The organism is Caulobacter sp. GW821-FHT09B08, from assembly GCF_059418225.1.
Map to the genome: position 1 here is coordinate 690667 of NZ_JBWKPL010000002.1, position 110605 is coordinate 801271.

General features: G+C 68.6%; 106 protein-coding genes, 1 tRNA gene and 1 pseudogene (2 of these 108 running past the window's edge). 57 read left to right on the plus strand and 51 right to left on the minus strand.

The window, feature by feature from the left end:
* The 8 genes from AC07OA_RS09505 to AC07OA_RS09540 all read left to right on the plus strand — a co-directional run.
* Nucleotides 1-157, plus strand: partial view of a Csu type fimbrial protein gene (locus tag AC07OA_RS09505; protein WP_494663549.1) — the 3' portion only. 326 nt of this gene lie to the left of the window's left edge; 157 of the gene's 483 nt are visible here — the last part of the coding sequence; the start codon falls outside the window, past its left edge; the stop codon is at nt 155-157.
* Between the two features lie 14 nt (nt 158-171).
* The gene (locus AC07OA_RS09510; RefSeq protein WP_494663550.1) at nt 172-645 is read left to right on the plus strand and encodes a Csu type fimbrial protein; all 474 of its coding nucleotides are present in this window, start codon (nt 172-174) and stop codon (nt 643-645) included.
* A gap of 15 nt (nt 646-660) precedes the next feature.
* Complete coding sequence (locus AC07OA_RS09515) at nt 661-1371, plus strand: fimbrial biogenesis chaperone (protein ID WP_494663551.1); 711 nt, start codon at nt 661-663, stop codon at nt 1369-1371.
* 23 nt (nt 1372-1394) lie between these two features.
* On the plus strand, nt 1395-3716 hold the full coding sequence (locus AC07OA_RS09520) for a fimbria/pilus outer membrane usher protein (protein WP_494663552.1): 2322 nt from the start codon (nt 1395-1397) through the stop codon (nt 3714-3716).
* Nucleotides 3704-4159: a spore coat protein U domain-containing protein gene (locus AC07OA_RS09525; protein ID WP_494663553.1), complete on the plus strand. Its 456-nt coding sequence runs from the start codon at nt 3704-3706 to the stop codon at nt 4157-4159. Before AC07OA_RS09520 ends, AC07OA_RS09525 begins: the two co-directional genes overlap by 13 nt.
* 15 nt (nt 4160-4174) lie before the next feature.
* Entirely contained in the window at nt 4175-4402 is a 228-nt protein-coding gene (locus tag AC07OA_RS09530; protein WP_494663554.1) for a hypothetical protein, read from the plus strand.
* Nucleotides 4403-4472: 70 nt separating this feature from the next.
* Complete coding sequence (locus AC07OA_RS09535) at nt 4473-6215, plus strand: cellulase family glycosylhydrolase (RefSeq protein ID WP_494663555.1); 1743 nt, start codon at nt 4473-4475, stop codon at nt 6213-6215.
* Nucleotides 6216-6229: 14 nt separating this feature from the next.
* Nucleotides 6230-6580, plus strand: a complete 351-nt coding sequence (locus AC07OA_RS09540; protein WP_494663556.1) for a DUF2200 domain-containing protein — start codon at nt 6230-6232, stop codon at nt 6578-6580.
* Here the strand turns inward: AC07OA_RS09540 and AC07OA_RS09545 are convergent.
* Together AC07OA_RS09545 and AC07OA_RS09550 are read right to left on the minus strand one after the other, a co-directional pair.
* Nucleotides 6577-6981, minus strand: coding sequence for a hypothetical protein (locus tag AC07OA_RS09545; RefSeq protein ID WP_494663557.1), 405 nt, complete (start codon nt 6979-6981; stop codon nt 6577-6579). The two genes, AC07OA_RS09540 and AC07OA_RS09545, sit on opposite strands and share 4 nt — an antisense overlap.
* An 84-nt stretch (nt 6982-7065) precedes the next feature.
* Nucleotides 7066-8934, minus strand: a complete 1869-nt coding sequence (locus AC07OA_RS09550; protein WP_494663558.1) for an ABC-F family ATP-binding cassette domain-containing protein — start codon at nt 8932-8934, stop codon at nt 7066-7068.
* Nucleotides 8935-9034: 100 nt separating this feature from the next.
* On the opposite strand from AC07OA_RS09550, the gene ndk reads away from it, so the two are divergent.
* From ndk to AC07OA_RS09565, 3 genes are all read left to right on the plus strand, one after another.
* Nucleotides 9035-9454 carry a nucleoside-diphosphate kinase gene (gene ndk / locus AC07OA_RS09555; protein WP_494663559.1) on the plus strand — a complete coding sequence of 140 codons (420 nt, stop codon included), beginning with the start codon at nt 9035-9037 and terminating at the stop codon, nt 9452-9454.
* A 197-nt stretch (nt 9455-9651) separates the two neighbouring features.
* Complete coding sequence (locus AC07OA_RS09560) at nt 9652-11949, plus strand: arylsulfatase (RefSeq protein ID WP_494663560.1); 2298 nt, start codon at nt 9652-9654, stop codon at nt 11947-11949.
* A gap of 66 nt (nt 11950-12015) precedes the next feature.
* On the plus strand, nt 12016-13011 hold the full coding sequence (locus AC07OA_RS09565) for a nuclear transport factor 2 family protein (RefSeq protein WP_494663561.1): 996 nt from the start codon (nt 12016-12018) through the stop codon (nt 13009-13011).
* Between the two features lie 81 nt (nt 13012-13092).
* Here AC07OA_RS09565 and AC07OA_RS09570 read toward each other — a convergent pair whose 3' ends face one another.
* The 3 genes from AC07OA_RS09570 to purM are packed head-to-tail and all read right to left on the minus strand — an operon-like array spanning nt 13093 to nt 15754.
* Entirely contained in the window at nt 13093-14130 is a 1038-nt protein-coding gene (locus AC07OA_RS09570; protein ID WP_494663562.1) for a hypothetical protein, read from the minus strand.
* Nucleotides 14131-14139: 9 nt separating this feature from the next.
* Nucleotides 14140-14718 carry a phosphoribosylglycinamide formyltransferase gene (purN, locus tag AC07OA_RS09575; protein ID WP_494663563.1) on the minus strand — a complete coding sequence of 193 codons (579 nt, stop codon included), beginning with the start codon at nt 14716-14718 and terminating at the stop codon, nt 14140-14142.
* A 4-nt stretch (nt 14719-14722) separates the two neighbouring features.
* Nucleotides 14723-15754 carry a phosphoribosylformylglycinamidine cyclo-ligase gene (purM, locus tag AC07OA_RS09580; protein ID WP_494663564.1) on the minus strand — a complete coding sequence of 344 codons (1032 nt, stop codon included), beginning with the start codon at nt 15752-15754 and terminating at the stop codon, nt 14723-14725.
* Between the two features lie 124 nt (nt 15755-15878).
* Here purM and rnd point away from each other — a divergent pair, with 124 nt between their 5' ends.
* Together rnd and AC07OA_RS09590 are read left to right on the plus strand one after the other, a co-directional pair.
* Entirely contained in the window at nt 15879-17048 is a 1170-nt protein-coding gene (gene rnd / locus AC07OA_RS09585; protein ID WP_494663565.1) for a ribonuclease D, read from the plus strand.
* Nucleotides 17049-17177: 129 nt separating this feature from the next.
* The gene (locus AC07OA_RS09590; protein ID WP_494663566.1) at nt 17178-18884 is read left to right on the plus strand and encodes a response regulator; all 1707 of its coding nucleotides are present in this window, start codon (nt 17178-17180) and stop codon (nt 18882-18884) included.
* Here AC07OA_RS09590 and AC07OA_RS09595 read toward each other — a convergent pair.
* From AC07OA_RS09595 to hdaA, 7 genes are all read right to left on the minus strand, one after another.
* Nucleotides 18881-20995, minus strand: a complete 2115-nt coding sequence (locus AC07OA_RS09595; RefSeq protein WP_494663567.1) for an ATP-binding protein — start codon at nt 20993-20995, stop codon at nt 18881-18883. The two genes, AC07OA_RS09590 and AC07OA_RS09595, sit on opposite strands and share 4 nt — an antisense overlap.
* A gap of 88 nt (nt 20996-21083) precedes the next feature.
* Nucleotides 21084-21362: a hypothetical protein gene (locus AC07OA_RS09600; RefSeq protein WP_494663568.1), complete on the minus strand. Its 279-nt coding sequence runs from the start codon at nt 21360-21362 to the stop codon at nt 21084-21086.
* 173 nt (nt 21363-21535) lie between these two features.
* The gene (locus AC07OA_RS09605; RefSeq protein ID WP_494663747.1) at nt 21536-24463 is read right to left on the minus strand and encodes a TonB-dependent receptor plug domain-containing protein; all 2928 of its coding nucleotides are present in this window, start codon (nt 24461-24463) and stop codon (nt 21536-21538) included.
* A gap of 330 nt (nt 24464-24793) precedes the next feature.
* Entirely contained in the window at nt 24794-26281 is a 1488-nt protein-coding gene (locus AC07OA_RS09610; RefSeq protein ID WP_494663569.1) for a Ppx/GppA phosphatase family protein, read from the minus strand.
* Nucleotides 26282-26351: 70 nt separating this feature from the next.
* Nucleotides 26352-26795: a hypothetical protein gene (locus AC07OA_RS09615; RefSeq protein ID WP_494663570.1), complete on the minus strand. Its 444-nt coding sequence runs from the start codon at nt 26793-26795 to the stop codon at nt 26352-26354.
* Nucleotides 26792-29023, minus strand: a complete 2232-nt coding sequence (locus AC07OA_RS09620; protein ID WP_494663571.1) for an RNA degradosome polyphosphate kinase — start codon at nt 29021-29023, stop codon at nt 26792-26794. The genes AC07OA_RS09615 and AC07OA_RS09620 overlap by 4 nt, the downstream gene beginning before the upstream one ends.
* Before the next feature lie 217 nt (nt 29024-29240).
* Nucleotides 29241-29942, minus strand: coding sequence for a DnaA regulatory inactivator HdaA (gene hdaA, locus AC07OA_RS09625; protein ID WP_494663572.1), 702 nt, complete (start codon nt 29940-29942; stop codon nt 29241-29243).
* A gap of 386 nt (nt 29943-30328) precedes the next feature.
* Between hdaA and AC07OA_RS09630 the strand changes: the two genes are divergently transcribed.
* Together AC07OA_RS09630 and AC07OA_RS09635 are read left to right on the plus strand one after the other, a co-directional pair.
* Nucleotides 30329-31276, plus strand: a complete 948-nt coding sequence (locus tag AC07OA_RS09630) for a hypothetical protein (protein WP_494663573.1) — start codon at nt 30329-30331, stop codon at nt 31274-31276.
* Nucleotides 31277-31307: 31 nt separating this feature from the next.
* Complete coding sequence (locus AC07OA_RS09635) at nt 31308-32036, plus strand: EcsC family protein (protein ID WP_494663574.1); 729 nt, start codon at nt 31308-31310, stop codon at nt 32034-32036.
* Here the strand turns inward: AC07OA_RS09635 and AC07OA_RS09640 are convergent.
* A pseudogene (locus AC07OA_RS09640) lies at nt 32025-32195 on the minus strand (hypothetical protein); the annotation flags it as partial. The gene AC07OA_RS09635 and the pseudogene AC07OA_RS09640 sit on opposite strands and share 12 nt — an antisense overlap.
* Before the next feature lie 729 nt (nt 32196-32924).
* Between AC07OA_RS09640 and aspS the strand changes: the two are divergent.
* On the plus strand, nt 32925-34763 hold the full coding sequence (gene aspS / locus AC07OA_RS09645; protein ID WP_494663575.1) for an aspartate--tRNA ligase: 1839 nt from the start codon (nt 32925-32927) through the stop codon (nt 34761-34763).
* Nucleotides 34764-34832: 69 nt separating this feature from the next.
* Here aspS and AC07OA_RS09650 read toward each other — a convergent pair whose 3' ends face one another.
* From AC07OA_RS09650 to AC07OA_RS09660, 3 genes are all read right to left on the minus strand, one after another.
* Nucleotides 34833-35798: a pentapeptide repeat-containing protein gene (locus AC07OA_RS09650; RefSeq protein WP_494663576.1), complete on the minus strand. Its 966-nt coding sequence runs from the start codon at nt 35796-35798 to the stop codon at nt 34833-34835.
* A gap of 96 nt (nt 35799-35894) precedes the next feature.
* Nucleotides 35895-36398 (minus strand): pentapeptide repeat-containing protein, encoded by a 504-nt coding sequence (locus tag AC07OA_RS09655; RefSeq protein ID WP_494663577.1) that lies wholly within the window; start codon nt 36396-36398, stop codon nt 35895-35897.
* 72 nt (nt 36399-36470) lie between these two features.
* Entirely contained in the window at nt 36471-39209 is a 2739-nt protein-coding gene (locus tag AC07OA_RS09660) for a TSCPD domain-containing protein (RefSeq protein ID WP_494663578.1), read from the minus strand.
* Between the two features lie 245 nt (nt 39210-39454).
* Between AC07OA_RS09660 and AC07OA_RS09665 the strand changes: the two genes are divergently transcribed.
* Together AC07OA_RS09665 and AC07OA_RS09670 are read left to right on the plus strand one after the other, a co-directional pair.
* Nucleotides 39455-39850 (plus strand): NADH:ubiquinone oxidoreductase subunit NDUFA12, encoded by a 396-nt coding sequence (locus AC07OA_RS09665; RefSeq protein WP_494663579.1) that lies wholly within the window; start codon nt 39455-39457, stop codon nt 39848-39850.
* A 1-nt stretch (nt 39851) separates the two neighbouring features.
* Nucleotides 39852-40544 carry a DUF2155 domain-containing protein gene (locus AC07OA_RS09670; RefSeq protein ID WP_494663580.1) on the plus strand — a complete coding sequence of 231 codons (693 nt, stop codon included), beginning with the start codon at nt 39852-39854 and terminating at the stop codon, nt 40542-40544.
* Here AC07OA_RS09670 and aat read toward each other — a convergent pair.
* The 4 genes from aat to AC07OA_RS09690 form a co-directional block, all read right to left on the minus strand.
* On the minus strand, nt 40481-41137 hold the full coding sequence (gene aat / locus AC07OA_RS09675) for a leucyl/phenylalanyl-tRNA--protein transferase (RefSeq protein ID WP_494663581.1): 657 nt from the start codon (nt 41135-41137) through the stop codon (nt 40481-40483). The two genes, AC07OA_RS09670 and aat, sit on opposite strands and share 64 nt — an antisense overlap.
* Before the next feature lie 83 nt (nt 41138-41220).
* Complete coding sequence (gene accC, locus AC07OA_RS09680; RefSeq protein ID WP_494663582.1) at nt 41221-42564, minus strand: acetyl-CoA carboxylase biotin carboxylase subunit; 1344 nt, start codon at nt 42562-42564, stop codon at nt 41221-41223.
* 5 nt (nt 42565-42569) lie between these two features.
* On the minus strand, nt 42570-43082 hold the full coding sequence (accB, locus tag AC07OA_RS09685) for an acetyl-CoA carboxylase biotin carboxyl carrier protein (RefSeq protein ID WP_494663583.1): 513 nt from the start codon (nt 43080-43082) through the stop codon (nt 42570-42572).
* Nucleotides 43083-43122: 40 nt separating this feature from the next.
* Nucleotides 43123-43566: a type II 3-dehydroquinate dehydratase gene (locus tag AC07OA_RS09690; protein WP_494663584.1), complete on the minus strand. Its 444-nt coding sequence runs from the start codon at nt 43564-43566 to the stop codon at nt 43123-43125.
* A gap of 79 nt (nt 43567-43645) precedes the next feature.
* On the opposite strand from AC07OA_RS09690, the gene thiS reads away from it, so the two are divergent.
* Complete coding sequence (gene thiS, locus AC07OA_RS09695; protein WP_494663585.1) at nt 43646-43846, plus strand: sulfur carrier protein ThiS; 201 nt, start codon at nt 43646-43648, stop codon at nt 43844-43846.
* Between the two features lie 47 nt (nt 43847-43893).
* Complete coding sequence (locus AC07OA_RS09700; protein ID WP_494663586.1) at nt 43894-44709, plus strand: thiazole synthase; 816 nt, start codon at nt 43894-43896, stop codon at nt 44707-44709.
* 4 nt (nt 44710-44713) lie between these two features.
* Here AC07OA_RS09700 and AC07OA_RS09705 read toward each other — a convergent pair whose 3' ends face one another.
* From AC07OA_RS09705 to AC07OA_RS09725, 5 genes are all read right to left on the minus strand, one after another.
* The gene (locus AC07OA_RS09705) at nt 44714-45058 is read right to left on the minus strand and encodes a hypothetical protein (RefSeq protein WP_494663587.1); all 345 of its coding nucleotides are present in this window, start codon (nt 45056-45058) and stop codon (nt 44714-44716) included.
* A gap of 168 nt (nt 45059-45226) precedes the next feature.
* Nucleotides 45227-45964 (minus strand): DsbA family protein, encoded by a 738-nt coding sequence (locus AC07OA_RS09710; protein ID WP_494663588.1) that lies wholly within the window; start codon nt 45962-45964, stop codon nt 45227-45229.
* Nucleotides 45965-45990: 26 nt separating this feature from the next.
* A complete protein-coding gene (locus tag AC07OA_RS09715) occupies nt 45991-47421 on the minus strand; it encodes a M48 family metalloprotease (RefSeq protein WP_494663589.1) in 1431 nt (476 codons plus the stop codon).
* A 147-nt stretch (nt 47422-47568) separates the two neighbouring features.
* Nucleotides 47569-50286: an Rne/Rng family ribonuclease gene (locus tag AC07OA_RS09720; protein ID WP_494663590.1), complete on the minus strand. Its 2718-nt coding sequence runs from the start codon at nt 50284-50286 to the stop codon at nt 47569-47571.
* Nucleotides 50210-50428 (minus strand): hypothetical protein, encoded by a 219-nt coding sequence (locus tag AC07OA_RS09725; RefSeq protein ID WP_494663748.1) that lies wholly within the window; start codon nt 50426-50428, stop codon nt 50210-50212. Before AC07OA_RS09725 ends, AC07OA_RS09720 begins: the two co-directional genes overlap by 77 nt.
* A gap of 421 nt (nt 50429-50849) precedes the next feature.
* Here AC07OA_RS09725 and AC07OA_RS09730 point away from each other — a divergent pair, with 421 nt between their 5' ends.
* The 3 genes from AC07OA_RS09730 to prfB all read left to right on the plus strand — a co-directional run bounded on the left by AC07OA_RS09730 (nt 50850) and on the right by prfB (nt 55797).
* Entirely contained in the window at nt 50850-52046 is a 1197-nt protein-coding gene (locus AC07OA_RS09730) for an N-acetylmuramoyl-L-alanine amidase family protein (RefSeq protein WP_494663591.1), read from the plus strand.
* Between the two features lie 186 nt (nt 52047-52232).
* Nucleotides 52233-54608, plus strand: a complete 2376-nt coding sequence (locus AC07OA_RS09735; RefSeq protein ID WP_494663592.1) for a penicillin-binding protein 1A — start codon at nt 52233-52235, stop codon at nt 54606-54608.
* 75 nt (nt 54609-54683) lie between these two features.
* Nucleotides 54684-55797 (plus strand): peptide chain release factor 2 gene (gene prfB, locus AC07OA_RS09740; protein WP_494663593.1). Its coding sequence is split into 2 segments (ribosomal slippage): nt 54684-54752 and nt 54754-55797, totalling 1113 coding nucleotides; the frame shifts between segments, so codons are not numbered across the junction.
* Between the two features lie 7 nt (nt 55798-55804).
* Here the strand turns inward: prfB and AC07OA_RS09745 are convergent.
* Nucleotides 55805-56107, minus strand: coding sequence for a MarR family transcriptional regulator (locus AC07OA_RS09745; protein ID WP_494663594.1), 303 nt, complete (start codon nt 56105-56107; stop codon nt 55805-55807).
* An 87-nt stretch (nt 56108-56194) separates the two neighbouring features.
* Here AC07OA_RS09745 and AC07OA_RS09750 point away from each other — a divergent pair, with 87 nt between their 5' ends.
* Nucleotides 56195-56566 carry a VOC family protein gene (locus tag AC07OA_RS09750; protein WP_494663595.1) on the plus strand — a complete coding sequence of 124 codons (372 nt, stop codon included), beginning with the start codon at nt 56195-56197 and terminating at the stop codon, nt 56564-56566.
* A gap of 47 nt (nt 56567-56613) precedes the next feature.
* On the opposite strand, the gene AC07OA_RS09755 is transcribed toward AC07OA_RS09750, so the two are convergent.
* The 4 genes from AC07OA_RS09755 to tyrS all read right to left on the minus strand — a co-directional run bounded on the left by AC07OA_RS09755 (nt 56614) and on the right by tyrS (nt 60294).
* The gene (locus AC07OA_RS09755; RefSeq protein ID WP_494663596.1) at nt 56614-57087 is read right to left on the minus strand and encodes a bactofilin family protein; all 474 of its coding nucleotides are present in this window, start codon (nt 57085-57087) and stop codon (nt 56614-56616) included.
* Entirely contained in the window at nt 57068-58219 is a 1152-nt protein-coding gene (locus tag AC07OA_RS09760; protein WP_494663597.1) for a M23 family metallopeptidase, read from the minus strand. Before AC07OA_RS09760 ends, AC07OA_RS09755 begins: the two co-directional genes overlap by 20 nt.
* A 219-nt stretch (nt 58220-58438) precedes the next feature.
* Nucleotides 58439-58900 (minus strand): peroxiredoxin, encoded by a 462-nt coding sequence (locus AC07OA_RS09765; protein ID WP_494663598.1) that lies wholly within the window; start codon nt 58898-58900, stop codon nt 58439-58441.
* 68 nt (nt 58901-58968) lie between these two features.
* Nucleotides 58969-60294, minus strand: a complete 1326-nt coding sequence (gene tyrS, locus AC07OA_RS09770) for a tyrosine--tRNA ligase (protein ID WP_494663599.1) — start codon at nt 60292-60294, stop codon at nt 58969-58971.
* Nucleotides 60295-60479: 185 nt separating this feature from the next.
* Between tyrS and AC07OA_RS09775 the strand changes: the two genes are divergently transcribed.
* Both AC07OA_RS09775 and AC07OA_RS09780 read left to right on the plus strand, forming a co-directional pair.
* Nucleotides 60480-61598, plus strand: a complete 1119-nt coding sequence (locus tag AC07OA_RS09775) for an anhydro-N-acetylmuramic acid kinase (protein ID WP_494663600.1) — start codon at nt 60480-60482, stop codon at nt 61596-61598.
* Nucleotides 61599-61616: 18 nt separating this feature from the next.
* On the plus strand, nt 61617-62423 hold the full coding sequence (locus AC07OA_RS09780) for an alpha/beta hydrolase (RefSeq protein ID WP_494663601.1): 807 nt from the start codon (nt 61617-61619) through the stop codon (nt 62421-62423).
* A 6-nt stretch (nt 62424-62429) separates the two neighbouring features.
* Here AC07OA_RS09780 and AC07OA_RS09785 read toward each other — a convergent pair whose 3' ends face one another.
* Together AC07OA_RS09785 and AC07OA_RS09790 are read right to left on the minus strand one after the other, a co-directional pair.
* The gene (locus AC07OA_RS09785) at nt 62430-63716 is read right to left on the minus strand and encodes an NAD(P)/FAD-dependent oxidoreductase (protein ID WP_494663749.1); all 1287 of its coding nucleotides are present in this window, start codon (nt 63714-63716) and stop codon (nt 62430-62432) included.
* Between the two features lie 175 nt (nt 63717-63891).
* Nucleotides 63892-64545: an alpha/beta hydrolase gene (locus AC07OA_RS09790; protein ID WP_494663602.1), complete on the minus strand. Its 654-nt coding sequence runs from the start codon at nt 64543-64545 to the stop codon at nt 63892-63894.
* 200 nt (nt 64546-64745) lie between these two features.
* Here AC07OA_RS09790 and AC07OA_RS09795 point away from each other — a divergent pair, with 200 nt between their 5' ends.
* From AC07OA_RS09795 to AC07OA_RS09840, 10 genes are read left to right on the plus strand one after another with little or no spacing between them, the layout of a single operon-like run.
* Nucleotides 64746-65237, plus strand: coding sequence for an Rrf2 family transcriptional regulator (locus AC07OA_RS09795; RefSeq protein WP_494663603.1), 492 nt, complete (start codon nt 64746-64748; stop codon nt 65235-65237).
* Nucleotides 65234-66367, plus strand: a complete 1134-nt coding sequence (locus tag AC07OA_RS09800; RefSeq protein ID WP_494663604.1) for a cysteine desulfurase family protein — start codon at nt 65234-65236, stop codon at nt 66365-66367. The genes AC07OA_RS09795 and AC07OA_RS09800 overlap by 4 nt, the downstream gene beginning before the upstream one ends.
* Entirely contained in the window at nt 66367-67836 is a 1470-nt protein-coding gene (gene sufB, locus AC07OA_RS09805) for a Fe-S cluster assembly protein SufB (RefSeq protein ID WP_494663605.1), read from the plus strand. Before AC07OA_RS09800 ends, sufB begins: the two co-directional genes overlap by 1 nt.
* Nucleotides 67833-68075: a hypothetical protein gene (locus AC07OA_RS09810; RefSeq protein WP_494663606.1), complete on the plus strand. Its 243-nt coding sequence runs from the start codon at nt 67833-67835 to the stop codon at nt 68073-68075. Before sufB ends, AC07OA_RS09810 begins: the two co-directional genes overlap by 4 nt.
* A 5-nt stretch (nt 68076-68080) precedes the next feature.
* Nucleotides 68081-68830 (plus strand): Fe-S cluster assembly ATPase SufC, encoded by a 750-nt coding sequence (gene sufC, locus AC07OA_RS09815; protein WP_494663607.1) that lies wholly within the window; start codon nt 68081-68083, stop codon nt 68828-68830.
* Nucleotides 68830-69861, plus strand: a complete 1032-nt coding sequence (sufD, locus tag AC07OA_RS09820; RefSeq protein ID WP_494663608.1) for a Fe-S cluster assembly protein SufD — start codon at nt 68830-68832, stop codon at nt 69859-69861. The genes sufC and sufD overlap by 1 nt, the downstream gene beginning before the upstream one ends.
* Nucleotides 69861-71075, plus strand: a complete 1215-nt coding sequence (locus AC07OA_RS09825; RefSeq protein ID WP_494663609.1) for an aminotransferase class V-fold PLP-dependent enzyme — start codon at nt 69861-69863, stop codon at nt 71073-71075. The genes sufD and AC07OA_RS09825 overlap by 1 nt, the downstream gene beginning before the upstream one ends.
* Nucleotides 71076-71082: 7 nt before the next feature.
* Nucleotides 71083-71430 (plus strand): SUF system Fe-S cluster assembly protein, encoded by a 348-nt coding sequence (locus AC07OA_RS09830; RefSeq protein WP_494663610.1) that lies wholly within the window; start codon nt 71083-71085, stop codon nt 71428-71430.
* A 15-nt stretch (nt 71431-71445) separates the two neighbouring features.
* Complete coding sequence (locus AC07OA_RS09835) at nt 71446-71853, plus strand: HesB/IscA family protein (protein WP_494663611.1); 408 nt, start codon at nt 71446-71448, stop codon at nt 71851-71853.
* On the plus strand, nt 71853-72053 hold the full coding sequence (locus AC07OA_RS09840; RefSeq protein ID WP_494663612.1) for a hypothetical protein: 201 nt from the start codon (nt 71853-71855) through the stop codon (nt 72051-72053). Before AC07OA_RS09835 ends, AC07OA_RS09840 begins: the two co-directional genes overlap by 1 nt.
* Here the strand turns inward: AC07OA_RS09840 and AC07OA_RS09845 are convergent.
* Genes AC07OA_RS09845 through AC07OA_RS09860 form a run of 4 tightly spaced genes read right to left on the minus strand, consistent with a single transcriptional unit; the run spans nt 72050 to nt 74336 of the window.
* Nucleotides 72050-72565 carry a CDP-alcohol phosphatidyltransferase family protein gene (locus AC07OA_RS09845; RefSeq protein WP_494663613.1) on the minus strand — a complete coding sequence of 172 codons (516 nt, stop codon included), beginning with the start codon at nt 72563-72565 and terminating at the stop codon, nt 72050-72052. The genes AC07OA_RS09840 and AC07OA_RS09845 overlap by 4 nt on opposite strands.
* Before the next feature lie 26 nt (nt 72566-72591).
* Entirely contained in the window at nt 72592-72957 is a 366-nt protein-coding gene (locus AC07OA_RS09850; RefSeq protein WP_494663614.1) for a hypothetical protein, read from the minus strand.
* A 2-nt stretch (nt 72958-72959) separates the two neighbouring features.
* Nucleotides 72960-73748: a lysophospholipid acyltransferase family protein gene (locus AC07OA_RS09855; protein WP_494663615.1), complete on the minus strand. Its 789-nt coding sequence runs from the start codon at nt 73746-73748 to the stop codon at nt 72960-72962.
* Nucleotides 73749-73775: 27 nt separating this feature from the next.
* A complete protein-coding gene (locus tag AC07OA_RS09860; protein ID WP_494663616.1) occupies nt 73776-74336 on the minus strand; it encodes a TetR/AcrR family transcriptional regulator in 561 nt (186 codons plus the stop codon).
* A gap of 96 nt (nt 74337-74432) precedes the next feature.
* Here AC07OA_RS09860 and AC07OA_RS09865 point away from each other — a divergent pair, with 96 nt between their 5' ends.
* A complete protein-coding gene (locus AC07OA_RS09865) occupies nt 74433-75419 on the plus strand; it encodes a glycosyltransferase family 9 protein (RefSeq protein WP_494663617.1) in 987 nt (328 codons plus the stop codon).
* 1 nt (nt 75420) lies between these two features.
* Entirely contained in the window at nt 75421-75816 is a 396-nt protein-coding gene (locus AC07OA_RS09870) for a DUF6165 family protein (protein ID WP_494663618.1), read from the plus strand.
* A 16-nt stretch (nt 75817-75832) separates the two neighbouring features.
* Here the strand turns inward: AC07OA_RS09870 and AC07OA_RS09875 are convergent, their stop codons facing one another.
* From AC07OA_RS09875 to AC07OA_RS09885, 3 genes are read right to left on the minus strand one after another with little or no spacing between them, the layout of a single operon-like run.
* Complete coding sequence (locus AC07OA_RS09875) at nt 75833-76948, minus strand: FUSC family protein (RefSeq protein ID WP_494663619.1); 1116 nt, start codon at nt 76946-76948, stop codon at nt 75833-75835.
* On the minus strand, nt 76949-77440 hold the full coding sequence (locus AC07OA_RS09880) for a CinA family protein (RefSeq protein WP_494663620.1): 492 nt from the start codon (nt 77438-77440) through the stop codon (nt 76949-76951).
* 35 nt (nt 77441-77475) lie between these two features.
* Complete coding sequence (locus tag AC07OA_RS09885) at nt 77476-78627, minus strand: bifunctional 2-C-methyl-D-erythritol 4-phosphate cytidylyltransferase/2-C-methyl-D-erythritol 2,4-cyclodiphosphate synthase (protein ID WP_494663621.1); 1152 nt, start codon at nt 78625-78627, stop codon at nt 77476-77478.
* 98 nt (nt 78628-78725) lie between these two features.
* On the opposite strand from AC07OA_RS09885, the gene dusB reads away from it, so the two are divergent.
* The 9 genes from dusB to AC07OA_RS09930 all read left to right on the plus strand — a co-directional run bounded on the left by dusB (nt 78726) and on the right by AC07OA_RS09930 (nt 89265).
* Nucleotides 78726-79733: a tRNA dihydrouridine synthase DusB gene (gene dusB / locus AC07OA_RS09890; RefSeq protein ID WP_494663622.1), complete on the plus strand. Its 1008-nt coding sequence runs from the start codon at nt 78726-78728 to the stop codon at nt 79731-79733.
* A complete protein-coding gene (locus AC07OA_RS09895; RefSeq protein ID WP_494663623.1) occupies nt 79730-80860 on the plus strand; it encodes a two-component system sensor histidine kinase NtrB in 1131 nt (376 codons plus the stop codon). Before dusB ends, AC07OA_RS09895 begins: the two co-directional genes overlap by 4 nt.
* Nucleotides 80857-82278, plus strand: a complete 1422-nt coding sequence (locus AC07OA_RS09900; protein WP_494663624.1) for a sigma 54-interacting transcriptional regulator — start codon at nt 80857-80859, stop codon at nt 82276-82278. The genes AC07OA_RS09895 and AC07OA_RS09900 overlap by 4 nt, the downstream gene beginning before the upstream one ends.
* Nucleotides 82279-82372: 94 nt before the next feature.
* The gene (locus AC07OA_RS09905; RefSeq protein ID WP_494663625.1) at nt 82373-84616 is read left to right on the plus strand and encodes a sensor histidine kinase NtrY-like; all 2244 of its coding nucleotides are present in this window, start codon (nt 82373-82375) and stop codon (nt 84614-84616) included.
* Nucleotides 84613-86001, plus strand: a complete 1389-nt coding sequence (gene ntrX / locus AC07OA_RS09910) for a nitrogen assimilation response regulator NtrX (RefSeq protein ID WP_494663626.1) — start codon at nt 84613-84615, stop codon at nt 85999-86001. Before AC07OA_RS09905 ends, ntrX begins: the two co-directional genes overlap by 4 nt.
* Nucleotides 86002-86035: 34 nt before the next feature.
* Nucleotides 86036-86899: a D-amino-acid transaminase gene (locus AC07OA_RS09915; protein ID WP_494663627.1), complete on the plus strand. Its 864-nt coding sequence runs from the start codon at nt 86036-86038 to the stop codon at nt 86897-86899.
* 136 nt (nt 86900-87035) lie between these two features.
* Nucleotides 87036-87284: an RNA chaperone Hfq gene (hfq, locus tag AC07OA_RS09920; protein WP_012286640.1), complete on the plus strand. Its 249-nt coding sequence runs from the start codon at nt 87036-87038 to the stop codon at nt 87282-87284.
* 10 nt (nt 87285-87294) lie between these two features.
* Complete coding sequence (hflX, locus tag AC07OA_RS09925) at nt 87295-88650, plus strand: GTPase HflX (RefSeq protein WP_494663628.1); 1356 nt, start codon at nt 87295-87297, stop codon at nt 88648-88650.
* A 66-nt stretch (nt 88651-88716) separates the two neighbouring features.
* On the plus strand, nt 88717-89265 hold the full coding sequence (locus tag AC07OA_RS09930; RefSeq protein WP_494663629.1) for a lysozyme: 549 nt from the start codon (nt 88717-88719) through the stop codon (nt 89263-89265).
* Here the strand turns inward: AC07OA_RS09930 and mazG are convergent.
* From mazG to AC07OA_RS09950, 4 genes are all read right to left on the minus strand, one after another.
* Entirely contained in the window at nt 89262-90107 is an 846-nt protein-coding gene (gene mazG / locus AC07OA_RS09935) for a nucleoside triphosphate pyrophosphohydrolase (RefSeq protein ID WP_494663630.1), read from the minus strand. The genes AC07OA_RS09930 and mazG overlap by 4 nt on opposite strands.
* On the minus strand, nt 90067-91458 hold the full coding sequence (locus tag AC07OA_RS09940; RefSeq protein ID WP_494663631.1) for an MFS transporter: 1392 nt from the start codon (nt 91456-91458) through the stop codon (nt 90067-90069). The genes mazG and AC07OA_RS09940 overlap by 41 nt, the downstream gene beginning before the upstream one ends.
* Nucleotides 91459-91576: 118 nt before the next feature.
* Nucleotides 91577-92062 (minus strand): DUF3313 domain-containing protein, encoded by a 486-nt coding sequence (locus AC07OA_RS09945; protein WP_494663632.1) that lies wholly within the window; start codon nt 92060-92062, stop codon nt 91577-91579.
* A gap of 65 nt (nt 92063-92127) precedes the next feature.
* The gene (locus AC07OA_RS09950; RefSeq protein ID WP_494663633.1) at nt 92128-93588 is read right to left on the minus strand and encodes a cobyric acid synthase; all 1461 of its coding nucleotides are present in this window, start codon (nt 93586-93588) and stop codon (nt 92128-92130) included.
* 81 nt (nt 93589-93669) lie between these two features.
* Between AC07OA_RS09950 and AC07OA_RS09955 the strand changes: the two genes are divergently transcribed.
* The 4 genes from AC07OA_RS09955 to AC07OA_RS09970 all read left to right on the plus strand — a co-directional run bounded on the left by AC07OA_RS09955 (nt 93670) and on the right by AC07OA_RS09970 (nt 98773).
* Nucleotides 93670-93963 (plus strand): FAD assembly factor SdhE, encoded by a 294-nt coding sequence (locus AC07OA_RS09955; protein ID WP_494663750.1) that lies wholly within the window; start codon nt 93670-93672, stop codon nt 93961-93963.
* 78 nt (nt 93964-94041) lie between these two features.
* Nucleotides 94042-97509, plus strand: a complete 3468-nt coding sequence (gene mfd, locus AC07OA_RS09960; protein WP_494663634.1) for a transcription-repair coupling factor — start codon at nt 94042-94044, stop codon at nt 97507-97509.
* 74 nt (nt 97510-97583) lie between these two features.
* Complete coding sequence (locus tag AC07OA_RS09965) at nt 97584-98294, plus strand: NIPSNAP family protein (protein ID WP_494663635.1); 711 nt, start codon at nt 97584-97586, stop codon at nt 98292-98294.
* Between the two features lie 86 nt (nt 98295-98380).
* Nucleotides 98381-98773: an SRPBCC family protein gene (locus AC07OA_RS09970; RefSeq protein WP_494663636.1), complete on the plus strand. Its 393-nt coding sequence runs from the start codon at nt 98381-98383 to the stop codon at nt 98771-98773.
* Here the strand turns inward: AC07OA_RS09970 and AC07OA_RS09975 are convergent.
* From AC07OA_RS09975 to AC07OA_RS09985, 3 genes are read right to left on the minus strand one after another with little or no spacing between them, the layout of a single operon-like run.
* Complete coding sequence (locus AC07OA_RS09975; protein WP_494663637.1) at nt 98770-99291, minus strand: CcdC protein domain-containing protein; 522 nt, start codon at nt 99289-99291, stop codon at nt 98770-98772. The genes AC07OA_RS09970 and AC07OA_RS09975 overlap by 4 nt on opposite strands.
* Before the next feature lie 60 nt (nt 99292-99351).
* Entirely contained in the window at nt 99352-99996 is a 645-nt protein-coding gene (locus AC07OA_RS09980; protein WP_494663638.1) for a DsbA family oxidoreductase, read from the minus strand.
* Nucleotides 99997-100056: 60 nt separating this feature from the next.
* Complete coding sequence (locus tag AC07OA_RS09985) at nt 100057-101382, minus strand: diguanylate cyclase domain-containing protein (RefSeq protein WP_494663639.1); 1326 nt, start codon at nt 101380-101382, stop codon at nt 100057-100059.
* A 201-nt stretch (nt 101383-101583) separates the two neighbouring features.
* Here AC07OA_RS09985 and AC07OA_RS09990 point away from each other — a divergent pair, with 201 nt between their 5' ends.
* Together AC07OA_RS09990 and AC07OA_RS09995 are read left to right on the plus strand one after the other, a co-directional pair.
* On the plus strand, nt 101584-102711 hold the full coding sequence (locus AC07OA_RS09990; RefSeq protein ID WP_494663640.1) for a CaiB/BaiF CoA transferase family protein: 1128 nt from the start codon (nt 101584-101586) through the stop codon (nt 102709-102711).
* Between the two features lie 232 nt (nt 102712-102943).
* Nucleotides 102944-103894, plus strand: coding sequence for a YihY/virulence factor BrkB family protein (locus tag AC07OA_RS09995; RefSeq protein ID WP_494663641.1), 951 nt, complete (start codon nt 102944-102946; stop codon nt 103892-103894).
* On the opposite strand, the gene AC07OA_RS10000 is transcribed toward AC07OA_RS09995, so the two are convergent.
* From AC07OA_RS10000 to AC07OA_RS10020, 5 genes are all read right to left on the minus strand, one after another.
* Nucleotides 103866-104099, minus strand: coding sequence for a sulfurtransferase TusA family protein (locus AC07OA_RS10000; protein WP_494663642.1), 234 nt, complete (start codon nt 104097-104099; stop codon nt 103866-103868). The genes AC07OA_RS09995 and AC07OA_RS10000 overlap by 29 nt on opposite strands.
* Nucleotides 104092-104829 (minus strand): pseudouridine synthase, encoded by a 738-nt coding sequence (locus AC07OA_RS10005; protein ID WP_494663643.1) that lies wholly within the window; start codon nt 104827-104829, stop codon nt 104092-104094. Before AC07OA_RS10005 ends, AC07OA_RS10000 begins: the two co-directional genes overlap by 8 nt.
* A complete protein-coding gene (locus tag AC07OA_RS10010) occupies nt 104826-105743 on the minus strand; it encodes a class I SAM-dependent methyltransferase (RefSeq protein WP_494663644.1) in 918 nt (305 codons plus the stop codon). Before AC07OA_RS10010 ends, AC07OA_RS10005 begins: the two co-directional genes overlap by 4 nt.
* Before the next feature lie 85 nt (nt 105744-105828).
* Entirely contained in the window at nt 105829-106911 is a 1083-nt protein-coding gene (locus tag AC07OA_RS10015) for a Shedu immune nuclease family protein (protein ID WP_494663645.1), read from the minus strand.
* Nucleotides 106912-106954: 43 nt separating this feature from the next.
* A tRNA-Ser gene (locus tag AC07OA_RS10020) sits at nt 106955-107044 on the minus strand.
* A 142-nt stretch (nt 107045-107186) separates the two neighbouring features.
* Here AC07OA_RS10020 and AC07OA_RS10025 point away from each other — a divergent pair.
* The 4 genes in view from AC07OA_RS10025 to AC07OA_RS10040 are tightly spaced (at most 54 nt apart) and all read left to right on the plus strand, a layout consistent with a single transcriptional unit that may run on beyond the window.
* Nucleotides 107187-108167, plus strand: coding sequence for a septal ring lytic transglycosylase RlpA family protein (locus AC07OA_RS10025; protein ID WP_494663646.1), 981 nt, complete (start codon nt 107187-107189; stop codon nt 108165-108167).
* A 54-nt stretch (nt 108168-108221) separates the two neighbouring features.
* Nucleotides 108222-108848 carry a dTMP kinase gene (gene tmk / locus AC07OA_RS10030; RefSeq protein WP_494663647.1) on the plus strand — a complete coding sequence of 209 codons (627 nt, stop codon included), beginning with the start codon at nt 108222-108224 and terminating at the stop codon, nt 108846-108848.
* Nucleotides 108849-108851: 3 nt separating this feature from the next.
* The gene (locus tag AC07OA_RS10035) at nt 108852-109856 is read left to right on the plus strand and encodes a DNA polymerase III subunit delta' (RefSeq protein WP_494663648.1); all 1005 of its coding nucleotides are present in this window, start codon (nt 108852-108854) and stop codon (nt 109854-109856) included.
* A 4-nt stretch (nt 109857-109860) separates the two neighbouring features.
* A protein-coding gene (locus AC07OA_RS10040; protein ID WP_494663649.1) for a TatD family hydrolase crosses the window boundary here: on the plus strand, nt 109861-110605 show its 5' portion. The gene runs 35 nt beyond the window's last position; 745 of the gene's 780 nt are visible here — the first part of the coding sequence; it begins with the start codon at nt 109861-109863; its stop codon lies off the right edge, out of view.

The window sequence follows — 110605 nt, forward strand, 5'->3', positions numbered from 1 at the left end:
CACCCAGGTGTTCGCCGACCGCGCGCCCGCCGAGATGCTGGTGGTGCGCACCACCGGCCTGCCTCAGCGGATCCTGGTCTACGGCGAGGCGCCGGCCGGCCAGTTCCAGCCCGACGGCGTCTATGTCGACACCGTCGTCGTGACCGTCAGCTATTGAAACGGAGCAGCGCCATGAAACCCTGGATTTCGGCCGGCCTCTCGATGGCGATCCTGACAGGCGCCGGCGCGGCGGCGGCCCAGACCGCCACCGACACCTTCCAGGTGCGCGCCCAGGTGCTGAAGACCTGCACCGTGGTGGCCAACGACCTGGACTTCGGGGTCTACGTCTCGTCCCAGGCCTCGCGCGCCTCGACCAACCTGTCGGTGCAGTGCTCGCCCGACACCGCCTTCACCGTCCAGATCGGCGGCGGCGGGTCCAGCAATCGCGGCGACCGCTGGATGAGCGGCCCGGGCACGCTGCGCTACGGCCTCTACAAGGACGGCGGCTACACCCAGCAGACTGCGACCTCGGGCGACGACTTCTCGGGGCGCAGCGACCCGCAGGGCACGGCGATCTCCTACCAGCTGTACGGCCAGATCGCCGCCAACCAGTCGGTGGCCGCCGGCAACTATCTCGACACCGTCACGGTCACCGTCACCTACTGAACGGAGGATGGAGCGATGAGATCTTTCCTGGCCCGCGCCGCCGTCGCGCTGATCGCCGCCGTCTTCGGAGGCGGTCCGGCCATGGCCGGCTCGATCGAGCTGTCGCCGATCACCCTTCAGATGGTGGGCAAGGAACGCACGACCACGCTACGCGTCCGCAACACCGAGGCCCGCGACATCACCCTGCAGATCCGCGCCGTCGACTGGACCCAAGCGGACGGCCAGGACGTCTACGCTCCTTCCAAGACCCTGGCGGTCAGCCCGCCCGTCGTGGCGCTCAAGCCTGGCGAGACCCAGACCGTGCGCATCGTCGTCGAGGGCGTGGACGCGGTGAAGACCGAGAAGGCCTTCCGCGTGATCCTGGACCAGATTCCCGAAAGCGCCCTGAAAGGACAGACAGGGGTGATGGTGCCGATCCGGGTGCTGCTGCCGGTGTTCCTGACCCCGTCGGCGGCCTCGCGCCCCAAGCTGTCCTGGACCCTGCAGGCCACCCCGACCGGCGGCGCGCTGACGGCCACCAACACCGGCGACGCGCGCGAGCGGCTGGTGGGCTTGAAGGTGACCAGCGGCGCCAGCGAGGTGGCAGGCGACGACGGGCTGAGCGGCTACGTCCTGGCCGGTTCGAGCCGCAGCTGGACCCTGGCGTCCAGCGCGGCCGGCGTGGCCAAGGTGTCGGTCAGCGGCGAGGGCATCTTCGCGCCCGTCAAGGCCGACGTCGCCCGATAGGCCGCGTTGTGCGGCGGTCCTGGATGGCGGCCGGGCTCCTGGCGGTCGTCTGGCCGATCACCGCCGCCGGTCAGCAGCCAGGTCCCGCCATCCCGGACGCGGCGATCGATCCCGTGGCGGCCACGACCCAGTATCTCGACGTCTCGGTGAACGGCTGGCAGACGCGCCTGGTGGCCCGGTTCCGCGACGACGCCGGGCGACTGTCCTTGCCCGCCGATCAATTCGAGGGCCTCGGCTTCGTCCTGGATCAGGGCTGGGTGACGCGGGACGGCGGCGAGCGGCGCGTCTTCCTCGACCAGGTTCCGGGCCTGACCTGGGAGGTCGATATCCGGGCCCAGACCATCGATCTGGTCGCGCCGTACGACCGGCTGAAACCCGAGCGGCTGTCGGTCAATCCGACCCCGATCCGCGTCGACGCCCGCTCCGGGCGCGGCGCGCTGCTGAGCTATGACCTGTTCGGCGAATGGGCGGTCGATCCGGGCGCCGGAAGCTATGGCCGCAGCCTCAGCACCTTGGTGGAGGCCCGGGCCTTCACCTCGCGCTTCACCCTGTCCTCGACCAGCGGGCTGGGCCTTTCCAGCGGGGTCCGCCGCGCGATCCGTTACGAGAGCTACCTGGCCTTCGACGATCCCGACAAGGCCCGCAGCCTGCGCCTGGGCGACGGGGTGACGCGCGGCCTGGTCTGGAGCCGCAACCTGCGTTTCGGCGGCGTCCAATACCAGAGCAACTACGCCCTGCGCCCCGACATCGTCACCACCCCGTTGCCCGACTACAAGGACGGCGTGACCACGCCCTCGGTGCTGGACCTCTATGTCGACGGGGTCAAACGCTACTCCAGCGGGGTGAAGCCGGGAGCGTTCGAACTGGACCAGTTGCCCGTGCTGACCGGGACGAACCAGATCACCGTGGTGCTGACCGACCTGAACGGCCGGGCGCGCACCGTCACCGTGCCGTTCTATGTCACCAGTCGCCTGCTGCGGCGCGGGGTCAGCGACTTCAGCCTCGAGGCCGGGGCGCTGCGCGAGAACTTCGGCACACTGAGCAACGACTACGGGCTGAACTTCGCCTCGGCCACCTGGCGACGCGGCATGAACGACACCCTGACGCTGGAGGCCCACGGCGAAGGCGCGAACGGACTGTGGCTGGCGGGCCTGTCTGGAGCGATGGCGATCCGAGCGCTGGCCTCGGTCTCGGCCTCGCTGGCGGTCAGCCACGGGCCGAGAGGCGAGGGGGTCTTGTGGGCCGTGGGGTTCGAGCGTGTCACGCGCAGGCTCAGCCTGGCGGCGCGGCGCGAGAAGGCCGACGCCGGTTTCCAGGACGTGGCGGACCTGGCCGACCAACGCCACACACGCGCCCGCGACATCGCCTCGGTCGGCCTCAACATGGGACGCGGCGGCGCGCTCAACCTGACCTATGTCTCCGAAACCGCCGCGAACGGCGGCCGCACGCCCGTCGCCACCGTCAGCTACGGGCTGGACGTTCTTGGCGGCCGCGCGCGCCTGGCGACCTCGGGCTACGCCCTGCTGAATCAGGACGAGCAATGGGGGGCCACGGTCCGGGTGGTCGTTCCGTTGGGCGGCCGGGGCTATGCCTCCGCCGCCGCCAGCCGGCGCAGCGGCGCCGACAGCTACGAACTGGTCATGCGCGGCGGCACGCCGGACGGCAGGCTGACCTGGCAGGCCCGTGACGTCGAGGGCGACACGCCCTCCCGCCTGGCGGAGCTGCGCCTCGACGACGCGCGGATCGACGCCCGTGCCCGGGTGCTGAACGACGACGCCACCACGGCCTTCCAGGTGGAAGCCGCCCAGTCGCTGGTGCTGTTCGACGGCCGCCTGTTCCTGGCCGACCGGGTCGACGAGGCCTTCGCGGTCGTCCGCGTGGGCGACCACGCGGGGGTGGAGGTGTTTCGCGAGAACCAGTCGGTGGGCCGCACCGACGCCGAGGGGCGGCTGTTCGTCAATCACCTGAGGGCCTACGAGATCAACGGCCTGTCGATCGACCCGAAGGCCTTGCCCCTGGACGCGGCGCTGGACAGCACGGCCCAGACCGTCTCGCCGCGCCGGGGCGGCGGCGTGAAGGCGGTGTTCGAGGTGGAGCAGGAGCGCTCGGCCCTGGTCACCCTGAAAACCCCCGACGGGGCCGCGCCGCCGGCCGGCGCCGAGGTCCGGCTGGGCGACCGGACGTTCCCGATGGGCTATGGCGGCGAGGTCTATCTGCGCGGCCTGCCTCCGGGGCGCAGCGTGCTGCGGGTGGCCTGGCGCGGCCATACCTGCGCCGCGACCATCGAGGCGCCCGTCCAGATGGGCGACATCGCCAAGCTGGGACCTTACCTGTGCGCGCCCTGATCGCCCTGATCGCGAGCCTGCTGGCCACGCCCGCGGCGGCCCAGACCTTCGGCGGCTGCACGCTGCGCGCGGCCGAGCTGAGCTTCGGCGACTACGACGCCTTCGACGGGGCGCCGACGCGGGCCGCCGCTCGGGTGAGCGTCGATTGCGACGGTCGCCTCAGCCGCCTCCGCCCCCGGATCGAACTGAGCGCGGGCGCGTCGCAAACCTATTCGGCGCGCACCCAGCTCTCGGGGTCCAACACCCTGGTCTACAATCTCTATGTCGATCCCGGCCTGACCCAGGTGGCCGGCGACGGCACGGGCGGCAGCACGGCCCTGTTCCTCGACGACGACGAAATGACTGGAACCCAGAAGGTCGACATCTACGGCGCGATCCCGCCGCATCAGCTCGCGCCGCCGGGCGAGTACTTCGACACGATATACGTGACGATAATCTTCTGAGGTTTGGATGGGGCCATGTCCGCCATGCTCGCTCTCGCGCTCGTCCTGTCTTCGCAAGCCGCCTCGACCGAGGCGGTCAAGCCGTCCGGCGGCCTCGTCAACCGCGCGGAGATGGCGGTGCGGGTGGTGGTGGTCGACCGTTGCGCGGTCTCGGCCGAAGGCGCGGCCTGCGAAGGGGCGCTGCCGATCCGCCCCGTGGCGGTGGATCGCCGGTCCGGCGCCCGCACGACGGTCACCTTCTAGACAACGTTGTCATTCACGACCTAAAGTGGCCTGACCAGTTCGCCCGCAGAGGCGACTCGGGGAGGTTCAGATGAAGCGTTTGTTCGCCGCCGGGGTCAGCCTGGCCCTGCTCGCCGCCACGCCGGCCTTCGCCGACGGCTATCTCCAGGCCAAGGACAAGCGCATCGTCGACGAAACCGGTCGCTCGGTGATCCTGCGCGGCATGGGCCTGGGCGGCTGGATGCTGCAGGAAGGCTACATGCTCAAGCTCGGCGACCTGGGCAAAGGCCAGGAGCACGTGATCCGCGCCGAGACCGCCAAGCTGGTCGGCGCCGAGCGCGAGGCCAGGATCCATCAGGCTTGGCTCGACAACCACACCACCAAGGCCGACATCGACGCCATGGCGGCCATGGGCTTCAACTCCGTGCGCCTGCCCATGCACTACGGCCTGCTGACCCTGGCCGCCGACCAGGAGCCGGTTCCCGGCCAGGACACCTGGAAGGAAGACGGCTTCAAGCGCATCGACGACCTGCTGGCCTGGACCAAGGCCAACGGCATGTACCTGATCCTGGACCTGCACGCCGCGCCGGGCGGGCAGGGGAACGACCTGCCCATCGCCGACCGCGATCCTTCCAAGCCCTCCCTCTGGCAGAGCCCCGAGAACCGCCGCAAGACCGTGGCCCTGTGGCGCAAGCTGGCCGCCCGCTACAAGGACGAGCCGGCCATCGGGGCCTACGACCTGCTGAACGAGCCCAACTGGGACTTCGACGGCGCCGGCGGCGACCACGGCTGCAAGGACGAGAAGCAGGCGGCCCTGTGGGACTTCTACAAGGAACTGACCGCCGCCGTCCGCGAGATCGACCCGCGCCACATGGTGATCATCGAGGGCAACTGCTGGGGCAACAACTACAAGGGCCTGCCCGCCGTCTGGGACCGCAACATGGCCCTGTCGTTCCACAAATACTGGAACACCAACGACGAGGCCTCGGTCGCGCCGATCCTGAAGCTGCGCGAGGAGACGGGCCTGCCGGTGTGGCTGGGCGAGAGCGGCGAGAACTCCAACGTCTGGTTCCGCGACGCCATCGCCCTGGTCGAGGGCCACGAGGTGGGCTGGGCCTTCTGGCCGCTGAAGAAGATCGGCTTCAACCAGCCGCTCGAGATCGCGCCCAATCCCAGCTACCAGAAGCTGGTCGACTACTGGACCGGCAAAGGCCCCAAGCCGACCGCCGACGAGGCCTATGCGGCCCTGATGACCCTGGCGTCCAAGGACGTGCGCTTCGAGAACAACATCGCCCATCCGGACGTGGTCGACGCCATGATCCACCAGCCTCATGACGACACCGTCCGCCCGTTCAAGGACCACCGGATCGACGTGAAGGGCAGGGCCATCGCCGCCGTCGACTACGACCTGGGCGCCCTGGGCCTAGCCTATGCCGACAAGGACACCGCCAACTACCACGTCTCGACCGGCGGCCAGCGCACGCTGTGGAACAACGGCCGCACCGGGCGCAACGACGGCGTCGACATCGCCCGCGAGGCGGACGGCGGCGCTTTCGTCGACGATTTCACCGACGGCGAATGGCTGAAATACACGGTGCTGGTCGACAAGGCCGGGACCTACGACCTGACGGCCTCGGCGCGCGGCGCGGGCGGCGGACTGTCCGCGACGGTCAACGGCGGCGCGCCCGGGACGAGCGTGGCGACGACGGCCGGGCCGGGCTGGGCGACGGTTCGCCTGGCGCCGGTGGCCCTGCAGCCCGGCCGCAACGTCCTGGTGTTGCGTTCGACGGGCGCGGCGGCTCAGGTGAAGGCCTTGTCGATCTCGGCGCGTTAGGCGCTAATCCGGCCATGACCCACCGCATCTACACGACCAGCTTCGCCAGCGTGTATCCGCACTATGTGGCGAAGGCCGAAAAGAAGGGGCGCACCCAGGCCGAGGTCGACGAGATCGTGCTTTGGCTGACCGGCTACGACCAGAAGGCGTTCGAGGCGCGGCTGGCCGACAAGACCGACTTCCAGACCTTCTTCGCCCAGGCCCCGAAGCTCAATCCGGCGCGGGCCGAGATCAAGGGCCTGATCTGCGGCGTGCGCGTGGAGGAGGTTGCCGATCCGCTGATGCGCGAGATCCGCTATCTGGACAAGCTGATCGACGAATTGGCCAAGGGCAAGGCCATGGCCAAGATCCTGCGCCAGGCCTAGCGGCCGCCGACGCCCGGGAACAGGGCCGGCTCGCCGTCGAACACACCGAGGTAGCCCAGTTCGCCCAGCAGCGGGGTCACCGTGTCGGCATAGTCTTCGGCGTGCTTGGGCAGGAGCGCGGGGCGGCCCGTCTGGTCCTGGAGGCGATAGACCGTCCACATCTTGCCGCGCGGCGCGGGCGCGCCGGGAGCCAGGTAGCGGTGCTCCCAGCCGACCAGGGCCGGGGTGCGGCCGATCTCGACGTCGAAGGGGCGGTCGCGGAACGCCAGGTCCATGTCCAGCCGCATGGCCTCGGCCAGCCGCTGGTCCAGCCACTCGCCGAACGCCAGCAGCACCGAGGTGGCCGACAGGCCTTCGGGGTTGGCGACGATATGGTTTCGGGACGTGTTTCCAGAACTCATGCCGCAGACGATAGCGGCATCCTGTCACACAACACCTAAGAGACGTGGTTTAGGGATGTTTACCCTAGGGTGCAGCTTGGGGCGTCAACCCTCGGCCGCCGCCAGCTGTTCGGCCAGGTCCATCCAGGTCGCCTCGGCCTCATCGAGCTTGGCCTTGGCGCTGTCGCGGCGCTTGGTCAGTTCGGCGACCTTGGTCGGGTTCTTGTAGAGCGCCGGGTCGGCCAGCTGGGCGTCGAACTCGGCCACCTGGCGGGTGGTGCGGGTGACGACCTGCTCGGCGGCTTCGATCTTGCGCTTCAGGGGCTCGACGGCGACGGACTTCTTCGGCGCGGCCGCCGGTTCGGCCTTGGCCGGCTCGCGGGCCACCTGGGTGGGCTTCACCGCCTGCTTGGCGCGGTCCAGCACGAACTTGGCGTAGTCGTCCATGTCGCCGTCGAAGGGCTTCACCGTGCCGTCGGCGGCCAGCCACAGGCGGTCGGCGACCAGCTCCATCAGCGAGCGGTCGTGGGTGATCAGGATCACCGCCCCCATGTAGTCGTTCAAAGCGTCCAGCAGGGCCCGGCGCGAGTCGATGTCCAGGTGGTTGGTCGGCTCGTCGAGGATCAGCATGTGTGGGGCGTCCATCGCCACCAGGTTCAGCAGCAGGCGGGCGCGCTCGCCGCCCGACAGGCTTTCGACCTTGGTCTCCTGCTTCTCGAAGCCCAGGCCGAACTGGGCCAGTTTCGAGCGGCGCGAGCTTTCCGACGCTTCCGGCATCGCCCGGCGGATGATCTCCAGCGGAGTGTCCTCCGGGTCCATCGCCTCGATCTGGTGCTGGTGGAACCAGCCGACCTTCATCTTCTTGTCGCGGTGGAACTCGCCCGACTGCACGCCCAGGGCCCCGGCGATCATCTTGGCGAAGGTCGACTTGCCCGCGCCGTTGACGCCCAGCAGACCGATGCGGTCGTCCAGGTCCATGCGCAGGTTGAGGTTCTTCAGGATCGAGCGACCGGCCTCGTAGCCCACATTGGCCTTCTCCAGTCGGATCAGCGGTGGGGGCAGGGGCTTGGGCGGCGAGGGCAGGGTGAAGGGCGCGACGCGCTCCTCGATGGTGGTGGCCACCGGCTCCATCTTGGCCAGGCGCTTCATGCGCGACTGGGCCTGGGCGGCCTTGGAGGCTTTCGCCTTGAAGCGGTCGACGAAGGCCTGCAGGTGGGCGCGCTCGGCGTCCTGCTTGGCCTTGGCCGACAGCTGCAGGCGAGCCTTCTCGGCGCGGCGCTTCTCGAAGTCGTCGTAGCCGCCGACATAGAGCTCCAGCTTGCCGCCGGCCAGGTGCAGCATGTGGGTGCAGCTGTTGTTGAGCAGTTCGCGGTCGTGGCTGACGATCAGGGCGGTGTGGGGGTACTTCTGGAGGCGGGCCTCCAGCCAGAGCGCGCCTTCCAGGTCCAGATAGTTGGTCGGTTCGTCCAGCAGCAGCATGTCCGGCTCGGCGAACAGCGCCGCGGCCAGGGCCACGCGCATGCGCCAGCCGCCGGAGAACTCGCTCATCGGCCGGGCCAGGTCGTCTTGGCTGAAGCCCAGGCCCACCAGGATTTCCGAGGCCTTGGCGGGGGCGGCGTCGGAATCGATCTCGATCAGCCGAGCCCAGATCTCGCCCATCTCTTCCGGCTCGGCCGTCTCCAGCCGGGTCAGCAGGCTGTGACGCTCCTCGTCGGCCTCCAGCACCGTCTCCAGCAGGGTGAAGGGCGTGGCCGGGTGCTCCTGGTCCACCGAACCGATCCGCGCGCTCTTGGGCAGGCTGATCTCGTCGTCGCCGGCGGCCAGCTGGCCCAGGATCAGCTTGAACAGGGTGGACTTGCCCACGCCGTTGCGACCGATCAATCCCACCTTCGATCCCGGCGGCAGACTCACGCTGGCGTGGTCGAAGAACTTGCGGCCCCAGGCGCTGAACGTCAGGTCTTTGATCTGGAGCATTTGATTTAAGGTTACGCGGCGGGGTTGGCGGGGAGGAGGCGCCCGGCTATAAGCCCGCGACCTCCCAATCTACAAACTTTCTCTGTGAGATTTTCGGATCATGACCGAACGCACCTTCTCGATCATCAAGCCTGACGCCACGCGTCGCAACCTGACCGGCAAGATCAACGCCGTCATCGAAGAAGCCGGTCTGCGCATCGTGGCCCAACGCCGCGTGAAGCTGACCGAAGCTCAAGCCAAGAAGTTCTACGAAGTCCACGCCGAGCGCCCGTTCTACGGCGAACTCGTCGCCCAGATGACCGCCGAGCCGGTCGTCGTCCAGGTGCTGGAAGGCGAAAACGCCGTCCTGAAGTACCGCGAAGTGATGGGCGCCACGAACCCGGAAAACGCCGACGCAGGCACCATCCGCAAGCTGTTCGCCCTGTCGATCGGCGAGAACTCGGTCCACGGTTCGGACAGCCTGGAAAACGCGGGCATCGAAATCGCCCAGTTCTTCAAGGACGAAGACATCGTCGGCTAAGGCTTCCGCCTTTCCGATACCAGAAGGCCGGCGGAGCGATCCGCCGGCCTTTTTCGTGCGCATTCCATAGGGAGGCAGGGAATCCCACGACGGGGAAGAGCGGGTTTCGACCGATGTCGGGGGCATGGGGCGCCGCCTAACGTGCGGGCCTGCGCCCGGCGACCGCGGGCGCGCTCTCGCAGTCGAGGACGCCCACCATGCCCACGGAAGCCCCCGTCACGCCCGACCATCTGCCGCGCCCCGATTTCCATTTCACCGGCCAGGTGGGACGTACCTTCAAGGACTCCGATCCCGCCCAGTTCCCCCAGCCGATCGAGGCGCCCGAGGGCGCGCCCAACATCGTGCTGATCCTGCTGGACGACGTGGGCTTCGGCCAGTTCTCGACCTTCGGCGGCGGGGTGCCGTCGCCCACCATGGACCGGTTGGCGAAGGAAGGAATCCGCTACAACCATTTCCACACCACGGCCCTGTGCAGCCCGACGCGGGCGGCCCTGATCACCGGCCGAAATCACCACTCGACCTCGTTCGCCGGCATCACCGAGTTGGCCACGGGCTATGACGGCTATTGCTGCATCCTGCCCAAGAACTGCGGCACAGTGGCCGAGGTGCTGCGCCAGAACGGCTACATGACCGCCTGGATCGGCAAGAACCACAACACCCCCACCTGGGAGACCAGCCCGATCGGCCCCTTCGACCGCTGGGCCAACGGCCTGGGCTTCGACTACTTCTACGGCTTCAACGCCGGCGACATGAGCCACTGGCACCCGGTGCTGTACGAGAACCACAACCTCGTGCCGGCCTCCGAAGATCCCGACTACCACCTGACCGAGGACCTGGCCGACAAGGCGGTCGAATGGGTGCGCCGGGCCAAGAGCATCGCGCCGGACAAGCCGTTCTTTCTCTATGTCGCCCCCGGCGCCACCCACGCGCCGCACCAGGCTCCGAAGGCCTGGATCGACAAGTTCAAAGGCCAGTTCGACGACGGCTGGGACGTCTATCGCGAGCAGACTCTCGAACGGCAGAAGAAGCTGGGCGTCGTGCCGCCCGACACCCAGTTGACCGAACGCTCCAAGGGCCTGCCGGCCTGGGAGGGCCTGGAGCCCGACCAGAAGCGGCTCTACGCCCGGATGATGGAATGCTTCGCCGGCTACGGCGCCCAGGTCGACGAGGCCATGGGTCGGGTGATCGACGCGGTGAAGGAGCTGCCCGACGCCGACAACACCATTATCCTCTACATCGCCGGCGACAACGGCTCGAGCGCCGAGGGCGGGCTGGAGGGCTCGCTGAACGAGAACCTGTTCTTCAACGGCTTCCCCGAGAAGTGGCAGGAGAACCTGAAGGCCATCGACGAGCTGGGCGGACCCAAGCACTTCAACCACTTCCCGTCGTCCTGGGCCCACGCGATGAACACGCCGTTCCAGTGGACCAAGCAGGTGGCCAGCCACTTCGGCGGCACCCGCAACCCGCTGATCATCAGTTGGCCCAAGGGCATCAAGGACAAGGGCGGGCTTCGCGACCAGTTCCTGCACGTGATCGACATCGTGCCGACGCTCTACGAATGGGCCGGCGTCACCGAGCCGCGCGAGCTGAACGGCGTGCCGCAGAAGCCGGTCGAGGGCATCAGCTTCGCCTTCACCATCGACGACGCCAAGGCGCCCAGCAAGCGCCGCACCCAGTACTTCGAGATGGCCGTCAATCGCGGCCTCTATCACGACGGCTGGATGGCCTCGTCGCCGTCCTTCATCCCCTGGGACCCCAATCGCGACGAGAACTGGGATCCCGACAAGGCGGTCTGGGAGCTCTACAAGGTCGACCAGGACTTCTCCCAGGCCAAGGACATCGCCAAGGACCACCCCGACAAGCTGCGGGAACTGCAGGATCTGTGGTGGGCGGAAGCCTCGAAGTATAGCGTCCTGCCGATCGACTGGCGGGGCACGGTCCGGATGAACGCCGAGGCCATGGGCCGTCCAAACCCCGTCGGCAAGCGGACCAAGGCCGTCTACTACGAAGGCATGGTGGCCCTGCCGGGCGCGGCCTGCCTGCCGATGCTCAACAAGTCGTTCAAGATCACCGCCGAGGTCGACCTGCCGGACGACCAGGCCAGCGGCATGATCATCACCCAGGGCGGATCGGAGGGCGGCTACGGCCTCTATCTGCGCGAGGGCAAGCCGGTGTTCGTCTACAACTTCCTCAGCTTCGCGCGCCCCACCTTCACGGGCGACGCGGCCTTGCCGGCCGGCAAGACGACCATCGAGGTCGACTTCAAGTACGACGGCGGCGGCATGGGCAAGGGCGGCGAGGTCACGCTGAAAGCCGGCGGCAAGAAAGTGGCCGGCGGACGGATCGAACATACGGTCCCGATCCAGTTCGCCATCTTCGAGGGCCTGGACATCGGCCTGGACAGCGGCTCGCCCGTCGACTGGACCTACGCGCTGCCGTTCAAGTTCACCGGCAAGGTCGAGAAGGTGACGGTGGAGGTGTTCCCGGGGAAGTAGCGAGCGCTCGCGGAACGGCGTTCGGCGCCTCTTGCATCAAGCTTGGCCGCAACCTAGCGTCGATGAATGCCGCCACGCTTCGCAATCTTCATCGCCCTGGTCGTCTTCCTGGTCGGCGGAACGGGTCCCGCACGGGCCGCCGACAAGACGCCTGACTGCCCGCCCGACTGCACCCCCGCCATCGCCATCCGCGCCACCGCCGGCCAGATCGCCGGCGACCAGAAGCAGTGGAACGGCCGCTGCGTGACGATCGAGGGCATCAGTACAGGGCGGCTGATCCAAGACGATCTGGACGCGGTCTATCGTCCCAACGAACATTTGGACCCATCGGAAGCCGGCTTTGCCTTGGGATTGGACAACAATCGCCTGCTCAAGAAGGTTCGTCCGGGATTTCGTCGGGCGACGGTCACCGGGCGGGTGCAGGACTGCGAGACGATCCGCGACGAGGTCCATGCCTCGGCCGGTCCCGACGAGATCGTGATGGTCTCGGGCTACTGTCACTATCACAACGGCGCCTATCTCTGGGTCACGGCGGTTCTTGATCAGGGCGCGGTGACCCAGCCGCGCCGGCTGGTCGGAGGTCCGCAGGTGGGAGACCTCGTACCGGCGCCGACGGACTGGCCTTGGCGAGACAAGGTCACCAGCTTGGCCCAGCAATATCTGACGGCGCTTCGGGACCGTGACTGGGAAACGTTCGCCCGTCTGCACGCCGAAGACTTCGCCGCGAAAGCGCCGAATGACCCGACGGACCTCAAGGCCCAGGTGTTCGACGCTCGCCATTCGGCCTTCGCCGACCTCCGCGCGTCCAGGGGAATGCCGGACATCGCGATCCTGCTCGACCGAGAATACGACCCGGAAGACGGCTACAGATCGACGGTCTGCTTCTGCCTGACCAAGGATTGCAAGGGACGTTGGCCGATCGCCGCCTTTGACGCGGACAATCGGCCTGGGCGGCCCTATGCCTGCGCCGAGCTGCGGGAGTTGTCCTGGCGCAGCGACGCGTGGCCGTCGTTCGACACCGAGGTCGGGCACTTCGATGGATTGCGGGAACCCGGCGGCTAGAGCCCTCGCACGGGCGAGGCGGCACGCCTGCCAGGAAGACGATCGACACGGTGACGTGAAGGTGTTTTCGAGGAACTGGCGTCAGCTTTCTGCTGGGTGGCGGGCCATGTAGTCGGCGCGCGCCCGCAACGTCGGGGATGAGTCCTGGGCCAGACGCGCGGCCAGCGCCTCACGGTCGGGCAGGGTGGCGCGATGTTCGATCAGGGCGTCGGCCGCCACTAGCCGCACGAAGGCGGAACGATCATCCAGCCCTTGGCGGATCAACCTGTCGATGGGAGGCCTGTCGGTCAGGCGGCGGCTGTGGGTGATCGGGACTAGGCGGCGCACACCATAGACCTTGTCGATCCATCGCCACTCGTAGCCGACCGTCCAGGCTGCGTCGCCGGCGATCAGAACCTTCAACGCCGTGGCGCGTACCGACGGTTGGATAGCGGACCGCGCCAGCGTGGGCAGAGCGTGATCGAACTCTGGACGACGCAGCAGCAAGGTCAGGCGTCGAGCCATCGGGCCTGTCGCGCCGTCCATGATCAGCGGCACGAAACGGTCCCGCGTCGCGGGATTGGCGAACACCAGATCCAGGACCCCACGCTCTTCGTCCGTCCAGCGCCCCCAGGCGAGGGGGCGGTCGAGGAGCGCCAGGGTCGCTCGCGCGGCCGCGTCCGGCTCGGTAAGCACGAAGACGCGTTCGGCGCAGCGCACGGCCGCCGCGCGGACTTCATCGACCCAGTCATTGAGGCGCAGCGCGATGGCGGCGAACTGAAAGGCGGAGCTCGGTGGAGTGACAATGCTGTTCAACGCGGCCTCGCGCAGCCGACCGTTGGGATGAAAGAGCAGCAGCCAGGCGTAGCGGGGATCACGCTTCAGCCAATCGAGCTCGCGGGAAGGCCTCAACCCGAACAGGCGGTCCAGCAAGCTTCGCGGGTCATAGTACTGCCAGCGCCACCCCATCGCCGACCAGACCTCTCGACCGATGGCCGCGACCGCCTCCGGCGGCAGGCCATGCAATCCGGCAATGGCCGCGCTCAACTGAGATGCGGGAAGAGGCTCATCCGGATCGCGCCGGCCGATGGCCTCCAGAATCTGGCGAAGGTCTTCGGGAAGGCGCGACAAGCGGGACATGCGTCCAGCCTAAAGCCCGCGCACGAACTCGGCCAGGGTCGCCGGATAGAGCCTGTGCTCCTGCTCCAGCACCCGGTCGCTGAGCATGTGCTCGGTGTCGCCCGGCAGGATCGGCACGCGGGCCTGGCCTAGGACCGGGCCCTCGTCGACGCCGGCGGTGACCAGGTGAACCGTGCAGCCGGCCTCGACCTCGCCGGCGGCCAGGGCGCGGCCGTGAGTGTCCAGGCCCGGATAGGCGGGCAGCAGGGAGGGGTGGATGTTCAGCATCCGGCCTTCCCAGGCGTTCACCAGGAGCGGCGTGAGGATGCGCATGTAGCCGGCCAGGGCCACCACCTCGATCCCGCGTTCGCGCAGGGCCGTGTCGATGGCGCGCTCGTGGGCCTCGCGGTCCTTGCCGAAGTCGCGCTGATCGACGGCCAGGGCTTCGATCCCGGCGGCGGCGGCCGTGGCCAGGCCGCCGGCCTCGGGCTTGTTGGACAGCACCAGGGCGATCTGGAACGGACAGGCGGGGTCCTGGGCGGCCCGCACCAGGGCCTTCATGTTGGAGCCCCGGCCGGAGATCAGGACGGCGACCTTGGTCCTGCTCACGCCCTTAGGCCTGGGCTTGGACAAGCTGGCCGCAGATGAAGGCGTCCTCGCCGGCGTTCAGCAGGGCGGCCAGCACCGGCTCGGCGTCGCTGGCGGCGACCACCAGGATGAAGCCGACGCCGCAGTTGAAGGTCCGGCGCAGTTCGTGGTCGCTGATGCCGCCTTCGCGCTGCAGCCAGTCGAAGACCGGGGGCAGGGGCCAGGCGCTCCAGTCGAACTCGGGGACCAGGCCATCGGCGATGCAGCGCGGCGGGTTCTCGATCAAGCCGCCGCCGGTGATGTGGGCGCCGCCCTTGACCCGGCCCGACTGCAGCAGCGGCAGGATCGACTTCACATAGATGCGAGTCGGGGCCATCAGCGCCTCGGCCAGGGTCTTGCCGGATTCGAAGGGCGCGGGCGCGTCCCACGCCAGGCCCGAGCGCTCGACCACGCGGCGAACCAGACTGTAGCCGTTGGAGTGCGGGCCCGAAGAGCCGATGCCGATGATCAGGTCGCCGGCGCGCTGCTTGTCCAGCTTGGGCAGGACGCCGTCGCGCTCGACCGCGCCCACCGAGAAGCCGGCCAGGTCGTACTCGCCGTCGGAATACATGCCCGGCATCTCGGCGGTTTCGCCGCCCACCAGGGCCGAGCCGGCCAGCTTGCAGCCCTCGGCGATGCCGGCCACGACGCTGGTGGCGGTGGCCACGTCCAGCTTGCCGGTGGCGAAGTAGTCGAGGAACAGCAGCGGCTCGGCGCCCTGGGCCAGCAGGTCGTTGACGCACATGGCCACCAGGTCGATGCCGACGGTGGCGTGCATGCCGGTGTCGATGGCGATGCGCAGCTTGGTGCCCACGCCGTCGGTGGTGGAGACCAACAGCGGGTCGTCGTAGCCGGCGGCCTTCAGGTCGAACAGGGCGCCGAAACCGCCCAGACCGGCCTCCGCGCCGGGGCGGCGGGTGGCCTTGGCCAGGGGCTTGATCGCCTCGACCAGGGCGTTGCCCGCATCGATATCCACGCCGGCCTGGGCGTAGGTGAGGCCGTTCTGCTGGTCGCTCATGGGCTTGCTCTGGCGTTCGCTCTGGATCGAAGACAGCCCAACGGGCCGTTTTTGAAAGGAAACTTGCGTCACACCCCAAGCTTGTGCTTGCAGACTCGGGGGTGCGCGAGGCTATTAGCAGCCGATGACGACGATCACCACTACCGCCGAGCTGGCGGCGTTCTGTAATGAGTTGAAGGGTCAGCCCTTCATCGCCGTGGACACCGAGTTCATGCGCGAAACCACCTACTGGCCCAAGCTGTGCCTGATCCAGGTGGCGTCGCCGGACACCGAGGCGTGCATCGATCCGTTGGCGGAGGGCATCGACCTTTCGCCGCTGCTGGACATCCTGCGCGACACCTCGATCCTGAAGGTGTTCCACGCCGCTCGTCAGGACGTCGAGATCTTCAACAATCTCAACGCCATGCCCACGCCGCTGTTCGACACCCAGGTCGCCGGCATGGCCGCCGGGTTCGGCGAGCAGATCGCCTACGACGCCCTGGTGCGCCAGATGCTGAAGATCGAGCTGGACAAGTCCAGCCGCTTCACCGACTGGGCCCGGCGTCCGCTGAGCGAGAACCAGCTGACCTACGCCATCGCGGACGTCACCCACCTGGCGACCCTGTTTCCGCTGCTGCGCGACCGCCTGGAAAAGGCCGGCCGCCTGGCCTGGGTCGAGGGCGAGATGCAGGCGTTGAACGATCCGGCCGCCTACGACGTCGATCCCGAGAAGGCCTGGCGCCGCCTGCGTCCCCGCAAGACGGCCGCCAAGTACCTGGCGGTGTTCAAGGCCGTGGCCGCCTGGCGCGAGCGCACCGCCCAGACCCGCGACCAGCCGCGCGGCCGCATCCTCAAGGACGAGGCCATCGACGAGCTGGCCACCCAGGCGCCGACCTCGCTGGACGGCCTCAACACCCTGCGCAGCGTGCCCAAGGGCTTCGGCGGCTCCAAGTTCGGCCCCGACCTGCTGGCCGCGATCAAGGCCGCCCTGGCCGATCCGGAAGGCTACGCCCCGGTGATCGAGAAGTCCGGCCCGCCGCCGCCCGCCTCGGCCGGCGCGGTCGTCGAGCTCTTGAAGGTGCTGCTGAAGGCACGGGCCGAAGAGGCCGGCGTGGCGTCGAAGCTGATCGCCACGGTCTCGGACCTGGAAAAGATCGCCGCCGACGACGAGGCCAACACGCCCGCCCTGCAGGGCTGGCGCCTGGAGGCCTTCGGTTCTGACGCCCTGAAGATCAAGCGTGGCGAATTGGCCCTGGTGCTGGACGGAACCCGCGTGCGGGTCGTCGAGGTCCGCCGGGCGCCCAAGCCGGAATAGAATTTCTCGGGCTTCGTCTACGCATCTCGTAAACCTTGAACCGCTAGACAGCCTCTCGCCAGTAGCGCTTCAGGCGACCGGCTGGCTTGTTCGGCGCGCCGGGCGCGTTGAGGCAGTCGAGGGTGCAGCGTGAGTAAGGCGTGGGAAAACCTGGCTGAAGCTTTTCAGCCGGCGGCGGTGTCGCGTAGTCGATTGATCCCCCTGCGCCTGTTCGTGGTCGGTGTGATAGCCGCCGCGATGGCCTGGCGGCCCGGCTTCGGCTTCCTGATCCCTTGGACCGGCGCCTATCTGGTCATTCAATTGATCGAGCATCAGGCGCTGGCCCGGTTTCTGCGGCCGGGGCGGCCGCACTGGTTCGTCGGTCTGAACCTGACGGTCGATTTCGCCATGTCGGTGGTGTTCGGCTGGATCGCGCTTCCGATGTGGGCGATGGACGGACCGACCTCGGCCGCGGCGGCGACCCTGCTGCTCACTGGGTCGGTGTTGACGACGCTGATGGCGGCCGAGGGGTGCCGCGCAGCCTTCGCGGCGTCCGTCACGCCCCATGTAGGCTACCTGCTTGGCGCGCCGCTTGTCCTCGAGACTCGCGGCGACGCCGGCACCTACTACTATCTGCTCGGCGCGGCGTTGTTCACCCTGGTCCTGGCGCTGGTGTTCGCCTGGTCCCGTCGGACCCTGCGGGCCGAACGCGCAGCGCGGCGAACGGCCGAAGCCCAGACCGCGGCCAAGTCGGCCTTCATCGCCATGGTCAGCCACGAACTGCGCACGCCGATGAGCGCTATCCTGACCGGCGCGGACGGCCTGTCGCGCGACGCCCGCAGCGCCCGCTCCCGGGACAACGCCGCCCTGATCGTCGATGCCGGCGCCATGATGCGCAGCCTGCTCAACGACCTGCTCGACTTCTCCAAGATCGAGGCCGGCCGGATGAGCGTCGAGCGGTTGGACTTCGACCCGCGCGCCCTGGTCGACGACACCGCCCGCTTCTGGCGCGGCGAGGCCCTGGCCAAGGGCTTGGCCCTGGAGCTGGAGGCCGGCCCGCTGCCGGACTGGGTGCAAGGCGATCCCGTCCGCCTGCGCCAAATCCTCAACAACCTGCTGTCCAACGCCATCAAGTTCACGCCCCAGGGCCACGTGGCCCTGACCATCGAGGCCGAGCGGGCCAGGGAGGGTTGGCTGCTGCGCCTCGTCGTCGCCGACACCGGGCCTGGCCTGTCGGCTGAGCAGCTGCAGCGCCTGTTCACCGCCTACGACCAGCTGGGCGCCGACACCGCCCGCACATTCGGCGGAACGGGGCTCGGCCTTTCGATCAGCCGCGACCTGGCCCGACTGATGGGGGGCGACCTGGTCGCCGAGGCGCGGCTCGAAGGCGGCGCCCGCTTCCTCCTGGCCCTGCCGGTGACCCAGGGGGTCCCACCGCCGGAGCCGGACACCGCCATCCCGGACCTGGCCGCCTTCGCCGACAGGCCCCTGGCCCTGGTCGTCGACGACCACGAGGTCAACCGGCGCCTGCTGGGCCAGATCCTCGACGTCCTGGGCTTGCAGGTCGAACTGGCCGTCGACGGCGAGGCGGCCCTGGCCGTGGCGGACGGCCGGCGCTTCGACGTGATCCTGATGGACGTTAACATGCCGGGGCTGGACGGGCTGGACGCCACCCGCCGCCTGCGCGCGGACGGTCCCAACCGCGCCACGCCGGTGATCGCCGTGACCGCCGGCAGTTCGGACGCCGAGCGCGAGGCCTGCAGGGCGGCGGGTATGAACGACTGGGTCGAAAAGCCGTTCGACACCGCCAGCCTGCATCGGGCGCTGACCCAGGCCCTGGCGGCGCCGGTCAGCTAGGCCGTCCCCACCGTCCCACGCTCCATGACCGCGGCGATGGCTTCGATCAGCTTGCCCGCGTCCACCGGCTTGGCCACCACCCCGTCCATGCCGGCCAGGGCGTATTCCGCCACCTGATGGCTCATGACATTGGCCGACAGGGCCAGGATGGGCGTGGGCGCCAGGCGGTGCTCGTTCTCGCGCTCGCGGATGGCGCGGGTGGCCTCGATGCCGTTCATGACCGGCATCTGCACATCCATCAGGATCAGGTCGAAGTCGTCGGCGTGGAAGGCGTCCACCGCCTCGCGACCGTTGGCGACCGTCCGCAGGTCGACGCCCGCCGGCTCGAGCAGAGCCCGCAGGATGAAGGCGTTGGTGACGTTGTCCTCGGCCGCCAGGATGCGCAGGGCGCGGATGTCCTCGTCGGCGCCCGGCAAGACGACGCAGTCGGACGCCTCCGCGCGCACGAACGGCAGGCGGAATACGAAGGTCGAACCCTTGCCCGCCGCGCTGTCCATCCGCAGCGTCCCGCCCATCCGCTCGACCAGTTCGCGCGAGATGGCCAGGCCCAGGCCGGTGCCGCCGAACTCGCGGGTGGTGGAGCTGTCGGCCTGGACGAACTTCTCGAACAGGCCCGGGATGCGCTCGGGCGCGATGCCGATGCCGGTGTCCGAAAGGGTGAAGGTCAGGCCCGCGTCGGTCGAGGCCACGCTCAGGCGGATGCGGCCCTCGTGGGTGAACTTGACGGCGTTGGACGACAGATTCGACAGCACCTGACGCAGGCGCACGCTGTCGCCGCACCAGGCGCCCAGGGCCGAGGGCGCGATCTCGGTGACGAACGCGACGTCCTTCTGGTGGGCCAGCAGGGCGAACGGCCGGCACGCGACCTCGACCACCTGGGCCAGGTCGAAGACATGGTCGTCCAGCTCCAGCCGCCCGGCCTCGATCTTGGACAGGTCCAGCACGTCGTTGAGGATGGCCAGCAGCGTCTCGCCGCTGTCGCGGATGATCTTCAGGTGCTCGCGGTGCGGCGAGCCCAGGCCGCTGAGCTCCATGACCTGGGCCATGCCCAGCACGCCGTTCAGGGGCGTGCGGATCTCGTGACTCATATTGGCCAGGAACTGCGACTTGGCGAGGTTGGCGCTCTCGGCCCGGTCGCGCGCTTCGACGACCGCCGCCAGGGCGGCCTTCTGGCCGGCCTCCGAAGCGTCCAGCTCGCGCACCACCTGGCGGATGCGCAGGCCCAGGGCCAGGCCGGCCAAGGCCAGCAACAGCACGCCGGGCAGCACCAGCGGCGCGGCTTGGCGCACGGCGTCCAGTCCTGGCTGCTTGGGGTCCCAGGCCAGCCAGCCCAGGGGCAGACCGCCCGGATCGGCCAGGGTGATCGCCCCGATCCCGCGCGGCTCGGTCTCCAGCACCCGGGGCGCGCGGATACGCATCTCGTCGGTCAGGGCGGGGAGGAGGTGACGGTCCACCCGCTGGGCGCAGAGCACCACCACGGCCGGACCCGGACGACGGCTGTGCCCCACCTTCTCGGGCGAGACGGTCGAGACCGCCACCATGTAGATTCGCTCGTCAGCGCGCACCAGGCCATGGGCGGTTTCGGCGACGGCCGCGACGTTGGGATCGGCCGGTCGCGCCTTGGCGCGCGCCGCGATCGCCGCGGCTTCGGCGCCGCGCACCTGGGCGATCAGGGCGCCGGCGGCGCGCACGATGTCGGCCTGGCTTTCGATAGGAACCCGGCCGTCGCCGGCCCAGGTGTAGAAGGGGCGGTCCTGGGCGTCGAGCACGACGGCCAGGTCGTCGCCGCGATTGTGGGCGTAGTAGGAGCCGATCTCGCTGTCGAGCCAGGCCACCTCGGCGCCCGGCAGCAGCTGGTCATAGGCCTGGTCCCAGACGGCGGCGGCGGCCACGTCGCTGTCCAGCCGGTCCAGAGCCCGTTCCAGGGTCTGGGCGACGACGACATGCTCCTCGCGCGCCTGCAGGCGATCCACGGCCACGGCCGCGAAGGCCAGCAGGGCCGCGCCGCCCAGGGCCACGATCAGCACCACGATCACGCCGAGGGTCAGCAGGCTGCGCACAGCCCGCCGTCCCGCCGGCATGACGATCATCGTGGTGGTCCCCCTGATCATGTCCCCCAATTGCATGTGTGGGTATGCAAACGGTAAAGGTTGCCGTCACAACCGAACGCCGTTCGAATAACGATGTTCCGCAGAAAAGCTATTTTGTGAGGTGCGGCAACAGGTTACTGGCGGCCAGGGCCAGCGATCCCAGGATCACCGCGTGGAAGACGACGCCGGCGATCACGGTGCGCTTCACCGACCAGGCGGCGTCGGCGGTGAAGGCGTGGGCCAGGTCGTTCTGCAGGCGCCGGGCGGGGCCGATGACGCCTACGTCGCCTTCTTGGGCCAGGCGGAGGTCGGGCCGCGCGCGGGGCGCGGGAAACGCGATGGTGTTGTCTTCGACCTGTTCGACTTCGACGATCCGCTGCTTCTGCATGGACGCTCTCCCCGTTGATCAGTGAAGCTTGCGCTTTGCGTGGATAACAAACCGTGCTCGTCGAGCGGCGGTATCCTGCGGCGGCGTGTCGCGGGGCTGGGCGCCGATGAGACCCCAAAAGAAAAGGGCCGGCTCCTTTCGGAACCGGCCCCGTCCTTTAGCTGTAGCGCCGCTTAGTACTGGAAGCGGACGCCCACCTTGAACGTACGGCCGATCAGGCCGGCGTAGTGGAAGGTGGTCAGGAAGTTCGGAGCGCTGGCATAGGCGCCCGGCGCGATCGGGGCGCGTTCATCGAACACGTTGCCGACGTTGCCGTACAGCTGGATGCCGTCGTTCAGCTGGAAGGTGCCGTTCAGGTCGACGTTAACGAAGCTCTTGATCTTGCAGAACTTGTTAGCGGCGGCCGGGTTGGCCGTACCACCGTACGGGTTGCCCGGAACGCATTCCAGGCTGCCGTTGGTGTCGGCGGCGACCGACTTGATCGAACCCACATAGTAGGCCGTGGCCGACAGGGTGTAGCGACCGAAGTCCACCGTGTTCTGCCAGTTGGCCTTCCAGTCCGGCGTACCGTTGCCCGACGACAGGTCGTACGGACCCAGGGTGCCGGCGTACTTCTGCACTTTGCCGTCGTCGGTGTGCAGGTCGTACTTCAGCAGGTGGGTGACTTCCAGGCGGCTGGTCCACTTGATGCTGTCGGTGACCGGCACCTTGGCGGTGGCCGAGAAATCGACGCCCGAGGTTTGCGCGTAGTTCGCGTTCACGTACGGGACGTTGATGATCAGCACGCGCGGCTGGGCGGTCGGATACAGCGGGTCGACGGCGTCGACGACGTTACAGGAGTAACCGGCGCCCACGGCGGCGACGGCGGCGCAGCCATCGGCCTGGTTGGTCTTGCTGTAGTAGGCGGCGACCGCGTCGGAAATCTTCGGGCCCGAGGTGATCAGGTCCGACTTCTTCACGTTGTAGTAGTCGACCGTCAGGCTGAGCCAGCTGGTCGGCTCGGCGATGGCGCCGAGGGTGAAGCTACGCGAGGTTTCCGGCTTCAGGTCCGGGTTGCCGGCGACGCCGCGGCCCAGGCTGTAGGCTTGGGCATAGGGGTTGCCGCTGGCCGAACCACCGTGGGCCGTCACGAAGGCGGCCGGCGGGGTGGTGGTGACGAAGCCGGCGTACTGCGAACGCGGACCGGATTCGGCGAAGGTCGGAGCGCGGAAGCCCTTCGAGAAGGTGCCGCGGAACGCCAGTTGCTTGATCGGCGTGTATTTCGCGGCGAACTTCGGCGAGAAGTGGCTGAAGCCTTCCGAGTAGTCGTCGTAACGGCCCGAAACGTTCAGTTCCAGTTGCTCGAGCACCGGAGCCTGCACTTCGAAGAACGCGGCCTTGACCGTGTGCTTGCCGAAGGCCGAGGCCGTGGTCAGGCCGTAGGTGTCGAGGCGGGCGTTCTGGTTGTTGTTTTCCAGAACTTCCTTGCGGATCTGCGCGCCGACGCCGACCTGCAGGTCGCCGCCCGGCAGGGTCCACAGCGACTTGGTGATCAAGCCGTCCAACGACATCATCGACGAGTGCGACGGCGTCGTCTTGTCGGGCGCGACGAAGTCGCGGGCCGCCTGGGTGTTCTGCGACGGGTTCACGAAGTTGTACGAGCCGGTGTTGATCGCCGTCATCAGGTTGGCGATGTTCAACAGGCCGTGCTGCGTGATCTTCAGGTTGTCGCGCGCGCCAGCGGCGTCGACGCTCCAGTTCCAGCCGTCGCCGAAATTGCCCTTCAGGCCGAAGGTGCCGCGGATCACTTCGTTGGTGCGCTCGCTACCGCCCGGAATGTCGCCGAACAGGTAGTAGATGCGCGCCGCGCCGTTGGTCGGATCGGCGGCGTAGGCGGCCGCGAACGGGTTGTTCGGGTTCAGACGACGGCCAGGCGCGCCGGCGACCGAGCAGTTGACGCCCGAGTCGCAGATGTAGACCGGCAGGACGATGCCGGGGTTGCTCGAAGCCAGGGCGGGGGCGCCGCCGAAGGGCTGGGTCTGACGGATGGCCGTCGGAGCGCCCTTGATGCTGACGTAGCTGTTCGAGTAGCTGCCGGTGGCGTAGGCCTCGATGTTGTCGCTCAGGCGCATGCTGAGGCGGCCGTTGAAGGCGTAGCGCTTCTGCAGCGGCTGGATCTGACGATAGGCGTCGACCAGGTCCCACTTACAGCTGGTGCCGTTGGCCGTGGCGCTGGTCTGGGTGTAGGTGCCGTTGGCGCAGTTCAGGTTCAGGGCCTGATACGACGTGGTCAGCGGCGAACCGGCCTTGCCCGACAGCGGGTTGTTCAGGTCCGACTGGCTGACGCGGGTCACGACGGCGTTCGGCGTGGCCGTGGTCAGGGTCTGGTCGGCGGTGTTCAGGTCCAGGCCGCCGATCGAGCTGAGGTCCTGGGTGTTGTACGGGAAGCCGCGGCTGTGGCTCGAGACCCGGTCGTCCTTCTGGTATTCCGAGTTGATGTAGAAGTTCCAGCCGGTCTCTTCGTAGTCGCCGTAGCCCAGGGTGATGTCGGCGCGGGTGTGCTCGGCGTCGCCACGGTCGGCCTGGCCGACTTCAGCGCTGCCTTTGACGCCGACGAACTTCTTCTTGAGCTTCAGGTTCACCACGCCGCCGATGGCGTCGGCGCCGTACGACGACGAGGCGCCGTCCTTCAGGACTTCGATGCTGTCGATCAGGCTGAACGGGATCGAGTTCAGGTCGACATAGGCGTTGTGGCCGTCGTCGTTGATCGGGAAGTTGGCCGAACGCAGGCCGTCCACCAGGACCAGGGTCGAGGAGACGCCCAGGCCGCGCAGCGAGACGGCCGAGCCGCCGGCGCTGAAGCCGCTCTGGAAGCCGGTGCCGATCGAGCCGGCGCCGTCGGCCGAGATCGAACGGATGGCGTCAGAGGCCGTGGTGATGCCGGCGTGCTGCAGGGTCTCGGAGGTCAGCACGGTGACGGGCGAGGGGGTCTCGGTGTCCGTACGACGGAACAGCGAACCCGTGACGACGATCTCTTCGACTTCGGTCGAGTCCGGCGCCGGGGCGGTCTGGGCCGAAGCCTGGCCCGCGGCGAACATCGCCATGGCGGCGCTGCAGATCATCGTCGAAGCGAGAAGACGCTCGCGCATAGGTTTGGTTTTCAAATTACATCCCCCGGATGCTTTTTGCGCCGATGCAAGGCGGCACAGGTGAACGAGTCCAGAAATTCTGGACTCGATTGCAGCGGAGCTAGCGACGTGTGGGATCGACGGTCAACGAACATTGCACGACTGAAATTCCGTGGCCCAAATTTGTTGCAAAATTGTCGCTTTGGTATCGGGGGTGCTACAAATTGCAATTATCGATGATCGATGAGTGCAATCGCCCAAAGTTGTCTACGGCCACCCATTCGGGGCGACCTACAACTTATTGATGCGGATTTCGGGTGTTTTTCAGAGCGCCGTGATTTTGAGCTTCAAGCCCAAAAGCGAGGCAAGGGCGCCCGCGCGTTTGGCGGTCTGCTCGCCCAGAAGCAGGTCGGCGTAGCCGGGATCGGCGGTCAGCAGCAGGTCGCCCTTGTCGATGGCGAGTCGGGAATGCGACAGCAGCGGAGCGCTGCGCCCCGACAGGTCGCACCCTAGCCGGATGCCCGCGCCCAGGGCCCGGGCGCGCTTCAGGCGACCGGGTGACAGCAGGCGTTCAAGGACGCCCACCTCCGGCGGATTGAACGGCGTGGAATGGCGGGCGAAGGCGACGGCGGCCAGGAAGGCGCGCTCGGGATGGCTCTGGCCGGCGATCGGGGCGCGCAGCACCTGCTCGAACACCAGGTCGGCGCGATGATCGGGGTGCAGGCGCGCGCCCAGGTCGGCCAGGCGGCAGGCGGACGAGATCAGCACCGCGTCGCGCTCGCCGAAGCAGGGCGACAGACTGGAGAAGGCCGGGGCCAGCCAGGCGTCCAGCGCCGCGCCCAGCTCGTCGGCCACGCCTTGCCTGGCTCCCAGGGAAGCGCAGCCTTCGATCAGCGGATCCAGCCGCCGCACGCCGGGCGGCATGGCCTCGAACAGCAGGCCCTCGCGCACGCCGAAGGCCGAGATCTCGATGCGCTTGACGTCCAGGCTCTCGATCAGCTGCTCCATCACCACGGCGGCGTAGGGCAGGGTCTCCGAGCGCTTCTTGCTCATGCCCTCGATGCGGTCGAGCGAGCTGCGCGACTGGTGGGCCACCAGGCGGGCGGCCTCCAGGGCCTCGTTGCGACTCATGCCGTACTGGTGGACGACGTGCAGCGGATAGTCGGAAAGCCGCATGTGCAGCAGGGCCAGGTTCCGCCAGGCCCCGCCCACGGCATGGAAGACGTCGCTCTTGAACGCCTGGGCCACCGGAGCCAGGCGCTGGGCGCACAGGCGGCGCACCTTCTCCAGGTCGAAGCCGTCCGACAGGCCCAGACTGAACGGCCCCAGCGGCAGGGTTACGCCCAGGCCCGCGCCGGTCTGCTCCAGCCGGATCAGCTCCAGGCTGGCGCCGCCCAGGTCGCCGACCACGCCGGTGGCGTCGGGAGCTCCAGCCAGCACGCCGACGGCGGCGTAGCGGGCCTCTTCCTCGCCCGAGAGGACACGGGTGGAAAAGCCGGTCTCGGCGCGAATCTTCTCGACGAAGGCCGCCCCGTCCTTGGCCTCGCGCACGGCGGCGGTGGCGGCGATGAAGGTCTCGGCCGGCTTGACGGCCTCCAGCACGGCCCGGAAGCGCTTCAGCGCCGCCAGGGTCTGGGCCACGCCCTCGGGGTTCAGCTTGCCGCCCTGGCCCAGGTCACGGCCCAGGCCCGCCAGGACCTTCTCGTTGAAGACCGTCCAGATGGCGCGACCTTCCAATCGGTACACCACCAGGCGGACCGAGTTGGAGCCGATATCGATAACGGCCGCGTCGCGCGGCGCCGCAAAAGGCATGGGGGTGGTTTAGCCTATTGGGCGGGGAGGGGAAGGTGGCGCGGCCAAAAAGCTTTCACCGCTCCACAGCTCAGCGTTTCAGGCCGACAAAAGGCGCGGGTTCGTTCAAGGTTCGCCGGCAGGCGCGCAGCCGCCAGCCGGTTTCGGCCTTCTCGTAGTAGCAGGCCCCGAAGGTCACCGGCTTGCCGTTGGCCCGCCGGCCGCCCTTGGTCATGGCGTAGGTTCCGTCGGGGCTGACCAGCAGGTGCTCGATGGGCTTGGCGCGCGCCGGACAATGCCCCCACGAGCGGCGATGGCCCATCACCTGCCAGCCGGGGCCGTAGATCACGCCCGACTTAAAGAGCGCCCGTTCGTGGACCTTGGCCCAGGCCAGGTCGGCGGCGTCGCCGGCCTGGGTGTCGCCGGGCACGCCGGGCTGGGCGAAGATCGCGCAGACCTGCGCCTGCTCGGCGGGTTTTGGCCCGCAGGCGCTCAAGCCCAGCGCCGCGAGAACGATCAGGCCCCGCGTCTTCACCCGCGCTTGCGCGGTCCGACGTGGTCGAAGGCCTGCGGCAGGTCCTTCACCTTGTGGCCCCGGCCCGACAAGCTGGGATTGGTCATGAAGTACTCGTGGGCCGAGAAGGCGCCCTTGCGGTCCCAGGCCGGGTCGCGGGCATAATGGCCCTCGCTGTCGAGGTTCCAGCTCTGGGCCTCGTCGTTGAGGTTGGCGACCATGATCTGGTTCAGCACCTGCTGGTGCACGGTGGGGTTCTCTACTGGAACAAGCGTCTCGACCCGGCGGTCGAGGTTGCGCGGCATCCAGTCGGCCGAGCTGATGAAGACCCGCGTCTGCGGCCCCGGCATGGCGCCGCCATTGGCGAAGGCCACGATGCGGGCGTGCTCCAGGAAGCGGCCGACGATCGACTTGACCCGGATGTTCTCCGACAGCCCCTTGATGCCCGGGCGCAGGCAGCAGATGCCGCGCACCACCAGGTCGATCTGCACCCCGGCCTGGCTGGCCGAATAGAGGGCGTCGATCACCTGGGGATCGACCACGGCGTTCATCTTGGCCCAGATCGCCGCCGGCTTGCCCTCGCGAGCGTTGGCCGATTCCGCGGCGATCATCCGCAGCAGGTCCGGCTTCAGCGTCTCGGGCGAGAACGACAGCTTCTCCAACCCGTGCGGCTGGGCGTAGCCGGTGATGAAATTGAACAGCTTGCCGCCGTCGCGCCCCATGGCGGGGTCGCAGGTGAACAGCGACAGGTCGGTATAAACCCGCGCGGTCTGGGGATGATAGTTGCCGGTGCCGAAGTGGCAGTAGGTGCGCAGGGCCTCGCCCTCGCGGCGCACCACCACCGACAGCTTGGCGTGGGTCTTCCAGTCCACGAAGCCGAACACCACGTGCACGCCCGCCCGCTCCAGGTCGCGGGCCCACTTGAGGTTATTCTCCTCGTCGAAGCGCGCCTTGATCTCGACCAGGGCGGTGACGTTCTTGCCGTTGTCGGCCGCCTCGATCAGGGCCGCCACGATCGGGCTGTCCTTCGACGTCCGATAGAGCGTCTGCTTGATGGCCAGCACGGCCGGGTCGCGGGCGGCCTGGCGGATGAACTGCACCACCACGTCGAAGCTCTCGAACGGGTGGTGGACCAGGATGTCCTTCTCGCGGATCGCCGCGAAGCAGTCGCCGCCGTGGTCGCGCACGCGCTCGGGGAAGCGGGCGTTGTAGGGCTTGAACTTCAGGTCCGGGCGGTCCGGCGGGATCAGCTCGGCCATCTGGGCCAGGCCCAGCTTGCCGTCGACCAGCACCACGTCCTCGGGCGCGGCGCGCAGACCCTCGATGATGAACTCGCGCAGGTCCTCGGGCATGGTGGTCTGGATCTTGACCCGCACCACGCGGCCCAGGCGACGCTTCTTCAGCCGCGCCTCGAACTCGCGCACCAGGTCCTCGGCCTCTTCCTCGATCTCCAGGTCGCTGTCGCGGATCAGGCGGAACAGGCCGCGGCCCTCGACCTCGTAGCCGGGGAACAGGTGGCCCAGGAACAGGATGATGAAGCTCTCCAGCGCCACGATCCGCCGCTCGCGCTTGCGCGTGCTGCGGGCCGGCGCTTGGGAAAGCTCCCAGAACCTCTGCACCTGGCTGGGCACCGGCACCAGGGCGTAGAGGTGCTTGTCGTCGGCGATGCGGCGCAGCTTCAGCGCCAGGCAGAAGCCCAGGTTCGGGATGAACGGGAAGGGGTGGGCCGGGTCGATCGCCAGGGGCGTCAGCACCGGGAACATCCGGGTCAGGAAGATCTCCTCGGCCCGTTCGCGGTCGGGGCCGACGATGTCCTTGGCGTCCAGCAGCTTCAGGCCCTCGCCCCACAGCTCGGCCCGCACCTCGCGCCAGATCTTCTGCTGCTCGGCCATCAGCTCGGCGGCCGAGGCGTTGATGCGGGTCAGCTGCTCGCCCGGCGTCAGCCCGTCCTGGCTGATCACCCGCACGCCCTCGCGCACCTGGCCCTTCAGGCCGGCCACGCGCACCATGTAGAATTCGTCCAGGTTGTTGGCCGAGATCGACAGGAACCGCAGCCGCTCCAGCAGCGGGTGGCGCGGATTGCCGCTCTCCTCCAGCACCCGCTGGTTGAAGGCCAGCCACGAGGTCTCGCGGTTGAAGAACCGCTCGGGCGCGGCCAGCTGATCCTCGTCCAGGCGCAGCCCCGCCAGGTCCGGCGCGACCGGCGTGGGCGCGGCGGGCAGGTCTAGGGCGGCGACGGCGTCGGTCATGGCGGGCTCCGGTTTACCGTGCACAGAGTGACGGACGGTGGTGACAGGAGCAAGACATTGGAACCCTTAACCCCTTCCTTCCCCCTCGATGGGGGAAGGTGGCCGCGAAGCGGTCGGATGGGGGTGGCTACGGCGACGCCGGCATAGAGAGCGGTGGGCTTGGCCGGCTCAGCATCACCCCCATCCCCGGCCCTTCCCCCATCGAGGGGGAAGGGGGTTATTCTTCGCCTTCTTCTTCGTCCCCGCCGAAATCCAGCACCGCCAAGGCCAGGGCCTTGTTGACCTCGCGCCCCTGCTCGAAGGCCGCCTCGTCCAAGGCCGCCACCGCCGCCAGGGCCTCGGCGGCCGAGCGGGGCAGGCGGGCCATCAGATAGGGATAGAGGTCGACCGCCGGACGGATGCCGGCGGCCTCGAAGGCGCGCCGCAGCACGGCCTCCAACACGATGTCGTCGGGCGCCTCGATCCGCGCGACGGTCAGGGCGTTGAGCCGCGAGCGCAGGTCGGGCACCGCCGCCTCCCAGGCCACGGGCGCCAGGCGGCCGGTCAGCAGTAGGGAGCCGCCGTCGACCCCGGCCATGTTGATCAGGTGGAACAGGGTCTCGTCGTCGACCAGGTCGCCCTCAGCGCGGCGGTCGGCGTCCTCGACCAGCAACGGCCGGCCGCGCAGAGCCGCCAGGTCGAGCGGCTCGCTTCCGGTGGAGGCGGCCTCGATCACCACGGCCCCGGCCCGCCGCGCCCAGTCGCGCGCCAGGTGCGTCTTGCCCGTGCCCGCCGGCCCAATGAGGGCCATCCGCCCCTCGGGCCAGGCCGGCCAGGCGTCCAGCCCCGCCAGCGCCTCGCCATTGGTCGGCGACGACGCGAACGACTCCCGATCCCAGCGGGGCGAGGCGGTCAGCGGCAGTCGGAACTGACGGGGCAAGGCGGCGTCCGGATGGGGTTACTCGGTATCCGGAGGTATAGGGCGGGTTGCGGGGGAGGGCGAGGTGGCGGGGGCGGTTTGGCTGGGGACGAGGGGCGGGGAGGTGTGGATGGGTGACCATGGCGACGCAGGAGCCCATCTAGGATATTTCGCTTAACTTGTGCGAAGATCTGCCAAATTGCGGTGCTGCAACAGGTTAGCCGAGCAAATTTCTGGAAATGAACATGCCGCTTTGCCGTGATTGGTCGGCGAGCATCTTACGTCAGCCTGACGGGGATGCATTTTATCTTCACTGCACAGGTGGAGTGCGATTTGCAGAGAGGAATACAGACGCCTGGCACATTGAACCCGTCTTCGACGGTAACGGGGCATGTGCAACGGGCTTCATGACCAAGCTCGAAATTGAGCGCTTCCTTGCCGAGCGAGGATTGAGGCCTATCGCGTTTCAGCGGCTAGGTTGGCATCGCGGCGCGTATCATTCGGGCTGGTCTCCGATCATTCCGGGACGAACGAACCACATGGAAGGCCCAGCCGACCTGTGGGGACATATTGCAGCTAACCTGTCTGGTGATCGAGCCACGGAAATTGACGCGATTGAAGAGCCGACGCATGAGAATTTGGCTAGAATTCTGGACGACAAGAGCGATGTAGAAAGACTCGCCCATTCGATTTCTCTCAGCTTGAGAAACATGGATATCGCCGTCGAGCAAATTTCTGAATTTTACAATGAAAAGCTTGTCAATCTCATGGCGACAAAGCTCCTGAACGGCGAGCGTTCCGGCTCCTTCGCCGATAGCGCACTCTATGCTCATGTGCATTCATTCTTCCTGAACCTAGGTGCTGCGCGTGACTACCTAGCAGCGATGATTGCCTTTCGAATTGGGGAAAACCCTAAAAAGATAGATGCTTTAAATAAACTTAGGGGCGTACTGCGGGTCGAAAATTTTTCGGAAGATACGCTTCTCAATATCCTTTCGAACAAAGGTTATTTAGGTAAAAAGCCCAATACAACCGGCGAAATCGAAGTGACGGGCTGGTTGAAAGACGTCTCCGAACTACGAAATACGTTTGTTCATAAACGTCCATACGGAATCATGTCGTTGGAGCAGGCAGGTTATGCTTCTGCGATTGAGAAAGATGATGGGCTGTATCGCTACAAGCGGCCGTTCGTTGCCGCGAGGAGTGCCGAATGCGACATTCTGGATTTGATCGCTCTCCACTACGCGAAAGCTTCGGGGCTGTTTTTTGAATGTGCTGCCGCGTCAGGCTATGACGTCGCGATGATGACGTTCACTGACGAAGACATAATCTCCATCGAGATCCCCGAAAGCTGATGAACGTTGGGACGTTGATGGAACTGGCTATATGTCCACCATGACCACCAACGCCTCCCAATCCCTCGCCGCCTGGCGCGCCCAGATCACCAAGCCCGCCGGGGCGCTGGGCGCCGCCTCGCGTGCCGTCCAGCGCCGCATCAACCGCGTCATCCCCGAGAAGGTCCACGCCGCGATCACCGTCGCCATGGAGGGGATGACCAAGGCGATCCTGACCGGGGCCGACTTCGCCACGGCCTCGCCGCTGAGCGACGCCAGCCTGGAAGAGCGCGAGGCCAAGGTGGCGGCCGCCATCGACGGCTGGAAGAAGGCCGCCGGGGCCGAGGGCGGGGTGGCCGGGGCGGGCGGGTTCCTGCTGGCGGCGGCCGACTTTCCGCTGCTGATGAGCTTCAAGCTGAAGCTGCTGTTCGAGATCGCCGCCCTCTACGGCCATGACGGCAGCGTGCTGAGCGAGCGGCTCTATATACTGCACATCTTCGAGCTGGCCTTCTCGGACGTCGAGCATCGTATCAAGGTGCTGGAGGCCATGGACGACTGGGACACGCGCCCACACCCCGCCGACCTGTCCGAGTTCGACTGGCGGGAGTTTCAGCAGCAGTATCGCGACCATATCGACCTGGCCAAGCTGGCCCAGCTGCTGCCCGTGGTCGGCGCGCCGGTCGGGGCCGTGGTCAACTGGCGGCTGACGGCGCACCTGGGGAAGACGGCGATGATGGCGTACCGGATGCGGTGGGTGGCGCGGCATAGCCTGGGCGCCTGACGCGATCCCTCTCCCAGAGGGAGAGGGAGGGGCCCGTCGCGAAGCGATGGGAGGGTGAGGGGTTACGAGGCCTGACGGCGTGCCGGCGCTCCGTCGGACGCCGTAACCCCTCACCCCGACCCTCTCCCTCCGGGAGAGGGAGCTTTGGCGGGGATGCAGCCGCCTCTATCCCCGTGAACGCCGAGACGAACTCCAGCCCTTTCAAAGCCCTGCATGAAAAGCAGCGTCACAACCGCCGCCGCGTTCAAACCGCCCGTATCCTGATCTCACCTCGACGCAGGGAAAGGGCGCATGGCCAGCGACCGATGCGGCGGCGGGGGGCGATCGAGCGGGGCCCTTTCCGGTTTCGACTGGAACAGGGCTTAAACAGAGGGCGAGGGACGTAAGCTCGCCCATCGGGGTCTTCATGCTGGGAAGGTCCCGCCCGTCGTGGGGTTCGCTCCGGTCCTCGTCAGGCTCACTCCCGCCTCTGAAATCAAGCGGTGCACAGATCCAGGAGGGAATACCGGGTGGGGTGAAGGGCGGAAAAGGCCCGCGCGCCCCGGCCTTGCGGATAACGGTCGCGCGGAGCGCCTCGGCTTCGTCGAAACGGTATTCTTTTTCAAACTTCGGACGTCGTCCGGCGCTCCGCGTCCCTTTCCATCACCTCACAGCCGCTGGCGTGGGATCGCATTCCCTTGCCCCCACCTGACCGCTTCGCGGTCTGTCCGCCCCCGTAGGGGGCGGAGCCTCTCGCGGCGACCGGCTACAGCGCTCTTCCCCCTACGGGGAAAGACGACCGCGAAGCGGTCCGTAGGGGGCAAGTGTTCGCCCCCAGAATCCTTGACATCCACGCCCCCCCATGCGCCTTTCCGCCCCTCGAAATTCACCGCGTTTCAAAGCTCTCTCATGACCACGATCCACGCCTATCGCACCCACACCTGCGGCGCTCTCCGGGCCAGCGACACCGGCAATTCGGTCCGCCTGTCGGGCTGGATCCACCGCAAGCGCGACCACGGCGGGCTGGTCTTCATCGACCTGCGCGACCATTACGGCCTGACCCAGCTGGTGCTGCACCCCGAGACCCCCGGCTTCGACGTGGTCGAGCGCCTGCGGGCCGAGAGCGTGATCAAGATCGACGGCGAGGTCGTGGCCCGCGACGCCTCGGTGGTGAACCCGAACCTCCCGACCGGCGAGATCGAGATCCGCGTCACCGCCGTGGAAGTGCTGTCGACCGCCGACGAACTGCCGCTGCCGGTGTTCGGCGAGCCCGACTATCCCGAGGAAATCCGGCTCAAGCACCGCTATCTCGACCTGCGCCGCGAGACCCTGCACAAGAACATCGTGCTGCGCTCGCGCGTGATCCAGTCGATCCGCTCGCGGATGTTCGCCCAGGGCTTCAACGAGTTCCAGACGCCGATCCTGACGGCGTCATCGCCGGAAGGCGCGCGCGACTTCCTGGTGCCCTCGCGCCTGCATCCGGGCAAGTTCTACGCGCTGCCCCAGGCGCCCCAGCAGTTCAAGCAGCTGCTGATGGTGTCGGGCTTCGACCGCTACTTCCAGATCGCCCCGTGCTTCCGCGACGAGGACCTGCGCGCCGACCGCTCGCTGGAGTTCTACCAGCTGGACGTCGAGATGAGCTTCGTCACCCAGGAAGACGTTTTCGCGGCTATCGAGCCGGTGATGCACGGCGTGTTCGAGGAGTTCTCGAACGGCAAGCCGGTGTCTCCGATCGACGGCGAGCACACCTTCGTCAACGACTTCGGCGCGACCTCGACCCACAAGGGCTTCGAGCGCCTGACCTACGCCCAGTCGATGGCCTGGTACGGCAGCGACAAGCCCGACCTGCGCAACCCGATCAAGATGGCCGACGTCTCCGACCACTTCCGTGACGGCGGTTTCGGCCTGTTCGCCAAGATCCTCGGCGCCGACGCCAAGAACAAGGTGTGGGCCATTCCCGCCCCGACCGGCGGCAGCCGCGCCTTCTGCGATCGCATGAACTCGTGGGCTCAAGGCGAGGGCCAGCCGGGCCTGGGCTACGTCTTCTGGTCGGAAGACCAGGGCGGCTGGGGCGGCCCGATCGCCAAGAACCTGGGCGAGCCGACCCAAGCGCTCATGGAGAGCCTGGGCCTGGGCGCGGGCGACGCGGCCTTCTTCGTGGCCGGCGATCCGGCCGTGTTCGCCAAGTTCGCGGGTCTGGCCCGCACCCGCGTCGGGACCGAGCTGAAGCTGGTGGCCGAAGAGCAGTTCAAGTTCTGCTGGATCGTCGACTTCCCGATGTTCGAGTGGAACGAGGACGAGAAGAAGGTCGACTTCTCGCACAACCCGTTCTCGATGCCGCAAGGTGGCCTGGAGGCCCTGGAGACCCAGGACCCGCTGACCATCCGCGCCTATCAGTACGACATCGTCTGCAACGGCTACGAGCTGTGCTCGGGCGCGATCCGGAACCACAAGCCGGAGATCATGCTCAAGGCCTTCGAGACCGCCGGCTACGGCGCCGAGGTGGTGGAAGAGCAGTTCGGCGGCATGCTCAACGCCTTCCGCTTCGGGGCCCCGCCCCACGGCGGCCTGGCGCCCGGCATCGACCGCATCGTCATGCTGCTGGCCGAGCAGGTGGCCATCCGCGAGGTCATCGCCTTCCCGCTGAACCAGCAGGGCCAGGACCTCCTGATGAACGCCCCGGCCGAGGTGCTGGACAAGCAATACAAGGAACTGCACATCCGCTCGGCCCCGCCCATCAAGGTCTAGGCTGAACGGGTCGCCTCCATACGAAAAGCCCTCCGGTCCAGAAGGATCGGAGGGCTTTTTGTTGGCGAGCTATTCGCCGACTTCCTTGGCGGGCTTGGCCGGTTTGGCGGGCGCCGGGGGCTTGGGCGGCTTCGGCGGCTTGGGAACGGCGGCCAGACGGGCGGCGGCCTCGATCTCGGTCCGATGCGCCTCGACCTGGGCCCGGGCGGCCTCGGCCTGGGCGCGCTGGAAGCTGGGGCTGACGCGCACCCGGACATTGCCCGAGCAGTTGCGAACGCTCAGTCCCGAGGGCAGGCGGGTGCCGCCATCGCCGCAGGCCTCGTCCAGCTGGTCCTGGTTCAGGCCCCGGGCATTGGACAGGTCGGCCCCGCCCAGATTGGCGCTCGACAGGTCCGCGCCCCGGAAGTCGGCGCCGTTGAACACCGCGCCGCGCATCGTGGTGCCGGTGAACTCGGCGTCCCGGAAGCTGGCCCGTTCGAAATTGCCGCCGATCATGTTGCTGGCGTTCAGCTCGGCCGAGGTGAAGTTGGCGCCCCGGGCGTTGACGCCCTGCAGGTTGGCGCCGATCAGCTCGCTGCTCGACAGGTTGGCCCGCTCAAGGTTGGCGCCCTGGAAGCTGGCGCCGTGAAGCTCGGACGAGGACAGGTCGACTCGGCCCAGGTCGGCGGCGATGAAGTTGGCGCCGCTGCTCTCGATGCCCGACAGGCGGGCGTCGGTGAAGATGGCGTGCGAGAAGCCCGCGCCGCGCATCTCGGCGCCGCGCAGGTCGGCCCGCGACAGGTCCGCGCCGGTGAAGTTGGAGCCGAAGAAGCTGGCGCCGCGCAGGTCGGCCCCGATCAGGTTGGCCTTGGCGTAATTGGCGCCGGTGAAACGGGCCCCGGTCAGCTTGCGGCCCGACAGCTCGCAGCTCACGCAGGCGCCGCCCAGCGAGATCATCCGGGCCACGTCCTTGTCCTCGACCCCGGCATAGGCCTGGTGGGCCAGGGCCGACAGGGCGAGCGACAGAGCGGCGACCGTGATCCGCAAGCGGGACATCAAAACCTCCAGACCGGCCAGATAAGCGACCGCGTGGGTTACGATTTGGGGCCGGCAAGCCTCAAGCGCCACTTAAATCGCGGTAATGACGGAAGTTTAACGGCAGGCGGGCACGGAGAGACCGCGCGGCAGGCGGGTGGAACCATCGCCGCAGGCCCGATTCAGCTGGGCCTGGGTCAAGCCCTGGGCCCGATCCATCTCGGCTCCGGAGATGTTGGCCCCGGCCAGGGTCGCGCCCCGAAAGTTGGCCCCTTGCAGATAGGCGCCCACCAGGCTGGCGTTGGTCAGGTTGGCGCCGGCGAAGCTGGCCCCGCCGAACACGCCGCCGTAGAAATTGACGTCGCGCAGGTCGCCGCCGGCGAAGCTGGTGCGGTTCATCTCGGCCAGGCTGAGGTCGGCCTGACGCAGGCGGGCGCCGGCCAGGTTCTTGCCCTTCAGCACCGCGCCCGACAGGTCGGCCTGGAACAGGTTGCAGCGCGGGCAGTTGGCGCCGCGCTGGACGCTGGCGATCTGACCGGCGTTCTGGGCCAGGGCGGGCGCGGCGAGCGCCAGCAGGCTACAGGCCAGGCCGGTCGCGAGAAGGGGGGGCAGCGGTTTCATTCTGGCACGCGTCTTTCGGCGGGAACGGCGATTAAGCATGACCTCGCAAGCTTAAGGCCAAGCAAACGCCGCCTAGCCCGCGTCGCTGGCTTGGGTTCCGCAGCTGTCGCAGACCACGAGGCCACCCTTGCGGCTCAGCGCCAGGTCGCCGCAGGCCGGGCAGACGTCGCCGCTGCTGCCGGCGGGCGGCGGCTCCTGGTCGCGCCGGCCGCCGAACGGCAGAAACACCAGGTTGTCGGGCGCCGCCCCGCGCGAGAAGCCCTTGGAGATGAACTTGCTGGCGGGCAGGGGCTCGGCCTCGATCTCGCCGTCCTCCACGCCTTCGCCCCGGCCCAGGCCGTCGGCGTTGAACTCGCCCGGATCGGCGTTGGCCAGATCATCGCGCCCAAGATACGACACGCCCAGCTCGCGGAAAATATAGTCGAGGATCGAGGTGGCCGACCGGATGGAATCGTTGCCCGTGACCGGGCCGGCCGGCTCGAACTTCGTGAAGACGTAGGCATCGACGAACTCGTCCAGCGGCACGCCGTATTGCAGGCCGATGGAGATGGCGATGGCGAAATTGTTCATCAGGCTGCGGAAGGCGGCGCCTTCCTTGTGCATGTCGATGAAGATCTCGCCGACCTCGCCGTCCTCGTACTCGCCGGTGTGCAGATAGACCTTGTGACCGCCCACGGCGGCCTTCTGGATATAGCCCTTGCGACGGTCGGGCAGCTTGCGGCGCGACCGGCCGCCGCGCTCGACGACCCGTTCGACCACGCGCTCCACGATCCGCTCCTTGACCGGGGCGGGCTTGGCCTCGACGGCGGCGACCTCCGGCGCGCGGACCGGCTTGGGCGCCTCGACCTCCGCCTCCGGCAGGGCCAGGGAGAATCCTGCCGGCGGCGCGACGCGGGTCAGGCGCAGGGCGCGGACCCCGGCCCGGGCGGCGGCGGCCTGCAGCCGGGCGGCGTCGGCGGGACGGGCGTCGAAGGGCAGCTCCAACACGGCCGGAGCGGGCAGGCAGACGAAGGTCTCGACGGCGGCGATCATCGCCAGGCGGTCGGCCAGAACCGGGGTCTCGACGGCGGCGAACAGGGCGCGCAGCTCGCCTTCCAGGGCTTCGCAGTCGGACAGTCGGCGCGCACCCAGGGCGTGACGCTCGGCCGCCGCGATCTCGGTTTCGGAGAAGCCGGCGAAGGCCAGGGTGTCGAAGATCGGATCGGCCAGGGCCTCGGCCGGCGCGCCCAGAACGTCGCTGAGGAAACCCGCGCCGATCACCGCCGGGGCGAAGGCGGCGCGCAGTCCGTCGGCATGGCGCAGAGCGTCTTCGGCCTGCTCGATCTCGTAGGCGGTGAAGCCGCGGGCCTGCAGCACCATGTGATCGATGGCCGGCGCCTCGGCCAGCGAGCCGTGGCCCATGGCGTGGCGGCGAGCCGCGTCGAAGTCGGCTCCCGCCTCGTTGAGGCACAGATGGGCGGCGGCGCTGAAGGTCGGGATCAGCAGGCCGTCGGCGGTCTGGGCCGTGGAGACGGGCGCGGCCGCGCCGGCGTGTCCCAGTTGCTTGCCGCCCAGGCGCAGGGCGGCCTCGGGATCGGCGAAGGCCGCGACGAGGCGGGACGAGCGCAGGCCGTGCTTGCGGGCCAGGCCGTGAGCGACGGCCAGGGCGGCGGCGGCCTCGGCGGCCAGCGGCGAGCGCAGGGCGGCGGCGCGGACGCGGCGCTCGGCGAGGCCCCGCAGAACGGCCTGGCGCTCCTGGGCGAAGGCGGGATCGACGCCCAAGACGGCGGCCGCCTCGGCGCTGGCGCTCAGGGCCGCGCCGACGGTCAGGGCCCACAGGGCGGAGGCGGCGTCGCGACCGGCGTCGCCGGCCGCCGAAAGGCCTTGGGTCAACAGCCAGTCGCCGACCCCGGCCAGGCCGAGTTCGGCGGGGCGGTCGCCGCGCTCGATCTCCAGCGCCGTGGCCCACAGGCCCACCACCTGGTTGAAGCCGGTGGAATCGAAGGCCTCGCCATGCTGGAAGGCGGAAACGTCGATGGCGGCGCGGATCTGCGCGCCGCGCGTCAGAATCTCGGCGTCTTCCGGCGACAGGGCCAGCACCAGGGCGCTGATCTCCCAGCCGAGCTGGGCGGCGAAGCTGGCGGCCTCGTCGACGGCGGCCACGCCCTGGCGCGACGCCGAGGCCACGAGCGGCGCGGGGCCGCGGACATCGGGATCGATCAAGGCGGTGCGGGGCGCGCCGGTCAGGGCGATCGCGTCCAGGATCATGCGGTCGTCGGCGCCCAGGTCTCGGGCCCGACGGGCGGCGCGGCCCAGGGCGCTGTTCTTGGCCGGATCGGCGCAGGCCTTGGCGTCGCCGTGGCAGCGTTGAACGGCGTCCGCGACCTGGGCCAGGGCGGCGTCGAGCCGCGCGGCGGCCTTGGCGGCCAGGCGGGCCGAACGCCAGCGCGCCAGGTGGCTTTCGGCGGCGGGCTTGAATTCGAACTCGCCGATGTCGGGCAGGCGCGTCGCCGCGACGGACGCACCGACCGGTGTGGCGACTCCGGTCAGCATGGTGGCCAGCAGGGCGTCGCGGAAGGCCTCCGCGTCGGCGGCGTCGGCGAACAGGCCGTCGGAAAGGCCCGCCTCGGCCACGCGGTCCGCATAACGGGCCGGGCCGCCACCCAGGGGCGCCTCCGCGTCGAACGCGCCGTCGGCCCAGTCCAGCCAGGCCTCTACCCGCGCATCCGTCCAGCCCTCGGGCGCCAGGACCTCGATGATCGCATCGCTGCGCTCGAGTTCGCGCGGCGCGATCCGGGGCGCGGGGGCGGGGTGTCGGGACTGGATGCGCATGGCCGATTCCGCGTCAGGGCGCCGAGATGGCGTCAAGAACGGGTTATCCTAGATCGCCCCACCGAGGCCTTCAATAGATGTGGGGTGAGCAGCAGCCATGATCCACAAGATGTTGAAGTCGCCACGCGACGGCGGAAGCTGGACGCTGACGGGCCGGCGACCTATAGTCCGGCCGCTTCGCAACGCCTTGCGCGCTGCTGGAATTTCCCGGAAACGGGACCTTTGCGAGATTGGGTGCTGACGCGGTGCTGAAAGCGATCTTCACGTGGTGGAACGGTGCGACCATCGGTCAGCGTTTCCACATTAGCCGTCGTGGCGTGTTCGTGGGCCAGGACGAGTACGGCAACCGCTACTACGAAGCGCGCGACAACCGCGACAGCTATGACGACCGCAAGCGCCGTTGGGTGATCTACGACGGCTACGCCGAAGCCTCCAAGGTCCCGCCGGACTGGAGCGGCTGGCTGCACTACACCTTCGACGAGCCGCCGACCACGGCGCCGCTGCCGCGTCGCGCCTGGGAAAAGGACCACCATCCCAACCTGACCGGCACGATCCACGCCTGGCGTCCCAAGGGCTCGCTGGCCCGTGGCGGCGAGCGCGCTATCGCCACCAGCGACTACAAGCCCTGGTCGCCGGAATAGGATGACGATCCGGCGGTCCCTGACGGGCGTCGCGGCGCTGGCCATGGCCGGTTCGCTGGCCGGCGGCGCCTGGGCGCTTCAGAACGCGCCGCCGCAGGCTCCGGCCGCCCAGACCCCGCCGACCGCGCCCGCGCCGATCATCGTGCCGCAGCAGCAGCGTCCGGTGCCGACGCCGGGCGGTTCCGCCCAGCCGCGCCCCGCCGCGCCCGCGACGACACCTCCGGCCACGACTCCGACGACTTCGACTCCCGTCGCCAATCCTCAGCCGACGACGTCCACGCCACCGGCCGCAAAGCCGACCACGCCGCCGCCACCCGCCAAGCCGGCCGAACCGGTCAAGCGCCCCCGCTATTCGGTGGCCATCATCCAGGCCCTGGACAAGGTCACGACCGAGACCATGCGGTTCGAGGCCCCGGTGGGTCAGCCGATCCGCTACAAGACCCTGGTCTTCACCGTCCGCGCCTGCGAGACGACGACGCCCGACGAGGACGCGCCCGACCAGGTGGCCTATCTGACCGTCGACACCCAGCCCAAGGCCCTGCCGGGCCGCGTGGCCCCGCCCGGACGCCAAATCTACAAGGGTTGGATGTACGCCAATTCGCCGGGCCTGAACCCGTTGCAGCACCCAGTCTATGACGCCTGGCTGATCGCCTGCAAGACCTCGGCCCCGGCCGCGCCGGCCGCCAGCCGATAGAAGTCGGCCTGGGCCGTCCAGGCTCGGCCCAATCGACGGCGATAGTCGGCGCGCGGGATTTCGACCGTCCCGAACTGCTGCAGGTGATCGGTGATGAACTGGGTGTCCAGCAACCGGTACTCTCCCACCACCAGCCGCCCCACCAGATGGACCAGCGCCACCTTGCTGGCGTCGCGCCGGGTGGAGAACATGCTCTCGCCAAAGAAGCAGGCGCCGTAGGCGACGCCGTACAGCCCGCCCACCAGTTCCTCATCCTCCCAGCACTCGACGCTATGGGCCTGGCCGCGCGCGAACAGCTGGCCGTACAGCCGCTGGATCGGATTGTTGATCCAGGTCTCCAGCCGTCCGGGCCGGGCGGCCGCGCAGGCCTCGACCACGGCGTCGAAGGCGCTGTCGATGCGCACCTCGAACGGGTCGGACCGGACCGTCCGCGCCAGCCGACGCGGCAGGTGGAAGTCCTCGAGCGGCAGCACGCCCCGCCGCTCGGGGTCGATCAGGAAGATGCTTTCGTCGTGGCGCGCATCGGCCATCGGAAAGACGCCGCGCTCGTAGCAGGCGATGAGATCATCGACCGTGAAGGCGTCGTCATCCATGGCGGGCCGCGGAGTCCAGGCGAGCTTGATCCTTGAACGTCGTCACCACCCGAACAAGTCCGGGGATGACGACGATTTTAAGGTCAGCCCTGCGCCTTGATCCAGCGCTCCAGCCAATGGATGTCGTACTCGCCGGCCAGGATGTCGGGCTGGACCAGGAGATCCTGGAACAGCGGGATCGTGGTCTCGATCCCACCGACCACCATTTCGCCCAGGCAGCGGCGCAGGCGCGCGATGCATTCCTCGCGGTCGCGTCCGTGGACGATCAGCTTGCCGATCAGGCTGTCGTAATAGGGCGGGATCGCGTAGCCGGTGTAGATCGCCGAATCCAGGCGCACGCCCAGGCCGCCCGGGGCGTGGAAGTCGGTAATCGTGCCGGGCGAAGGCGTGAAGGTCCGCGCGTTCTCGGCGTTGATCCGGCACTCGATGGCATGGCCTTCGAACACCACGTCTTCCTGGGTGAACGACAGCGGCAGGCCCGCGGCGATGCGGATCTGTTCGCGCACCAGGTCGATGCCGGTGATGGCTTCGGTGACCGGGTGTTCCACCTGCAGGCGGGTGTTCATCTCGATGAAGAAGAACTCGCCGTTCTCCCACAGGAACTCGATGGTCCCGACGCCGAGATAGCCGATGGCCTTGACCGCATCGACCACGACCTTGCCGATCTTGGCGCGACCTTCAGCCGACAGGGCCGGCGAGGGGGCTTCTTCCAGGACCTTCTGGTGGCGGCGCTGCAGCGAGCAGTCGCGCTCGCCCAGGTGCACCACGTTGCCGTGGGCGTCGGCGATCACCTGCAGCTCGATATGGCGTGGCTTCTGGAGGTAGCGCTCCATATAGACCGTGTCGTCGCCGAACGCGGCGCGGGCTTCGGCGCGGGCCGTGGCGACGGCCTCGGCCAGATCCTCGCGGGTCTGGGCCACCTTCATGCCGCGACCGCCGCCGCCGGAAGCGGCCTTGATCAGCACGGGGAAGCCGATCTGGTCGGCGGCCGCGAAGGCCTCTTCCTCGGTCGAGACGCCGCCGTCCGAGCCGGGCACGACGGGAATGCCCGCGTCCTTGACGGCCTGCTTGGCGGTGATCTTGTCGCCCATCATCCGGATGTGATCCGGCTTGGGACCGATGAAGGTGTAGCCGTGGGCCTCGACGATCTCGGCGAAGCGGGCGTTTTCCGACAGGAAGCCGTAGCCCGGGTGGATCGCCTGGGCGCCGGTGATCTCGGCGGCCGCGATGATCGACGGGATGTTCAGATACGACTTGGCGGCCGAGGCGGGGCCGATGCAGACGCTTTCGTCGGCCAGGCGCACCCACATGGAATTGGCGTCGGCCTCGGAATGGACCGCCACGGTGGCGATGCCCATTTCCTTGCAGGCGCGGTGAACCCGAAGCGCGATCTCGCCTCGGTTCGCGATGAGGATCTTGTCAAACATGCCGATTACTCGACGATGACGAGCGGCTCGCCGAATTCGACGGGCTGGGCGTCGCCCACCAGGATCTCGACGATCTTGCCAGCCTTGGGGGCCGAGATCGGGTTCATGGTCTTCATGGCTTCGACGATCAGCAGGGTCTGGCCGGCGCTGACGGTGTCGCCCACCTTGATGAAGGCGTCGGCGCCCGGCTGGGGCGACAGGTAGACGGTGCCGACCATCGGCGACTTCACCGCATCGCCGGCGCGGGCGGCCGGGGCCGGAGCGGCTTCGGCGGCCGGAGCGGCGGGCGCGGCGACCGGGGCGGGCGCATAGGCGGGCGCGGCGGCCGGAGCCTGGACATAGGTCGTGCCGGCAGCGGCGACGGTCAGTTCGCGGGCGACCCGGATCTTCAGGCCGGCGTGCTCGACCTCGATTTCCGACAGGCCGGTGTCCTTCAGGATGTCGGCCAGCTTACGGACCAGGCGGGCGTCGATCGACGGGGTTTCGACCGGATCGGCGGGGGCCTTGGAAATGGACATGGAAGCTTACCTTGCTTTTCTTATCAGCCGGGGTCGCCGGCTAGTTGGCGCCGACCAGGCCGGCTGCGGCCTCGATCGCCAGTTCATAGCTCGCCGCGCCGAAGCCGGAGACCAGTCCGGTCGCCGCGAGCGAAACGAAGGTGTGGCGGCGGAACTCTTCTCGGGCCGCCGGGTTGGACAGGTGACACTCGATGACCGGGATGTTCAAGGTCTTCAGGGCGTCGAGAAGGGCGATGGACGTATGTCCATAGCCCGCCGGATTGATCACCAACGCGCAGGCTTCCGTCCGGGCTTCCTGAACCCAGTCGATCAGCACGCCTTCGTGATTGCTCTGCCGGAAGACGACGGAAAGACCCCGAGCGGCCGCCCGCGCTTCGCAGCGCGCACGGACATCCTCGAGCGTGTCCTTGCCGTAGATCTCGGGCTCGCGCGTTCCCAACAGGTTGAGGTTGGGCCCGCTCAGCACATGGATGGGTTTTGCCATTCGGCTCCGCCGTCGATTCCGGGAGGTCTTGTATAGCCGGTTCCCTCGCGTCACAAGCAGGGCTCGCTTCGGAGGTGACATGAGGCTTCTACTGAACGGCGAAGAGCGGGATATCGCCGATATCGTCAGCATCGCCGATCTCGTTGCAACGCTTGGGTTGGACGCGCGCAAGGTGGCCGTCGAGCGCAATCTGGAGATTGCGCCGCGCTCTACCTATGCCGACGTGCGCCTGGCCGACGGCGACCGAATCGAGATCGTCACCTTTATCGGCGGCGGCTAACGCCGGTACGGTTTGAAAGCCGGGGCGGGGAGGCGTAAACCCACCCCATGAACGCGCACGTTTCCCCCGAATCCGCTGTCCCCGCCGTCGACGCCGACGAGACCTGGACCGTCGCCGGCCGCACCTTCCGCTCGCGCCTGATCGTGGGCACCGGCAAGTACAAGGACTACGCCACCAACGCCGCCGCGGCGCGGGCGGCGGGCGCCGAGATCGTCACCGTGGCCGTGCGCCGCGTGAACCTGACCGATCCGACCCAGCCGTTGCTGGTCGACTACGTCAAACCCACCGAATTCACCTTCCTGCCCAACACCGCCGGCTGCTTCACCGGAGAAGACGCCGTGCGCACCCTGCGCCTGGCCCGCGAGGCCGGCGGCTGGGACCTGGTGAAGCTGGAAGTGCTCAGCGATCCCAAGACCCTCTATCCGGACATGGAAGAGACCCTGCGCTCGTTGAAGCTGCTGGTCGCCGACGGCTTCCAGGTGATGGTCTACTGCTCGGACGATCCGGTCTACGCCAGGAAGCTGGAAGAGGCCGGGGCCGTCGCCATCATGCCGCTGGGCGCGCCGATCGGCTCGGGCCTGGGCATCCAGAACCGCGTAAACCTGCGGATCATCGTCGAGAACGCCGGCGTGCCGGTGCTGGTCGACGCCGGGGTCGGAACGGCCTCGGACGCGGCCATCGGCATGGAGCTGGGCTGCGACGCGATCCTGATGAACACCGCCATCGCCGAGGCCAAGGATCCGATCCGCATGGCCCGGGCGATGAAGCACGCGGTGATCGCCGGTCGCGAGGCCTATCTGGCCGGGCGGATGCAGAAGCGCCTCTACGCCGATCCCAGCTCGCCCCTGGCCGGTTTGATCTAGGGCGTCAGGCCGACACGTCCAGAATCGATCCCGTCTTCATCTTGGGATCGTTCTCGACCTGCTGCTTGATCATGTCCTTGATCTTGTCCTCGATCTTCTTGCGCTCGTCGGCGCTCATGGCCTTGAGCTGCTCCTCGGTGACGCCCAGCTTGCTCAGCATGGCCGCGCGCATCTTCTGCGCCGGGGTCAGCTTGGCGTAGTCGAGGAACTCGTCCTTGGCCGACTTGGCGGGCGCGGCGGCCAGGGGATCCGATGACGCCTCCGCCGGCTTGGGCGCCGTCAGCGCATTGACCTTCGACAGGGTCGAGGCGGCGAGCGACGCCAGGATGCTGGGACCGGAAACGAGCATGACGAACTCCCGCCGCGAAAAGGGCGGGTGACGCAAAGCAAAAGCCGTGCGCCGCAACGGTTTCAGCGATTTCAACAGGTTGCCGAAAGGTTGCCATTCGTTGCGGCAGAGTTCGCCGAGCAGTTTCTTCCGGGGCGGTCGATTTGGGTCGACCGCCTCTAGAAAAATCTAGGTCTTCTTGGCGTTTCCGGCCCGGGCGTTGTCGATGGCCAGGTTCAGGGCGCGCATGTCGGCGCCGGGGATTATCTGGTCGCCGATCAGGAAGGCGGGCGTGCCCTCGATGCCCAGGTCGGTGGCCAGGGTATGGGTGTCGGCCAAATGCTGGGTGGTGCCGGCCGAGCCAGCGACGGCGCGCGCCTTGGCCACGTCGATCCCGACCTCCTGGGCGATCCGCATCACACCGGCCTCGTCCAGGCTCTTCTCCGCCATCAGCGCCTTGTGGAAGGCGATGGTCTTGCCCTGGTCCTTGGCGCCCAGGACCATGCGCGCGGCGGCCTCGGAGTCGTGGCCGAAGATCACGAAATCCTTGAACACGAACCGCACGTCGGGGTTCTTCTGGATCAGCTCGACGATCTGCGGCGCGGCCAGCTTGCAGTAGCCGCACTTGTAGTCGAAGAACTCGACCACCGTGATCGAGCCGTTCGGATTGGCCACGAAATCGCGCGGATCGCGCTCGATCGCCTGGCGATACTTGGCGAGCGCGCCCTTGGCCGTGCTGGCCTTCTCGGCCGCCTGCTTTTCCTGGAGCTTGTTGCTCATCTCGATCAGCACCTCGGGATGCGCGATCAGATAGGCGTGGACCTTCTCCTCGAACGCCTTGTCGGTCTTGGCCTGGCCGCAGCCGGTCAGCGACAGGGCGGCGAGGGACGCGGCGGCGAACGCCAACGGACGATGGGGCAGGGGCATGAAAGTCTCTGGAAAGGAGCGGCGGCCTAGCGGCGCAGGCCCGAGGTGACGGCGCCTTCCTTGGCCAGGTCCTTGAGGTCCTGGTTGGAAGGGTTGGAGGTCAGGACGATGTCGGTGGCGCGACGCCATTCGACGCTGTCCTTCTTGAGCAGTTCGCGCGCCCGCATGGCGAACACCCGCGCCTCGCGCGTGGCGCCCATGGTGTAATACTGCTCGGCGGTGGCCAGGCGCGCCTGACCGTCCTCGCCGCGCTTGTCGTAGGCCTGGGCCAGCAGACGCCAGGCGACGGAATTGTCGCTCTCATCGAGCAGCGAGCGCTTCAGCTCTGTGATGCCTTCCTCGACCTTCTTGGGATCGTCCAGGCCGATCAGGGTCTGGCCCAGGTTCACCCGCAGCAGGGCCGCGTCCGGCTTCAGGGCCACGGAACGGCGCTGAGGCTCCTCGGCCTCCTTGACCCGATTGAACTCGAACAGGATCTGGCCCTTCAGCTCCCAGAGGTAGGGATTGTTGGGGTTCTCGGCGATCAGGCCGTCGAGGACCTTCAGGGCTCGGTCCGGCTCCTTGAGCTGGTAATAGGCGATGGCGCGGGCGTAACGGGCCGGGAATCCCCGGTCGTTTTCCTTGTACTTCACGATCGCCACGCCGGGATTGAGGAACCCCTCCAGCTTGGCCTTCATGATCTCGTGCTCGGCCAGCGAGGTGGGATCGTCGACCGTGTTGTAGTGCGGCAGCTTCTCGACCCGGTTGCGCAGGGCGTCGATCCGGTCGCCAGACAGCGGGTGGCTGCGGAAATAGGCGTAGCGCCGCGACTGGTCGAAGACCTCCTGGTAGCGGAAGTTGTCGAAGAACTCGACCAGACCTCGGCCCGACTGGCCGGTGGCCTCCAGGAAGCCGGCGCCGGCCTGGTCGGCGCGCGATTCCTGGTCGCGGCTGTAGCCCAGGGCTCCCAGCGTGCCGAAGTACGAGGCGTTGCCCATCAGCACCGCGCCGGCGTCCGGCGCGCCGGCCAGGGCGGCCAGGACGCCAAGGCCCATGGTCAGGATCATCGGCTTGAGGCCGGCCCGCATCATCTCGCCCGAGCGCAGCGGGTGAGCGCCGGCCAGGTGTCCGGTTTCGTGGGCGATGACGCCCTTCAACTGGTTGGGTGTTTCGGTCTGCAGGATCAGGCCGGTATTCAGACCCATCATCAGGCCCTGGGTGGCGAAGGCGTTCAGCTCCTTGTCGCCGACCAGCAGAATCCGCACGGTCTTGGGATCCAGGCCCGCCGCCGCATAGATCGGATCGGCGTCGCGGTGCAGGATTTCCTCGATCTCGGTGTCGCGGATCAGGGACGGGCCGTCCTGGGCGCGGGCCGGGGCGACAGGCGCCAAGGTGGCCGCCAGCAGGGCCAGCGCCGATAGCGCCGATCCGCTCTTCCTGGCCAATCCTCTTGAAGCCGCCCTTGTCCGGGAGGTCATCGAAGCTCTCCTGATCGCGCCCCCGCGTTCGGCCAGTAGTCTAGCGTGGTTCTCGACGACCTGGGAACATCGGTCGAACGAGCATCCACGGATATAGTCGTGACGGCCGGCGGAACCAGGGGTCCCGCCGGCCGTCGTTCAGGCTTGTCAGCCGCGACGCCACCAGCCGCGCTTGGGCTTCTCGGGCGGCGTGGAGATTTCCGCCGGGTCGGGCTCGGCGGCGACGGGCGCCGGTTCCGGCTCGGCGACCGCGACGGGCTCGGGAGCCGGGGCGGGTTCGGCCTCGACCGGAGCGGCGACCTCGACGTCGGCGGCGACCAGCGGCCCGGCTTCGGCCGTTTCCACGACCTCGACCGGGGCCTCGACGACCGTCTCGGCGATCGCTTCGGCCGGAGCCTCGGCCTCGGCGTCGGTGGTTTTGCGGCCGCGGCTACGCGGACGACGCGCTTTCTTGGGCGCCTCTTCCTGCGGCGGCAGTTCCACCCAGACGTCGGCCGGAGGACCTTCGATCACAGCCGGAGCCAGCGGCGCGGGCTCGAGCTCGGCGACATCGACACGGACCGCCGGAGCGCGTTCGGCGCGCGGAGCCTCGGAGGTCTCGCCACGTTCGCCGCGTTGGCGATCACGGCCACGGCCGCGACGACCGCCGCGTTCGCCACGCTCAGGACGTTCGGTGCGTTCGGCGGCGGGAGCCGCCTCGGCGCGTTCCGCGCGTTCCGGACGTTCCGCCCGCTCGGGGCGATCGCCACCCGAACGGCGGCCGTCCAGGGCCTCGGGATCGTGCCAGACGAAGGCGTTCTCGCCGAACGGGACGCGCGGACGGGTCCAGGCGAAGACATCGGCCGGACGATCACCATCCTCGCGACCGCCACGGCGACCGCCGCGACGTCCGCGACGGCGGCGGCGGCGACGGGATTCCTCGTCCTCGCCGTCGATGTCGCCCTCGGCGCGTTCGCCGCCATCGGCGTCGTCGTCATCCTCGTCGCCGGCCGCATCGGCCTGGGCTTCGTCGCGATCGTCGCGGCGACCGCCACGACGGCGGCGCTTGCGGCCGCGACGGCCGCCGGACTCGTCGTCGGCCTCGGTGCGAGGCGGACGCGCGGCGCGCGGGGCGTCGTCCTCGTCCTCTTCGCCCTCGTCTTCGTCCTCTGAGACGAGGTCTTCGTCTTCTTCGTCCTCCTCGTCCTCGAACGCCTCGTCGTCATAGTCGGGCTCGGGTTCGATGGGCGCGAAGATCTGCGGCGCCGGGCGTTCGCCCAGTTCCGTACGGTCGATGTCGTGCTCGGCCTGGTGCAAGCTGTCGTCGATCAGGACAGTGACGAACAGCGCGTGGGTCTGCTGCAGACGCAGCAGGTAGGTGCGCTTTTCGTTGAGGATGTAGATGCCGACCGGACGGCTGACCTTCAGGGTCACCGCGCCGCCGCCCTTCAGGGCCTCGACCTCGACCGCGCGCAGGGCGGCCAGGGCGCTGGACTCGACCGAGCGCACGCGGCCGGTGCCGTCGCAGTGCTCGCAGACGTGGGTGGTGCCTTCCAGCACGCCGGTGCGGCGACGCTGGCGGCTGATCTCCATCAGGCCGAACCCGCTGATCTTGCCCATCTGGATGCGGGCGCGATCGTCCTTCAGAGCGTCCTTGAGGACCTTCTCGACGGTGCGGTTGTTCTTGGCTTCATCCATGTCGATGAAGTCGATGACGATCAGGCCGGCCAGGTCGCGCAGGCGCAGCTGGCGGGCGGCTTCCTCGGCCGCTTCGACGTTGGTCTTGAGCGCGGTGGCCTCGATGTTGCGCTCGCGCGTGGCCTTGCCCGAGTTGACGTCGATGGCGACCAGGGCCTCGGTCTGGTTGATAACCAGGTAGCCACCGGAACGCAGCGGCACGACCGGCGAATAGATCTGGGCCAGATGGTCCTCGATCTTGTTCTTGACGAACAGCGGAGCCGGCTCGCGGTACGGGAAGACCTTCTTGGCCTGGCTGGGCATCAGCATGCGCATGAAGTCGCGCGCTTCCTTGTAGCCGGCCTCGCCCTCGACCCAGATGCCGTCCAGGTCCTTGTCGTACATGTCGCGGATGGCGCGTTTGACGAGGTCTTCTTCCTCGTAGATCAGCGCCGGCGCGATCGAATGCAGCGTGTTGTCGCGGATGTTCTCCCACAGACGCAGCAGGTACTCGTAGTCGCGCTTGATCTCGGCCTTGGTGCGCTTGGCGCCGGCCGTGCGGACGATCAGGCCCATGCCCTGCGGCACGTCCAGACCCTGCACGACGCTCTTGAGGCGCTTGCGGTCGGTGACCGTGGTGATCTTGCGGCTGATACCGCCGCCGCGGGCGGTGTTGGGCATCAGGACGCCGTACCGGCCGGCCAGCGACAGGTAGGTGGTCAGGGCCGCGCCCTTGTTGCCGCGCTCTTCCTTGACGACCTGGACCAGCATGATCTGCCGGCGGCGGATCACTTCCTGGATCTTGTACTTGCGCATCAGGCGGCGCTTACGGCGCGCCAGTTCTTCCTCGACGGCGTCTTCCTCGTCGTCGACGGCGTCACCCTCATCGCCTTCGCGGCCGTGGTGATGATCGTCCTCGTCGTCGTGCGAGTCGTCGCGCATCAGCGCTTCGCGGTCGGCGACCGGGATCTGGTAATAGTCCGGGTGAATCTCGTTGAAGGCGAGGAACCCATGGCGGTTGCCGCCATATTCGATGAACGCAGCCTGGAGGCTGGGCTCAACGCGGGTCACCTTGGCGAGATAGATATTTCCTCGGAGCTGCTTGCGGGTCTGGCTTTCGAAATCGAATTCTTCAACCCGGGTACCATCCACGACCACCACACGCGTCTCTTCGGCGTGGGCGGCGTCGATCAACATCTTCTTCGACATAAAGGGTATCTCCACGGCGCGCGGCGGACGCTAGGTCCGGGCGCCGATATGTTTGAAAGGCGCGCGCGTCACCGCCCGTCGCTCCGCCGAAGCGGTTGCGGAAGGTCGGTCGCCAAAGGCGGTCGGGTGCGGCGCAGCCCATAAGGTTTCTGTGTTCCTTAAACGCGCCGGGGAGCGCGGATCGGATGGAGCGTCGACGCCGGAGCGGCTTAAGGGTCCGACGCGGACCCTGCGGGACGATCCAGGCGAAGGCTTCGCGCCTCACGCAGGTAATCGAACCCAAACTCGTTTCAGTCCGGCGGCTCCGGCCACGGACGCCGTTCGCACCTTTAAGGAATGCGACCGCGTCCACGAGATAGGAACCGCTCACGCTTACCGCCATGACGATCACGGCGCTCAGCGCGCGGACCATACTGTAGCAACATCGCATCGCAAAAGAAAAGCGCTCGACTGAACGCGTCATGCGCGGCCATGTCGCGCGCTGGGTTAACGGTTTCTCTACTCGGAAATGCGGAAATCGGTTTTTAGGGTTAGGTTGTACGGCTTGTGGGCTTAGGGGCGAGATGGCCAAGGTTCTGATCTCGGCGGCGAGGACGGGTTGGGCGCGTGCGGCGATGATCGTCGGCGGCCTGGCGCTGGCTGGTGTCGCCGTGGCCATGGCCCAAGGGCCTGCGCCGGCCGCCGGCGTACAAAAGGTCCGCTTCGGCGGCGACCGCAACGAAACCCGCATCGTCATCGACCTGGACCGCGCCGCCACGGGCAAGCTGATCGCCGACGGCGCGGCGGACCGCCGGGTGATCATCGGCCTGCCCAATGTCACCACGCCCGGCGACCTGCAGGGCGGAGGGCAGGGGCTGGTCGAGCGCTGGGCCATCGACGAAGCCGCGGGCGGCGCGCGCCTGCGCCTGGACCTGAAGGCCAACGCCGAAGTCCGTCGCCGCTTTCTGCTGCCGCCGGGCGACGGCGCCACGGCCTATCGCTATGTCATCGACCTGAAGTCCACCGATCCGGCGGGCGCCCAGTCCGCGCCGATCAAGCCGACCCTGGTCTCGGCGCCGATCAAGGCTTCGGCCCTGCGGCTGAAGAAGGTGATCGTCATCGACGCCGGCCACGGCGGCAAGGACCCCGGCTCGTCCGGCGCCAGCACCGCCGAAAAGGACGTCACCCTGGCCGCCGCCAAGGCCCTGAAGGCGCGCCTGGAGAAATCCGGCCGCTACACCGTGGTCATGACCCGCCAGAACGACACCTTCGTGCCGCTGGAAAGCCGGGTGCAGATCGCCCGCCGAGCCGACGCGGACCTGTTCATCTCGCTGCACGCCGATTCGGGTCCCGACGCGGCCACCCGCGGCGCCAGCGTCTACACCCTGTCCGAAAAGGGCACCGAGCGCGTGGCGCGGGTGCTCGAGAAGGACGACTGGCTGATGAAGGCCAACCTGCCGGGCCGCGACCGCGCCGTCAGCCAGATCCTGCTGGACCTGTCGCAGCGCGCCACCAAGAACCGATCGGCCGCCTTCGCCGAAACCCTGCTGCAGAACGTGGGCGAGGAAACGACCCTGCTGCGCCGCAGCCATCGCGACGCCGGCTTCATCGTGCTGCTGGCGCCCGACGTGCCGGCGGTGCTGCTGGAGATGGGCTTCATCACCAATGTCGACGACGAGCAGTTGCTGAAGTCGCCGGCCGGCCGCACGCGACTGATGGACGCCGTCGCCACCTCCATCGAATCCTACTTCGCCACCCAGACCCGCCTGACTGCTCGGTAGGATGACCGCTCGCTAGGATGGCGAGAGCCGTTGGCGCCTTGCCCGATGCGCGCTAGAGCCATGAGGGGGGAAGACGCGTCGGACGTGGCCGGTCCCCGCGACCGCAAAACCGCTTACGTTTTTGCTGATCGCGCTCTAGAGGATTCGAACGGAGCGGGCGAAAGTGCGTCGCCCGACGGAGGCTGCGTGGATCTGAAGCCCCAAGAACGATGGATCGCCATCGCCGGCGTCGCGGTGCTGTCCGCGATCGCCGTGGCCGGCTTCGCCATCGCCATCTATGCCGCCTGGCTGTTCCACGACATGCCCGACGCCGGCGAGTTGCAGGACTACCGTCCGCCGACCGCCACGCGTGTCTATGCCTGGGACGGCACGCTGATCGGCGAGTACTCCAAGGAACGCCGGATCTTCGTGCCCTACGACCAGATTCCGCCCCAACTGGCCCAGGCGTTCCTGGCGGCCGAGGACCACAACTTCTTCAAGCACGGCGGGGTCGACGTCGGCGGCTTCTCGCGCGCCATGCTCAACAACGTCGGCAACGCCGCGCGGGGCCGGCGCTTGGAAGGCGGCTCGACCATTACCCAGCAGGTCGCCAAGAATGTCCTGCTGACCAGCGACGCCACCGTGGGCCGCAAGTTCAAGGAAGCGATTCTGGCGCACCGCCTGGAGCAGTCGCTCGACAAACAGCAGATCCTCGAGCTGTACCTCAACGAAATCTGGCTGGGCTATCGCTCCTATGGCGTCGGCGCCGCCGCCTACAACTATTTCGGCAAGTCGCTGCCCGAGCTGAGCCTGGCCGAGTGCGCGTTCCTGGCGGCCCTGCCGAAGGGGCCCGACAACTATCACCCGATCCGCAACAAGGCCCGGGCCACAGCCCGCCGCAACTGGATCCTGGGGCAGATGGCCGAGCAGGGCTGGATCAGCCAGGACGACGCCCGCAAGGCGGCGGCCCAGGACCTGGTGGTCCAGCCCGCGCCCAAGCGCGCGGCCTATCGCGACGCCGACTACTTCGTCGAGGAAGTGCGCCAACGGGGCGTGGCCACGCTGGGCCCGCGCCTCAATGAGGGCGGCTACTACATGCGCACCACCCTGGACCCGAAGCTGCAGACCGCCGCGCGCGCGGCCCTGCAGGACGGTCTGGAGAAGTACGATCGCCGCCACGGCTGGCGCGGCGCCTGGGGCCACGTCGAGACTCTGGACGGCGACTGGGAGAAGCAGGCGCTGCGGAAGGCGGTCCCGTCGGAACGGCGCGGCTGGCGGCCGGCCATCGTCACCTCGGCCTCGGGCGGCGTGCGCCTGGTCAAGGGTGAAGGCGAGGGGGCCATCGCCGGCGAGGACTTGGCCTGGGCCAACGCCACCAAGGGCCTGAAGGTCGGCGACCTGGTGTTCGTCGAGAAATCTGAAAGCTCGCCCGCCTACCGCCTGCGGCAGATCCCGGCGGTCAACGGCGCGCTGGTGGCCATGGAGCCCTACAGCGGCCGCGTGTCGGCCCTGGTCGGCGGCTACAGCTTCTCGCTGTCGAACTTCAATCGCGCCACCCAGGCCATGCGCCAGCCCGGCTCGGCCTTCAAGCCGTTCGTCTACGCCACGGCGCTGGAGAACGGCTACACGCCGGCCAGCGTGGTGGTCGACAGCGCCATCACCCTGAAGGGCGCCAACGGCGAGGACTGGAGCCCGGAGAACTATCACAAGAAGTTCTACGGGGCCCTGCCGCTGCGCAAGGGACTGGAGCAGTCGATCAACGCCATGACCGTGCGCCTGGCCCAGAGCGTCGGCATGAAGAAGATCGTCGAGACCGCCAAGAAGACCGGCGTCACCCGCGACATGGCGCCGGTGCTGGCCATGGCCCTGGGCGCCGGCGAGACCACGCCCTTCAAGCTGACCACGGCCTACACGCCCTTCGTCAACGGCGGTCGGCGGGTCGAGCCGCACCTGATCGAGCTGGTCCAGGACCGCGAGGGCAAGGTGATCTTCCGCGCCGACAAGCGCGACTGCGTCCGTTGCAACGCCGGCTTCAACGGCGACGAAAGCCCGCGCATCCCCGCGCCGGGCGAGCAGGTCATGGACCCGATCACCGCCTACCAGGTCACCTCGATGCTGCAGGGCGTGGTGCAACGGGGCACGGCGGCGCAGGCCAGCTCCTTGGGCTACCCTCTGGCCGGCAAGACCGGCACCACCAACGAGTACCGCAGCGCCTGGTTCATGGGCTATTCGCCCAACCTGGTGGTCGGGGTGTTCATCGGCTTCGACGACAACCGCTCGCTGGGCGAGGGCGAGACCGGCGCGACCGGCCCGGTGCCGATCTTCATCGAGTTCATGCAGGAAGCGCTGAAGGGCCAGCCGAAGACCGAGTTCAAGGCTCCCAAGAACGCCAAGTTCGCCATGGTGCGCGGCATTCGCGAGGCCTTCCGTCCCGGCACCGAGCCCAAGGTGGCCGCGCCGACCGAGAGCACGGGCCCGCAGGCCTACGACCAGGCTTGGCCCGGCGGCCAGGTCAGCCCTGGCCCGGCGCCGAGCGGAACCAAGCCGCCGGCCCAGGCTCCGGACATCAGCGGGCTCTACTAAATCCAGTCGGTCATTGCGCCGACTCCGGACGCGGGCTATGTCCCGCGCCCTTCAACACTGTCACGGAGTTACGTGATGAAACCGGATGTCGAGGCCGCCGCGGCCGACATCGAGCAGTCCGTGGGACTGCTCAGGAGGCGTCTTTGACTGGGATGTCGCCCTACGCAAGCTCGATGAGCTGAACGCCCGGGTCGAGGACCCGACCCTCTGGGACCGCCCGTCGGAAGCCCAGGCCGTCTCCCGCGAACGCGCCGCCCTGGCCGCCCGCGTCGAGGCCGTGCAGGTTCTGGAAAGCGGCCTGAAGGACGCCCTGGAGTATGCCGAGCTGGCCGACATGGAGGGCGACGAAGCCCTGCTGGCGGACGCCCGCGCCCAGCTGAAGGACCTGAAGGAACGCGCCGGACGCGCCGAACTGGAGGCTCTGCTTTCGGGCGAGGCCGACGGCAACGACTGCTACGTCGAAATCAATTCCGGCGCCGGCGGCACCGAGTCCTGCGACTGGGCCGGCATGCTGCTGCGGATGTACAGCCGCTGGGCCAACGCCCACGGCATGCAGACCGAGTTGGTCGAAGAGACCGCCGGCGATCAGGCCGGGATCAAGTCGGCGACCCTGCTGGTCAAGGGGACGAACGCCTATGGCTGGCTGAAGACCGAGGCCGGCGTGCACCGCCTGGTGCGCATCAGCCCCTACGACGCCGCCGCCAAGCGCCATACCTCCTTCGCCTCGGCCTGGATCTATCCGGTCGTCGACGATGCGATCGAGATCGACATCAATCCGTCCGACGTGCGGACCGACACCTACCGAGCTTCCGGGGCCGGCGGTCAGCACATCAACAAGACGGACTCCGCCGTGCGCCTGACGCACATCCCAACCGGCATCGTCGTGGCCTGCCAGGCCGGCCGCTCCCAGCACCAGAACCGCGAAGAAGCGTGGAAGATGCTGCGCGCCCGGATGTACGAAGCCGAACTGCAGAAGCGGGAAGCCGCCCAGCAGGCGCTTGAGGACCAGAAGACCGACATCGGCTGGGGTCACCAGATCCGCAGCTACGTCCTGCAGCCCTACCAGATGGTCAAGGATCTGCGGACCAACGTCGAGACCTCCGACACCCAGGGCGTCCTGGATGGCGACCTGGACGAGTTCATGGGCGCGTCCCTGGCCCAGCGGGTGGGCGCGACCCGCGACGGCTAGACCGCCTTCAGTCCCGCTGGCGTCGCCAAGGCGTCAGCGGGACATAGGTGGCCGCCTCTGTCGGGCCGCCACGGCTGACCGCGATCAGACCGCGTCTTTCCAGAACCTCCACCGCGCCCTGCACCGTGCGGCGCGACTGTCCCGTGCGCTCGGCCAGTTCGGCGTGACTGAGGCTGGCGCGCCCCTCCGCATGCGCGGCGACGATCGCCAGATAGGCCAGGAAGGCGGACGGCTTGTGGTCGTGGCCGACCAGATCCGCCATCAAGGTGTCGAGCACATAGCGGTCGATCGCATAGGCTTGGGTATTCATTGCTATAGCAATGCCTGCACCGCTTTCCCGGCGCAATGGCCGGACGCTAATCCATCCGTCGAGACCCGCGATTTGAAAGGGCAGGGGATGAGCGTGATCAAGCAGCTGAAGTTCGTCAGCATTCCAGTCAGCGACCAGGATCGGGCCCTGGCCTTCTGGACCGACAAGATCGGCCTGCGCGTGGCCACCGACCAGCCCATGGGGCCGGGCAAGCGCTGGATCGAGCTGAGCATTCCAGGCGCCGAGACCGGGATCGTCCTGTTCACCCCGGACGGCCACGAGGACCGCATCGGCTCGTTCTTCAACGGCTCGTTCGCCTGCGACGACGTCGAGCACGCCTATCGCAGGATGAGCGAGAAGGGCGTGGAATTCGAGGGACCGCCGGAGAAGCAGCCGTGGGGCACGTTCGCCAAGTTCCGCGATCCGGACGGCAACACCTTCGTGCTGTCCAGCCGCTGAGCCCTCGAAAGCAAAACGCCCCGGAGCGATCCGGGGCGTTTGTCGTTTCAGCCGGCCGACTTGGCTTCCAGCATCGGCGGCGGCGCGGCCTGAGCCTGCGGAGCTGCGGGGCGCTGGAACTTCAGGCTGCGGCCCTGGAAGAAGGCGCCGGTTTCCATGGCCAGCTGTTCGTGGGTGATGTCGCCGTCGATATAGGAGGTGCCGTAGAGGCGGACCTGCTTGGCGGTGACGGCGCCGACCACCCGGCCGCGCACTTCCACGGCCTCGGCATAGATCGAACCCTCGATGTGGCCCGTCTCGCCGATGGTCAGACGGCCGACGCGGACGTCGCCGCGCACCACGCCGTCGATCTGCAGCTCGCCGTCGCCGGTGACGCCGCCCTCGATGGTGATGTCGGAGGAGATCAGGGAGGCCACCTTCGGCGGGGCCTTCCGAACCGGCTCGACCGCCGGGCTCTGGGACATGGGCAACGGCTCGATACGGGCCGGACCCTTGGACGCCTTAGCTTGCTTGCTGAACATACTCACCAGCCTTCAAGAAACGGTTCGGGTTCTGCGCCCGGCCGTTGACCCATACTTCGTAGTGCAGATGCGGACCGGTCGAGCGACCGGTCGAGCCCATGGCCGCGATACGCTGGCCGATGGCGACGCGCTGACCCACGCGGACCGAAGTGGCCTGCAGGTGGGCGTAGCGGGTCTTGAAACCGTTGCCGTGGTCGATCTCGACGACGTTGCCGTAGCCCGACCGCACGCCCGTGAACGACACCACGCCCGGCGCGGTGGCCATGATCGGGGTGTAAAAGGCGCCCGGGAAGTCCAGGCCCGAATGGAAGGCCGGACGATGGGTGAACGGGTCGAACCGTACGCCGTAGCTGGACGACAGAGCCGGATTGTTGGTCGGCCGGTAGAAGGGCAGCTTCTGGGCGGCGGCGCTCAGCTGGCGCATGTCCGACATGTCGTTGGCGGCATGCTGGATGCGGCCGGCGAACTCTTCATCGACGTCGAGGATGGCGGCCAGGGCGCGCGGGTCCTTGGCCTCGATCAGCGGACCGCCCAGCGAGCCGCCGCCGCGCGTGAAGCCGCCGGAGTCGAGCCCGGCCATCCGCATCGCGGCGCGCAGGCGCTCGGCGCGGCTGTTGGCGAAGGTTTCGGCGGCGTCGATCAGGCGCTCCTGATCCATCCGCGTGGCCTGGATACGCTCGACCGGCGAGGCGCCCGGCAGGTGCGGCTTGGTCACCTGAAGGGCCTGGGCGGCGCCGGGCACGCCCTTGAAGTCGCTGACCAGCATGGCCAGGGCCGCGTGGCGCTTCTCGACCGAGGTGGCCAGCTCGTCCAGCGAGCCGCTGCTGGCCGACAGCTGGGCGACGGCGCTGTTAAGGCGGGCCTGGCGGTCGGCGTTGAGGCGCTCGTAATAGGCCTTCTGCTTGATCACCATCTGGTCGGTCGAGCTGACCGACAGGGCGTTGACCATCATGGCGGCGGTGCAGACGCCCATCCACAGGGCGGCCGCGGCGACGCCGGCGGCGCACACCACCTGCTTGCCGGTGGAGAAGACGTAGCCGCGCATCTCGCCGCCCGAGCGCACATACAGGTGCCGCTCAGGGAAGAGCTCTTCCAGGGTCTGCCGGATTCGCTTGAAGCGCGTGCTCGCCATCGCCCTAGGAAACCCCCGTTTTCAAGGTCCCGGCGATATGCAACGAGAAAGCAGAAACGCGCAAGATACTTCCCGCCAAGCGGGAACGCATGGCGACATTTTGCCTAAGCGATTCAATCGATAAAAGGTTCCGCGCCGAATTTCCATCATTCGCGCAATTCAGTGTTGCGATAACCGCACGCCTGAGGCGGTAAAGCCACACCGTTACTTGGGCCACCGCTACTTGAGGGCCCGCGCGGCGGTCAGCACCGCCTTGATGTGGTTGGGCACCTTCACCTTGCGCCAGGCCTGGCGCACCACGCCCTCGCGGTCGATCAGGAAGGTCGAGCGGTCGATGCCCATATACTTACGGCCGTACATGCTCTTCTCGACCCAGGCGCCGTAGGCCTCGACGGTCTCGCCGGTGGTGTCGGCCGCCAGCTCGACGGTCAGGTCATGCTTCTTGCGGAACTTGGCGTGCGAGGCGGCACTGTCCTTGGACACGCCGACGATCACGGCGCCCACCTTGGCGAACTCCTCGACCTCGGACGAGAACTGCAGGGCCTCGGAGGTGCAGCCGGCCGTGTCGTCCTTCGGATAGAAGTACAGCACGACGTTCTTGCCCTTCAGGCCCGAAAGGCTGACGCGGCCGGTGTCGGTGGCCAGGTCGAAGTCCGGAGCCTTGTCGCCGGGTTCAAGCATCGTGACTTCCTCAATCCTCAAGCGGGCAAACGCCCGGGCAGGTTGAAACCTGTCCGGGCATACGACAACTAAACAGGCTTCACCAACACGATCTTCTTCTTGCCGGCCGCCAGCTTGACGACGCCGTCGACGAGATCGGCCTCGCCGATCACGCGGTTGGCGTCGGGCTCGGCCTTGTCGTTGACCTTCACGCCGCCGCCCTGGGCCAGGCGACGGGCCTCGCCGCGCGAGGCAGCCAGGCCGGCGTCGGCGAACAGGTTGGCCAGCACGATGCCGGCCCTCAGGTCCGCGGCGGGCACCTCGAAGGTCGGCAAGTCGGCCGACAGCGCGCCTTGCTCGAACGCCTTCTCGGCGGCGTCGCGAGCCTTGCGGGCCTCGTCTTCGCCGTGCGCCATGCGGGTGGCCTCGTCGGCCAGCACCTTCTTGGCGTCGTTGATCTGGGCGCCGGGCAGGGCTTCCAGGCGGGCGATCTCGTCCAGCGGCAGGTCGGTGAACAGCTTGAGGAACCGGCCGACGTCGGCGTCCTCGGTGTTGCGCCAGAACTGCCAGTAGTCATACGGGCTTAGCTGCTCGGCGTTCAGCCACACGGCGCCCGACATGGTCTTGCCCATCTTGGCGCCCGAGGCGGTGGCCAGCAGCGGGGTGGTCAGGCCGAAGGCGGCCTTCTGGTCCACGCGCCGGGTCAGCTCCACGCCGTTGAGGATGTTGCCCCACTGGTCCGAGCCGCCCATCTGCAGCACGCAGCCGTATTTGCGGTTCAGCTCCAGGAAGTCGGTGGCCTGCATCAGCATGTAGTTGAATTCGAGGAAGGTCATCGGCTGCTCGCGCTCGAGCCGCAGCTTGACGCTGTCGAAGGCCAGCATCCGGTTGACCGTGAAGTGCACCCCGTAGTCGCGCAGGAACTGCACGTAGCCGAACTTGGACAGCCACTCGTCGTTGTCGACCATGATGGCGTCGGTCGGCCCGTCGCCGAAGGTCAGGAACTTGGCGAACACCTGCTTGATGCCGGCGATGTTGGCCTGGATGTCGGCGTCGCTCAGCAGCTTGCGGCTCTCGTCCTTGCCGGTCGGGTCGCCCACCTTCGTCGTGCCGCCGCCCATCAGGACGATCGGTTTGTGGCCGGCCTGCTGCAGGCGGCGCAGCATCATGATCTGGATCAGCGACCCCACGTGCAGCGATGGGGCGGTGGCGTCGAAGCCGATGTAGGCCGTGACGATCCCTCCCGCGGCCGCCGCGTCCAGTTCATCCGGGTGGGTGATCTGGTGGATGTAGCCGCGCGCCTGCAGGGTCTGGAGGAATTCCGACTTGAAGGACGCGGGGGCGGACATGGTTCGACTCTCTGATGGGGAGGAAGGGCCGTCTAGCACGGCGAGATCGGGTTGTGAGGTTCTCATTTGGCGTCTCCGGGAGGAGCCGGAGCGCATGATCGATGGAAGGCGACCCCGGCGAGGCGGGGTGCAAGCGACGTGTCTCGTCGGCCTCCCGCTATGACAGCGGGCGGTAATACGGGCCGGACAGGATACGGGCGTCGATCATGGGCTCTAGCTACCCGGCGCGGGCCATGGCAGTCAACCACACCATGCGTATCCTGGGATTCATGACCGGCACCTCGCTCGACGCGGTCGACATGGCGGTGCTCGAGACCGACGGCGAAGAGATCCAGGCCTTCGGGCCGGCGGGCGAGCGCAAGCTGCGCGAGGCGACCCGCGACCTGCTGTTGGAGACCACGACCATCGCCCGGGGCTGGGGGCGCGGCGAGCCCGAGCCGGCGATCTTCGAGGAAGCCCGGCGCGCGGTCGCCGACGAACACCTGCACGCCGCCGAGAGCTTCATCGCCGAGCACGGCCTCTCCTGGAGCGATTTCGACCTGCTGGGCGTGCACGGTCAAACAGTGCTGCACGAGCGGCCGACGCCCGAGCGGGTGGGGCGGACAGTCCAACTGCTCGACGCCGAGCGCCTGGCGGCGGGCTGCGGCCGGCCGGTGGCCTTCGACTTCCGCACCGCCGACGTCGCGGCTGGCGGAGAGGGGGCGCCGCTGGCCCCGATCTATCACGCGGCCCGCGCCTGGGCCTCTGGCCTGGCCGCGCCGGTGGCGGCGCTGAACCTGGGCGGAGTGGCCAACGTCACCTTCGTGCAGGCGAGCGGCGAGCTCCTGGCCTTCGACACCGGTCCGGCCAACGGCATGATCGACCTGGTGGTGCAGGCGCGCGGGGCAGGGCGGTTCGACGAGGGCGGGCGACTGGCCATGTTCGGGACGGTCGACCAGACCCTGCTCGCCGCCTTGCTGGCTCGACCCTATTTCGCGTCCAAGCCGCCCAAGTCGCTGGACCGTTTCGACTTCCCCATCGAGATCGTCGACGGGCTGCCGCTGGAGGACGCCGCCGCCACCCTGACGGCCTTCACAGTGGCCAGCGTGGCGCGGGCCTATGACTGGCTGCCGGAAGGTGAGCGCCCGAAACAGCTGATCGTCGCCGGCGGCGGACGTCACAACGCCCACATGATGCGGGGGCTGGGCGAAGCCCTTCACGGCGTCTCCGAGGTGATCTCGGCCGACGACCTGGGCTGGCGCGGCGACGCCATCGAGGCCGAGGCCTTCGCGTTTCTGGCCGCCCGAACGGCGCGGGGTCTGCCGATCAGTTTTCCGGGCACGACCGGCATTGCCGAACCAATGACCGGCGGACGGATCTTTCGCCCCTAGCGGCGGCCGATCACACAGATGAACAAGAAGACGACCATGACACCGACCCGGATCATCGCGCTGAGCGACGGCGCCGAGAACATCCTCGAAGGCGTTTGGCCCGACCGCGCTTTCGGAGCGGTCACGCGCGCCGAAGTCCATATCCATGCCGTCGAGAAGCCTGTTGGCAGGGCGTTGATCTGCGCAGGTGGCGGTTATCTGAAGCTCATGTACGACCGCGAGGGCGCCGAGATCGCGCTGTGGCTCAACGGTCTGGGATACGAGGCCTGGGTGCTGGTGCACCGGCTGCCGGGCGCCGACGACGGTCAAGGCGGCGTCTGGCCCAAGGACATCGCCCTGACCGACGCGCTGGCCGCCTTGGACCATGTCGGCGACGACCTGCCCTTGTTCCTGACAGGCGTGTCTTCGGGCGGACACCTGGCCGGGGCCGTAGCATGCCAGCCCGGGGCGGAGGCGACCGGCCTGCTGATCGCCTATGCGCCGCTGAACGCCAACCACGTCGACCACAAGGCGCCGCCCGGCAAGCCCGACTATCCGCCGGTTCAGAAGCAGGACTTCTACAACGACTGGCCGATCGGTCTCGCGGTCGAACCGCATGGCGTTCCGCGCTGTCCGACCTTCCTGGCCTTCGCGCTGCATGACGCCGTTGTGCCCGTCGAGCACGCGCTGAACTTCGTGATCACCGCGCGTGACGCCGGCCTGGACCTCGACGCCCACATCTTCGGAACCGCTCCGCACGGGTTCGCTCTGCGCGACCAGGACGGCACGCAAGCCGCGTGGCCCGAGCTGGCGCGACAATGGCTCCAGCTCAAGACCCGGACCTGACGCCCGTCAGTGCAGCTTCAGCCGTCCGGCCACACGCTGTTGCAGCAACCGCGCCAGGGCGAGCACCACGGTCTTGGGCGTGCCCATGATCGCGCGGTGATGGTCCAGGTGCAGCGAGATGTAGGCCCACTTGGCGATCAGGCCCTCGACGAAGAAGTTCGGACCGCCCAGCCCGCCCATCAGGGCGCCGACGCCCTTGTTCTCGCCCAGCGACACCAGCGAGCCGAAGTCCTTGTAGACGAACGGCGTCTCGACCCGGCGCTGACCGAGACGCGCGATCAGGGCCTTGGCGAGATAGCTGGCCTGCTGGTGGGCGGCCTGAGCGCGGGCGGGGATGATCTTGCCCTCCTTGCCCGCCCACGGCGCGGCGGCGCAGTCGCCCAGGGCCCAGACGTCGGGGGCCGAGGTTTCCAGCCGGTCGTTGACCACGAACTGGTTGGTCTTGTTGACCTCCAGCCCGTAGGCCGCGTTGGACGGCGCGGCCTTCACCCCGGCGGCCCAGACGATCAGGTCGGCGCGCAGGTCGCCCTTGCTGGTCTCCAGCCGGTCGGCATGGACCGCGGCAACCTTGGCGTCGGTGAAGACCCGCACGCCCTTGCGCTCCAGGGCGACCGTGGCCTGGCTGGAGATCTTCTCGGGCAGGCCACCCAGGATGCGCGGAGCGGCCTCGACGATGGCGATGTCCAGGCGGAAGCGCTGCTCGCTGCCCAGGCTGCCCAACAGTTCGCGATGGGCCTCGATCAGTTCGGCCGACAGCTCCACGCCCGTGGCCCCGCCGCCGACGATGGCCACGCTCATGGTCTTCTCGGGCGAGAACGAGGCCTTCATGAAGGCCGCCAGCAGCCGCGTGTGGAAGGCTTCAGCGTCCTCGGTTCGCTCCAGCAGGTGGGCCTGCTCGGCGCCGGGCGTGTTGAACAGGTTGGAGCCGCTGCCGATGGCCAGCACGGCCCAGGTGAAGGTCACGCCGCGCGTCTCGACCAGTACCTTGCCGCCTTCGCCGACAATGGGCTTGAGGGTCAAGCGCTTGGCGACGGGATCGAAGCTGTCGAGATCGCCCAGCAGGAAGCTGAAATGGTTGGCCCGGCCCAGGATCGAATAGGACAGGCCCTCCTGATGGGCGTCCAGGGTGCCGGCGGCCACCTCGTGCAGGGTGGGTTTCCAGATGTGGTAGCTGGAGCGGTCGATCAGCAGGACCCGCTCCTTGCCGGCCTTGCGGCCCAGCTTGCGTCCCAGCCGGGCCGCCAGTTCCAGCCCGCCGGCGCCGCCGCCGACGATGACGATGTCGTAGTGCATGCCCGCCATCCGAAAATTCCTCAGATGGTGAATATATAGGGCGTTCGTCGAACGATGTCAGGCTGGGCGGCGTAACTCACCGTCATTCTCCATGAACGCTGTTCGACGGACAATGACGGCGAGTTGCGCCTTATCGCAAGCCAATTGGTACCGGTACCTTAAATGCGATCCCGACCTACGGGATCGGGTTGGCTTCCAGGCGCTTGTCCAGATAGTCGCCGACGCTCTTTTCCACCGACGGCAGGTGCTCGGCCCAGAAGTGGGTGGCCTTGTCGATGACCTCGTAGTCGATGACGATGCCCTTCTGGGTGCGCAGCTTGGAGACCACGCGCTCGACCTCGACCGGCGGCACGACGGTGTCGGCCGCGCCGGTCAGGATCAGGCCCGAGGCCGGGCAGGGGGCCAGGAAGCTGAAATCGTACATGTTGGTCGGCGGCGACACCGAGATGAAGCCGTCGGTTTCCGGGCGACGCATCAGCAGCTGCATGCCGATATAGGCGCCGAAGCTGTAGCCGGCGACCCAGGTCTGGGCGGCGGCTGGGTTGTTGGACTGCAGCCAGTCCAGCGCCGTGGCCGCGTCGGCCAGCTCGCCGATGCCGCTGTCGAACTCGCCCTGGCTGCGGCCCACGCCGCGGAAGTTGAAGCGCAGGGTCGCGAAACCGCGCTTCATGAACAGGTGATACAGTTGCACCGAGACCGGATGGTTCATGTGCCCGCCGGCCTTGGGGTGCGGGTGCAGGATCAGCGCGATCGGGGCGTTGTCGGTCTTGCCCGGCGAATAACGGCCCTCGATGCGGCCCGAAGCTCCGGTCAAAATCACGTCAGGCATTCAAGGTCCCTATCCAAAAAGGGGCGACACGGCCCGCATCCATCGCACCAGCGGGCGAAGGAATACTTGACCACTGCGCTTGGTCTTCCTAAATCCGCACCGCGCGCCTTGGTCTTTCGAGAAGGGCCTCGGTCGCGAAGTGGCGGCTTGTAGCACACGCCTAAGCCGATGCGCGGGGAATCCGCAAGGAGATAAGGCGCATGCGCCTGAGCACCAAGGGACGCTACGCGGTCATGGCCATGACCGACCTGGCCCGCCGGCAGGACGAGGCGGAGGGACGCGCCGTCGCCCTGGCCGAGATCGCCGCGCGCCAGCAGATCTCGCTTTCGTATCTCGAACAACTCTTCGCCCGCCTGCGCCGCAAGGGGCTGGTGGTCAGCGCCCGGGGCCCCGGCGGCGGCTATCGCCTGGCCCGCGAGGCCTGCGACACGGCCATCGCCGACATCGTCATGGCCGTCGACGAGCCCCTGCGCGCCACGCGCTGCGGCCTGTCCAAGAGCGGCGGCGTCGGCAAGGGCGCGCCCAAGGGCTGCATGGCCGGCGGCGCCCAGTGCCTGACCCACGACCTGTGGGAAGAGATGGGCCGCCAGATCCACGGCTACCTGGCCAGCGTGTCGGTGGCCGACGTGCTGAACGGCACGCTGAAGGAACGCGCCGCCCAGGCCAAGCTAGGGGAGATGGCCGCGGCGTGACCAAGCCCTCGATCTATCTCGACTACAACGCCACCGCCCCGATCCGCCCCGAGGCGCGGGATGCGGTGCTGCGCGCCTTCGACCTGGCCGGCAATCCCTCGTCGGTGCACGCCGCCGGCCGGGCCGCCCGCGACCTCGTCGAGAGCGCCCGCAAGCAGGTCGGCGAACTGGTCGGGGTCGTGCCGGGTTCGGTCACCTTCGTCAGCGGCGGCACCGAGGCCAACGCCCTGGCCATCGGCAGCGCCGCCTTCGCCGGCTTCAATCGCATCATCGTCAGCGAGGGCGAGCACGACGCCGTTCTCGAGACCGCCGCCGCTTCGGGCCTGCAGGTGCTGAAGATGCCGCTGGACGCCGACGGCGTCGCGCGCCTGGACTGGCTGGAAGAGGCGCTGAGCGCCGAGGGCAGGGCCTTGGTCTGCCTGATGCTGGCCAACAACGAGACCGGCGTGATCCAGCCCATCGCCGAGGCCTCGGCTCTGGTCCGCGAGGCCGACGGCTGGCTGCACGTCGACGCCGTCCAGGCGGCCGGCAAGATCGCCATCGATTTCACCGCCCTGGGCGCCGACACCCTGGCGCTGTCGGCCCACAAGTTGGGCGGGCCGCAGGGCGTGGGCGCCCTGGTGGCCGGCACGCGCGCCACCATCGTGCGCCAGCAGCACGGCGGCGGCCAGGAGCGCGGCCGCCGGGCCGGCACCGAGAACGTCGCCGGGATCGCCGGGTTCGGCGCGGCGGCGATGGCCGCCCTGCGCGACTTGCCCTCGATGGCCAATCAGGGCACATGGCGCGACGCCTTGGCCCAGCGGGTCAAGGCCGCTGGCGCGGTCGTGCTCGGAGAGGGCGCTCGGCGCCTGCCTCAAACCCTCTGTCTGGCGGCGGAAGGCTTCGCCTCGCAGATCCAGGTGATGAACCTGGACCTCGCGGGCGTGATGGTCAGCGCCGGCAGCGCCTGCTCGTCGGGCAAGGTCAAGGCCAGCCGCGTGGTGGAAGCCATGGGCCGGACGGACCTGGCCCCCTTCGCCCTGCGCGTCAGCGGCGGCTGGGCGAGCACGGAGCAAGACTGGATTTCCTGCGGCGACGCCTGGCTCGCCGCCTATTCGCGTATCGGCGCTCGTCGCCGGGAGGTGGCTTAATGGCCGCGGTCAAGCAGACCATCGAAACCGTCGCGGCGCTCGAGAAGTACGAGCACGGCTTCACGTCCGAGATCGACCAGGAGTTCGCCCCCAAAGGCCTCTCCGAGGACATCGTGCGCTTCATCTCGGCCAAGAAGGACGAGCCCCAGTGGATGCTGGACTGGCGCCTGGAGGCCTATCGCCGCTGGCTCGAGCTGGAAGAGCCCAACTGGGCCAAGGTCGACTTCCCCAAGATCGACTACCAGGACGCCTATTATTACGCCGCGCCCAAGAAGAAGGACGGGCCCAAGAGCCTGGACGAGGTCGATCCCGAGCTGCTGGCCGTCTACGAGAAGCTGGGCATCCCGCTGAAGGAGCAGGCCGTGCTGGCCGGCGTCGAGGGCGCGCCGCGCTACGCCGTGGACGCGGTGTTCGACAGCGTCAGCGTGGTCACCACCTTCAAGAAAGAGCTGGCGGCGGTCGGGGTGATCTTCTGCTCGATGAGCGAGGCGATCCGCGAGCATCCGGAGCTGGTCAAGCAGTACCTGGGCTCGGTCGTCCCGACGTCCGACAACTATTTCGCCTGCCTCAACAGCGCGGTCTTCAGCGACGGCTCGTTCGTCTACATCCCGCCGGGCGTGCGCTGCCCGATGGAGCTGTCGACCTATTTCCGCATCAACGCCAAGGACAGCGGCCAGTTCGAGCGCACCCTGATCATCGCCGACAAGGGCGCCTATTGCTCCTACCTCGAGGGCTGCACGGCCCCGATGCGCGACGAGAACCAGTTGCACGCGGCCGTGGTCGAGCTGGTGCTACTGGACGACGCCGAGATCAAATATTCCACCGTCCAGAACTGGTACCCGGGCGATCCCGAGACCGGCAAGGGCGGCATCTACAACTTCGTCACCAAGCGCGCCGACTGCCGTGGCGACCGCTCCAAGGTGTCGTGGACCCAGGTCGAGACCGGCTCGGCCATCACCTGGAAGTATCCGTCCTGCGTGCTGCGCGGAGAAGGCTCGTCGGGCGAGTTCTACTCGATCGCCGTGACCAACGGCCATCAGCAGGCCGACACCGGCACCAAGATGATCCACCTGGGCGCCAATACGAAGTCGCGGATCGTCGCCAAGGGCATCAGCGCGGGCAAGTCGACCAGCACCTATCGCGGCCTGGTCTCGGCCCACCCGAAAGCCAAGGGCGCGCGCAACTTCACCCAGTGCGACAGCCTGCTGATCGGCAAGACCTGCGCGGCCCACACCGTGCCCTATATCGAGGCCCGCAACGGCCAGTCGGTGTTCGAGCACGAGGCCACGACGACCCGCCTGTCGGACGACCAACTGTTCTATTGCCAGCAGCGCGGCCTTTCCCAGGAAGAGGCCGTGGCCCTGCTGGTCAACGGCTTCGTCAAGGACGTGCTGCAGCAACTGCCCATGGAATTCGCCGTCGAGGCCCAGAAGCTGGTGGCGATCTCGCTGGAAGGCTCGGTGGGATGATCACCGATGCCGAGCTTGATCGGATGTCGCCCGACGACGAACCCGCTGGGTTGGCTTGGGCCCTGGCTGACCGCATCCAGGAGCGCACGGCACAACGCGACTATCCGGCCGTGGCTTACGGTCTGAAAGGCATTAGCGAGTTGATCTACAGGGTCGCCCGAGACAATCCCGGCCACGCCGAAACGATCGCCATCCAAGTCGAAGCTATGGCGGGCTATGTCCGCCGCCACATGAAATGACCGGTATGCTCTCCATCCAAAACCTCCACGCCCGCGTCGAAGACAAGCCGATCCTGAAGGGCGTCACCCTCGAGGTGCCGGCCGGCGAAGTGCATGCCATCATGGGTCCCAACGGCGCCGGCAAGTCGACGCTGTCCTACGTGCTGACCGGCCGGGGCGGCTACGAGGTGACCGACGGCTCGGCCAGTCTGAACGGCGAGGATCTGCTGGACCTGGAGCCGGCCGAGCGCGCCGCCAAGGGCGTGTTCCTGTCGTTCCAGTATCCGCTGGAAATCCCGGGCGTTCCGGCCCTGACCTTCATCCGCACCGCCCTCAACGCCCAGCGCCGCGCGCGCGGCGAGGACGAGATCGCCGCGCCGGCTTTCCTGAAGCTGGCCAAGGAGAAGGCCGCGTCTCTGAAGATCGACTTCGAGATGCTCAAGCGCGGCCTGAACGTCGGCTTCTCGGGCGGCGAGAAGAAGCGGATGGAAATCTTCCAGATGGCGATGCTGTCGCCCAAGTTCCTGATCCTGGACGAGACCGACAGCGGCCTGGACATCGACGCCCTGAAGATCGTCTCCGAAGGCGTCAACGCCTTGCGCGCGCCTGATCGCGGCATGCTGGTCATCACCCACTACCAGCGCCTGCTGGACTACATCAAACCCGACCGCGTCCACGTGCTGGCCGCCGGCCGCATCGTCGCCTCGGGCGGTCCGGAACTGGCCCTGCAGCTGGAAGCCGAGGGCTACGACAAGTACGTCGGAGCCGCCGCCTGATGAGCCTGGCTTCCACCCTCAAGACCGGGGACCTGGCCCAGCTTCCGTCGCGCCGCGACGAGGACTGGCGCTGGACCGACCTGCGCGGCCTGATCCGCCAGGTCCCGCCGGCCTCCCCCGCCTTCGACGGCGACGTCGGGGATGGGCCTTTCGCGGCCCTGGCCGACGACACGATCCTGTTCGTCAACGGCCGCCAGAGCCACGCCGCCGCCAGCGGCGCGGGCGAGACCATCGCCCTGCGCTTCGTCTCGACCGGCGACAAGACCGGCCACGCGGCCAGCTACGCCATCGTCGTCGAGCCCGACACCAACCTGGTCCTGCTGGAAAGCCACGAGGCCAAGGCGGGCGGCTATCTGTCGGACGTGACCCTGGACATCGCCGTGGGCGAGGGCGCGCGCGTCGAGCGCATCGTGCTGGTCGAGGACGAGGCTGAAGCGGTCAACGTCGTCACCGCCGAGATCGACCTGTCTCCCGGCGCGACCTACGCCCAGACCGTGCTGACCACCGGCGCCCGTCGCCAGCGGATCGAGACGCGGGTCAACCATCCCGGCGCCCACGCCAGCGTGCGGTTGGACGGCGCCTATCTGCTGTCGGACCAGCGCCACGCCGACCAGACCACCGTCGTCACCCATGCCGGCGTCGACGGCGTCACCAGCCAGCTGACCAAGGGCATGGCCACCGATCAGGCGCGCGGCGTCTTCCAGGGCCGCATCGTGGTGACGCAGGGCGCCGACCAGACCGATGCGCGGATGGGCCACCATGCCCTGATCCTGTCGGACAAGGCCGAGATCGACGCCAAGCCCGAGCTGCTGATCTTCGCCGACGACGTCTCCTGCGCCCACGGCAACACCATCGGGGCCCTGGACGAGGACGCCCTGTTCTACGCCGAGCAGCGCGGCATCCCGACCGACGAGGCCAAGGCCATGTTGACGGCGGCCTTCATCGGCGAGGTGATCGAGCGCATCGAGCACGAAGGCGCCCGCGACGTCGCCCGCGCCTGGGCCTCGGCCAAGCTGGGGAGGGCGGACTGATGGCCTTCGACGCCGAACTCATCCGCGCCCAGTTCCCGATCCTGGCCCGCCAGGTGCACGGCAAGCCGCTGATCTATCTGGACAGCGCCGCCAGCGCCCAGAAGCCCGAAGCGGTGTTGGACGCCATGACGGGCCTCGCCCGCACCAGCTACGCCAACGTCCATCGCGGCCTGCACACCCTGGCCAACGAAACGACGCAAGCCTACGAGACCGCCCGCGAAACGGTCGCCAAGTTCATCAACGCCCAGCCGAACGAGATCGTCTGGACCAAGAGCGCCACCGAGGCGGTCAATCTGGTCGCCGACACCTTCGGCCGGTCGCTGAAGGCCGGCGACGAGATCGTGATCTCCGAGATGGAGCATCACGCCAACATCGTGCCCTGGCACTTCCTGCGCGAGCGCTACGGCGTGGTGCTGAAGTTCATCCCGGTCACCGACGATGGCCGGCTGGACCTGGAGGCCTACGAGGGCCTGTTGTCCGAGCGCACCAAGATGGTGGCTGTCACCCACATGTCGAACGTGCTGGGCACGGTGAACGACGTGCGGCGGATCGTCGACCTGGCCCACGCGGCCGGCGCCCTGACCCTGGTCGACGGCTGCCAGGGCATCGTCCACACCAAGGTCGACGTCAAAGCCCTGGACGCCGATTTCTACGTCTTCAGCGGCCACAAGCTCTACGGCCCCACCGGCATCGGCGTGCTCTATGGCAAGGCCGAGCGCCTGGCGGCCCTGCCGCCGTACCAAGGCGGCGGCGAGATGATCGGCTCGGTGTCGCTGGACAAGATCACCTATGCCGACCCGCCGCACCGCTTCGAGGCCGGCACGCCCGCGATCCTGGAGGCCGTCGGCCTGGGCGCGGCGGTCGAGTGGCTGAACGGCATCGACCGCGACGCGGCCCTGACGCACGAGCACGCGCTCTACCAGCGGGTCGTCGACCAGCTGGACGGCGTCAACGGCGTGCGGATCATCGGCACGGCGCCTGGCAAGGGCGCGGTGCTGAGCTTCGTGGTCGAGGGCGCCCACGCCCATGACGTGGCCCAGGTGCTGGACCGCTACGGCGTGGCCGTCCGCGCCGGCACCCACTGCGCCGAGCCGCTGATGAAGCGATTTGGCGTCACGTCGAGCGCGCGCGCTTCCTTCGCCCTATATAACACCGAGGCCGAGGCCGACGCGTTCGTCAGCGCGCTGGCCAAGGCCCGCAGTTTCTTCAGTTGAGCCGACCATGACCGAACCCGCCGCCGTCTCCGCGATCCCTCAAGCCGAGCTGGATCGTCTGACCGACCAGCTGATCGAGAAGCTGAAGACGGTGTTCGACCCGGAAATCCCGGTCGACATCTACGAGCTGGGCCTGATCTACAAGGTCGACGTCAGCGACGAGAAGGACGTGGCCATCGACATGACCTTGACCGCTCCCGGCTGCCCGGTGGCCGGCGAGATGCCGGGCTGGGTCAAGGACGCGGTCATGGAGATCAAGGACATCAAGTCGTGCCACGTCGAACTGGTGTTCGAGCCGGCGTGGGATCCCTCGCGGATGAGCGACGAGGCCAAGCTGCAACTGAACATGTTCTAGGCTGGTTCAAACCCCATGGAAGTCGCCGTCACCCCCCGTCCGCGCCGCCCGCGCCCCAAGGTCGTCACCCTGACGCCGGCCGCCGCCGCGCGGGTGAAGGAGATCATGGACCGGAAGGCTGTCGAAGAGCCGGGTAAGCCCTATGCCGGCTTGCGGGTAGGCGTGAAGAACGGCGGCTGCGCGGGCTCGGAATACATCTTCGAATACGCCGCCGAGAAGGGGCCGATCGACGAGGTGGTCGAGGACCAGGGCGTGACCATCCTGATCGATCCCAAGGCCGTGCTGTTCCTGATCGGCACCACCATCGACTACGAGACCACCAAGCTGTCGTCCAAGTTCGTGTTCAACAACCCGAACGAGACCGACGCCTGCGGCTGCGGCGAGAGCGTGACGATCCAGCCGGCGGCCGAGGCGCTGGACTGATGCTGGCCAAGACACCCTCCTGCGTCGAGTGCGGCTTGCCGTGGGGCGCGCCGGCCTTCCGTCACGAAGACGAAGCGCCGCTCTATTGGTCGGATACCGGCCTGCTGTGTTCGGCGACCTGCGCCCAGAAGCATTTCGCCCAGCGCCGGGAGGACGGGACCTTCGTGGCCGTGCCGGCCGAGTGCCCGGTCGAGGTCTAGGCGCGAAAAGCAGGTAGAGCGCGGCGTCCATAGACGACGATGCTGACCGCCGACAGACAGGCGCTAGCGGCCAGCGCCCACAGCCCGGCCTTCGCCGTATCGAGCGGCGCGAGCAGCAGCGACACCCCCAGGAAGTTCAACGCGATCTTCGGATACTCGACGGCCGTCAGGTCGAAGTCGCGGCCGGGCAAGGCCTGCTGCAGGCCGGCGACGGCGAAGTTGCGGGCGATCAGCACCAGGGGCGCGGCGATCCAGGCGTCGGGAAAGGCCCCGACCGCGATCAGGCAGGCCAGGCTCGTCAGGGTCAGCAGCCGGTCGGCCAGCAGGTCCAGCATCGCCCCTAGGGCCGAGGTCTGCCCCAGACGCCGCGCCAGCTGCCCATCCAGCACGTCGGTCGCGCCGGCTCCCAGGAAGAGGGCGGTCGCCCACCAGCCGCCGAGCCCCGACAGGATCGCCGCCGCCAGCAGCGGCAACAGCAGGATCCGCAGCAGAGTGACGAGGTTGGGGATCATGGCGGCCTCTCTGCTCGAGCTTTGCGTCAGATCCAGTTTCCGGTGATCTGCATGACTCCCAGAAACCCGAGAAGCCAGGTCAGCGGAACCTGAGGCAGGGCGAACATCGCGGCCGGAATCCTGTAGCCCTTCGCCAAGACGATGATCGTCAGGCCGATGGCGATGCTGGCGTGAAATGCATACCAGAGCGCGTCGAGCGCCCAGGCAGGGTGAATGGGCCGCGCACCGGGCTCTATCCGAAACATCTCCCCCACGACTCCGTCGAACAGCGGCGGCAGGGTTGAGGCCAGCACGAGCGGAACCAGGATCGGACGAGGGCGCTGACCCAGCCATCGCGCCGCGAAATAGATCACGAGCGCCAGGACGGCCTCGACGAGGACCAGCGTCAGCATGATCAGGCGACCGCTTCGGCGGCGCTCGCCGCCACGTTCTTCCGCCCGTTCCACTCCACCAGCACCGACGGCTTGACCGGCTGGCCGGTGGCCTGGGCTATCAGCTGGTTGGTGCGGGTCTCGATGGCGTCCTCCATCGCCGCCATGAACTCGGCCTTGGCCCGGCCCTGGGGCAGGGGCGGCAGGAACTCGATGGTCGCCACACCCGGGGTCTTGGCCTTCTCGGTCTGCCTCCAGAAACAGCCCAGGTTCGTGGCCACCGGCACCACCGGCAGGCCGAAGTCCTGGCTCATGTGGTAGACGCCCGTGCGGTAGCGGAACCGCTCGCCCGGCGCGGCCAGGTGGCCCTCCGGATAGATCAGGATGCGACGCCCCTCGGCGGCCACCTGGGCGGCGCTCTTGGACAGGGCCGCGCGGGCTTCGGGACCGCCGCAGCTGTCGACCACGATGGCCCCGAACTTCCGCAGGATCTGGCCGACCAGCGGGAACTTCTCCAGGTGGTCGCCGGTCACGAACGACAGGTTGTCGACATGGGCGAACATCACGAAGCCGTCGCCCCAGCTATGGTGCTTGGCGGCGATGATGAAGGCGCCCTTGGGCAGGTTCTCCTGGCCCTTCACCTCCACCTTCACCCCGGCTAACACCCGCAGGGCCCACAGCATGCGGCGGCTATAGGTGCGCAGGGCGAGGGTCACCGCGCCGCGTCCCGGCAGCAGGGCCCCGAAGGCGGCCGACAGGCCGTAGAAGATCGACAGAACCCAGTAGTAGACGTTGAACAGCGCGCTGCGCATGTCGGTGTCCTTAAGGTGGCGGGTCGGTTAGCGGGCTTGCAGGACTGCCTGGACGGCGGCCGTCATCAGGGGAGCATGAGCCGAAAGGGCGTCCTCGCCCAGGCGGCCATAGGCCTTGTTCTGGGCGGTCTGGGTGATCACGCCGATGGCCATGGCGGCGATCACGCGCGGATCGCCCGGCGGCAGCTCCGTGTCCATCATGGCGCGCTTGACCAGGTCCTCGACCATGGTCACCGGGTCCTGGCCGTCTTCCTGATAGTAGGGCAGGAAGTGGTGCAGCTGCAGCAGGTGGAAGGCGAACAGCAGCCAGTCCTCGTCGGCCACGGTGCAGTAGGCGCGGACCACAGCGGCGGCCTTGGCCTCGATCCCCTGGGCCATGCCGGCGTTGACGGTGATCAGGTCCGACAGCCGGCGGTGCGTGGCCATGAACAGGCCCAGGGCCAACTCGTCCTTGCTCTTCCAGTGGCGGTAGATGGCGCCTTCCGACACCCCGGCCTTGGCGGCGATCAGCTTGGTGGTGGCCGCGTCGACGCCCCGGTCGACGAAGACCTCCAACGCGGCGCGTTCGATCTTGGGCTTGGCGTTCATGACGGGGAAGCTAGCACGGCGTCGGCATGATGCAAGTGATTACTCACATTTGGGTTCCGCGTTGACCTCGGCCGGGGCGGCGGCCTATGGCGGGCCATGGTCCAGACGATCCTGATCTATTCCATGGGCGAGGTGATCGGCGACGGCCTGATCAAGCTGCCCTTCATCGCGGGCCTGCGCGCGGCCTTTCCCGAGGCCCGGATAACCTGGTGCGCCGCCAAGGGCGACACCGTCTATGCCGGACCGCTGAAGGCCGTGGTCGCCGGCTATGTCGACGAAATCCTGACAGACGGCCCGACCGGTGTGAGCGCGCTAGACGCGTTGCCATGGGTCAAGCCGTTCGGCGGGCGGACCTTCGACCTGGTGATCGACACCCAGGAGAACCTGCGTCGCACGGTCGTGGCTCGCCGCGCGGCCAAGGGCCGGTTCGTCTCGGCCGCTCATCAGGCGCGCAAGGACGGCTGGCCCGCCGCCGTGGTCGACCGCCTGGCCCGGCTGCTGGCCCTGGCCACCGACGGCGCCGCCGCGCCGCGCGCCCTGGCCCTGACCAACCCCGACGCCATCTCCGCCGCCAAGGCGCTGCTGCCCACGGCGCACTACGGTGGCCCCGTCTATGTGGGCCTGGCGCCCGGCGCCGGCGGCCAGGACAAGCGCTGGCCGCTGGAGAACTATCTGGAGCTGGCCCGCCGGATCGAGGCCTCGGGCCGCAAGGCGGTGTTCTTCTTCGGTCCCGACGAGGCCGCCGACGCCCAGGCGGCGCGCGAGGCCGTGCCCACGGCGCTGTTCCCGGAAAAGGACCGCACCGACGGCCATCCGAACGTGAAGGGGCCTCTGCTGGCCATCGCCCTGGCCGGCCGCCTGACCGCCGCCGTGGCCAACGACGCCGGTCCCGGCCACATGCTGGCGGCCGGCGGCGCGCCTTTGCTGTCGCTCCAGAAGGACCATCGCAAGGCCGTGAAATTCCGCCCCGCCGCCCAGCGTCTTGAACTGCTGGTCGCGGAGGACTACGGGCAGGACATGGCCGCCCTTCCACTGGACGTGGTGGACGCGGCCCTGCAGCGCCTGATCGCCGGAGTTTCGTAGCATGCCCATCCTCGCGCCCATTTCCGCCGGCGAGTTGATCGACAAGATCACCATCCTGCGAGTGAAGGCCCAGCGCATCAACGACCCCGCCAAGGAGGCCAACGTCCAGGCCGAGCTGGCCCTGCTGGAGGCCACCGCCGGCCGCGAGCTGACGCCGTCGCCCGAGCTGGAGGCGCTGACCAGCGAGCTGACCGAGATCAATGCGGCCCTGTGGGACATCGAGGACGGCAAGCGCGACTGCGAGCGCCGCCAGGACTTCGGTCCCGACTTCGTGGCCTTGGCGCGCCGCGTCTACATGGACAACGACAAGCGCGCCGCTGTGAAGCGCAAGATCAACATGCTGGCGGGCTCGGAGATCGTCGAAGAGAAGAGCTACAAGCCGTACATGGCCGGCTAAGAGGGCGGGTAGGGCCTCAGCCCCGCTTGCTCGCCGTCTCCTCGACGCGCTCCTCGAAGTCGCCGAGGTTGCCGAACAGGTTCTCGATCGCGAACACCAGGCCGAAAACCCGGGCGGCGTCGTCGAAGCCGAGGGCACGCGTGCCGCCGCCCTCGCGCAGGGTCTCGACGGCCGACTGGAAGGCCTGGTGCGCCTGAGCGAAGGCCACGCGGTCGGGGCGCGTTCCGCCCGACAGCTGGTCCGCGCTGGCCCGCAGGAAACCGGCGCTGGCGTTCAGCATGGCCGCGGACGGCAGGGCCAGGCCCGGCGAGGGGAAGGCCTCGCGCAGGGCTCGGCCGATCATCACGCAGTCGTTGCGCAGCCTCCACAGGGTGCGGGGCAGGGCCTCGGTCACCGAGTGGTCGCTCAGCCGACTGGCGCTCTCGCGGTCGGCCTCGGTCATGGCCGTCTGCAGCTTGGACAGGGCCTTGAGGGTGTCGTCGTAATGGGCGCGGGCCTCCAGATCGGTCTCGCCGCCCTTCAGCTTCAGGGCGTAGTGCTCCAGGAGTTCGGCCAGCAGGCCCGCCACCTTCTCGGCGTTCTCCACCACCGAGGCATGGGCCCGGGCTGGGAAGATCAGCAGGGTGGCGGCGATGCCGACAACGCTGCCCACCGTGATCTCCGCCACACGCAGGAAGGCCGCGACCAGCGGATCCATGTGAGTGGTCGTGCCGATCAGCATGATCACGGCGGTGATCGGAGCCACCTTGAAGGCCGGTCGCACGGCGGCCAGGAAGGCCAGGAGTGCGGCGGTGACCGCCAGAATCGGTCCGCCCGCCTCCGGGAAACGGGCATGGATCATGGCCGCGCCGGCCCCGACGACGGCGCCGACCGCCGTGCCCATCAAGCGCTCGATAGAGGCGGTGATCGTCGCCCCGAGGTTGCCCTGGACGATGATCACGGCGGTGAACACCGCCCAATAGCCCTGGGGCAGGCGCAGCAGGGTGGCCAGGGCGTAGGCGGCGACGACTGCCGACGACACCCGCACGGCATGACGCCACTCGCTCTGGCGGGCGGCCGCCTTGGCCAGGGCGGCGCGCGACAGCCCCACCCCGACGAACCGCCGCCAGTCGCTGGGGGCGGTCTCGGGCATCTAGGCCACCGCCTCGCGCAGAATCTCCAGCGCCGTGCGCACGGCGGCCAACTGCACCGCCTCGCGGGTCTGGCCGTCGAACCGCTCGTGGCGGTGGACGACCGAGCGGTTAGCCCGGGCGACGGCGAAATGGACCGTGCCCACGGGCTTCAACGGCGAGCCGCCTCCGGGACCGGCGACGCCGGTGATCGACACGGCAACGTGGCCGTTGCTAGCCTCCAGCGCCCCCTCGGCCATCATCCGCGCCACCACCTCCGACACCGCCCCGTGGTCGGCGATCAGGTCGCCGGGCACGCCCAGCATCTCGGACTTGGCGCGGTTGGTGTAGGTGACGAAGCCGCGCTCGAAGACGTCGGACGCGCCGGAGATGGCGCAGATCGCGCCCGCCACCAGCCCCCCGGTGCAGCTCTCGGCCGTGACCAGCCGCAGGGACTTCTCCCGCGCCTCGTCGATCAGCAGGCGGGCCAGGGTTTCGATTTCGAGGGGAAACATCGGCGCCTCCTGCGTCGGACGATCTTGTCTGAAAGTCAGGCCGGCGTCTCGACCACGGCGATGGCCTGGGCCGCCAGGCCTTCGCCACGGCCGGTGAAACCCATGCCCTCGGTGGTGGTGGCCTTGACGCTGACCCGGTCGAGCGGAAGGTCCAGGATCTGGGCCAGGCGCTCGCGCATGGCCGCCCGGTGCGGCTTGATCTTGGGGCGCTCGCAGATCAGCGTCACGTCCACATTGACCAAGCTTCCGCCACGCTGCCGGACCAGATTGACGGCATGGATCAGGAACTTGTCCGAGGCCGCGCCCTTCCATTGCGGATCGGTGGGCGGGAAGTGGTCGCCGATGTCGCCTTCGCCGATGGCGCCCAGGATGGCGTCGGTCAGGGCGTGCAGCCCCGCGTCGGCGTCGGAGTGGCCGATCAGGGTCTCGTTGTGGGCGATCTCGACGCCGCACAGCCAGACCGACTCGCCGGGACCCCAGCGGTGGGCGTCGAAGCCCTGGCCCATGCGGGTGATCCGCGCGCGGCCCGCCAACTGCTCGGCCATGGCGAAGTCCTCCGGATAGGTCAGTTTCATCAGCATCGGGTCGCCCGCAACCACGACGACGCGGCCGCCGTCGCGTTCCACCACCTGGGCGTCGTCGGTGGGCTCGTCCGGTCCGGGCCAGGCCGCATAGGCCGTGGAAAGACGGTTCCGACGGAAGGCCTGAGGGGTCTGGGCCCGCCAGAGATTGTCACGCGGTTTTGTGACGAGCCCCGAGTCGGCCGCCGCGCTTTTCAGCGTATCGGCCACGGGCATGGCCGGAATCGCGCCATCGGCCTGGACCAGCCCTTCCAGCACGCGAGCGATTGTTGCGGCGCCGAGGAAGGGGCGGGCGGCGTCGTGGACCAGCACCGGCTCATCGTCCGGACGATCCTCCAGCAGCGCCAGTCCGGCGCGGACCGAGAGCGCCCGAGTCGCGCCGCCAGCCGTGGTGGTCCAGCCCGTCAGCCCCTTCAGGGCCTCGTTCAAAACCTCGCGGGCCTGGGGATCGGCCACGATCACCAGCTTTTGCGCCCCGGCGGCCAGCAGGGCTTCGACCGACCAGCGCAGCGTCGGTTTGCCCGCCACCACGCGCCATTGCTTAGCCTGGCCGGGCCCGGCTCTGGTACCGGAACCAGCGGCGACGATGACGGCGGAGAAGGTCATTGTGGCTGTTTAGCCGCATGCCCGAACTTGTCCAGAGATGCGGGCTTTACTGCGTCGCACAATGTGCCTAAAAAGAGTGCGGTGGGGATGCATATAAAATGAGCAACAGTCTCGCAGTCGGCAAGGTCGAGGTGCCTGGGCGTGTGTGGATCGCGCCGATGACAGGCGTTTCGGATCTGCCCTTCAGAGAAACCGCCACGCGCCTGGGCGCGGCCTATGTGGCGACGGAAATGGTGGCCTGCGCGGAATTCGCGAAGGGCCGCCCCGACGTGGTGCGCCGCGCGGCGGTGGGCGAGGGCCTGCCGCTGATGGTGGTGCAACTGGTCGGCCGCGATCCGGGCTTCATGGGGCAGGGCGCGCGGATGGCCGCCGACGCCGGGGCCCAGATCATCGACCTGAATTTCGGCTGCCCCTCCAAGATGGTCACCGGTGGCGTCGCCTCGGGCTCGGCCCTGATGCGCGAGCCGGATCTGGCCGAGGCCCTGGTGGCCGCCGCCGTCCAGGCCGTCGACGTGCCCGTCACCGTCAAGATGCGCCTGGGCTGGGACGACGACAGCCGCAACGCCGCCGACATCGCCCGCCGCGCCGTCGAGGCCGGCGCCCAGGCGATCACCGTCCACGGCCGCACCCGCTGCCAGTTCTACAAGGGCGAGGCCGACTGGGAGGCTGTCGCGGCCGTCAAGGCGGCGGTCGGCGTGCCCGTGCTGGTCAACGGCGACATCGTCGACGGCGACACCGCCCGCCAGGCGTTGGAGCAGTCCGGCGCCGACGGCGTGATGATAGGGCGCGGCGTCTATGGCCGTCCTTGGATCGCCCAGGCCATCGAGGCCGCGCTGGACGGCGAGGGCTTCCGCGAGCCGGACGCCGAGGAGCGCCTGGCCATCGTCGTCACCCATTTCCGCCGCAGCCTGGACTTCTACGGCCAGGACCTGGGGCTGAAGATGTTCCGCAAGCATCTGGCCTCGTACATCGAAGCCGCGCCCTGGCCCGCCGACGAGGCCGCGCGCCGCGCCGCCCGGGCCGGCCTGTGCCGGCTGGAAGACCCCGCCGCCATCGAGGACGGCCTGGCCGCCCTGTGGCTGAGCGACTGGAGGCTGGCCGCATGACCGATCACGCCCGCATCGCCTCGGCCAAGATCGCCGAGAGCCTGAAGATCGCCGCCTTCGACCTCAGCCCGGAACCGGCCCTGGTGGTCGACCGGGAAGGCGCCCTGGTGGCCGTCAACGAGGCCGCCGAGGCCCTGTTCGGTCAGGGCCTGTCGCTGCTGGCCCGGGGCCGGTTCCGCGCCGCCCTGCCGCCCGGTTCGGTGCTGGTCTCGATGATGGACCGCGCCCTGTTCGAGGGCGCGCTGGTCCGCGAGCACGGGGTCGAGGTCAATCTGTTCGGCCAGCCGCCGTTCGAGGCCGACGGGGCCGCCGCGCCGCTGGGCGATGGTTCGGTGCTGATGACCCTGCACGTCAAGGGCGTGCTGGGCGTCGAGAAGGCCAACGACGCGGCCGGCCTGCGCTCGGTGGTGGGCCTGGGCAAGATGCTGGCCCACGAGATCAAGAACCCGCTGGCCGGCATCCGCGGCGCGGCTCAGTTGCTGAAGACCGGCGCCACCGCCGCCGACCAGCCGCTGGCCCAGCTGATCATGGACGAGACCGACCGCATCCGCCGACTGGTCGACCGCATGGAGGCCTTTTCCGACGACGTCCCGGCGCCGCGCGGCGCGGTCAACATCCACCAGGTCCTGGACCGGGTCCGCGCCCTGGTGGTCAACGGCGTCGCCGACGGCCTAGCCCTGCAGGAGCACTACGACCCGTCGCTGCCCGACGTCTGGGGCGACGAGGACCACCTGATCCAGGTGTTCCTGAACCTGGTCAAGAACGCCGCCGAGGCCGCTCACATGCGCGGCGACGGCCAGGGCATACTGTCGATTCACACCGCCTGGCGCCCCGGCGTGCGGGTGCGCGGAGCCGACGGCAAGGCCTCGGCCAGCGCGCCCATCGAGATCCGCGTCCAAGACAACGGCCCCGGCGTGCCCGCCAGCCTGCGCGACCACCTGTTCCAACCGTTCGTCACCACCAAGGCCAACGGCACGGGCCTGGGCCTGGCCCTGGTCACCAAGCTGGTGACCAGCCACGGCGGACTGATCGACTTCGAATCCGAGCCCGGCCGCACGGTGTTCCGCGTGCTGCTGCCGATGGCCACCGGAAAGCTTGCCCCCTCCACTGGAGACGCCCACGCATGAACGCCGCCAGCAAGAAGATCCTGATCGCCGACGACGACAGCTCGGTGCGCCTGGTGCTGAGCCAGGCCTTCACCCGGCTGGGCTATCAGGTGCGGGCGACGGGCAACGCCACGACGCTGCTGAAGTGGGTGATGGACGGCGAGGGCGACCTGGTGGTCACCGACGTGATGATGCCCGACGAGAACGTGTTCGACGTGCTGCCGCGCATCCGCAAGGAACGGCCCAAGCTGCCGATCATCGTGATGAGCGCCCAGAACACCCTGCTGACGGCGGTCAACGCCGCCGACGCGGGCGCGTTCGAATATATCTCCAAGCCCTTCGACCTGGACGACGTCACCGCCGCCGCGCGCCGGGCCCTGTCGCGTCCGGCCGACGCCGAGGCGTCCAAGGCCCAGGCCCGGGCCATGCGCGACGAGCGTCTGCCGTTGATCGGCCGCTCGGCGCCGATGCAGGAGGTCTACCGCACCATCGCCCGCCTGGTCGGCGCCGACCTGACGGTGCTGATCCTGGGCGAGAGCGGCACCGGCAAGGAGCTGGTGGCCCGCGCCCTGCACGAGCTGGGCCGTCGCCGTGACGGCAAGTTCGTGGTCATCAACCTGGCCGCCGTGCCGCGCGAACGGGTCGAGACCGAGCTGTTCGGCCGCGGGGAGGGCGACCAGGGCCGGCTGATCGAGGCCGACGGCGGCACCCTGTTCCTGGACGAGATCGGCGACATGCCGCTGGACGCCCAGACCCGCCTGCTGCGCGTGATCGACGGCACCGAGCCGGTGCTGAACCCCAAGACCGGCCGCCGGCCCAATGTGCGGATCATCGCCGCCACCAACCGCGACCTGCGCGGCCTGATCCAGCAGGGGCTGTTCCGCGAGGATCTGTTCTTCCGCCTCAACGTCGCGCCGGTGCGCCTGCCGCCGCTGCGTGACCGGGCCGAGGACATCCCGGACCTGGCCCGCACCTTCCTGCTGCGCGCCAACCGCGAAGGTCTTCCCGCCAAGACCATCGATTCCAGCGCTCTCGACCGGATGAAGACCCACGCCTGGCCCGGCAACGTGCGCGAGCTGGAGAACCTGATCCGCCGGATGTGCGCCCTCTATGCCGAGGAGCTGATCACCGCGCGCATCGTCGACCGCGAACTGCAGGACCACACGCCCACCACCCACGCCGACGAGGGTCCCGTCACCCTGGCCAGCCTGGTGGAGCGCCACCTGTCGTCGCACTTCGCCGACCAGCCCGACGGCGTGCCGGCGGCGGGTCTCTACGACCGGGTGCTGCAGGAGGTGGAACGGCCGCTGATCCAGCTGACCCTGTCGGCGACACGCGGCAACCAAGTGCGGGCCGCCGAAATCCTGGGCTTGAACCGCAACACCCTGCGCAAGAAGATCCAGGACCTGGGCGTGGAGATGACGCGCGGGCGGCGCTGATCAGGTGCGGTTGCACCTGATGCATTTTCGACGCTGACGCTTAATTGGCACATACCTGTTGAGTTTGGGGCACACCTCCCCTTAGACTTGCTCAATGGCGTCCGTTCCGTCCGTGTTGGAGCTTGCAGGACCGCCGACCCGGTTCAGCCGGGCCTGGTGGCGGGATCTGCTGACGTCGCGCTACACGCTCGGCGGCGCGTACGGCCTGGCCGTCGCCCTGACCGCCACCGCCGTCGCCCTGGCCTCGTCGCCGCCCACCAGCGGGCCCATCGGACCGGCCACCACGGGCATCCTCGTGGTGCTGAGCTTCAACCTGGCCCTGATCCTGTTCGTCGCCGGCGTGGTCGGTTGGGGACTGTTGGAGCTGGTCGACGCCCGGGCCAGCGACGCGGGCGCCCGCCTGCACCTGCGATTCGTCGGCCTGTTCTCGGTGGCCGCCGTGGCCCCGGCCGTGATCGTGGCCCTGTTCTTCGGCGTGCTGGTCAACCGGGGCGTCGAGAGCTGGTTCAGCGCCCGGGTCACCACGGTGGTCGAGAACTCGGCCAAGGTGGCCCGCTCGTATGTCGAGCAGCAGAAGAACTACATCGGCGAACACATCAGCCCGATGGCCAACGACCTCAACGAGGCCGCCCCGGCCTTGGCTCAGTCGCCGGTCGCCTTCGGCCACTACCTGACCGACCAGACCCTGAACAACGGCTTCACCGCCGCCTACGTGCTGGACCGTGACGGCCGCATCCTGGCCAGGGCCGAGACCGAAAAGGCGCCGCCGTTCCTGGCCCCGCCGCCCTCGACCTTCCGCGCCACCGACACCGGCGACGTCTCGGCCGAGCAGTTCGCGTCGGAGGACCTGTTCCGCGCCCTCTATCGCCTGAAGGGCTTCCCGGACGCCTATCTCTACATCGTGCGCGGAGTGGACGAGGGCATCATGGCCCACCTGAAGGAGACCGAAGCCTCGCTGGTCTCGTACCGCGACGCGGCCCACAATCGCGCCCGGATCCAGGTGATCTTCGGTCTCAGCTACATCGAGACGGCGCTGCTGGTGCTGGTGGCGGCCGTCTGGGTGGGGATCGCCGCCGCCAATTCGATCGCCGCCCCGGTCTCGGGCCTGGTGCAGGCAGCGGGCCGGGTCTCGGCCGGCGACCTGGACGCCCGGGTCGACGTCGAGATCGGCCCCGAGGAGATCCGCGCCCTGTCGGTGGCCTTCAACATGATGACCACCGACCTCCAGGCCCAGCAGGCGGCCCTGAAGGTGGCCAGTCTGGACGCCGAGCAACGGCGGCAGTTCATCGAGACGGTGCTGTCGGGCGTCAGCGCCGGCGTGGTGGGCCTGGACGCCGAGGGGCGCATCACGGCCCTGAACCGCCGGGCCGGCGAGCTCCTGGCCCTCACCGACGAGGCCGTCGGCCAGCCGCTGGACCAGGCCGCGCCCGAGCTGGAGCCGGTGCTGCGCGAGATCAGTGAGGGCCGCGCCAACGCCGAGGTCGAGATCGACCTGATGCGCGGCGGCGAGACCCGACGCCTGCGCTTCCGCGGGGCCGGCCACGCGGCCGAAGGCCTGGTGCTGACCTTCGACGACATCACCCGCCTGATGGCCGCCCAGCGCAACGCCGCCTGGAAGGACGTGGCCCGCCGCATCGCCCACGAGATCAAGAACCCGCTGACCCCGATCCAGCTGTCGGCCGAGCGCATCCGCCGAAAGTACCGCAAGGACATCACCAGCGACCTGGAAACCTTCGACCGCTGCACCGATACGATCATCCGCCAGGTGGGCGACATCGGCCGGATGGTCGACGAGTTCTCGGCCTTCGCCCGCATGCCCGCGCCGCGCTTCGCGCCGGCCGATCTCGCCGAAATGCTGCGCCAGGCCGTGTTCGCCCAGCGCTTCGTCGACGCCGACACCGAGGTGGTGCTGGAAGAGCCGGGAGACGCGGTCTGGGTCAGCTGCGACGCGCGGATGGTGGGCCAGGCCCTGACTAACATCCTCAAGAACGCCGGCGAGGCCGTGGGCGCGCGCCGCCTGGCCTCGCCCGAGCCGCCCGGCCGGATCGTCGCCAGCCTGGTCTCCGACGACGAGCACCTGTGCCTGGTGGTCGAGGACAACGGCGTGGGCCTGCCCGCCAAGGACCGCGACCGCCTGACCGAACCCTATGTGACTACCCGCGAGAAGGGCACCGGCCTTGGGCTGGCGATCGTCAAGCGGATCATGGAGGACCATGAAGGCGAGCTGGTCCTCACCGACGCGCTGGAAGGGACCGGCGCCCGGGTCATCCTGAAGTTCCCCACGACCGCGCGGCTGAACGCCGCCAACGCCCAGAACGGCGTAGAGGAGATGATATGAGCGCTGACGTGCTTGTGGTCGACGACGAGGTCGATATCCGCGAACTGGTGGCCGGCATCCTCGAGGATGAGGGCTACGGCGTGCGCGTGGCGGCCGACTCCGACCAGGCGCTGGCCGCCATTCGGGCCCGCAAGCCCGCCCTGCTGGTGCTGGACATCTGGATGCAGGGCGGGGGCATGGACGGGCTGGAACTGCTCGACATGGTCAAGTCGCTGGATCCGGACCTGCCGGTGATCATGATCTCGGGCCACGGCAACATCGAGACCGCGGTCAGCGCCATCAAGCGCGGCGCCTACGAGTTCCTGGAAAAGCCCTTCAAGTCCGACCGGCTGCTGCTGGTGGTCGAGCGGGCGCTGGAAGCGGCCAATCTGAAGCGCGAAAACCGCCGCCTGCGCGTGCAGAGCTTCAGCTCCGACGGCCTGATGGGCAAGTCGGCGGCGGCCCAGGCCCTGCGCCAACTGATCGCCAAGGTCGCCCCGGCCAACAGCCGCGTGCTGGTCTCCGGCCCGCCCGGCTCGGGCAAGGAGTTGGTGGCGCGGCTGATCCACGGCTCCAGCAGCCGCTCGCGCAGCGAGTTCGTGGCCGTCAGCAGCGCCGGCATGGCCCCCGAGCGCCTGGACGTCGAGCTGTTCGGCGAGGAAGGCGAGGGCGGTCGCCCGCGCAAGATCGGGGTGTTCGAGCGGGCCCATGGCGGCACCCTCTATCTCGACGAAGTGGCCGACATGCCGCGCGAGACCCAGAGCCGCATCCTACGGGTGCTGGTCGAACAACGCTTCCGCCGGGTGGGCGGCGACAACGACGTGCAGGTGGACGTGCGGGTGATCTCCTCCACCTCGCGCGAACTGCGCGAGGAGATCGCCGCCGGCCGCTTCCGCGAGGACCTGTTCCACCGCCTGAACGTGGTGCCGGTGCGCGTGCCGGGTCTGTCGGAGCGCCGCGAGGACATTCCGGAGCTGATCAGCTACTTCGTCGACCGCGTCTGCGAGGCCACCGGCCTGCAGCGTCGCCGGCTGGGCGAGGACGCATTGGCCACCCTTCAGGTCCAGGCCTGGCCCGGCAACGTCCGCCAGCTGCGCAACAACGTCGAGCGGATGCTGATCCTGGCCTCGGGCGAGCCCGGCGACTTGATCACCGCCGAGATGCTCAACGCCAACGAAGCGCCGTCAGGCGGCAACGCCGGGGCCATCGGCGCCGAGCGGATCATCGCCCTGCCGCTGCGCGAGGCCCGCGAGCTATTCGAGCGCGAATATCTGAACGCCCAGATTCTGCGTTTCGGCGGCAACATCTCGCGCACCGCCAACTTCATCGGCATGGAGCGCTCGGCCCTGCACCGAAAACTCAAATCCCTCGGCGTCGCGGGTGCGCGAGTCGAAGAGGAAGAGTAGGGCTCTTCCAAACTCGGTTGGATTTGAGGATCACATGTCGCGCTTCGCCTACGTCAACGGCCGGTTCGTGCGCCACGGCGAGGCCGCCGTGCACATCGAGGATCGCGGCTATCAGCTGGCCGACGGCGTCTACGAGGTGTGGGCGGTGTTCGACGGCAAGCTGGCCGACGCGGCGGGCCACTTCGGGAGGCTGTGGCGCAGCCTGGATGAACTGAAGATCGCCCATCCGATGAGCGAGGCGGCCCTGACCCTGGTGCTGCGCGAAGCCATCCGCCGCAACAAGATCGTCGAGGGCATGGTCTACCTCCAGGTCACCCGGGGCGTGGCCCCGCGCGATCACGCCTTCCCCAATCCCGCCGTGCCGCCCGCTGTGGTGATCACCGCCAAGCGCGTCGACCGCGTCGTCGCCGAGGCCAAGGCCGCCAAGGGCCAGTCGGTGGTCACCGTGCCGGAGAACCGCTGGGGCCGCTGCGACATCAAGTCGGTGGGCCTGCTGCCCAACGCCCTGGCCAAGCAGGTGGCCCGCGAGCACGGCGCGATCGAGGCCTGGTTCGTCGACGAACTGGGCCTGGTCACCGAAGGCGCCTCGTCCAACGCCTGGATCGTCGACGCGCAGGGCCGCCTGCGCACCCGCGACACCCAGGCCAACATCCTGCGCGGCATCACCCGCTCGTCCCTGCTGGAAGTGATCGCCGAGGCCGGCCTGCCGGTCGCCGAGCAACCCTTCACGGTCGAGGAGGCCAAGGCCGCCAAGGAGGCCTTCATCACCGGCGCGGGCACCCTGGTGCTGCCCATCGTCAGCATCGACGGCGCCAAGATCGGCGAAGGCGTTCCCGGACCCGTGGCGAAACAGCTTCGGCGTCTCTATATCGAGCGGGCGAAGGCGGCCGCGATCTAGATTTGAAATCTAGGTTTCCGGTCGTTAGCGCACTTTCTTCGCCGATTGGTCATACCAACCGGCGAAAAATGCTTTAGTCTGTACTTGTTTGTGTGGGGGGCGTGTGGCCCTCCGAAACAATAAGAGGGGAATCCCCATGTCGACCGAGAAAAAACAAAACCTTCAGGACACGTTCCTGAACAGCGTGCGCAAGTCGAAGACGCCGCTGACCATCTTCCTGGTGAACGGCGTGAAGCTGCAGGGTGTCGTCAGCTGGTTCGACAATTTCTGCGTCCTGCTCCGCCGCGACGGCCAGTCCCAACTGGTCTACAAGCACGCCATTTCGACGATCATGCCGGCTCAGCCCGTGCAACTGTACGAGCCGAGCGCTGATCAAGACGATTGATCTTTAGCGTTTGACCAAATCCACCTCTAAATCCATCGACCACGCCGTCCCGGTCCTGCGGGCGTTCGTGATCCATCCCGTGCGCCCGACGCGCGGACAATCGGCTCTCGAGGCGCGCGATCCCAATGCGCGCCTCGAAGAGGCCGTCGGTCTGGCCATCGCCCTGGACCTCGACGTCGTCGAGACCACCATCGCGCCCCTGCGCATGGTCACGCCCGCCACCCTGTTCGGCAGCGGCAAGATCGACGAGTTCCGCATCGTCTGCGAGGTCGAGAAGATCGACGTCGCCGTGTTCGATGACCAGCTGACGCCCGTCCAGCAGCGCAATCTGGAAAAGGCCCTGAACGTGAAGGTCGTCGACCGCACGGGCCTGATCCTGGAAATCTTCGCCCGCCGGGCCCGCACCCGCGAGGGCAAGCTGCAGGTCGAACTGGCGCGGCTGGACTACGAGCGCTCGCGGCTGGTCCGCACCTGGACCCACCTTGAGCGCCAGCGCGGCGGCACCGGCAATACCGGCGGTCCCGGCGAAACCCAGATCGAACTGGACCGCCGCCTGATCGCCGGCACCATCGGCAAGCTGAAGCGCGAGCTGGAGGAGGTGCGGCGCACCCGCACCCTGCATCGCAGCGCCCGCAAGAAGGTCCCGTACCCGACCGTCGCCCTGGTGGGCTACACCAATGCCGGCAAGTCGACCCTGTTCAACCGCCTGACCAATGCGACCGTGGTCGCGCAGGACATGCTGTTCGCCACGCTGGACCCGACCCTGCGCACGGTGAAGCTGCCCGACGGCCGGCCGGCGATCCTGTCCGACACCGTCGGCTTCATCTCCGACCTGCCGCACGAACTGGTCGAGGCTTTCCGCGCCACCCTCGAGGAGGTGCAGGAGGCCGACGTTGTGCTGCACGTGCGCGACGTGGCCAATCCCGACACCGACGCCCAGGCCCGCGACGTCCAGAAGGTCCTGGCCGAGTTGGAAGTCCTGGGCGACGACGGCGAGGAGGCCGAGGGCAAGACCCTGATCGAGGTCTGGAACAAGATCGACTTGGTCGAGGGCGAGGATCGCGAGATCCTCGAAGGCCAGGCCCGCCGCCTGGGCGCGTCGGCGGTCTCGGCCGTGACCGGCGAGGGCTGTCCCGAACTGCTCCGGCGGGTGGGCGGCCTGATCGACGACACACCGCCTGTGGCCGTGCGCCTGGCCGCCTCGGACGGCGAGGCCCTGGCCTGGATTTACCGCAATGGCCGCGTGGAAAGCCGCGAGGACGAGGCGGAAGGCGGCGTACGCCTGATCGCCCGGCTCGACGCCCAGGCCCTGGGCCGTTTCGAGCGTCAGTTCCCCGACGTCTGGATCATGCCGACCGGAGACTGAGCGTTCCTGCACTTGCCGGGCTCGCGCCGAGGGTGAATGCTTCCCGCATTCATTCGGAGCGCGAGCATGGCCAACGAACCCTGGGACGGCGTCACGGTGCCGACGGCCGCCACGACGGTGGTCAAGCGGGTGGAGGGTTTCTTCTCCCATCCCTACGATGACAACGGCGCCTTGCCCGGCGGCACCTGGACCATCGGCTACGGCACGATCCGCGACGCGGCCGGCAAGCCGGTGACGCCCAACACCCCGGCCGTCACCGAGGCCCAGGCCGTCAAGCTCCTGCTGCGCGACATGAAGCGCGCGGCCCAGGACGTGCACACCCGCGTGCGCACACCGCTGCTCGTCTACGAGGCCGCCGCCCTGATCTCCTGGACCTACAATCTCGGCGACGGGGCGCTGCGCACCTCGACCCTGCTGCGCAAGCTGAACGCCGGCGACAAGACCGCCGTCCCGGCCGAGATGCGTCGCTGGATCAATCAGAACGGCAAGCCGCTGGTGGGCCTGCTGCGCCGCCGCTGGGCCGAGGCGGCGATCTTCCTGGGCAAGGACCCGGTCAACGCCTGCGTCCGCGCCTGGCGCGAGATCGACGACTTGGAGGATTGGCCGGCGTTCTAGCGGCCAGCCTTCTCCGCCGCCTTGGCCGCGTTCCACAGGCCGTCCATCTCGGCCAGGTCGGACTGGTCGGGCGTGCGGCCGTCCTTGGCCAGTTCGCTCTCGATGAACGAGAAGCGGCGCACGAACTTGGCGTTGGTGGCGCGCAGGGCGTCCTCGGGCTCGACGTCCAGCTTGCGGGCCAGGTTGGCGACCACGAACAGCAGGTCGCCCAGCTCCTCGCGGGCCTTGGCCTTGTCGCCGGCGGCGATCTCGACCTTCAGCTCGGCCACTTCCTCGGCCAGCTTGTCCAGCACCTCGTCAGTGGAGGGCCAGTCGAAGCCCACGCGGGCGGCGCGCTTGGTCAGCTTGACGGCGCGGGTCATGGCGGGAAGGCCGGCGGGCACGTCGTCGAGCACGCCGCCCTTCTTCTTGGCCTGGCGCTCCTGGGCCTTCAGCGCCTCCCAGCCGGCGACCTGAGCGTCCAGATCGTCATAGGCATGGTCGCCGAACACGTGCGGGTGACGGCGCACCATCTTGTCGTTGATGGCCCGGGCCACGCCGGCCAGGTCGAACGCGCCCTGTTCCTCGGCCATGCGGGAGTGGAACACCACCTGCAGCAGCAGGTCGCCCAGCTCTTCCTTCAGGTCGGACAGATCGTTCCGCTCGATGGCGTCGGCCACCTCGTAGGCTTCCTCCACCGTGTAGGGCGCGACGGTGGCGAAGGTCTGCTCCTGGTCCCACGGACAGCCGCCGTCGGGATCGCGCAGCTTGGCCATGATGTCGATCAGGGTGAAGAGCGGATGCTGGTCCTTCTCCCTGGGATCATTCAGTGGCGGGCTTTGGGGAGACGAGGGGAGCGACATGCGGTTCCGGGCTCGGGCTGGGGAGGGGCTCGGCCGCGTCCCGTTCGTCGAGCTGACGGCGGATCTCGGCATGGGCTTTCGCGTCCAGCGGATAGCGCAGGATGATCGCGCACACCAGCAGGCCCAGCACGGCCGGGACCACGGCGTAGAGGCCGATCAGGGCGATGTCGCCCTGGGCGCTGGGAACCTTGGGGTCGAAACCCAGGGCGGCCAGGACGATGAACACCCCGGCGGCCAGGGCGTAGCCCAGCTTCACCGTGCCGTTGACGACCGCGTAGAGCAGGCCGGTGCGGTCGACGCCGCTGGCCAGCCGCTCCTCGTCGCCCAGGTCGGCCATCATCGAACGCACCAGCAGCGGCGCGGCCGAATAGGGCAGGCCGGCCAGGATCAGCGAAAGGGTGCCGACGGCGCTGGTTCCACGTGGGGTGAAGCAAGCCGCCACCTGGAAGACGGCGTAGACGATCGCGGCCACCGCCAGGGCGCGGTGCTTGCCGATCTTCTTGGCCAGGTACGGCCAGATCGGGGAGCCGCCCAGGGCGGCCACGAAATAGATCAGCAGCAGTATACCGGCCTGGGCCTTGTCGAAACCCTTGATGCGCTCGAAAAAGAAGAAGAACAGCGCGCCGCCGATGCCCGGAGCCAGACCCATCAGGAGATCGGCGACCAGCAGGATCTGCACCGATGGCCGTTTGATCAGGCCCAGATACTGGCGAAGTCCCGCCGCGTGCTTGACCGGCGGCACGTTGGTCTCGCCGACCACGCCCATGGCCAGCAGGAAGGTCAGGGGCAGCAGGGCGATGATGAACCAGCCCATGCCCTGGATTCCGGCCGCGTGGTCGCCGGCATAGACCTTGGCCAGGATCGGCGGCAGCACCAGCACCAGGATCATGCCGACCACGTTGCCAGCGCTCCACCAGCCGTAGACGCGGGAACGCTGCTGGTAGTCGGGCGACAGCACCGCGCCCCAGGCGGTGTGCGACAGCACGCCCATCGAATAGCCGACGTAGCAGACCACCAGCCAGCCCCAGAGATACAGGGGCCCGATCCCCGGCCTGGCCATGAACAGGAAGTAGGAGGCGATCATCAGCACCGGGGCGCTGGCCGCCAGCCAGGGGCGGAACCGCCCGATCCGCGTTCGCGTGCGGTCCATCATGCCGCCCAGGATCGGGTCCAGCACGATGTCGGCCACCCGCACCAGCAGGAAGGCAGCGCCCACCACCGAGAGCGAAAGACCCAGCTCGCTGACATAGTATTCGGGCAGATAGACCACCAACGGCAGGCCCAGGGCCGCCAGGGGCAGGCAGGGCGCGGCGAAGGCCGCGAGCGTCCAGGATGAGCGCCTCTGGGTCATGCGTTCCTCGCCGTCAGCGGGTTGGCCCCGCGTTTATGCCGCTATTCATTATCGGCGATCAGACGCCGTGTCGGCCCCGCTGGCAAGCCACATTGAAACGTTCGTTTCACGGCCAAGCTCAGCGCTTGTCGCTGAACTGGTCCCTGGCCAGACGTTCAGCGAGGCGGTCGAAGGCGTTTTCGGCGTCGTGCCAGGTCGAGCCGTAGCGCGCCCAGCGGATGTCGGTCTCGTACCAGCTGTAGGCGATGGGCGTGCTCTTGCCAGCCGCATCGACATACTCACCGCCGATCCGCGCCCCGCCGACGCCGAAGCTCTCGAACGACAGGCCGGGCGTGGCCGCCATCTGCTGGGGCGTGGGGCGGTTGGGCTTGGCGTCCTCGATGACTAGGTTCAGGGTCCCGCCGCCGGGACGCGGCGGGGTCTTGCGCTCGACGCTGCGACGCAGTTCGGCGGTCAGGATGTCGAAGTCGCGGGTCCCGATCTCGTCGACCTTCTTGGCCAGTTCCGGACCGATGGAGACCTTGACCTCTGACACGGCCGGAGCGGCGAGGGCGGGCTGGGCCAGGCCCAGCAGCAGGACGGCGGAAACCAAAGCGGCGCGCATGGACGAACTCCTGAACAAGGCGACGACCGTCAGTGTGGTCGCTTCGTTCGTGTGACGCCAGAGCGTTACAGCCCCGCGATCCGCCCGATAGCGTCGATGTCGAGCGACCGCTCCAGGATCGCGGCGATCTCGTCCAGGGCTTCGTCCACCCGGGCCGCATGATCGGTGGGCGAAACCACCACGCCCAGGGGCGCCAGCAGGGCGGCCCGCGCCTCGCCACGCTCGAACAGGCCGTGGACATAGGCGCCCGCTACCCGCCTGTCGGCCGAGACCGCGCCGTCGGTCGCCCCGCCGTCGAAGGTCAGCATCGGCCGCGCCGCGCCCGGACCGGCGGTGCGGCCGACGTGCATCTCGTAGCCCGTGAACGCCGCGCCGCCGTCGACCAAACGGCCCGAAGCCGCCCGCAGCACCTTGTCGCCCAGCAGCACGGTCTCGACGTCCAGCAGATCCAGCCCCGCCGCCGAGCCGGGCGCGCCCTCGATCCCCTCCGGGTCGGACACGACGCGCCCCAGCATCTGGTAACCGCCGCAGACCCCCAGCACCCGCCCGCCGCGCCGGACATGGGCCAGGATGTCGATGTCCCAGCCCTGAGCGCGCAGGAAGGCCAGGTCCGCCAGAGTGGCCTTGGTGCCCGGCAGGATCACCAGGTCGGCGTCGCCGGGCACGGGCGTGCCGGGCGGCAGGAAGGCGAAGTCGATGTCCGGATCGGCCCGCAGCGGGTCGAACTCGTCGAAATTGGCGATCCGCGACAGCATCGGCACGACAATCCGCACCCGCTTGTCGCCGTCGGCGCGGACGGGCCGCTCCAGCACCACGGCGTCCTCGGCGGGCAAGGCGCGGGCAGGGGCCAGCCACGGCGCCATGCCCAGGTCCGGCCAGCCGGTGCGGGCGACGATCTCGCGCCGGCCGTCGTCGAACAACGAAGGATCGCCTCGGAACTTGTTGATGATGAAGCCCTTGATGCGGTCGCGGTCAGCCGCGTCCAGCACCAGGTGCGCCCCGGCCAGGGCGGCGATCACGTGTCCCCGGTCGATGTCGCCGACCAGGGCGACCGGCACGTCGGCGGCATGGGCGAAGCCCATGTTGGCGATATCGCCGGCGCGGAGATTGGTCTCGGCCGGGCTGCCCGCGCCCTCGACCAGCACCAGGTCGGCCTCGGCCGCCAGCAGGCGATAGCTCTCGACGGTGGTGGCCAGCAGGTCGGGCTTGAGCCCCTGGAAGGCACGCGCCTTGTAGGCCCCAACCACCTTGCCACGCACGATCACCTGAGCGCCGACGTCGCTCTGGGGCTTTAGCAGCACCGGATTCATGTGCACCGACAACGGCGTGCGGCAGGCGATGGCCTGCAGGGCCTGGGCCCGGCCGATCTCGCCCCCGTCAGGGGTGACGGCGGCATTGTTGGACATGTTCTGCGGCTTGAAGGGCCGCACGGTCAGGCCGCGATTGGCGAACAGCCGGCATAGCCCCGCCACCAGGGTCGACTTGCCCACGTCCGAACCACAGCCCTGGATCATCAATGCGGCCATGATCCGCGCCTACAGGCGCAGCCCGTGATGCGCAAGGCGCCGCTGGCGCAAGGGCCTGGAGCGCTCTATATCCCCGGTCACATGACCATCGATCACGACTCCCGCCTCCGGCGGCTGAAGTTCCGGGCCTGGCATCGCGGATTTCGGGAAGCGGACCTCATTCTGGGGCCGTTCGCGGACACCCATGGGCCGAACCTGACGCCCGAGCAGCTCGACACCTTCGAAACCCTGATGGAGGAGTCGGATCGCGAGATCTACGCCTGGATCGTCGGCCAGGAGCCGACCCCGGCCAAGTTCGACACCGACGTCCTGACCCTGATCAAGACCTTCCGCTACGAGGCGCATGCCTCGCGGCCGATCGGGGATGGAATGTAGCGCGTCCATCGCGAGCGTTTTCTAGCAACGACATCAGTACCGGCGACGTTGTCGCCGACCAGTCATCGAAGAGTTTCCATGGCCTACGACGCCAAACAGATCGCCAAGGCCTCGGGCGGCCTGACCCTGGCCGGCGCGCCGGAAGGCTTCGACGCCCTGGTCATGGCCGACATCGCCCGGGCGCGCGGTGGGCTGACCGCTTTCGTGGCTCGCGACACCGCTCGGGCCAGCGCCTTCATCGACGCCCTCAAGTTCTTCGCCCCCGAGATCGAGGCGGTGTTGTTCCCCTCGTGGGACTGCCTGCCCTACGACCGCATCGGCCCGTCTGCCGGGGTGGCCGCTACGCGGATGGCCACGCTGCATCGCCTGGCCGAGGGCCTGGGCCAGTCCAAGCCGGCCATGCTGGTCACCGCCGCGCCGGCCCTGCTGCAGCGCGTGCCCGAGAAGTCGGTCCTGCTGCGCGCCAGCTATTCGGCCAAGGTCGGCGAGGTCGTCGACGTGAAGGATCTGGAGCGCTACTTCGCCATCAACGGCTATGTCCGCGCCTCCACTGTCTCCGAGCGCGGCGAGTTCGCGATCCGCGGCGGGGTGATCGACGTCTATCCGCCGGCCGCCGAGGAGCCGGTGCGGCTGGACCTGTTCGGTGACACCCTGGAGAGCATCCGCGCCTTCGATCCGGAGACCCAGCGCTCGACCAAGCAGCTGCGCGAGATCCAGCTGCTGCCGGTCAGCGAGGCCCTGCTCGACAAGGACGGCGTCTCGCGGTTCCGGGCCGGCTACATCCGCCAGTTCGGCGCGCCGGGCGACGATCCGCTGTACGCCACGGTCAGCGAGGGCGGCCGCCGCGCGGGCCTGGAGCACTGGTTGCCGCTGTTCTACGAGCGGATGGCCACCCTGTTCGACTACCTGCCGGACGGCGCGCTGGTCGGCATCGACCACCAGGCGGCCGAAGCCCGCGACGAGCGCCTGGCGATGATCGCCGACGCCTACGACGCCCGCGCCTCGGCCGACCGCAAGTCGGCCTATCGCCCGCTGGCGCCCGAGGCCCTCTACCTGACCGCCAAGGAATGGGACCAGGCCGTCGAGGACCGTCCCAACCGCAAGTTCACGCCGTTCCAGCCCCAAGGGCTCGACGTCGTCGACCTGGGCGCCAAGCTGGGCCGCACCTTCGCCGCCGAACGCGCCCAGGACAGCGTCAACCTGTTCGAGGCCACCGCCGACCATGCCAAGAAGCTGGCCGGGGAGGGAAAACGCGTGCTGTTCGCCTCGTGGTCCGAGGGCTCGTCCGAACGCCTGGGGACCATGCTGGCCGACCACGGCCTGAAGAAGATTCCCTATGCCGGCTACTGGCAGGCGGCCAAGGCCAATGACCCCAAGACACCGCAGCGGGTGGTCCTGCCGCTGGACCACGGCTTCGAGACCGAGGCCCTGGCGGTCATCTCAGAGACCGACATCCTGGGCGACCGCCTGGCCCGGCCGCGCAAGAAGCGCCGCGCCGCCAACTTCCTGGCCGAGGCCAGCGCCCTGACGCCCGGCGACCTGGTCGTCCACATCGACCACGGCATCGGCCGCTACGAGGGCCTCAAGACCCTCGACGTCCAGGGCGCGCCGCACGACTGCCTGGACCTGCTGTACGGCGGCGAGGCCAAGCTCTACCTGCCGGTCGAGAACATCGACCTGCTGACCCGCTACGGGACCGACGGCGAGAACGTCCAGTTGGACAAGCTGGGCGGCGCGGCCTGGCAGGGGCGCAAGGCGAAGGCCAAGGAGCGCCTGCGGGTCATGGCCGAGGGTCTGATCCAGATCGCCGCCGCCCGCCAGCTGAAGTCCGTGGAAGAGACCGACCCGCCGCACGGCGTGTTCGACGAATTCTGCGCCCGCTTCCCGTACGAAGAGACCGACGACCAACTGTCGGCCATCGCCGACGTCCTGGAAGATCTGGGCTCGGGCAAGCCGATGGACCGGCTGATCTGCGGCGACGTGGGCTTCGGCAAGACCGAGGTCGCCCTGCGCGCCGCCTTCGTGGTGGCCATGAGCGGCAAGCAGGTGGCCGTGGTCTGCCCGACCACGCTTCTGGCCCGCCAGCACTACAAGACCTTCAAGGACCGCTTCCAGGGCTGGCCCGTGAAGGTGACCCGCCTGTCGCGCCTGGTCACCGGCAAGGAAGCCGCCGAGACCCGCGAGGGCCTGGCCAACGGCCAGTTCGAGATCGTGGTCGGCACCCACGCGGTGCTCTCCAAGCAGGTCTCGTTCAAGGACCTGGGCCTGGTGATCGTCGACGAGGAGCAGCACTTCGGGGTCAAGCACAAGGAGAAGCTCAAGGAGCTTCGCGCCGACGTGCACATGCTGACCCTGACGGCCACGCCGATCCCCCGTACGCTCCAGATGGCGCTCAGCGGCATCCGCGAGATGTCGATCATCGCCACCCCGCCGGTCGATCGCCTGGCGGTGCGCACCTACATCAGCCCGTTCGACCCGGTCACCCTGCGCGAGGCCCTGCTGCGCGAGAAGTATCGCGGGGGCCAGGCCTATTACGTGGTGCCGCGCATCAAGGACCTGGAGGACATCGAGAAGTTCCTCCGCACCCAGGTGCCCGAGGTGAAGTACGTGGTCGGCCACGGCCAGATGGCCCCGACCCAGCTGGAAGACGTGATGACGGCCTTCTACGAGGGCCAGTACGACGTGCTTCTGGCCACGACCATTGTCGAGAGCGGCCTGGATATCCCCAGCGCCAACACCCTGATCGTCCACCGCGCCGACATGTTCGGCCTGGCCCAGCTCTACCAGATCCGGGGTCGGGTGGGCCGCTCCAAGGCCCGGGCCTACGCCTATCTGACTACCCCCGCCGAGAAGCAGATCACCCTGTCGGCCGAGAAGCGCCTGAAGGTGCTGCAGTCGCTGGACAGCCTGGGCGCCGGCTTCCAGCTGGCCAGCCACGACCTGGACCAGCGCGGCGGCGGCAACCTGCTGGGCGACGAGCAGAGCGGCCACATCAAGGAGATCGGGGTCGAGCTCTACCAGCAGATGCTGGAAGACGCGGTCGCCGAGCTGCGCGAGCGCCAGGGGGCAGAGGCCCTGCTGGAGGACCGGGGCTGGTCGCCGCAGATCAACACCGGCGCGGCCGTGATGATCCCCGACGACTACGTGCCGGATTTGAACGTGCGCCTGTCGCTCTACCGCCGCCTGTCGGAAGCCGAGAAGGCCGACGACCGCGAAGCCCTGGCCGCCGAGATGATCGACCGCTTCGGCCCGCTGCCGCCCGAGACCGGTAGCCTGCTGAAGGTGGTGGCCATCAAGGGCATGTGCCGCGAGGCCAATGTCGCCAAGATCGACGTCGGACCCAAGGGCGCGGTGCTCAGCTTCCGAAACGACACCTTCGCCAATCCGCTGGCCCTGGTGCAGTTCGTGGCCAAGAACAGCATCATCTGGAAGGCCCGTCCCGACCAGAAGGTGGTGGTCAAGGGCGAATGGGATACGCCTGCCCAGCGCCTGGACGCGGCCGAGAAGATCCTCTCGCAGCTGGTGAAACTGGCCAAGGCGGCGTGAGGCTTGGCGGTAGCTGACAGCGGATGTCAGCAGGCTGGCCTTAGATCCCCGTCACATCAGCGACGGGGATTCCCATGACCTTCCAGACGGTTGTCGAACTGCGCCAATACCGGATGAAGCCGGGGCGGCGCGACGAGCTGATCGACCTGTTCGAGCGCGAATTCGTCGAGAGCCAGGAGGCCCACGGCATGAGCCTGCTGGGTCAGTTCCGTGATCTGGACGCGCCCGGCCACTTCGTCTGGATGCGGGGCTTCGAGGGCATGGAAGCCCGCAAGGCCTCGCTGGAGGGCTTCTACGGCGGGCCGGTCTGGCAGGCCCATCGCGAGGCGGCCAACGCCACCCTGGCCGACAATGACGACGTCCTGCTACTGAAGTCGCCGGTGACCGCCGCGCGCCTCGACCTGCCGCCGCGCCTGCCCGTCGGCGCGGACCTGGGCCCCGCCGCCCTGATCGGCGTGACGATCCAGGCCCTGGACGGCCCGCCGGAGCCCGATTTCGCCGCTCGCTTCGAGGCCGAGATCCGTCCCGCCCTGGAGGCGGTCGGGGCCTCGGTCGCGGGTTGGATGGTCACCGAGGCCGCCGAGAACACCTTTCCCCGCCTGCCGGTGCGCGAGAACGAGCCGGTGCTGGTCTGGATCGCCCGTTTCGCCGACGCGGCCGCCCATGCCGAGCATCTGGTTCGCGCCGAACGGGCCGGATTGGGCGATGGCTTCGGCGTGGTCTCCAGACGCGGCGTGATCCAGCGCCTGCGCCTCATGCCGACGGATCGCTCACGGCTTAGATAGGCGAAAGGGGGTGACCGGGTCCGGATCCCGCCAGCCGATCCGGCGCGGATTTGCCAAGGTCGGAAAATCTCAGGAGGAGACTTCCCATGGCCACGATCACCAAGTCCGTCGACATCGCCCTGTCGCCGGATCAAGTCTGGGACGCCGTGCGCGACTGGGGCGCCGTCCATCAGCGCCTGTGCCCCGGCGCCCTGACCGACTGCCAAGTGGATGGCGAGGCCCGGGTCGTCACCTTCGCCAACGGCCAGGTCGCGCGCGAGCTGATCGTCGCGGTCGATGACGAGACCCGCCGCCTCGTCTGGTCGGTGGTCGGGAGCAGTCTGCTCAGCCACCACAACGGCGCCATGCAGGTGCTGGCGCAAGGGCAGGGCAGCCGCATCGTCTGGACGGCCGACCTGCTGCCTCACGCGGCCGCGACGCAGGTGGCCGGTTTCATGGACCTGGGCTGCGCGACGATGAAGGCGACGCTGGAATCCTAGGCGACGGCGGCCGCCTTGGCCGCCCGCGCCTCGCGCAGCAGGCCCCAGGCCCGCAGCGCCATCTCGACACGCGACACGGCCATAAGGCTGACGCCCAGCACGATGAAGCCGTCGGTCACCAGGGCCGCGTTCAGATGCCAGACCGAGGCCTCGGTCTCCAGCACGGCCCGCAGGGCGAAGCGCACCACGAACAGGCCCAGCAGGAACAGGATCGCGGCCGGCGAGGGCTTGGTGTTCAAGAAGTGGGTTTCCGGGTCGATGGCGATGGGGATCAGCTTGCCGCGCCACCAGCCTACGGTCGCGCCGACCGCGAAGACGGCGCCCAGCCACAGCCAGTCCGAGCCGTGGGGCGGGAACTGCAGCAGGGCGAAGACCATGGCCACGACCAGCAGGGTCGGCAGGATCCACATGAACTCCAGCTTCAGCCTTCGCTCGCGATTGAGGTTGCGGAACCGCAGCGCGAAGACGAGCCCGACCACGGCGATGGTGATCGCCGTCTGGATCATGGAATGGTTCATGGTACGCCCCGACTACTGGCCGCGACGCGCGCGGCTTCCCCTGCGCAAGGATTGGCGCGCCTAGGCGGCCTGTTCAAGCGCCTTGTCGATGGCCTCGGCGATGTTCTCCGGGCTTTCGGCGCCCACGACCGCCAGCTTGCCGCCGAAGATGGCGAACGGCACGCCGGTGATGCCGCCCTGGACGGCCATGGCGTGCTCGCGGGCGATGGTCTCCTTGTCCGCGCCTTCCGACAGCAGCTTCAGGATCAGCACCCGGTCCATGCCCGCGGCCTCGCCGATGTCGGCCAGCACGACGGGATCGCCGATGTCGCGGCCTTGCGTGAAATAGGCGGCGAAGAGTCCCTCGACCACAGCGTCCTGCACGCCCTGGCCGTGGGCCCAGCGGATCAGCCGGTGGGCGGCCGAGGTGTTGGGCGACAGGGCGATGGCGTCGAAGTCGAAGACGATGCCTTCCTCGGCCCCGGCCTCGACCAGGGCGGTGTGGACGGCCTTCAGCTTCAAGGCGTCCTTGAACTTGCCGGCCATATAGGCTTTGCGGTCAACACCTTCCTCGGGAAGGGTCGGGTCCAGCTGATAGGGCCGCCAGACGATCAGCGGCTCGACGTCGGGGCGCAAGGCGACGGCCGACTTCACCCGCCGCCAGCCCAGATAGCACCAGGGACAGACGACGTCCGCGACGAGGTCGATAAGCAGCGGCTGGCCCATGGCGGTCTCCTGTTCAGGCCCGCCGGAGGTAAGGCCGCGCGGGCCTTTCGACAAGCGCCGTCAGGCGCTGCGGCGCTGCAGGGCCTGGGCGGCGGCGCGTTCCAGAGCGTGGACGGCGCTCTCGCCGGCCTCGATCTGGGCCACGCCGATGTCGAACTCGCAGACGAACGGCGCGCGGTCGTCGCCGGCGTCGAAGGCCGTGCAGCCGATCACCGCGGCGATCCGCTCGGCGGCGGCGCGGCCGGCGGCCTGGCCGGTGGCGGGCAGGGCCAGGGCGAAGACCTCGGGCGCCAGGCGGGCGGCGGTGTCCTCGACGCGGACCAGGCGTCCGACCATCGAGCCTATCTGCGGGATGGCGCGGTCCAGCCAGCCGTTCTGCCGGGCCCAGACCGTCTCGGGCTTGTCGGCCACGCGCAGCACGCAGATCGACAGCGGCCGCGCGCGCTCGCGGGCGGCTCCGGCCAGGCGCACCAGGTGGGCCGCGAACAGGTCGCGGGTGAAGAGGCCCGTGGCGGCGTCCATCAGGCCCGAGCTGCGGGCCTTTTCCAGCGCGCCGCGAATGGACTCGCCCCGGCGATAGTTGCGGGCCAACTCGATGACACGCTTGGCGGTCTCGATCTCGGCCGTCTCCGGCGAGGCGACGTCGGACACCCCGCGATGGAAGGCCTCCGACATGGTCACGTAGCTGGCGGCCTTCAGATAGAGCAGGGCCGGGATATGGAAGAGGCGGGTGTTGCGGCGCATGCCCGCCGCGATCGACAGGGCTTCCTGCTGGTTGTCGCCCGCCCACAGCACCACGGCGTCGAAGGCGCGCTCGTGCAGATAGTCGAAGGCCGTATAGGCGGTGAAGGCGCCCACCACGTCGGCCCCGCTACGGGTCAGGGCGTTGGACAGGGCCAGGAACTGGGGGGCGGGCTCGCCGATGGCCAGCACGCGGAAGGGCTCGGACTGCGGCTCGGGCAGGTCCAGCCGCCGGCCACGGTCTCCGAAGGTGGCCAGGCGCAGCTCGAATTCTTCCTCGGCGATGGCGGTGCGGACCAGGGACTCCAGGCGCAGCACGGCCTGGGCCGGGTGCAGCGGCGGCGACAGGGTCAGGTCGAAGGCCTGGGTGTTGGATTCCACGCCGGGCTCGCCGATGGCGATCACCGGCAGGCGGCGTGGCGCCACGGCGGCCTTGAGGCGACGCGAAAGCGACTGGGCGTCGGGACCGGCGCTCTCCAGGTCGACGATCACGGCCTCGATGTTCAGGTCACCCAGGGCGGCGAGGGCGGCGTAGGGACCGCGCGCGGTGATCGTGCGCCAGCCGAGCTTGTCGAGCCCCTCGGACAGCGGTCCGGCGCGAGCATCGTCGCGCGCCACGATCAGGATTCGGGCGTTCACCGCCAACTCAAGCCTCCGCCCAGGATACCGGTATCGCTCGACGACGCGGCGTCCTCGAGATTCGACGCTGCAACATAGCAGAGGCCGCACGGGCTCATAGGTACGCATCGCCGCAGGGCTGTGAACATCGCGCTTGCCTGACGAAGGGTCAGCGTCGCTCTAGTGAAAGCCAGGGACAACGCCGCGAGAGTCGGCCGGGAGGACGTGATGGCGCAGGGACCGCTTTCGGGCCTGAAGGTGCTGGAATTCGCCGGGATCGGGCCGGGACCGTTCTGCGGCATGCTGCTGTCGGACCTGGGCGCCGACGTGGTCCGCATCGACCGCAAGGGCGCGGGCCGCAGCTCGCCCGCCGACGTCACAGCCCGGGGCCGCCGCTCGGTGGCCCTGGACCTGAAGTCGCCGGCGGCCGTCGAGACCTGCCTGAAACTGATGGAAAGCGCCGACGGCCTGATCGAGGGCTTCCGGCCCGGCGTGATGGAGCGGCTGGGTCTCGGACCCGACGTCGCCCTGGCCCGCAATCCCAAGCTTGTCTACGGCCGCATGACCGGCTGGGGCCAGACCGGGCCCTACGCCAAGGCCGCCGGCCACGACATGAACTACATCGCCATCACCGGCGCCCTGGCGGCTATCGGCACGCAGGACAAGCCCGTGCCGCCGCTGAACCTGGTGGGCGATTTCGGGGGCGGGGCGCTTTATCTCGCCTTCGGCCTGCTGGCCGGGGTGATCCACGCGCGAGCGACAGGCCAGGGCCAGGTGATCGACTGCGCCATGAGCGACGGGGCTGCCTCGCTGATGGCCATGTTCTACGGCTTCAAGGCGGGCGGCATGTGGGGCGAGGGGCGGCGGGCCAACCTCTTGGACGGCGGCGCGCACTTCTACGACACTTACCAATGCTCCGACGGCAAATGGATTTCCATCGGTTCGATCGAGCCGCAGTTTTACCTGCTGCTGCTTGAAAAGACGGGGATCACCGACCCGCAGTTCCAGCACCAGATGAGCCGCGAGGAGTGGCCTCAGCTGCGCGAGAAGCTGGCCGGCGTCATCGCCGCCAAGACCCGCGACGAATGGTGCGCGATTATGGACGCCACCGACGTCTGCTTCGCCCCGGTCCTGACCATGGACGAGGCCCCGGCCCATCCGCACAACGCCGCCCGCGAGACCTTCGTCGAGGTGGCGGGGGTGATCCAGCCGGCGCCCGCCCCGCGCTTCTCGGCCACGCCCGGCGCGGTCCAGGGCCCGCCCCCGAAGATCGGCGGCGACAACGACGCCGCCCTCGGCGACTGGGGCTTCTCGGCCGAAGCCATCACCGCTCTGAAAGAGCAGGGCGCGCTCTGAGGATAGCTGACGGGATGGCGCCGAAACCATTCAGGTCCGGTTCAGCCGCAAGGTTCTAAACCTGATCCTGCAACCGGCCGTCGCGCCACCCGTCCCTCGATGCGGCGATCGGTTCAGGTTCGTCCTGCGGAGGCCCGCCGCTTTCCCTGAAGCGGCGGGCCTTTGTGCTTGAAACCCATGTTTTTTGAGCCACGCGCTTGCGTCGAAGCGGCGCCGAGGCCAGTTTCCGCCGATGAAATCCCCCCAGGACCGTATTCGCTTTCGGGACCTCGACCTGGATCCCATCCACTGGGCGCGCGAGATTCTGCGCGTCCTGGGTCTGGCCCTACAGCGACTGTGGGGCCGTGACGTGATGCTCTATGTCGGCGGCTCCTCGTTCTTCATCCTGCTGGCGGTGTTCCCGGGGCTGGCGATCCTGATCGGCCTGTTCAGCCTGCTGCTGACGCCCGAGCAGGCTGCTTACCAAGCCGACAAGCTGGCCTTTCTGATGCCGTCCGGCGCCCGCCCAATCTTCCAGAGCGAGCTGGCCCGCCTGGCCCACGCGCCGGAAAAGGCCATCTCGGCCCAGAGCGCCGTGGTGCTGATCATCGGTCTCTACGCCGCCCATCGCGGCTTCAAGGCCCTGCTGGCGGGCCTGTCGTTCATCCATGACGAAGAGGATCAGCGCGGCTTCTTCGGCTTCAACTTCATGGCCCTGCTGGTGCTGGTCGCCGCCTTCGGCCTGCTGTTCGTGATGTCGGGCGTGTTCCTGATCTTCCGGCTGCTGGCCAGCACCCTGGACCTGCGCCCCCTGGCCGGCGCCTCGTGGATCCAGAGCGAATGGACGTGGGCCGCCGTGGGCCTGCTGTTCGGCATGACGCTGATCTATCGCTACGCCATGTCGCGCGCGCCCGTCGGCTGGCGCGCCTCGATGGCCGGCGGCCTGGCCGCGGCGGTCATGTGCATGTTCATGTCGTGGGCCAGCGCCTTCTATGTCGAGCAGGTGGCCCATCTGGGCGCGACCTACGGCTCGATCTCGGCGGTGATCATCTTCCTGATCTGGCTGTCGTGGAGCGTCAACGCGGTGTTCTACGGCGGGGCCCTGGCCACCGAGATGGAGATCGCGCTCGACGAGCGGCCCCGGGCCCTGCTGGAGGGGCCCAAGGCCATCGCCCTCAAGGCGCCTTCGCCACCAGAAAGCTGATCGCGCCGTTCGGGGCGTCGACCACTTCCAGCACCGTGGCCCCGACGCCGGCGGCGAAATGCGGCACGTCGATGCGAGCCAGCGGATCGTCGGCCAGCAGGCGCACCAGGCCACCAGGCGGCGCTTCCTCAAGAGCCCGGCGCAGGCGCAGGGTCGGGACGGGGCAGCGGTGCCCCCGGGCGTCCATCAGGCGCTCTTCAGACATCGAAGACCTCCTCGGCCTGGGCCGCCGTCAGGATGCGGTGATGGCCGGGCTCCAGGTCGTCGGGCAGGGCGATCCCGCCGATCCGTTCGCGGTGCAGGGCGACCACGTGATTGCCCACGGCGGCGAACATCCGGCGCACCTGATGATAGCGGCCCTCGGTGATGGTCAGCCGCGCCTCGCGCTCGCCCAGCACCTCCAGGCTCGCCGGCAGCAGCGGCTTTTCCTCGCCTTCCAGCATCAGGGTTCCGGCGGCGAACACCTCGCCCTCGGTTCCGGCCAGCGGCCGGTCCAGCGTGGCGCGATAGATCTTGGGCACGTGGCGCTTGGGCGAGATGACCCGGTGCAGGAAGTCGCCGTCGTCGGTGATCAGGATCAGGCCCGAGGTGTCCTTGTCCAGCCGCCCCACGCTGGACAGGGCCGGATCGCGGATCTGCCAGCGCTTGGGCAGCAGGTCGTAGATCCGCTCGCCGTCCTCCCGATGCGAGCAGACCACGCCCAGGGGCTTGTTCATGATCAGCACCAAGGGCGCGGGCGGATCGACGGGAACGCCCCGGATCTTCATCCTCTGCGGCAGGTCGGCGGCGACGGCGATCTTCTGACCCGAGTCCTTGATCGCCACGCCGTCCAGCACGACCTTGCCGGCCGCGACCAGGGCCTGGACGTCGCGCCGGCTGCCGTAGCCGAGATTGGCCAGCAGGCGATCCAGACGCGCCATCAGCGCTTTCGTCACTTGCGGGCCTCGTAAACCTTGAACCCGCCGCCGTCGGCGATCGGGCGGACGTTCTTGAACAGCTCGTTCAGCACCGCCTCGTAGGGCAGGTGGCGATTGGCGACGATCCACAGCACGCCGCCCTTCTTGAGCATGGCGGCAGCCGACTTGATGAAGGCCTGGCCCAGGCTCTTGTCCTCACCGCCGCCCTCGTGGAACGGCGGGTTGCTGACCACGAAGTCCAGGCCCGTCGCCAGGTCGGCGGCGCGGCGGGCGTCGGCCCACAGCACCTCGACGCGCGGATCGTCGACATTGCGCTTGGCCGCCTCGACCGCGCGACGGTCCAGGTCGATCAGGGTCAGCTTGGTCACCTTGGGCGAGGCCAGCACGGCGTGGGCCAGAACGCCGATGCCACAGCCCAAGTCGACCCCGACGCCGCTCAGGGGCGGCAGGGACTTCAGCAGCAGGGCGCTGCCGGGGTCCAGGCGATCCCAGCTGAACACGCCGGGCTGGGTCCACAGGCCGTCGCCGTCCAGGCGGCGCGGCGCGCCCTCGGCGATGGCGGCCTCGAGCCCGGTCGGGTTGGCGGGCTTCAGGGCCACGCAGATGCGGTGATGGCGCTTGGCGCTCTCGCCCACCACGCAGCCGAACGCGACCAGCTCCTTGTTCATCCGCATGCCGCCCCGGTCCTTGAGGGCCAGGACGGTCAGCCGCCCCTCGACCTTCAGCGCCCGCAGGGCCTGGGCCAGCACGTAGCGGCGCTCGGCCACGCCAGGTGGGGCCAGGATCACGATCTCCTCCAGCGAGCCCTCGGCGAAGTCGGCCAGGTCGCTCGCCCCAGCGACCAGCGGCGAGACCTGCACCGCGCCTGCGGGCGCCTCGACCACGTCGAAGGGCGGAAAGCCGTAGACGGCGGCGTGGACGGACTGGGACATCAGGCAGATCTCGGACAGCGGAGGCGAAGACGGCCGTTCAGTAGACTCTCGCGCCACCATGGCAAGCCTTCACCGACAGGCGACGTCACTCCCTCTGCAGACGATTCAACCAGGAATCCCAGGAATGCACGCGAATGCGAGGCGTGGAGCCGATTTCGTACTCGTGCCGCTTTCGGCTTTCCGCCAAGTCATCCCGCGAGCGCCCGCCGATCACCACGCCATAGACGTCGATGTCCTTGTTCGGATCGACCTCGAGCGGCGTGTAGGGCCCGAGGAACGCCCGCCGCCGGCTGTCGCCAACCTCCGCCATTTGGCGAATCTCGTGGAGCTCGCGCCGAAAATCCGAACCGGACTCGTATATCTGCCGGTATCGCTGCCGGATCTGGTCGGCTGCGACATTGATCCTGGCGTTGAACGACCTGTAGCCACTGACGCCCATGAAGTTGAAGTCGGCGCCTTTGATCTCGATCAGAATGACCTCCATGCGGCTCCGACTGGTGAAGACAGCGAAATCGACACGGCCCTCTCCGATCTGGAACTCCGGAAAGCAGATGTATTCGTCGTGCGGCAGACCGTAGACCTCGCCCAGCAACGAAAGGTCCTGGCCAATAAGCGCCTGCAGTTTCCTTTCGCCGTGCCCGGCTTCCACCGCTTCGACCAGGCTGGCCTTCGAAACCATACCCGCCTCGATGGCCAACCTGCGCTCGATGACCTTGCGCGGAGGCGCATGAGGAAGGTCCGCGTGGGGATCCATGATCTGCCTCACGCGATCGATCTCCGCGACGAGTCGGAAATCGCGGAGGGTAGGGCGGGTCAACTCCTCTGGCTCGCAGCCGGACAGGGCGACGACCTGGTCCAACGTCAGCGAGGTCCAGCTCGGGAGGCCGGACGGGAGAATTTCGACGAGATCGAAGGTTGCGACGGGAAGGTTCGTTTCTTCGTAGTGCTCGACGAACCTGGCGCAGGAAGGCGCATGACCACGCTGGACCAGCTTTCCGATGATCCGCTCCACGGCGTTCGTCACCGAGGTTCCGATGCCCAGATCCAGATTCGTCAGCACCGCGACCGGTTCGCCCTGCGTCGGCGCGAAAACGCGAACCCGACAGGCATACCGAAGGCCAGGCCCGTAACCCTCGGAATGATGGAAGACGAAGTCGCTGATCTTCATTCGTGCTCCGCCGATCAGGGATCGCCCGAAGGAATTCTGGATCTGGCGGGCAGGGTGGGATTCGAACCCACGGTGGACTTTCACCCACGGCGGTTTTCAAGACCGCTGCCTTAAACCACTCGGCCACCTGCCCGGAGCAGGGGGCTATATCAGCGGTCGCGCGCCGGCTCTAGTCGTTTCCCGGTCTCATTGGTCGCACCTGTGATTAACCGGACCTCAAGCCTCCTGAACCACTCTAGCGAGTGAAAACGGACATTTCAGGAGCAGGTTCGGGCATGGGAGGCGAAGCGCGCGGCGAATTGCGCTTTCTGCGCACGATGGCCATGGTCCTGCTGGGCTGCGTGGCCCTGGCCGCCTGCGCCACGCCGCTGCCCACCCGGCTGCCGCCCAGCGCGGCCTCCAGCGCCAAGCCCTATAACGGTCCGCCGCCGCCCGGCTCGACCCAGGGGCTGCGCGGCACCGAGAAGCCCTATCAGATCAAGGGCGTCTGGTATTATCCCAAGGCCGATCCGGACTACGACGAGAAGGGGATCGGCTCTTGGTACGGCGAGCAGTTCCACAACCGCCGCACCGCCAACGGCGAGATCTTCGACATGGACCTGCCGTCGGCGGCCCATAAGACCCTGCCGTTGCCCAGCATCGTCGAGGTCACCAATCTGGATAACGGCCGCAAGATGCAGGTGCGGGTCAACGACCGCGGGCCTTTCGTCGACGGCCGGATCATCGACCTGTCCAAGGCCGCCGCCGAGCAGCTGGGCTATGGCCGGGCCGGCATCGCCCGCGTCCGGGTCCGCTATATCGGTCCCGCCGGCAAGGCCAAGCCGTTCGAGCAGCGTCGCCAGTACGCCTCGGCCGCGCCGTCCTTCCCAAGCCAAGAGCCGCCGCCGCCCGCACGCACCTATGCGGGCGGGTTGCCGCCGGCCCAGGCCGCTTACGGCCCGCCGCCGCCGCCCAAGGCCGCCGATCCGGACTTCGTGGCCTCCACCCCGTCGTCGACGCCCGTGCCCGCCTACCAGCCGCCGCCCGCGACGACCGCCAGCGCCTACCGCGTCCAGGCCGGCTCGTTCGCCAGCCGCGACAACGCCGAGCGCGCCGCCGCCCGCCTGGGCGGCGCCTCGGTCGAGCCGGTCCAGCGCGGGCAGGGGGTGCTCTACCGCGTGGTGGTCGAGGCCGGTCCCGACGAGGCCGAAGCCTTCGGCATGCGCGATCGCGTCGCCGGTCTGGGCTTTTCCGACGCGACGGTGCTGCGTCCCTAAACTCCGCGACGAACGGGTCTGGACAAGACGGGCGTTACGGCCGATTTGAAGCCCGTGACGCGTGGAACCTTCATCAGTTTCGAGGGCGGCGAGGGGGCTGGAAAGTCCACCCAGATCCGCCGCTTGGCCGAACGCCTGAAGGCGGACGGCTTCGACGTCGTGCTGACCCGCGAGCCGGGCGGCAGCCCCGGCGGCGAGCAGATCCGCGACCTGATCCTGAACGGCGACGTCGACCGCTGGTCGCCGGTCACCGAGACCCTGCTGATGTACGCCGCGCGCCGCGACCACATCGAACGCGTGATCCGGCCGGCCCTGGAACGCGGCGCCGTGGTGCTGTGCGACCGCTTCGCCGACAGCACCCGCGCCTATCAGGGCGCCGGCGGCGAGGCGCCCATCGGCCTGATCAAGGCGCTGGAAGAGCACGTCCTGGGCGGCACGACGCCCGACCTGACCCTGGTGTTCGACATCCCGGCCGAGGTCGGGCTGGAGCGCGCCCTGGCCCGGGGCGGCGAAGCCCGCTTCGAATCCAAGGGCCTGGAATTCCACAAGCGTCTGGGCGAAGCCTTCCTGGAGATCGCCCGCCGCGAGCCGGAGCGCTGCGTGGTCATCGAGGCCGACGACGCGGTCGAAGCGGTCTGGGCCGACGTCTGGAACGCCGTTTCCATACGACTGGGCCTCTAGGTCATGGACGCGCCGCCCCATCCCCGCGACGTCTTCGCCATCGAGGGCGTGGAGTCCGCCGAACTGGCGTTCCTGGACGCCCTGGATCGCGGCCGACTCCACCATGCCTGGCTGCTGACCGGCCCCGAGGGCGTGGGCAAGGCGACATTGGCCTATCGCATGGCCCGACGACTGCTGGGCGCGCGGCCTGATCCCGCGTTCGGAACCCTGGGCTCGTCGCCCAGCGACGTCGTCAGTCGCCAGGTGGCCGCCCGCTCGCATCCCGACCTGATGGTGCTGGAGCGCGAGACGGACGACGGCAAGGCCCGCAAGTCGATCCCGGTGGACGAGGCCCGGCTGCTGCCGGCCTTCTTCGCCAACTCGCCGGCGATTTCGCCCTATCGGGTGGCGATCATCGACGCGGCCGACGACCTGAACGTCAACGCCGCCAACGCCGTGCTGAAGACTCTTGAAGAGCCGCCGCCCCGGGGCGTGATCCTGCTGATCAGCCATTCGCCTGGCCGACTGCTACCGACCATCCGCTCGCGCTGCCGGCGCCTGGTGGTGCCCGCGCCGCACCCGAACTTGGCCGCGTCCATGGTCCAGGACCGCGCGGGGGTCTCGCCGCACGAGGCCGACCGGCTGGCGCGCATGGCCAAGGGCGCGCCGGGCCGGGCCTTGCAGCTGGCCGCCGCCGGGGCCATCGCCGCCGACGACGCGGCCAGCGAGATCCTGCGCAAGCTGCCCGAGCTTGATGAGGGCGCGCTGCTGGCCATGGCCGACACCTTCAAGGGCGCCGAGGGCGCGGCGCGGTTCGAGCTCTTGTTCGACCGCCTGGGCGACCAGATCCACGCCATGGCCACGGGCATGGCCGGCGAGCGCGTTCCGGCGGGCCTGGACCGCTGGGTGGCGGCCTGGGAGAAGATCACCCGCATGCCCGGCGAGGCCGAAGCGGTGAACCTGGACCGCGCCGACGTCTTCTGGACCGCGATCATGGACTTGCGCGCCGCCGCCCGGGCGGCCATGTGACCGCATGCTCATCGACAGCCACGTAAACCTGCACGCCCATCAGTTCGCCGAGGACCAGGACGCCGTCATCGACCGCGCCCGCGCCGCCGGGATCGAACTGATGGTCACCATCTGCGACAAGATTCCGTCGTTCGAATCCGTCCACGCCATCGCCATGGCTCACGACGACATCTGGTGCACGGTCGGCGCCCACCCGCACGAAGCCAAGGACCACGTCGACCTGACCACCGCGCGCCTGGTCGAGCTGGCCGCGCGCCCCAAGGTGGTCGGCATCGGCGAGACAGGCCTGGACTTCCACTACGACCTCAGCCCGCGCGAGGTGCAGGCCGACGTGTTCCGCGCCCACGTGACGGCGGCGCGCGAGACGGGCCTGCCGCTGGTGGTACACACCCGCGAGGCCGACGAGGTCATGGGCGCGATCTTGGAAGAGGAACACGCCAAGGGGCCGTTCAAGATCCTGATGCACTGCTACACCAGCGGCGCGGAGCTGGCGAAGCGGGCGGCGGCGCTGGGGGCGTGGTTCTCGGTCTCGGGCATCGCCACCTTCAAGCAGGCCCAGGACGTACGCGACATCATCGCCGACATGCCGGCCGACAAGATCATCCTGGAAACCGACTGCCCTTACCTGGCCCCCGTGCCGATGCGCGGCCGCCGCAACGAGCCGGCCTATCTGCCCCACGTGCTGGACAAGCTGGCCGAAATCCGGGGCTGGACCCGGGCCGACGCCGAACAGCGCACCGAGGACGCCT

Excerpts from the sequence above, each read along its gene's own strand:
- AC07OA_RS09715 (WP_494663589.1), bottom strand. The coding sequence starts at position 47,421 with ATGACCTCCCGGACAAGGGCGGCTTCAAGAGGATTGGCCAGGAAGAGC.
- AC07OA_RS09750 (WP_494663595.1), top strand. The coding sequence starts at position 56,195 with ATGAGCGTGATCAAGCAGCTGAAGTTCGTCAGCATTCCAGTCAGCGAC.
- AC07OA_RS09775 (WP_494663600.1), top strand. The coding sequence starts at position 60,480 with ATGCGTATCCTGGGATTCATGACCGGCACCTCGCTCGACGCGGTCGAC.
- aat (WP_494663581.1), bottom strand. The coding sequence starts at position 41,137 with ATGGATGACGACGCCTTCACGGTCGATGATCTCATCGCCTGCTACGAG.
- dusB (WP_494663622.1), top strand. The coding sequence starts at position 78,726 with ATGAGCAACAGTCTCGCAGTCGGCAAGGTCGAGGTGCCTGGGCGTGTG.
- AC07OA_RS09550 (WP_494663558.1), bottom strand. The coding sequence starts at position 8,934 with ATGCTCCAGATCAAAGACCTGACGTTCAGCGCCTGGGGCCGCAAGTTC.
- AC07OA_RS09870 (WP_494663618.1), top strand. The coding sequence starts at position 75,421 with ATGCCCATCCTCGCGCCCATTTCCGCCGGCGAGTTGATCGACAAGATC.
- AC07OA_RS09705 (WP_494663587.1), bottom strand. The coding sequence starts at position 45,058 with ATGCTCGTTTCCGGTCCCAGCATCCTGGCGTCGCTCGCCGCCTCGACC.
- AC07OA_RS09900 (WP_494663624.1), top strand. The coding sequence starts at position 80,857 with ATGAACGCCGCCAGCAAGAAGATCCTGATCGCCGACGACGACAGCTCG.
- AC07OA_RS09710 (WP_494663588.1), bottom strand. The coding sequence starts at position 45,964 with ATGCCCCTGCCCCATCGTCCGTTGGCGTTCGCCGCCGCGTCCCTCGCC.
- AC07OA_RS09825 (WP_494663609.1), top strand. The coding sequence starts at position 69,861 with ATGGCCTTCGACGCCGAACTCATCCGCGCCCAGTTCCCGATCCTGGCC.
- AC07OA_RS09955 (WP_494663750.1), top strand. The coding sequence starts at position 93,670 with ATGACCATCGATCACGACTCCCGCCTCCGGCGGCTGAAGTTCCGGGCC.
- AC07OA_RS09840 (WP_494663612.1), top strand. The coding sequence starts at position 71,853 with ATGCTGGCCAAGACACCCTCCTGCGTCGAGTGCGGCTTGCCGTGGGGC.
- AC07OA_RS09630 (WP_494663573.1), top strand. The coding sequence starts at position 30,329 with ATGACCAAGCTCGAAATTGAGCGCTTCCTTGCCGAGCGAGGATTGAGG.
- AC07OA_RS09895 (WP_494663623.1), top strand. The coding sequence starts at position 79,730 with ATGACCGATCACGCCCGCATCGCCTCGGCCAAGATCGCCGAGAGCCTG.
- AC07OA_RS09605 (WP_494663747.1), bottom strand. The coding sequence starts at position 24,463 with ATGATCTGCAGCGCCGCCATGGCGATGTTCGCCGCGGGCCAGGCTTCG.
- mazG (WP_494663630.1), bottom strand. The coding sequence starts at position 90,107 with ATGTCGCTCCCCTCGTCTCCCCAAAGCCCGCCACTGAATGATCCCAGG.
- AC07OA_RS09515 (WP_494663551.1), top strand. The coding sequence starts at position 661 with ATGAGATCTTTCCTGGCCCGCGCCGCCGTCGCGCTGATCGCCGCCGTC.
- AC07OA_RS09700 (WP_494663586.1), top strand. The coding sequence starts at position 43,894 with ATGAACGCGCACGTTTCCCCCGAATCCGCTGTCCCCGCCGTCGACGCC.
- aspS (WP_494663575.1), top strand. The coding sequence starts at position 32,925 with ATGACCACGATCCACGCCTATCGCACCCACACCTGCGGCGCTCTCCGG.
- purM (WP_494663564.1), bottom strand. The coding sequence starts at position 15,754 with ATGAGCGACCAGCAGAACGGCCTCACCTACGCCCAGGCCGGCGTGGAT.
- AC07OA_RS09520 (WP_494663552.1), top strand. The coding sequence starts at position 1,395 with ATGGCGGCCGGGCTCCTGGCGGTCGTCTGGCCGATCACCGCCGCCGGT.
- rnd (WP_494663565.1), top strand. The coding sequence starts at position 15,879 with ATGACGACGATCACCACTACCGCCGAGCTGGCGGCGTTCTGTAATGAG.
- hfq (WP_012286640.1), top strand. The coding sequence starts at position 87,036 with ATGTCGACCGAGAAAAAACAAAACCTTCAGGACACGTTCCTGAACAGC.
- tyrS (WP_494663599.1), bottom strand. The coding sequence starts at position 60,294 with ATGAGAACCTCACAACCCGATCTCGCCGTGCTAGACGGCCCTTCCTCC.
- AC07OA_RS09850 (WP_494663614.1), bottom strand. The coding sequence starts at position 72,957 with ATGCTGACGCTGGTCCTCGTCGAGGCCGTCCTGGCGCTCGTGATCTAT.
- AC07OA_RS09635 (WP_494663574.1), top strand. The coding sequence starts at position 31,308 with ATGTCCACCATGACCACCAACGCCTCCCAATCCCTCGCCGCCTGGCGC.
- accC (WP_494663582.1), bottom strand. The coding sequence starts at position 42,564 with ATGTTTGACAAGATCCTCATCGCGAACCGAGGCGAGATCGCGCTTCGG.
- sufC (WP_494663607.1), top strand. The coding sequence starts at position 68,081 with ATGCTCTCCATCCAAAACCTCCACGCCCGCGTCGAAGACAAGCCGATC.
- AC07OA_RS10035 (WP_494663648.1), top strand. The coding sequence starts at position 108,852 with ATGGACGCGCCGCCCCATCCCCGCGACGTCTTCGCCATCGAGGGCGTG.
- ndk (WP_494663559.1), top strand. The coding sequence starts at position 9,035 with ATGACCGAACGCACCTTCTCGATCATCAAGCCTGACGCCACGCGTCGC.
- AC07OA_RS10010 (WP_494663644.1), bottom strand. The coding sequence starts at position 105,743 with ATGTCCCAGTCCGTCCACGCCGCCGTCTACGGCTTTCCGCCCTTCGAC.
- AC07OA_RS09510 (WP_494663550.1), top strand. The coding sequence starts at position 172 with ATGAAACCCTGGATTTCGGCCGGCCTCTCGATGGCGATCCTGACAGGC.
- AC07OA_RS09730 (WP_494663591.1), top strand. The coding sequence starts at position 50,850 with ATGGCCAAGGTTCTGATCTCGGCGGCGAGGACGGGTTGGGCGCGTGCG.
- AC07OA_RS09660 (WP_494663578.1), bottom strand. The coding sequence starts at position 39,209 with ATGCGCATCCAGTCCCGACACCCCGCCCCCGCGCCCCGGATCGCGCCG.
- AC07OA_RS09875 (WP_494663619.1), bottom strand. The coding sequence starts at position 76,948 with ATGCCCGAGACCGCCCCCAGCGACTGGCGGCGGTTCGTCGGGGTGGGG.
- AC07OA_RS09720 (WP_494663590.1), bottom strand. The coding sequence starts at position 50,286 with ATGTCGAAGAAGATGTTGATCGACGCCGCCCACGCCGAAGAGACGCGT.
- AC07OA_RS09530 (WP_494663554.1), top strand. The coding sequence starts at position 4,175 with ATGTCCGCCATGCTCGCTCTCGCGCTCGTCCTGTCTTCGCAAGCCGCC.
- AC07OA_RS09965 (WP_494663635.1), top strand. The coding sequence starts at position 97,584 with ATGACCTTCCAGACGGTTGTCGAACTGCGCCAATACCGGATGAAGCCG.
- AC07OA_RS09950 (WP_494663633.1), bottom strand. The coding sequence starts at position 93,588 with ATGGCCGCATTGATGATCCAGGGCTGTGGTTCGGACGTGGGCAAGTCG.
- AC07OA_RS09650 (WP_494663576.1), bottom strand. The coding sequence starts at position 35,798 with ATGTCCCGCTTGCGGATCACGGTCGCCGCTCTGTCGCTCGCCCTGTCG.
- AC07OA_RS09765 (WP_494663598.1), bottom strand. The coding sequence starts at position 58,900 with ATGCTTGAACCCGGCGACAAGGCTCCGGACTTCGACCTGGCCACCGAC.
- AC07OA_RS10025 (WP_494663646.1), top strand. The coding sequence starts at position 107,187 with ATGGGAGGCGAAGCGCGCGGCGAATTGCGCTTTCTGCGCACGATGGCC.
- ntrX (WP_494663626.1), top strand. The coding sequence starts at position 84,613 with ATGAGCGCTGACGTGCTTGTGGTCGACGACGAGGTCGATATCCGCGAA.
- AC07OA_RS09845 (WP_494663613.1), bottom strand. The coding sequence starts at position 72,565 with ATGATCCCCAACCTCGTCACTCTGCTGCGGATCCTGCTGTTGCCGCTG.
- AC07OA_RS09655 (WP_494663577.1), bottom strand. The coding sequence starts at position 36,398 with ATGAAACCGCTGCCCCCCCTTCTCGCGACCGGCCTGGCCTGTAGCCTG.
- AC07OA_RS09855 (WP_494663615.1), bottom strand. The coding sequence starts at position 73,748 with ATGCGCAGCGCGCTGTTCAACGTCTACTACTGGGTTCTGTCGATCTTC.
- AC07OA_RS09565 (WP_494663561.1), top strand. The coding sequence starts at position 12,016 with ATGCCGCCACGCTTCGCAATCTTCATCGCCCTGGTCGTCTTCCTGGTC.
- AC07OA_RS09940 (WP_494663631.1), bottom strand. The coding sequence starts at position 91,458 with ATGACCCAGAGGCGCTCATCCTGGACGCTCGCGGCCTTCGCCGCGCCC.
- AC07OA_RS09535 (WP_494663555.1), top strand. The coding sequence starts at position 4,473 with ATGAAGCGTTTGTTCGCCGCCGGGGTCAGCCTGGCCCTGCTCGCCGCC.
- AC07OA_RS09725 (WP_494663748.1), bottom strand. The coding sequence starts at position 50,428 with ATGGGCTGCGCCGCACCCGACCGCCTTTGGCGACCGACCTTCCGCAAC.
- AC07OA_RS09610 (WP_494663569.1), bottom strand. The coding sequence starts at position 26,281 with ATGCCTTTTGCGGCGCCGCGCGACGCGGCCGTTATCGATATCGGCTCC.
- AC07OA_RS09945 (WP_494663632.1), bottom strand. The coding sequence starts at position 92,062 with ATGCGCGCCGCTTTGGTTTCCGCCGTCCTGCTGCTGGGCCTGGCCCAG.
- AC07OA_RS09790 (WP_494663602.1), bottom strand. The coding sequence starts at position 64,545 with ATGCCTGACGTGATTTTGACCGGAGCTTCGGGCCGCATCGAGGGCCGT.
- AC07OA_RS09690 (WP_494663584.1), bottom strand. The coding sequence starts at position 43,566 with ATGGCAAAACCCATCCATGTGCTGAGCGGGCCCAACCTCAACCTGTTG.
- AC07OA_RS09860 (WP_494663616.1), bottom strand. The coding sequence starts at position 74,336 with ATGAACGCCAAGCCCAAGATCGAACGCGCCGCGTTGGAGGTCTTCGTC.
- AC07OA_RS09780 (WP_494663601.1), top strand. The coding sequence starts at position 61,617 with ATGAACAAGAAGACGACCATGACACCGACCCGGATCATCGCGCTGAGC.
- sufB (WP_494663605.1), top strand. The coding sequence starts at position 66,367 with ATGGCCGCGGTCAAGCAGACCATCGAAACCGTCGCGGCGCTCGAGAAG.
- AC07OA_RS09785 (WP_494663749.1), bottom strand. The coding sequence starts at position 63,716 with ATGCACTACGACATCGTCATCGTCGGCGGCGGCGCCGGCGGGCTGGAA.
- AC07OA_RS09620 (WP_494663571.1), bottom strand. The coding sequence starts at position 29,023 with ATGACCGACGCCGTCGCCGCCCTAGACCTGCCCGCCGCGCCCACGCCG.
- AC07OA_RS09885 (WP_494663621.1), bottom strand. The coding sequence starts at position 78,627 with ATGACCTTCTCCGCCGTCATCGTCGCCGCTGGTTCCGGTACCAGAGCC.
- AC07OA_RS09810 (WP_494663606.1), top strand. The coding sequence starts at position 67,833 with ATGATCACCGATGCCGAGCTTGATCGGATGTCGCCCGACGACGAACCC.
- AC07OA_RS09930 (WP_494663629.1), top strand. The coding sequence starts at position 88,717 with ATGGCCAACGAACCCTGGGACGGCGTCACGGTGCCGACGGCCGCCACG.
- thiS (WP_494663585.1), top strand. The coding sequence starts at position 43,646 with ATGAGGCTTCTACTGAACGGCGAAGAGCGGGATATCGCCGATATCGTC.
- AC07OA_RS09865 (WP_494663617.1), top strand. The coding sequence starts at position 74,433 with ATGGTCCAGACGATCCTGATCTATTCCATGGGCGAGGTGATCGGCGAC.
- AC07OA_RS09545 (WP_494663557.1), bottom strand. The coding sequence starts at position 6,981 with ATGAGTTCTGGAAACACGTCCCGAAACCATATCGTCGCCAACCCCGAA.
- AC07OA_RS09560 (WP_494663560.1), top strand. The coding sequence starts at position 9,652 with ATGCCCACGGAAGCCCCCGTCACGCCCGACCATCTGCCGCGCCCCGAT.
- AC07OA_RS09745 (WP_494663594.1), bottom strand. The coding sequence starts at position 56,107 with ATGAATACCCAAGCCTATGCGATCGACCGCTATGTGCTCGACACCTTG.
- AC07OA_RS09830 (WP_494663610.1), top strand. The coding sequence starts at position 71,083 with ATGACCGAACCCGCCGCCGTCTCCGCGATCCCTCAAGCCGAGCTGGAT.
- sufD (WP_494663608.1), top strand. The coding sequence starts at position 68,830 with ATGAGCCTGGCTTCCACCCTCAAGACCGGGGACCTGGCCCAGCTTCCG.
- accB (WP_494663583.1), bottom strand. The coding sequence starts at position 43,082 with ATGTCCATTTCCAAGGCCCCCGCCGATCCGGTCGAAACCCCGTCGATC.
- AC07OA_RS09540 (WP_494663556.1), top strand. The coding sequence starts at position 6,230 with ATGACCCACCGCATCTACACGACCAGCTTCGCCAGCGTGTATCCGCAC.
- AC07OA_RS09835 (WP_494663611.1), top strand. The coding sequence starts at position 71,446 with ATGGAAGTCGCCGTCACCCCCCGTCCGCGCCGCCCGCGCCCCAAGGTC.
- AC07OA_RS09755 (WP_494663596.1), bottom strand. The coding sequence starts at position 57,087 with ATGTTCAGCAAGCAAGCTAAGGCGTCCAAGGGTCCGGCCCGTATCGAG.
- AC07OA_RS09995 (WP_494663641.1), top strand. The coding sequence starts at position 102,944 with ATGAAATCCCCCCAGGACCGTATTCGCTTTCGGGACCTCGACCTGGAT.
- AC07OA_RS09795 (WP_494663603.1), top strand. The coding sequence starts at position 64,746 with ATGCGCCTGAGCACCAAGGGACGCTACGCGGTCATGGCCATGACCGAC.
- AC07OA_RS09600 (WP_494663568.1), bottom strand. The coding sequence starts at position 21,362 with ATGCAGAAGCAGCGGATCGTCGAAGTCGAACAGGTCGAAGACAACACC.
- AC07OA_RS09975 (WP_494663637.1), bottom strand. The coding sequence starts at position 99,291 with ATGAACCATTCCATGATCCAGACGGCGATCACCATCGCCGTGGTCGGG.
- AC07OA_RS09980 (WP_494663638.1), bottom strand. The coding sequence starts at position 99,996 with ATGGGCCAGCCGCTGCTTATCGACCTCGTCGCGGACGTCGTCTGTCCC.
- AC07OA_RS09760 (WP_494663597.1), bottom strand. The coding sequence starts at position 58,219 with ATGGCGAGCACGCGCTTCAAGCGAATCCGGCAGACCCTGGAAGAGCTC.
- AC07OA_RS09595 (WP_494663567.1), bottom strand. The coding sequence starts at position 20,995 with ATGATCAGGGGGACCACCACGATGATCGTCATGCCGGCGGGACGGCGG.
- AC07OA_RS09670 (WP_494663580.1), top strand. The coding sequence starts at position 39,852 with ATGACGATCCGGCGGTCCCTGACGGGCGTCGCGGCGCTGGCCATGGCC.
- AC07OA_RS09570 (WP_494663562.1), bottom strand. The coding sequence starts at position 14,130 with ATGTCCCGCTTGTCGCGCCTTCCCGAAGACCTTCGCCAGATTCTGGAG.
- AC07OA_RS09990 (WP_494663640.1), top strand. The coding sequence starts at position 101,584 with ATGGCGCAGGGACCGCTTTCGGGCCTGAAGGTGCTGGAATTCGCCGGG.
- AC07OA_RS09880 (WP_494663620.1), bottom strand. The coding sequence starts at position 77,440 with ATGTTTCCCCTCGAAATCGAAACCCTGGCCCGCCTGCTGATCGACGAG.
- AC07OA_RS10000 (WP_494663642.1), bottom strand. The coding sequence starts at position 104,099 with ATGTCTGAAGAGCGCCTGATGGACGCCCGGGGGCACCGCTGCCCCGTC.
- mfd (WP_494663634.1), top strand. The coding sequence starts at position 94,042 with ATGGCCTACGACGCCAAACAGATCGCCAAGGCCTCGGGCGGCCTGACC.
- AC07OA_RS09970 (WP_494663636.1), top strand. The coding sequence starts at position 98,381 with ATGGCCACGATCACCAAGTCCGTCGACATCGCCCTGTCGCCGGATCAA.
- AC07OA_RS10015 (WP_494663645.1), bottom strand. The coding sequence starts at position 106,911 with ATGAAGATCAGCGACTTCGTCTTCCATCATTCCGAGGGTTACGGGCCT.
- AC07OA_RS09905 (WP_494663625.1), top strand. The coding sequence starts at position 82,373 with ATGGCGTCCGTTCCGTCCGTGTTGGAGCTTGCAGGACCGCCGACCCGG.
- AC07OA_RS09915 (WP_494663627.1), top strand. The coding sequence starts at position 86,036 with ATGTCGCGCTTCGCCTACGTCAACGGCCGGTTCGTGCGCCACGGCGAG.